Raw genomic sequence first — 114,061 nt, 5'->3', positions numbered from 1 at the left:
ACGCCGGTGCTCGACACCCGGCCGCCGGTGGTGCCGAGGCCGTGCGGCTGGCAGGCGCGATCGAAGTCCGACCACGTGGCGCCGCCCTCGACGACGGCGGTGCGCGCGTTCGGGTCGATGGTGACCGAGCGCATGCCGCGCAGGTCGATGACCAGTCCGCCTTCGGTGAGGCTCGCGCCTGCGACGCTGTGGCCGCCGCCGCGCACGGCCACCTCCAGACCCGTGCGGTCGGCGAAGGCCAGCGCGGCGCGGACGTCCTCGGTGCCGGTGCACTGCGCGATCATCGCGGGCCTGCGGTCGACCATCGCGTTGAAGATCGTCCGCGCCGCGTCGTAACCGGGATCGTCGGGTGTCAGCACCGAACCAGCGAACTGGTGCCGCAGGTCCGCAGCGGCTGCGTAAGGAGAGTGCGTGGTCATATCGCCTCCGTGTCACCGGCGTGGGCATCGTGTCGGCAAACTTCGGTCGGGTCAGTCACGCTACGCGCGCGGATGCGGGGGTTGGCGTGGTTGTCGAGAGCGATGCCGAGATGCAATCCGGCCGCGACGGGGCCTTTCGGGGCGGCGGGCGCCTCGGTGCGGAGGGGTGTCGTGGGGGATCGGGCCGGTGGCAGTGCAGGCTGATGCGCGCGGTAAATGGCTGGCTACCAATGGGTTCGGTGTACCGCGCGGCGCGGCTCGCTCGTCCGGTCGGTCCCGGCGGCCGTCGGCGGCGGGCGTGGCGATGCCGAGACCGGACCCGGTCGTCCCGTTGCGGCGCGGACACGGTTCGGTCTCGGGACGGTCGCGAAGGTCGGGTCAGCCCGCGCCGCGCGCGTTGTACACCGTGAGCCCGCGCTCGACCGTCATCCGGCGGTACTCGCCGAACACCTCGACCGCCCGCTCGCGCAGCACGCCGGAGGTCACCGCGATGCCGCGGAGTTCCAGTTGCTCGGACCAGTCCGCGCGCATCGGGCCTTCGTCGAACCCGGTGAGCTGTTCCAGCTCCGGGCCTTCGCCCGCGATGACGAGCCGTCGCACACCCGACCAGAGCACCGCGCCGTAGCACTGCGCGCACGGACGCCAGTTCACCACGAGTTCCCGCCGGGGCGATCCGGCCGCGCCAAGGTCCCAGCCGCCGACCCTGGTCTGCGCGAGCGACAGGGCGACGATCTCGGCGTGCGCTGCGGAAATGCGACTGTCGAGCACCAGATTGACCCCGGCCGCGAGCAACTCTCCCGAATCGGTGTCGACGACGAGGGCCGCGAACGGCCCGCCGGAGCCTTCCACGGGATTGCGGGCGGCGAGGCGGTGCGCGAGCGCCATGCGATCGGCATCGGTGGGCAGTGTCGCGGGCGCGGCGGCCAGTTCCTCGATCACCCATTCCGGTAACCGCGCCCCATACGAGCAGGGCATCCGCGAGACGTCCACGGCGCTCCCCTTTCCTCGGCGGTGCTGCTCACGACCAGGCTAGAGACGATCGATTGCGGGGCCATTGCCGGTTCGAGTCCTCCGGATGACGGGCTCCACCTTGGGTTTCCCGTCGCGGAGGGTCAGGGCTTGATGACGAGGCACGCCAGGTCGGTGCCGCCATGGGGGCTTGCGCCTAGCCGTATAGCAGCGATAGTCCCATCATTCCGACAGTCGCCGCGGAGACGAACGCCCCGCCGCCGATGAGAATGGCCTTCGGAACCGGGTTGCTCGCGGCCCTGGCGCAGATTGCCGCCACCAGCCCGACGATGACGGCGATCAGCACCACCACGACCAAGCCGACGATCACCGGGCCCCTGGAATTGCTCTCCATTGTGGAATTCCTCGGTTTGTGAAACACCTTGACGTATCACGTAATTGGGCTCGATCGGGAGGTCAGGCGGGCGCATCGCCCCGATCATCGGAGAGCCTAGGTCGACCAGGAGCGAGATGCAAGAACAGCTGTAAGCACATCTGCAAGTACAGAATCTGTTCGAATGGTTTTCGAACATTTCGTGGTGGCGCGCACGGAATCTCCACAATTGCCGACACTGCTCTCCACAGCGGGTGGTTAGGGTTCCGAGCATGGAGCTTCGGAATGTCGAGCGCGGCGTCGCGGCCAACGGGCACGCGGCGCGGCGGATTCTGGTGGTGGACGACGAGGTGACCATCGCCGAATCCGTCGCCGCGCGGCTGCGGGCGGAGGGGTACACCGTCGAACTGGCGCACGACGGCCCAGGCGCGGTGGCCGCGGTCGAGGCGAGCGAGCCCGACCTGGTGGTGCTGGACGTGATGCTGCCCGGCTTCGACGGACTCGAGGTGTGCAGGCGCATCCAAGCCGGGCGCGGAGTGCCGGTGCTCATGCTGACCGCCCGGACCGACGAGACCGACCAGCTGGTCGGTCTCGGCGTCGGCGCGGACGACTACCTCACGAAACCGTTCTCGCTGCGCGTTCTCGCGGCGCGGGTCCACGCTCTGCTGCGCCGCGTCGAGCGCGCCGCCGACCGGGAGAACGCCGCGATCGTCGTCGGTGATCTGCGCATCGATCTGGAGCAGCATCGCGTCTGGCGCGGCGAGGCCGAAGCCAAACTGACCCCGCTCGAATTCGAGCTGCTCGTCCGGCTGGCGCGGCGGCCGCGCGCGGTGCTGGCTCGGGAACGTCTGCTCGAGGAGGTGTGGGACTGGGCCGATGCCGCGGGCACCCGCGCGGTCGACAGCCACGTGAAGGCGTTGCGGCGCAAGCTCGGCGCGGACCTGATTCGCACGGTGCACGGCGTCGGGTACGCCCTGGAGGCGCGATGAATTCCGACGCTTCGCGGTCCGAACTTCTCGCTCGCCGCTGCCGCGAGTTCGCTGACGTGGTGGCGGAAGTGTTGCCGCGGCCGCTGGATCCGATCCGGTCGATCAAGCTGAAGCTGGCAATCCTGATGGTGGTGTCGGGCGGTGTCGCGTTCGCGTTCTTCCGCTTCCAGATCGGCTGGCTGCCGCCGCGCACGACCCTGACCGCGGTTCTGATCGCCCTGGCAACCTCGCAGGTTCTGGCGCACGGTATCACACGGCCGCTGCGTGAGATGACCGCGGCCGCCCAGCGCATGGCCCAGGGCGATTACACCCGCCGGGTACGAGCGAGTTCCCGTGACGAGGTGGGTCAGCTGGCCGAGGCGTTCAATCGGATGGCCGCCGACCTCGCGGCCGTGGACCAGCAGCGCCGCGACCTCATCGCCAACGTCTCGCACGAGTTGCGCACACCGATCACCGCCTTGCGCGCGGTGCTGGAGAACCTGGTCGACGGTGTCTCCGAACCCGATCCCGGCACCCTGCGCACCGCGCTCGCGCAGACCGAACGGCTCGGGCTGCTGGTCTCCGAACTGCTCGACCTGTCCAGCATCGAGGCGGGCGCACGGTCGCTGGACCGCGAGGACCTGCCGGTCGCGCCGCTACTCGCCGAGGTGGTCGCCGAGGCCGAGGTGATGGCGGCGGCGCTCGGCCGCGGCGTGCGATTCAGCGCCGACGTCCAGCCCGGCAGCGCGCGCGTCGACGCGGACCGCGCACGTCTGCATCAAGTGCTGATCAACCTGCTCGACAACGCCGCGCGGCACGGCCCGGCGGGCGGTGAAGTGCGGATCACCGCCCGCGCGCAGCATGGCGAACTCCTCATCGACGTCGAGGACGAGGGGCCGGGCATCCCGCTCGCGGAACGGGCCGCCGTCTTCGATCGCTTCACCCGCGGCGGGCGAAGCAACGGCGGCGGCACCGGACTCGGTCTCGCCATCTCCCGCTGGCTGGTCGACCTGCACGGCGGCACCATCGCCGTGGCCGACCCAGGCTCCCGCATCCGCGTGGTCCTGCCCGCCCCCTGACGGGCCGGACCCGACCGGCAATCCATCCACCGCAACCTGGACCGCCACGAGGTCCCGGGGCGATCACGCACACCCGAAAGACGGAGGGGAACATGACCAAAGAACAGACCGAACGGAACGATTCGTCTGATTCGTCATCGAAAGAAGGTGTTCCGACGTCTTCGGCCGCACCCGGTGCCGCCGAATCCATCGGCGCGCAAACCGGCGTGCCGAAATCTCGGACCACGGTGACCGAAAGCGAGGCGGCGGCCTCGGCAGAGGCCGTGGCACCGAAGAGCGGGACATCCGCCAGCATTTCCGCCGACGCCGAGACCGTCGCTCCTCGAGGCACGCAGGCCGAGGGGAAGGTCGCGTCGATCGCCGACACCCACACCGAGACATCCGAGACGGTCGACAATCCCGAGAAACCCGCGGACCCCGTCTCGAAAGATCCTGCCACCTCGTCGAATTCGCACGACGGCATGCCCCGGCCGATGACGCCGGTCACCGTGCGCTTCGGCCCACCGCCGATACCCCGATGGCGCAAGGTCAACTATCCGCGCGCGGTGCTCCCCGCCGCGGCCGTCGCAGGCGTCGCCGCGGCGGTGACGATTCCGTGGGATCGTCCCGGCATCGGGTGGGTTCTCGCGGGTGTGATCGCCGCGGGCGCTGTGTTCGAGGTCGATCGCCGTGCGCGCCAGGGTGCCGAACAGAAAGCCGCCGACCGTTCGATACTCGCTCTGCTGCGCCGCAATCCGGCGCGGCTGTGGTGGACCGCGCTCGCCTTGACACTGCTGGCGGTGGGAGTGGTGCGGGCGGCGGGATGGTTGTTCGCGCTGTGCGTGCTTGCCGCCGTGATCGCAGGTTCGCTGGCGGTGGTGCCGCGCCGGTCGGTGCACGGCCTCGGGTACGACGCGATAGCGGTGCCGCTGGAGACGGTGTCTGCGGCGCTGTGGGTGTACGACGGCGCGCGTCGCCTGCCCGATGTGCGGACGGCGCGCACGTGGCGGGCCGGGCTGTCGGTGGGCGCGACCATCGCGCTGCTCGCGGTGTTCGCGCCGCTGCTCGGCAGCGCCGATGCGACGTTCGGCTCGATGCTCGACCGGTTGGTACCCACGGTGGAAGCGGAGCCGCTCGTGCGGTGGACGCTGGTCTCCGGGGCGGTGGCACTCGGCTGCGTCGCCGCGATGTTCCTGCTGGCCGGGCCGCCGATGTCGGCGGATTCGGCGGCGCGCGAAGCGGTTTCGGGTCGCACGCTGAGCCGGTGGGAGTGGGCACTGCCGGTGGGCGCGCTGACGGCGTTGTTCGCGGCGTTCGTCGCCGCGCAGTTCGCGGCGCTGTTCGGCGGCGACGACTACGTGCAGGAGACCGCGGGCCTCACCTACGCGGAGTACGCGCGCAGCGGATTCTGGCAGCTGTCCATCGTCACCATGCTGGCGCTGGCGGTGATCCTCGCGGTGCTGCGGTGGGCGGCCCAGGATTCGGCGCGCGACCGGACGTGGTTGCGCGCGCTGCTCGGCGCGGTGAGCACGCTGTCGCTGGTGCTGGTCGCGTCCGCGCTGGGCCGCATGTGGATCTATCAGCAGGCCTACGGGTTCACGGTGCTTCGCCTGCTGGTGGAGGTCAGCGAGTTGTGGCTCGGGCTGATCTACGTGCTCGTGCTCGCCGCAGTGGTCCGGTTGCGCCGCGCGTGGCTGCCGCGCGCCGCGGTCGGCACGGCCCTCGCGACACTGCTGGCGCTGGCGATCCTGAATCCGGAACGCTTGGTCGCCGAGCGCAACATCGACCGCTGGGTGGACGGAAAGCGGCTCGACACGGAGTATCTGAGCACACTCTCGCCCGATGTCCTGCCCGCGCTCGACCGGCTTCCCGAGCCGATGCGGGCTGAGGTGTTCGCACCGATCCGGGAGGACCTGCCCGCGGACACCTGGCAGAGCTGGAATCTGTCCCGCGCCGCCGCGCGCTGAACTCAGCGCCTGTGCGTGCCGATCGCGAGCCGCACCGCGTCGGTGGGGTCGGTGGCGGTGAGCGTGGCCCGCAGGGGTTCGCCGGCGGCGTCCAGGATCTGCCAGCCGCCGAGCGAGACGACCGGGATGTCGCCGCGGTGGCGGGCCAGCGCCAGTTCGGACAGGGTGCCCCAGGAGCCGCCGATGACGATCACCGCGTCGGCCGAGCGCACCAGGATCGCGTTGCGCGCCTCGCCCATGTTCGTGAACAGCACGGCGGACAGACCGGGGCAGGCCGCGTCGCGGTCGAGATCGGGGCGCACTCCAATCACCAGCCCGCCCGCCCGCGACGCGCCGTCGGCGACGGCGGCCATCACCCCTTCGCCACCGCCGCACAGCACGGTCGCGCCCGCGGCGGCGAGCAATCTGCCGACCTCGGTGGCGTTCGCGGCGTCGGCGCGGGTGCACGCGGTGGGCCCGCACACGGCGACCTGCTTGGCGTGGGTGCGGCGGATCGTCAGCGCTGCCATACCGACAGTCTGCCGGGTGCGGTGGTCAGCCGCGGGTTCCTCCGGCGAGTCGCGCGGCGGCGTCGTCCGGGAAACCGAATGTCATCTCGGTTTCGGCGCGCAACGCGGCGGCCCGGTCCATCGACCGGGTGTTGGCGTAGAGCGCCTTGTAGATGCGGTTCGAGCCGGGCGAGTTCGCGGCGATGCGGGCGGCGAGATCGGCGACGTGCCGGTCGAGCTCGGCGTCGGGCACGCAGTGGTCGACCAGCCCGATGTCGGCCGCCTCGGCAGCCGAAAGCCTGCGGGCGGTGAAGCTGAGTTCCTTGGCCCTGGACATGCCGACTCGTTCGGGCAGCCGCACCGACATGCCCCACAGCGGAACGAGCCCCCACTGGCTGTGCGTGTCACCGAGCTGCGCGGATTCGGCCGCCACCAGCAGGTCGCAGCCGAGGGCCAGTTCCAGGCCGCCGGTGAAGCAGTGCCCGTGGATCTTGGCGATGGTGGGTTTCGGCAGGGCCTCGAGCAGTCCGATGGTCTCCGCCTCGCGGAACCGGTGCGCGAGCGCGTCGCCCTCGGCGAGCGCGGCCAGATCGTGTCCCGCGCAGAAGGATCGGCCCGCGCCGGTGAGCACGACGACGTGCACGGTGTCGTCGGCGGCGAGCGTTTCCAGGTGGGTGCGCAGTCGGTCGAAGGAGTCGGCGGTGAGCGCGTTGAGCTTGTCGGGCCGGTTCAGCGTCACCGTGGCGATCGCGCCGTCGATCGAACAGAGAACCAGGTCGTCGCTCATGCCTTCGCCTCGCTCGCTCATGGGTCACCTCCGTGTTCACACCGCCGTGCACGCCACGCCGGCGTCTGTCGCACCCTAGTCGGCGTGTTCGTGTGCGGAAGGCCGCGGGCGGGACCGCGCGGGAGGGGATTTCACGAACTTCAGGCCGACGACGCAGGCGATGATGCCCGCGAGGAAGCCGATCTTGCCCGCCGAGACGGTCTCGGCGCCGGTGGCCATGGCATAGCCGACGGTGAGTGCCGCGCCGACGCCGATCCAGACCGCGTAGGCCACGCCGATCGGGATCCGCCAAGTGGCCAGCGCCAGCCCGATCATGCTGGCGGCCAAGGCGATTCCGAACCCCGCGGTGGGCGCCGGTCGCGAGAACCCGGCCGACATGCCGAGCGCGGTCGCCCACACGGCCTCGAACACCGCGCTCACGGCATCTCAGCTCACCGCCTTCTGGCCCGCGACGCAGCCCACCAGCCCGCACAGCAGCAGCGTGCGCCCCAGACTCGCCCGCTCCTTGCCGGTGACCACGGCCCACACGACCGTGAGCACCGCGCCGACGCCGACCCACACCGCGTAGGCGGTGCCGGTGGGCAGGCTGCCCATGGCGAACGCGAGGCCGAGCATGCTGGCGGCGAGCGCCGCCGCGAAAACGAGGGTGGGAACGAGACGCCGGAAACCGCGGGACTCGGCGAGCGATGCACCGCGACGTTGCCTTCGATGCCGGCGTGGCGTCTATCGAGACTCGGTCGCGTCGGCGAGCCGGGCGCGCAGGGCGAGCGCGTCGCGCGGCGCCATCACTTTCGCGTCGTTGTCGAAATAGGCGTACACGTCCCCGGCGCACGCCCACGCACGGATCTTCTCGGCCCACATGTCCAGTCCGGCATTGGTGTATCCGCTGACGTAGAGCTCGTCGTGCCCGTGCAGCCGGACGTACACGAAGTCCGCGGTGACGTCCTCCAGGAGTGGATACTTGCCCGCCGCGTCCGCGACGACGAGTGCGATTCCGTGTGCGCGCAGCAATTCTGGGAACTCCGGCGTGACGAAGGTGGGGTGCCGGATCTCGAGCGCGTGGCGCAGCGGGCGGTCCGCGTCGATGGCGGTGTGGGCCGGGCCGACGCGGTGATCGTGACGGCGCGCGATGTCGGCGGCCCGCGCGGTGCTGTGTGGCAGGTGTGCGAAGAACTCGGCGAGCAGTTCCGGGTCGAACGGCATGGTCGGCGGCAGTTGCCAGAGGATCGGGCCGAGCTTGGGGCCGAGCGCGAGCACGCCGGAGGCGAGGAAGTTCGCCAGCAGCGTGTCGCCGTCGCGCAGCCGCTTCATGTGGGTGATGAAGCGGCTGCCCTTCACGGCGAACACGAAGTCGTCGGGTGTCTGCGCGGCCCAGCGCAGGTAGCTCGACGGTCGCTGTAGCGAGTAGAACGATCCGTTGATCTCGACGCTGTTCAGTCGCTCGGCGAGGTAGGCGAGTTCGAGCCGCTGGGTCAGCCCTTGCGGATAGAACACGCCGCGCCACGGTCGATACACCCATCCAGAGGTGCCGATCCGGATGTCGCCCATGGCATCCATGGTGGCATCCGTTGCGCAGGAGCGTGCCGGACAAGCGCGATCCGAACGCGGAGGGCGGACGTGCCGGGGGCGGTTGTGAGCCGGAAATCCGTACGCGGCAATATCTCCGAGGGTTCGGCGGCCCGTGGTTCGGGTACGTCATGGTCGGATCATTCGCTTTTCAACAGAGTTCAATCGGAGGAATCACATGTCGAAGGTCGATGCCGTGCGGCTGTCGAGCGTACTGGGCATCGATGTGGCGCAGGCGATGCTGCGGCTGCGCAACGAACGCTATCCCGCGGAGACCGAGCACGACACCTGCCTGCGCCTCATCGCCGAGGACGCACAGCGCAGGCGTTACGGCGCCTGAAGCGCGCTCGTCGTGGCCGATGGCAGGGTCGGCTCGGACAGTTCCGCCGGCCGGATTTCGGATCGACGCACGATTCACTCGCACTCCGGCCCGCACTTGCCGCTGACACTCGGGTGGCCGTGCACACACGGCCGCACCGAGAACCTGATCAGCGCCTCGCTCAACGCGCCGACATCGCCGAGGGTGCCGTCGTCGATACCGCGGGCGATCTCGGCTTCCAGTTCGATCACGCGCACCAGCACGGTCAGCAGCGCGGCGTGGCCCGGTATCCGCCGTTCGGCGTCGCCTGCGAGTTCTTCGGCGATGGTCTGGGCACGGCGCAGATCGCGCACCGCGCCCAATGGGTCGCGGCGGCGGACCGACAGCCGGGCCTGATTGCGCAGCTGGTCGATGTCGTCGAGGCGAGGTCCGAGGTGCGGGAATTCGGGTGACATCACGGTGTCCTCACTAACTGCGTCGATGCAACGGGGGCTCCGGTCGGTGAAGGATGATCTGGTTCGGCGGCGTGCAGTGCATATCGCCTCCCGGTCCGCCGCTGTGACATCGCGGCGTGGCGCGCGCGGCAGTGGGTAGTTCCGAACACGGAGCACATCGACGACCCAGGAAGGCGGTGGCGATGACCAGCGCACAGCTGCTCACCGACGGATACGAGCGGGTCAAGGAGGTGGTGCACGAGGCCGTCGACGGGCTCGGCGAGGACGCGCTGACCTTCCGGATCGATCCGGGCGCCAACACGATCGCCTGGTTGATCTGGCATCTGACCCGCGTCCAGGACGACCACCTCGCCGACGTGGCGGGCACCGAGCAGGCGTGGACCGCGCAGGACTGGCACGGCCGTTTCGGCCTGCCGCTCGACGAACGGGCGACCGGCTACGGCGACGGCCCCGACGACGTCGCCGTCATCCGCGCCCCCGCCGAACTGCTGAGCGGCTACTACGACGCCGTCCACGAGCGAACCCTCGCGTTCGTGCGCGACCTGTCCGACGAGGACCTGTCGAAGGTGGTCGACGTCCGCTGGGACCCGCCGGTCACCCTCGGTGTGCGTCTGGTCAGCGTGATCTCCGACGACCTCCAGCACGCCGGTCAGGCGGCGTTCCTGCGCGGAGTGTTCGACCGGACGAGGTGAAACCCCGTCAGGGCCGCGTGAATCTGCCGAGACCATCGGCGTCGAAGTACTCGAGGGTCAGGGTGTTTCCGGCGAACGTGGCGCGCGAGACCGAGCCGGTGGTGGCGTTCTCGCCGCTCGGGGTGAACACGAAGGTGTCGCCGTCCCAGTGGCGCAGCGGGAAACGCATGTCCTTCGGCCCGAGGGTGAGGATGAGCGAATCGCCTTCGGTGGTGACCGTGGCAGGCCCGTAGTACGGGTTGTCGTAGCGACCCGCGTAGGACGGCAACGGCTGGGCGGGTACGGGCTGAGCAGGTGGCGTCGCGCCCGCCAGACCGCCGCTCGGCTTGCTGAACGGGGCGAACGCCTCGCGGTAGAGCGCGCGCCAGTCCTCGCGGACGGTGCCGAACTGGACGAGGTCGGCGAATTCCGCGTTGAGCGTTTCCGGCACCCCGATCGGCGCGGCGTTGGTGAGCGTCACGATGCCCACGTTCGCGGAGGGGATCAGGGTGAACGCGGTCGCGGCGCCGAGATCGAAAGCGCCCGAATGCCCGAGCACCACCCGTCCCGCCGGGGAGACCCCGACGTTGAAGCCGTAACCGTAGAACCCGGCGCGCGAGTCGAAGGTCTTCGGCGGCGCCGACACCGCTTGCGGCGACACGGCCGGTTGCAGCGCGTCGGGCGCGAGGAACGGCCGCCCGCCCGCTGCTCCGTCGGCGAGCACCATCGCCATCCATTCGGTGAGATCGTCCACCGACGAACTCACTCCGCCCGCGGGGGACTGGGCGTCGGGCTGACGGGGCGGGTCGGCGACCCGGTACGTGCCGTCGACGAGCACGTGGCCGTCGGCGCGATCGGCGCGGGCGCGGAAGTCGCTGTACCGCGAGCTGGTCGAGCCCATGCCGAGCGGCTGGTAGATCTCCTTGTCCGACAACGATTCCCAGTCGGTGCCCGCGGCCTCGGCGACCGCGACGGCGGCGGCGGTGAGTCCGAAATTGGTGTACGCGTAGGAGTCGCGGAACGGGTCGAGCGGCAGGAGCCGCAGGCGCTCGAGCACTTGATCCCGGTCGTAGCCGAGGTCCTCGAGCAGGTCACCGGCGTGATCGGGCAGACCGGACCGGTGCGCGAAAAGGTCTCCGACGGTCACCTTCTCGGTGACGTACGGATCGTTCAGCGCGAACGAGGGCATGAGCTCGCGCACCGGCGTATTCCATTGGACGGCGCCCGTGGCGACCTGTTTGGCGACGACGGTCGCGGCGAGCGACTTCGACACCGACGCCAGCTGGAACACCGTCTCCGGGCCGACCTTGGCGTCGGAGCCCACGGCGCGCACACCGAATCCCTTGCGGTACACCAGTTTTCCGTCGTGGACGACGGCGACGGCGAGTCCGGGAATGCGCGAGGACTGCAACAGGCTCTCGGCGAGCCCGTCCAGGCGCTGCACCGCCTGATCGATCTGTCCGTCGGGAATCGTCACCCCGGCGACCTGATTCGGCATCTCGGGCGAGGTGATAGCGGGGGACTCGGGTGCGGGGGCGTCGACGCAGCCGCCGACGAGCAGTCCCGCGGCCAGCAGCGCCGCGAGACCCGGAATTCTCCGCCGATCTCTCCGCACGGCCACTCCCGGGGGTCGTCTTCGACACAAACCCACCCTAGAGCGTAGATCAACCGATCTTGTGGTGGAAGCCCGCCGGATCCAGGGGTTGTTTGCCGCCGCGGGTTTGGCGGTAGTCCTCATCCGAACCAAGGACCGTCGGCGGGCACGTCCGGCTGCCGACCCGCGGAGAGGAGCTTCGATGAGCCGGCTACCGAAAGACCGCCGCGACACCAGGCGGCGCACCGCCGCGGTGCGCGGCGCATCCACCTTGATCGCGGCGGCGGTGTGTCTCGCGCCGGTCGCGGGCACGGCGACCGCGGCCGATCCGCCGGTACTCGGCGGCGGCTCTGGCATCGTCGTCGGCAATCAGGCCCAGTGCACGCTCACCGCGATCGGTCACGACCGCGCCGGACGGCTGGTGGGTCTCACCGCCGGGCACTGCGGTGCGCCGGGTGCGACGGTGCTGGCCGAATACGATCCCAATTACGGCGTGGTCGGCAGGTTCGCCCACTCCGATCCCGTCCTGGACTACGCGGTCATCGAATTCGACGCCGACCGCGTCACGCCGGTGCGGCAGCTGGGCGATATCGCGATCACCGGTATCGGCGCGCCCGCGCGGTTCCCGGCGGTCGTGTGCAAGAAGGGCCGCACCACGGGAACCACCTGCGGCGTCGCGTGGGGCGCCGTCGGCCCCGCGACCGAATCCTGGACGCAGCTGTGCGTGCTGGAAGGCGATTCCGGCGCGCCGGTGCTGATCGGCTCCACTCTCGTCGGCATGGTGAACGCCTACCTCGGGGTGGGTTGCTTCGGCCCGGAAGTGGGTACCGACATTCATGCGGTGGTGACCGACCTGAATGCGCGCGGAGAGGTCGGCGCGGGTTTCCAGCCGATCTGATCGGTTCGCGCGGCCCGGCTCTCGACGAGCCCGCCGGGTGTTCATCGTTGTCCGAGGACAGCGATGTGAGAGACGGTCTCTCGCCCGCCGCGGCAGCGTGCGCGAAGTGAATCACCGATCTGGATGAGTCGCTCCCCAATCGGTGCCGACTTGTACGAGACCACAACAGATTACGGATGAATCCCACTAGTCAAGTGACGCATGAATCGCAACTCGATCCGCTCCGGTTTGGGGTTGGTCACAATGACCGGACACTCAACCGGGGGTGTTTGCCGAATTCACGCCACCGAATCGCCTCGATGGTTGCCGGTCGATACCGTGGGGGCACATCTGGAGGAAGAGGAAGCAGAATCCACATGGGCTCCAACAACGCCGAGGACGACGGCAAACCGGCTCCGGTGCGTGACTTCGGCACGGCGATCCGCATGGGCCTGGATCTCGCCCTGGCGTTGGTGGAGGATGCCGACCCGTCGCTGGACGCCATGCTGCGCACCCTCGAGCGCAACGCCGCGCTGTGGGCGCTGGACGGCGTGCCGATCGACGAGATCCAGCACGCGGTCCACGAGGGCGTCAAATCGGGGCTCGCCCAGTTGCGCGACGACGCAGGCCCGGTGCTGGACTGTTTGCTCGTCGTCGATCTGCTCGACATCATGACCTCGACCGTGTCGCGGGCGTACCTGACGGCCGATCGCGCGACGCGCGGCACTGCACGCTAGGCGGGCGAGGCGCGGCCATTACCCGCCGGGTAATCGTGCGACGCCCGGACGGTTCGTAGGATCGACGGGGTGAGTACTCGGACGGCGGGCGATCTGCTGCGGCACTGGCGTCTCGAGCGTCGATTGAGTCAGCTCGAGCTGGCCGGTCGCGCCGAAACCTCCGCGCGCCACCTCAGTTTCATCGAGACCGGGCGCGCCACCCCCAGCCGCGCCATGCTCGCGCACCTGTGCGATCACCTCGACATTCCGCTGCGGGAACGCAACCGCCTGCTGCTGGCGGCCGGCTACGCCCCCGCTTACGCCGAACCGACCATGGACACCCCCGAGATGGACGCGGTGCGGCAGGCGATGCGACAGATCCTGGTCGGCCACGAGCCCTACCCGGCGCTGGCCATCGACCGGGACTGGAACATGGTCGATGCCAATGCCGGTGTGGCCGTGATGCTCACCGGCATCGACTCGCGGCTGCTGACCGCGCCGGTGAACGCGCTGCGGCTGAGCCTGCACCCCGGCGGCCTCGCGCCGCGGATCGTCAATCTCGCCGAATGGCGCGGGCACCTGTTCGCCCGGTTGTCCCGGCAGATCGAGGTCACCGGCGCGCCGGACCTGGTCGCGTTGCGCGAGGAACTGCGCGGCTACCCGGGCGGCGAGACCGAGGTCGCGCTCCCGGAACCGGATCAGGCCGCCGTTCCGCTGCGGCTGCGCCACGACGGCGCGGAACTGTCGTTCCTGTCGGTCACCAGCGTGTTCGGCACGCCGATGAACGTCACCGTCGCCGAACTCGCCATCGAATCGTTCTTCCCCGCCGACGCGGAAACACGGAAACGTCTGAGCGCGTTGGCTTCCTGAGGATTGCGCCGTCAGCCGGTCAGCGCGGCGCGTGCGGTGGCGAGGGTCTGCGCGCGGTAGCCCGCACCAAACAGCGCGACGTGCACCAGCAGCGGATGCAACTGGTGCAGCGGAACCCGCGACCGCCAGCCCGCCGCCAACGGACAAGCCCGCTCGTAGGCGGCCAGGATGCGGTCCAGATACGGTGCGCCGAAAAGCGCGAGCATGGCCAGATCGGTCTCCCGGTGCCCGCCGTGCGCCGACGGATCGATCAGCACCACGCCCGCCTCGGTCCAGCGCAGGTTGCCCGACCACAGATCGCCGTGAATGCGGGCGGGCGACTCCGGCGGCCCCGCCAGCTCCTCGACCGCGTCGATCACCCGCTCCAGCAGCCGCACCCCGTCCGCGCCGAGCACGTCTGCGGTGCGCGCCACGAACGGGCGCAGCCTGCGCTCGGCGTACCAGCGCGCCCACGGCCCCTCGCTCGGTGTGTTGTCCAGCGGCAGCTCGGCGATCCACCCGGGCCACGGCGCCCCGAAAGCGCCCGGCGAATCCGCGTGCAGCAGCGCGAGATCCCGGCCGAAACGGTCCGCCGCGGCGGGGGAGGGCGCGGCATCGGGCAACCACGGCAGCACCAGCATCCCGCCACCGGCGGCCAGCACCGTCGGCACCAGCGCGGGGTTTCCCGCGCCGAGCCAGCGCAGGCCCGCCGCCTCCGCCGCGAACACCCCGGCCCGGTCCGCGGCGGCCTTGACGAACACGATGCGACCGTCGTCCAGCTCGGCCCGGTGCAGCGTCCACCCGTGACCCGACCCGAGATCCGTCACCGCACGGACCCCGACACCCAGCGACTCACCCAGCCGCTCCGCGATGCTCACCGCACCACGGTATGCCCCTCAGGACGCGGTGCGCGCGATGACGTGTTCGGCGAACCGGGACAGGTTCGCGATCTTCGTGTCCAGGCTCTCGGTGTCCTGGTCGCGGGTGTACGGATTGCGGAAGCCCACGATGACATCGGTGACGCCCTTGTCCTCCAGACGCTTCACGCCGTCGACGGTGAAACCGTCCAGCGAGATGACGTGCACCTCGAAATCCTTGCGCGTCCCGTACTCGGCCCGCAGCGCGTCCAACTCGAGCAACAGCCGATCGAGTTCGGCGGGGTCGCCGCCCGCGTGCATCCAGCCGTCGCCGCGCTGGGCCGCCCGGCGCAGGGCCGGACCGCTGTGCCCGCCGATCAGGATCGGGATCGGCTCGGTGGGCACCGGATTGATCTTGATCGGCGGCAGGTCGTAGAACTCGCCGTGGTACTCGAAGTAGCCGCCCGCAGTGAGTCCGCGCACGATGTCGACGCACTCGTCCATGCGCGCGCCGCGCTTCTCGAACGGCACGTCCATGATCTCGAAGTCGTCCGGCCACGGGCTGATCCCGACACCGAGACCGAACCGGTTGCCACTCAGCGCCGCCACCGACGCCGCTTGCTTGGCCACCAGCACCGGCGGGCGGATGGGCAGCTTCAGCACGAACGGGGTGAACCGCAGCGTGGTCGTCGCGGCCGCCATCGCCGCCGACAGCACGAACGCCTCGATGAACGGCTTGTCCTCGAGGAACTCCCGGCTGCCATCGGGGGTGTAGGGATAGGTGGCGTCGGAATCGCGCGGATAGGCGACGCTGTCGGCCACCGCCATCGACGTGTACCCGGCCGCCTCGGCGGCTTGCGCCAAAGGCACGTAGTAGGACGGGTCGGTCATCGTCTCCGCGTACGTGAACCGCATGGGACCAGCCTTCCTGCTCGGTCGTCGCCGGGCAACGGGTCGTCGGTGAGCGCGGTACGCCCACGCGAACATCTCCCAGCCAATTAATCACTGGTGCTTAACAAGGTCAAGACTCGGGTTCAGTACAGTGGGTGTCCATGCAAGCCGAGGACTCGCGCGCCGCCCTCCTCGCCGCGGGGGAGCGGCTCATCGCCGAACGCGGCGTCGACGTCCCGCTGCGCGACATCGCCGCCGCCGCGGGCCAGCGCAACAACTCCGCCGTCCACTACTACTTCGACTCCCGCAACGGACTCATCGAAGCCATCGTCGAGCGCCGCATGAACCGGCTCGAACAACGCCGCATGAACATGCTCGCCGCCCACGAAGCCGACGGCACCGGCACCGACCCGCACGCCCTGGTCGGCATGCTGGTCGGCCCCATGCTCGAACTCGTCGGACAAGACCGCACCAGCCACTACGGGCGCTTCCTCGAAGTCGTCCGCACCCACCCCGTCATCGCCGACGCACGCCGCCTCGCAGGCGCCGACCGCGCCGCGGTCCGCATCATCGCCACCCGCCTCGACACCGCCCTCCCGCACCTCGAGCCCCGCCAACGCCGCCGGCGCATGGAAACCATGACCACCGTGCTGTTCGCACTCGTCGCCGACTACGAACGCGCACTCCAGGACGGCACCCGCACCCCACACCTCGACGACGACACCGCCGAGATCGCCGACATGCTCGTCGCGATGCTCACCGTGCCCCCGCGCTGAGATCCCGTGCTCGGGCGTCGCGCGCCCGGCTGGGGTCGGTGCCGGGACACACGTCTTCTCCTACGACCACGGCAAAGTGCGGCAAGAGTTCTCGATCTGCCTGCTCGGGCGACCGGTGAGCGGTGAGCTGACGGTCTCGGACGAGCCGCACGAGGTCGCCTGGGAAGCGAACCCTTTCAGCCGGACCCGCGCGCAGAGCACGACGTCGCTCGCGCGATCATCGAGCCACGCCGCCTCGGCCGCGGAACACCTTGCCGATCGACCGGCGCCTCCGGTGCCGCCATCGCGCAGTGATCTCGCCAGACCCGCCCCAGAATCCGCGGCCGCATCACACACCACCTCGCCGACCACCGGCGAACGAACACACGGCGGGCCGACCGACCGCCCACCACAACCCCCGATACCGCTCCATGACCGTCAGCATCACCGATGCCGCACGCCGCCGGAAGCGTAGGACTACTCAACCCTCCCGCGCACGCCGCGTCAATTCCACTGTCGCCGCCCGCAAGCCATCGATCCCATCGAGCCGCTCCGCATAACCCACCCGGGTCCGCGCCACCCCGCGCGGCGACTCGACCCGCAAATCCAGCCCGTACCGATCCGCCCGCTCACACCGCGCCGCCGTCGCATCCGGATAACCGCCGAGCGCCCGCGCCATCGACAGCAACGCATCCGCGTGATCGTCGTTCAGATGCGCGATCGCCCGCGCCGCCACCGGCGCCACCGGATCCGGCTCCGCCGCCAGATACTCCGCACCCGTCGCCGAATCCATCCGCCCGTACCCGCCGACCCATCGAACCCGCCGAACCCGCAACACCCACAGCGCGAAATCGCTGTAATCGACATACATCCGCGCTGCGGGCACCGCCACCACATGCGCCTCGCGCGCCGCCGCCAGCTCCGCGTCCACCGGCCGCTCCACCACGCCCGCCACCGTGATCCGCGAACCCGCCAACGGATCCGCGGGCAGCTCCGGCGCCACGATCGACAGACTGGCCCGCGGCTCGGCCGCCAGATTCCGCCCGTGCTCGGCCATCCGCGACACACACAGCACCGGCGCACCGTCCAACAGCCCGTACGTCACGAACGACGCCCACGGCGTCCCGTCCTCGCTCGAACTCGCCAACGTCGCGATATTCGTCGACGCCGCAACCGTTCTCGCCTCCTCCGCCGCCGACGGACGCACCGGATTCACCACCGGACCGAGCGGGCCGGGCATCGACGGCGTATCCCCGGGATCACCATGATCGAGAGTCATGGCCACCAGCGTGCCATGCCGAAACGCCGTCGACGGCACAACCAAAGCAACCCAACACCCACGCGCCGCCACCCGATGCGTGAGGATGGGCGTCGTGACCCGATACGCATTCGACGCCGACCGCAACGCACTCGTCGCCATCTGGGCGACCGGACGCGGCGACCAGGCCCAGACGGTAGCCATGCTGCCGCCGACAGCACCCGAGCTGGCAACGGATTTGGCGTCGAATCTGACCACGCTGTCGCGCTTCCACTGGCGCACCTACACCCACCCCGCTGCCGCCGCAGGCGACCCCGAGGTCCCCGACAGCGAAGCCTGGCGCCGCGCCGAAGAACGCCGAAACTTCACCGTGGTGGAGAGCGGGCTGCGCAACCCGAACCTGCCCACCGAGGCAGGTCTGCTCGTCTCCTACAGCGGCGTCGTCGAATCCGCCCACCGCGTCGGCCGCTGCCTGCACAGCATCGACACCGCCGAGCTCACCGAAACCATCGTCACCGAGATCCATCGCGAACAGGCCGCCATCGAAGCCGCCGAACTCGGCGACCTCTCCGGCCGCGCCCGCCAAGCCGTCGAACTCTCCCGCCCCGACGTCTCGCCCGCCCAGGTCCACGCCGCCGACGCACTGCTGCGCACCGACCCGCTCGGCGCACCCGAACTGTTCACCGAACTCGACCCCGCCTCGGCCTCCGTCGCCGCCGCCCACTGGCTGCACGCCGCCGCCGAGATCGCGGGCGAACTCGCCGACCTCCCCATCACCGACGTCATCGCCGAAGCCGACGAGATCGAAGCCATCCCCGTCGCGACCCCCACCCTCGTCCTGGAACGACTCGACAGCGGCGAAACGGCCACCGACATCGTCGTCGACCTCATCGCCGAAGCCGTCGCCGTCTCCGAAGGCCACCTGCCCGCCCCGTGGGCCGTCGTCGCCCGCGTCGCCGAACTCGAAGAGCACGCCCGCCGCTACGAGATCGACAACGCCACCCGCGCCGCCCTGCTCGCCGAATTCCGCGTCAGCAGGCTCGATCCCGCCCGCCCGGCACTCGACCTGCTAGAAGACCTGCTCGACGGCATTCGCGGCTGCCTGCTGCTCTACGCGGCCCACCACGACGACGACACCGACATCGAAGACCGCTTCGCCGCCGACGTTCGCCGCGCCGCCGACACCCACTCCGAACGGCTCTTCTGAACCGGTCTCACCCCGCCCGGCCCGGACCGAGGGCCGCGGCGGGCGCACCGCCGAGCCAACGACACAACGCGGCGTACACCGCGTCGTGATTCAACAGGGCGAAATGATGTGCGCCCGGCACGTGCAGACCGTTGTCCTCCGCGAAACCGAGCCGTCTGGCCCGGCTCCGGCCCGCGCCGCTCGGCGTCAGCACCAGCCCGTCACCGATGAACCGGCCGAGCGGATGACGCGGACTCCGCGTGAACGACGCGGTCACGAAGTAGTGGTCCGCACCCTTCAGCAGCGGAACCTCCCGCACCGCACGCCGTTTCAGCGCGTCCGCGTCCACACCGCGCCAATCCTCGTCCACCAGCGAGCCGTGCCGCAGATCCCGGATCCCCGCGCTGCGCCGCCGTAGCATCCGGCCCACCGGACGGGTCTCCGGCAACCACACCAGCGCCGCCGACAACCGATGCACCACCTGCTCCAGCGGTGCACCCAGATGTGGCGAACCAAGACACACGATCTGGCGCACCAGCCGCACCCATGCCCGATTCTGCTCCGCCGCATCGAAACACGCCGCTCGCGCGATCAACCCGCCCATCGAGTGCCCGACCAGCGAGATGCGCCGCACCGGCACCGGCCAGTGCTCGACGAGCCGCTGCATCAGATCGGCGAACTCCCGGGCGTTCTCGGAAATGTGCAGCCCGCTGTTGTAGCGCACCTGCACGCACGCGCACCCCAGGTCCGTTGCCAAGCGCTCGGCATAGGTCGCCCGCCCGCCCCACCGCCACGCGTGCTCCGTCTCGACCAAGCCGTGCAGGAACACCACCAGATGATCGCGCGGCGGCACATGCTTGGAGATCGACTCCGGCGCAACGGGATTGCCGTCCACCCGGAACGTCATCGGACCGGCGAGGATCGGCGTGCCTTCCTCGAGGCTGTCGCCGATCAGGCCCTGCAATGCCGCCAGGAATCCCGCACCCCATACGGTGCGGGACGGGGGAGCGCCCGGCAGGTCCGCCGCTCGTTCGCCCACCGCGCCCGCGGTCATCGCCGCACCGCCGACGATCCGGTACACGCCGTCGGTGATCGCGTCGTGCACCACCTTGACCGGCTCCGCGGCGGGTCCGACACCCAAGCGCACGGCCGCGAACACGCGATCCGACACCGCCCGATGGATCGTCGCGATGCCGTCCACCGCGCCACCCAGTTCGTCGCCCGCCAAACGGGCCAGGGCGCGAACCTCCGCCCGGCGCTGCGGGATTCTCTCCGACATGCATTCAGTGTACATATGTGCACTGAATTCTGTCGCGGGGAGTGTTCAGCTCGGCACGCGACTGACGGCGACGGCCGACTCCGTCAAACTGCCCAGATACAACGTGCCGTCGTGTTCCACCACCCCGGTGACCATCGAGAAATCCGCGCCCTCGCCCTGGAGATCGTGCACGACCGTCCCGTCGAAATCGACCGCTTGCACCCAGACCGTGCGCGGCGGTTTCGGGTGCGCCCATGCCGGCAGCGACCACACCACGCGGCGCAGCACGCCCGGCAGTGGAAGCAGGCGGTCCAGTAGGGGATCGCGCGGGGCGGGCAACGTGATCCAGACCAGACCATCGCTACCTAGCGCCATATTGTCCGGGAAACCCGGCAGGTTCTCGATGAGCCGATCGTGAGCGCCCGCCCGCGGCCCGGTGAGCCAATAGCGGGTCACACGATACGCGCCGGTCTCGGCCACCAACACGCAGGAGCGATCGGGGGCGAGCACCACGCCGTTGGCGAATTGCAGCCCGTCGAGGAGGGTTTCGACCTTGCCCGACGGGTCGAGCCGGAACAGGCGGCCGGTGCCGGAGTGCTCCAGCAGATCGCCCATCCACTGGTCGAGGGGATAGCGGCGCGAGGACGCGGAGAAATAGATGGTGCCGTCGACATCGCGAACCACATTGCTGGCGAACGCGAGTCGCTCGCCGTCGATCTCGTCGACGAGTACCTCGAGCGCGCCGTCGGGGTCCATGCGCAGAAGTCCGCGCGCGAAATCGCAGATCAACACGGAGCCGTCGGCATCGGCGTGCAGTCCGAGCGGGCGGCCGCCGGTGTTCGCCACTTCGCGCACCGACCCGCCGGCAGGGTCGATGCTCACGATCGCGCCGTTCTCGAGGCCGGCGATCACCCTTCCGTCCGGCGTGCGCACCACGTCTTCGGGTGCTGCGCCGGGGAGTTCGATCCTGGTGACCGGCGGCAGTGGGGGAGTGCTGCGTTTCTCGCGCGCCCTCTCGGGGGCGGACGGCGGAGTCCAGCGGTGCGGTTGCATGGTCGAGCCTGCGAACATGGCGGCCAGCGTATCCGCGGCGGAGCCGGAATAGCTGAAGAATCTAGTACGGAAAACTACATCTCGCTATGGAGATATGCGCATCTAACCATGGGACATCGATAGCCCTTCAGCGCCCGGCAAGCCGGGCGAAGCAAGGACAGGGAAGGGGGGTGCCATCCGGACGCGGGTGGATTCGACGCTGTGCCAAGCCGAATCCACCCGCGTCGAATGTCAAGCGTTGGCGGCGGCCATGTCTCGTGCGTCCTTCTCCGTCGCCACGGCCGGCGCGCGGCGTCCCGGGATGGCGAGGGCGGCGAGGGCCGCGACTCCGCACCAAGACGCGCCGGGCCAACCGGCCACCTCGATCGCAGCGCTTACATCGTGCTGTGCCGGTTGCAGGTGCAGGGTCCGATGTCGGTGGGGGAGTTGAGTGATGCCTTCGGGTTGGACACCTCGACACTGCACCGGCAGACGACCGCGATGATGAAAGCCGGTCTTATCGAACGCATTCCCGATCCGGAGGGCGGGATGGCCCGCAAGTTTCGCGTCGCAGCCGAAGGGGAGCGACGTCTCGAGGAGGAGCGCGCGTACAACGTCGCGGCGCTGGAGGCCGTCCTGAGGGAGTGGTCGGCGGCCGACGTGGCGGCTTTCGCCGGACGACGGCCTTGGCCTCGGCCGTGAAGGTCTGATAAAAGATACCGATATCTAGATATGCATATCGATCTATATTGCAACCCTGAAGACGGGCAACTTCTTTCGACCTCTTACGACTTGAAAGACGCATAGACGAGGGGAGTGGTGGGTCACCGTGGCGACCCACCCGTTCCGCTACGGACTCGTGGTGAACACGTGCCACAGCACGCCGAGCGTGGCTACCGCGAACAGCGGTGTGAGAATCCAGGTTTCGAGCTTGTTCCCGGTTCGTTCGATGATCGGCAGGCGAGTACGCAGCTTGAACGGCCAGAACAGCCGGCAGCCGCGGTCGGTGAGGCAGTCGCCGACGAGGTGGGCGAAGGCGCCGAGGCCGACGCAGAACGGCAACCAGGCGGGCCGGTCGCTGATCCAGTTGTCCATCGCGAAGGTGCCCGCGGTGGCGAGGACGACGACCGTGCCCCACGAGCGGATTCCGTCGCCCGGCGGGTACAGGTGCAGGGCCCGCACCGCCAAGGCGAGCAGGAAGAACACGAGTGCGAGGGTGAATCCTCGTCCGATCCAGTGCATTCCGGCCCAGGTGCCGTACGCGGCCACGATCACGAACGCAAAGGAATGGGTGGCCTGCCGGTGTCCGCCCGCGACGGTCGAGATGACTTTGCAGAGGAAATAGGAGAGTGGGCCGAGCACATGCGCGATCGTTCCTTTGGGATGGTCGGCATCGGGCAGCAGCGCCGCGCCCGCGGTCAGGAAGACGCCGAGGAGGATGTCGACCGGTCCCAGCCGAGCCTCGCTGGTCTGCAATACCGGATAGGTCAACGCCGCGAGAGGCAGCGTCGCCGCCGCCACCGACCAGGCGAGCGCGCCGCTGGTCGCATGTGAATGTCCAAGCACCGCTTGGAGGTTAGTTGAACGGGTGACCACACGGCGTAATCGGACTGTCCGCCAGCGGATTGGCATGCTCGGCCGGTGCGCGTTGTGCGGCGCGAGTGACGGGCGCGGTCGAGGGCCTCGGGTGGGTGTGCAATGTTCGTGGAGCGGCACGATGTACGGGTGCATCGAGCATGTCGTTGTCGGTTCGAGCACGAGGCCCGGGGTGTTGGGCGAGAGGGCGCAGTGGCGGTTTGGGGGTCACGCTTCACGGGTGTTACTTGACATAATGTCGATTATCGGCGCGAGAACGGCGTCGGGGGAAGGGGTTCGGTCGCCGTCGAATGTCGTTGATTTGCTTGCTGTTGCGTCTCGTGTCCGGCGCTCGTCGGCATCCGCCGTTTCTCGTAATTCCTGAGGTGTGACTCTGTGTCACGGAACGTCGCCGTTGTCCCCTCGGCGCATCTTTCTACGGCCGTAAATTTTCCGACGATCGTCGGAATCATTCTAATGTCTTGGAAATTGCCAAGATTTGGCTCGAAAGGCTACTTCCCCGCCCTGTGGCCAGCCGGTCTAATAACGTCACAGTGACAAAAAACGCGTTCGGCGTTGATGATTCGTCGGTTCGGATGGCGAAACCTGCGCCCTCGAATTCCGGCGAGGACCTGTTCGACGGTGTCGCTGGGCGCGGTGGGGACAGCACGGCAGGCGTGCGCGGCGGCTGCGGTCGCGTGACACCAATGCCGCTCTGATTTCCGTTGTCGCTACAGCGTGGTGCTCTCGGTGGTCTGCGAGGCGGGGGTCGGAAGATGCTGCGCGCACACCGCTTCGACGAACTCCCCTACCGTCTCATCGGGCATTCGTCGCGCCAGATCGGCTTCGGTGATGATGCCGACGAGGCGTCCGTGCTCGGTGACCGGTAGCCGCCTGATCTGGTGGCGCTCCATGACAGCGAGCACATTGCCGATGTCCTCGCCCGCCTCGACGGTGTGCAGTCCCTCGATGCCCTGAGCCAGCTCGCCCGCGGTCGTGGTGTGGGGCGAGTGGCCCATTGCGAGGCATTTGACGACGATGTCGCGGTCGGTGACTATGCCGACGGGGCGCCCCTCTCCGTCGCAGATCGGCATCGCACCCACATCCAGTTGGTGCATCCGCTCCGCCACGGTCTGCATGGTGTCGCGCACGCTGATACAGGCCGCGCCGGGATGCATGATCATCTGTGCCGTGGTCATCGATATCTCCTGTCGTTCGCGTCGAGGTTGTGTCGGCAGTCGCCCACCGGCGCGCCGCACGGAAACCGCCCTCACACATCCGGGGCGAGGCATCGGCTCGCAGTCGGTCGAATCGGGAAGCAACCTCGATTCGACCAAGCTTCTGCCGTGCGGCGCAAGGGCCCGCCGACCCGACTGCGAGGGCCGTTCGTCTCTGCTGCCGGGACCGGTCGACGTCATGGGTGCAGGCTGCGGGAGAACAGTCACTGTCATCAGCCGAGCGTGCAGCGGCTTGCACGACGGATCGACCGTGGCGCAGCGTGAGATGGACATCGTGGCCTGCTCGAACATGCGCTTGGGCGGCAGAACCGATGACCGCGGGGCGCATGCAGTAGTGACATCGCCCGGCCCGAGCCGGGAGGGGGCCAGCGATGCGGCTCGTTCGGCGACGAAGGTCCTCGCCGCGATGGCGGTTCGGCACTGTCGGCCGAAGGGATGCCCGCCGTAGCGTCGAGTCCTGCAGAGCCGCGAATCCGAGGCATGAAGGAGACTCCGATGAGGGTCCGTGTTGTCTATGAGTCGATGTTCGGCAATACCGCCACGATTGCCGAGGCGATCGCCAAGGGGGCGGGTGCGCACGCCGCCGTCGACCTGCTCGAGGTGACCACTGCGGCCCAGTCGCCCGCGCCCACGGTCGATCTTCTGGTGGTCGGCGGCCCGACCCACGTCTTCGGGCTCAGCCGGGCCCGTACACGTCGTGACGCCGCCACCCGCACCACCGCACCGGTCGCGGTAGAAACCGGTATCCGTGAGTGGCTCGGCAGCGCACTGCCGGTTCCCGAGGGCGCCCGCGCCGCGGCGTTCGGAACCAAGACCGCCCACCCGCGGTGGCTGACGGGCTCGGCAGCGCGCGGTATCGCACGACGGTTGCGCGGTCTGGGTTACCAGCTGGTCAGCGAGCCCGCCGATTTCCTGGTCGACGGGATGACCGGGCCGCTCAGTGCCGGCGAACTCGATCGTGCCCGCCGGTGGGGCGAAGAGCTCGCTCACGAACTCGAGCGCAGCGCTCACCGCAGCTGAGCGAAAGGCATCTCGGTCATGCCCTACCAGGTCGCGGTGGTCGAGTCGGTTCCGCACACGGTGCTCCAGCTGCACCGCACGATCCGCGCCGACCATGCCGGCGACGACATCGGCGCTGGCATGGACGCGCTCTATGCTCTCGCCGCTTCCGCCGGTCTGACGGCCTCGGGGCCGCCGTCGACCACCTACCATGGCGACTTTCGCCCCGGAACCATCGTCGAGGTCGATTTCGCGCTTCCTGTCGGCACGGCCGATTCCCCTTCGGGGGTCGCCGACGAGCCGACGATGCGAGCCACTGAGTTCGGCTGGTATGCGCGCACCGTCCACCGCGGCGGCTACCAGACGATCACCCGCGCCTACCGCGCGCTCGAAACCTGGCTCGGCGCAGCGCCGTACCGGGCGGTCGGGCCGCCTACCGAGGTGTATCTGGTCGCGCCCGAGCAGGCGGTGAGCGCTCACGACCTGGTCACCGAGATCCGTATCCCGGTCGCACCCACGGATTTGAGCGCGACTGTCGCGGCGTCGGTCGCCGACACCGTGCTTCTCGTCCGCGAGGCACTCGTCGAACACGGCTTCAGCGTGCTCAGCGAACTCGACGTGCGTGCCACCGTGGCCGCCCGCACCGGTCGGCACATCGCCGACTACGTGATTCTCGGCGCGTGCAATCCGGAACTGGCCGCCCGAGCACTGGACATCGACCGACGTCTCGGACTGATGATGGGCTGCACCCTCGTCGTGCGCGCGGAGGGCCGCTATAGCGTCATCGAGGCAGCCGACCCGCTCACCATGGTCGAGCAGACCCACACGCACGCATGGAACCCCATCGCGCGACAGGTCCGCCACAGTCTGGTCGCTGCGCTGGCGCGGGTGCGCGCCTCCTCGGCCGAGCCGACCGCGGAAATCCCCGGCGACGGCCACTGATCCGCAATCCTGGCGACGAGCCGATCCCCACACCGGTGGCCCGATGAGATCGAACTGGCCGAGTCCCGGCCGTGTCGGGCGGAAGTCCGCTCATCAGGGGTCATCGTGCCCTGCCGCAGGGCGCTGCGGCAGGGGGATCGTGGAGGAAAGCGATTCGACCCGCGAAGGGCTACGACACCCATGGACGACCGCGGACTACCGGAGGAAGACACCGTCGCCACCGCCTTGGCGCTGGCCTTGCGCGCGCCGTCGAGAGGCAACATGCAGCCGTGGCGCTGGCGGATCGCTCCGGGCAGTGTGCATCTGTATCTGGATCGGACACGATCGCTGTCCGTGGGCGACCGGCGTGATGTGCTACTCGGCTGCGGGGCGGCACTGCATCATCTGTCGGTGGCCTTCGCCGCGCTGGGTTGGGCGACGATCGTGCATCGGATGCCGAGTCCGGACAACCCGGACCATCTGGCCACCGTGGCAGCCGTGGCGCGGCGGCCCACCGGCCAGGACATCGCCATGAGCGCCGCGATCACCCGTCGGCGCAGCGACCGCAGGCGCTACAGCGACTGGGCCGTCCCACCGGGATACCTTGGGCTGTTGGCCGAACGTGCCGCGGCTCTGGGCGCACTGATTCGACCGCTTCACGACCGTATCGCCGAGCGCTCGACTGTCGGGACGCGATCAGCGACGCGAGGCTGGGCAGACGACTCCCCCGCATCCGGCAGCCGAGGACCTTACGACCTCGACGACGCGACGGCATACCGCACCCAGGAGACCTGGGCCGACTTTGCCTCTGAACGCGCGCTGACCACCGCTGACTGGGCCGATGCGACCGAAGGGCCTGATCACGCCGACCTGCTTCTGCTGGCCACCTCCGACGACGACCCACTCGCGCAACTGCGTGCTGGCGAGGCGATGAGCGCGGTACTGCTGACCGCGACCAACATCGGGCTGGCCACCTGCCCGCTCTCGGCCCCTCTCGACAGCGCCGACCGACGCCTTCAGCTGCGACGCGACATCCTCGACAACTCCGCACACCCCCAAGTCATCCTGCGTGTGGGCCAGGCTCCCGACACCACTGAGCCGCCGCCGATCACCCCACGCCGATCGCTCGCGGAGGTACTGCTCTCTCCCGTCCACGCCTGACACCGTCGCCAGCGGGCCGACGCATCCCAGCGGCCGGTTGTGCGACGCCAGCGCTGCAAAACAGGCTTGCCTCGAGGCGTTTTCCTGCGGTGCGGGAGGGTAAGTCACCAGGCTGTGTCGACCTTGGTCCGGCCGCACAAGGACCAACGACTCTGCGCTCGGGTTCGCCTCGGCGGGCATGGTGATGACGGGCCGCGGCACCTCCCAGCGGCGGCTTGCTCGAACCGACACCAGAGGAATCACCGTGAGCGACACGACATCCGGCCAGCAGTACCACGCCAAGCCGGGAGAAAGCCTCGCCGACATCTACAACATGCCCGGCATCGTGCTGTTCATCGCGGGTGTGGTGAGCCTGGCATCCACGCTCACCGCAGCGGGAGACGGATTCACCCGATGGGTCGCGGTCGGCGCCACCGTTACCGCGCTGTGCTTCATCTCCAGCGTCGCGGTGTTCTGGCTCGAGCACGAGCGGCTGCGCCGTCTCGCCCAACGCCGGGGTCCGGTCCGGACCGAGCAGCAGCCTCGCGATTGACGAGCACGATTACGTCTACCGCCGAGGTTGTCCGGAAGGTGCCCGAAGTCGCTGACATTCTCGGTGACGAATCGCGGTTCGACAGGAACGATCGGCCCTGTCGAACCGCGATCGGGCCCGCTGAGTTGAACGGAGGAACAGACAGATGACAGGAGGCACGATTGACATCCACCCGGCCGCTACGGAATACGAACCCCGGATAGACGCGCTCGTGCACCGCCGCGAATGTCAGTTCCGGTTGTCGGAGGCATTCAGTTTGGAAGCGAGCACCGCGGCCTGGGTGCGTCGTTCGACACCCAGTTTCGTCAGCAGCCGGGACACGTAGTTCTTCACCGTCTTCTCCGCCAAGAACATTCGCTGGGCGATTTGCCTGTTCGTCAACCCCTCACCGAGCAGACCCAGCAGAACACGCTCCTGATCGGTGAGCGCGGCCAGCGGTCCCGTCTTGGCCTCGGCCTCTTCGCGCAACTTCGCCATCAACGCGGCCGCGGCTCGGTTGTCCAGGAGTGATTTGCCCGATCCGACATCGCGGATAGCGTCGACGAGGTCGGTCGTTCCGATGTCCTTGACCACATAGCCGCTGGCCCCGGCCAGGATCGCGTCCAGCATGGCTTGCTCGTCGGTGAACGAGGTGAGGATCAGGCAGCGCAGCTCCGGCTGCTGGTTCAGCAGTTCGCGGCACAGCTCGATGCCGTTGCCGTCGGGCAACCGCACGTCCAGCACCGCGACATCGGGTCTCAGCGCGGGGATTCGCGCCAGCGCCTGCGACATGCTGCCCGCTTCGCCGACGACGTCCATGTCGGACTCGGTATCGATGAGGTCGGCCACCCCGCGCCGCACGATGTGGTGATCATCGACCAGGAACACCTTGATCATGTCCATGCACCTCCGTCAGCCATGCTTTCAGCGTACGAAGGTATTCGCCGGATCGTGCCGGAGTTCGCCCTCGGAGTGGTGACCGAAGCCCCTTGACCGCTCGCCGTCTCACTCCCGGCGTGCCGCCGCCACGACATCAGCGCGCAACAGGCCGGTGCCGATGGACGCCGCTTCCGGCCAATTCGCCGCCGTCCCCGCCATGGTGGCGATCTGCGGGAGTCGCCTCGAGGCCGGTGCTCCATGCGGCGATCGGCAATCGACGGCGGGCAGTGACACGGCAGCTGGACGAGCCTGATCGACCCATGCTCTGACGATAGGCAAACTTGATCCGAATTGAACAGTAGTGTTCAATATTGCTCGTGGGTGATCCCAACCACGGTACCGAAGGGGCGTGACCATGAGTTCGAATGCCGATGCGACGGAAGCGGAGGACGAGCAGGTTCCGGTCCTTGTCGTCGGTGGCGGTCCGGTCGGTCTGATCTTGGCGTTGACATTGGCGCACCACGGTGTGGCCGCGATGTTGGTGGAACGAAACCCGTCCACGACCACGCACCCGAAGATGGACATCACCAATGGCCGCAGCATGGAACTGTTCCGCAAGCTGCGTGTGGCCGAGGACGTGCGGAAAGTCGCGGTGCCGGAGGATCATCCGTTCGACGTGTCGTGGGTGACCAAGCTCAGCGGGTGGGAACTGGCGCGCTTCCGCTACCCGACCGTCGCCGAAGGTCGTGCGCTCATTCGCGAGCGCAACGACGGCACGACCACGCTGGAACCCCCGATGCGGGTGTCACAGGCGCTGCTCGAGCCCGCGCTGAAAGAGATTCTCGAGACCCGGGCGGGAGGCATCGACGTCCGCTACGGCTGGGGGCTCGAGTCGTTTCGTCAGGACGACGCGGGGGTCGACGCGGTGATCCGCTGCTCGGCGACCGGGCGGACCCGCACGGTGCGCGCGCAGTTCCTCGCCGGATGCGACGGTGCGGGGAGCATCGTGCGCAAAGGGTTGGGCATCGACCTGGACGACATCGATCTGCGCCGCCTCGCCGCGCGCGAACTGGGCTTGGGACGTGTAGTGGCGGCGGCAGTCCGCGCCTATCGCGAAGAGCGCGAGAGGCCGATGGACGGCAGGGTCTACCTGATCCACTTCACCTCGCCCGACCGCAGGCTGCTCGAACGGTTCGGCACGGCCTGGCACACCCAGTCACCCGAGGGATGGACGCTGATCTCGCAGAACGATCGCGACACCTGGACACTGCACATGCCCATCGGTCAGGGCGTCGATGCCGAGGCGATCGATCCGAAGCGGTTTCTGTTCGCGCGCTTGGGAATCGAGTTCGACTGCGACATCGTCGTTGCCAACGCCTGGCGTCCGCGGCTGTCGCTGGCCGACAGCTACGGCAGCGGGCGGGTCTGGCTGGCAGGCGACTCCGCACATCAGGTCGTCCCCGCAGGCGGATACGGCATGAACACCGGAGTGGGTGACGCGGTGGGCCTGGGCTGGATGCTGGCCGCCGTCGTGCAGGGATGGGCGGATCCTCGCCTGCTGCACGCGTATGAAGCCGAGCGCCGTCCGGTCGCGGTGCGCAACCGGACGGCCTCCGCGCGGCACACGCTGGTGCGCCTGGCGATCAAGACCGGCTACCGCAAGCGAATTCACGACGAGGGTTGGTCGGGAGATCGCGACCGTCGTCGTGCCGGCCGGGAGATCCTGGATCTGGGCAACCTGGAAAACGAAGCCGACGGAATCGAATACGGGTACCGCTACGACAACTCACCCGTCATCTGTCACGAACGACACCCCGCGCCGACCGACAGCATGCACACCTACCTCCCCGGCACACTTCCCGGGGCCCGGCCACCGAGTCTGTTCCTCGCCGATGGCCAAGCCGTCTTCGATCTGTTCGGCCGCGGTTTCACCCTGTTGCGCTTCGACGACAGCGACGTCACCGCCTTCGTGACGGCCGCGGCCGAACGCGATCTGCCGTTGGATGTCGTGGACATCCGCGACGAGCACGCGCGCATCCAGTACGAGCGGAACCTCGTGCTCGTCCGCCCCGACCAGCACGTCGCCTGGCGCGGTGACACCGTTCCCGATCGGCCCGCCGACGTCTTGGACCGCGTTCGCGGGGCCGCGCCCGGGGCGACCCTCCCGAACGGTCGCGCGTGACGGGTGACGGCTCGATCGACGAGACTGTGGGCATGTCGTACCCGGAGTTGAACGCACGGCCTCGGTGGAGCAAGACCGGGAAAGCGCATTTCCCGGTCGCGGCCTGTGTGGACGGATCGTGGTGGGTGTTGCGGCTCAACTGCTTTCCCGATCACCCGCTCTGGACGCTCTTCGTCGACGGGCTGCGCCGTTTCGACATCGATGACACGCCATCGACGTGGGGCAAGCCGTTCGACCCTTCCGCTCCGGCGCTGGAGCCAGGGACGGTCGAGGAGATCCTGGAGCCCATCGGAGACTTCGTCGCCTACGCCAGTGAAATCGGCGATCCATGCGACAACCCCTTCTGCTGTGGTTGACGCACACTCGCACGGCACGAACGACGCCTGATCAGCGACCGACGCCGTGGTCGGTCCAGGCGACCGCGCGCACCGGGAACGTGCCCATCCCGTGTATCGGCGCGGGCAGCGCGACCAGCCGGGCGCCGGTGTTCGGGACCGCGTCGAGGTTCGTCATGTGCTCGATGATCGGGATGCCCGCGCCGAGCAGTGTGTGGTGGCACGGTCGCGTCGGCAGGGACGTGTCGTCGATATCGAGCGAATCGATGCCGACCAGCGCCACGTTCGCGGCCACCAGCGCCTCCGCGACCTCGCCCACCAGGAACGGATGCCCCGGCCCGAGGTAGGCGGGCGAGCCCCACCGGGCCGACCATCCGGTGTGCACGAGCACCGCCCTGCCCCACAGTCGTGCCGGGTCGCCGAGCGCATCCGGTCCCACCGCGCGGACCCCCTCCGCACGGATCATGACGATTCGCACGTTGAGCAGCCGCTCCAGCGGCAGCTCGGCGATATCGACGCCGCGGGCATGGAAATGGAACGGTGCATCGATATGGGTCCCGGTGTTGCCGACCATGTTCACGCGTGCGATGTCGTACATCATGTCGACCAGCGGCGACCGCTCCCGCGAAACCTCCGTGGTGACTCGCGGCCCAGGCAGACCGGGGTAGGTGAGCATGCCGTCGGAGATCGGGTGGGACAGCTCCACGATCGCCTTGCTCATATGTGCGACCGTACCGGGCGAACAGGTCCGTGGCGGTCACTCGAAGCGCGTTGATGACGCCCGGCGTGGACGTGTGCGCCGATCTGCTCAGCGTGCTGATGGCGGCCGCCGTCCGCGACGAGTGGCCTTTCCTCGCCCGGCCGCTCGCGGGATGGCCGGTTGGCGAACATGATTCGTCGCGAGTGCCTCACAGCCGGCGATATCGACGAGGTCGCCCGGATCGTCGAGGCGAGTGGCGCCCTCGATGTGACCCGTGTGCTGCCCCGCGACCTCGCCGCCCTCGCGGCGGACGCGCTGGCAACGCTGCCGTAATTCCTTCGCGCACATCACTTTTCGCGTTGACCGACGCTACGGTCATCCGGCACGTCCCGGCACGGCTGGATCTGGCTTCTTCGTTCGAGTGACTCCCCAGATTCTGGGACCGATTGGATTCGCACCTTGCAGTAACCATGTTACTGTACACCGCATCGCGGCTGTGACGGGTGTCATCCCGCAGACGCGATGCGATACAGGGCACTCCGGCGACGGCGCCGGGGGCGGAGTTCACGGAGAGTTATCGATGCTTCGACAGCACGAAGGACGTTCGCGGTCCGGGTCGCTACCGCGGGCCGGTCGAATGGCGGCGGCGGTGGCCTTGGCCTGTGCCACCGCCGTAGCCGGGGTCGGGATGGACATCAAGGAAGCGGCGGCCGACGAGGTCAGCGCCTTCTACACTCCGCCCGCCCAGATCCCGTCCGGCCCAGGCGCGATCATCAAGACCCAGCCGATGCCGCTGTTCGCGACCGCCCCCACGGTCGCGGGATGGCCGGGGCAAGCGCAGCACGTCATGTACACGACGCGGCTCCAGGACGGGTCGCCGGTCGCGGTGACAGGAACGTTCATCGACGCCACCGGTCCCTGGCAGGGCGAGGGTCCGCGCCCGACCGTTGTCATCGGCCCCGGCACCTCGGGTCAGGCCGATCGGTGCGCGATGTCGGTGGCGTTCTCGACCGGAATGGCGTTGTTCACCGACCCGTCGCCCGGGCTGTCGGCGAATCAAGAACTCCCGTCGTCCGCGGTGTGGAGCGCGCTCGGCGCCAGAGTTCTGGTGACCGACTACATCGGCCTGGGCACCCCGGGCATCCACACCTTCGCCAATCGCATCGAGGGCGCACACGCCATGCTCGACGGCGCACGCGCGGCCAACAACCTGGCGGGCGTCGGACCGGAAACCCCCCTGGTGTTCTGGGGCTACTCGCAAGGCGGCGGCGCGGCCGCCGCGGCGGCGGAGATGCAGCCGAGCTACGCGCCGGAGCTGAATCTGAAGGGCACCTGGGCAGGCGGGCCAGTCGCGGATCTGGCGAAGATCCTCGAGCGCATCGACGGCGCGCTGATCGGCGGCGCCATCGGATTCGCCATCAACGGCATGCTCGCGCGCTACCCCGAGCTGCACACGGCAGTCGACCGGGTGACCAGTCCCGCCGGACGCGCCATGCTGGACACGCTCAGCACCTCGTGTATCGGCGACGTCATCACCCACCACCCCTTCCTGCAGACCAGCTCGCTGACGATCGACGGCCGATCTCTCACCGAACATCTGCACGCGATTCCCGAGGCGGCGCGCGCGCTGAGCGAACTCCGCGTCGGCACCCTGACGCCCACCACACCGGTACTGATCACCAGCGGCCTCAACGACGACACCGTCCCCTACAACCAGGCCCGCCGCCTCGCCGAAGACTGGTGCGCCAACGGGGCCACCGTCACCTTCCGCACCAACGATCTGCCGCCGATCTTCTCCGGCGCCACGATCCCCAACCACTTCGGACCGGAACTGATCGACGGCTTCGGCCCCGACAACGCGATCACCTACCTCCTCGATCGCCTCGCGGGCAAACCGGTCGTCGGCTGCACCCTCGACTGAATCCCCGTGCGCCGCAACGACGCGGCGCACGCCAACGGGCCGCCGCCGAACCGCGCGGTGGCCGACGATCACCCCGAAGGTCCTGTCATGAAAGCAATCTCGCGCCGGTCGATGTTGACCGGCGCCGCCGCAGCGGGCGCCGTACTGTTCGGCGCTCGTTCGATCGGGGTGCCCGCTCCGGTCGCCGCGCGGGTCAACAGCGTTCCGCTGACCTATGAAGAGCACCGCGTCGTCGTGGTCGGTTCCGGGTTCGGCGGCGGAGTCAGCGCACTGCGCCTGGCGCAAGCAGGCGTGCCGGTGACGGTGCTCGAGCGCGGCCTGCGCTGGCCCACCGGGCCGAACGCGGAGACCTTTCCCCGCGCCTCCGCGCCGGACAAACGGTTGCTGTGGTGCAGGTCGAGCCCGAACCTGTTCGGCAAGCCTCTCGCGTTCGAGCCCTACACCGGTCTGGTGGAGGCGGTGCCCGGCGTGAACATGACGGCGCTGTGCGCCGCGGGAGTCGGTGGCGGGTCGCTGGTCTACCAGGGCATGTCGCTGCAACCCGCCGAGCACGTGTTCGACGCGCATTTTCCGCAAGAGCTGGACTGGGCCACCATGAACCAGGTGCACTACCCGAGGGTGGCACGGATGCTCGGTTTGGCCGAAGCGCCGGACGAATTGATCGCGACCGAGAATTACCGGGCAGCAAGGATTTTCGCCGACCGGGTGCGTGCGGCCGGGATGCCGCTGTCGAAGATCCCGATGCCGATCGACTGGGATTTCGCGCTGGCCGAACTGCGCGGGGAGATGAAGGCGTCCTACACCAACGGCGATGGAGCGATGGGCGTCAACAACGGCGGCAAGCATTCCGTCGACGTCACCTACATCGCCGCCGCCGAAGCCACCGGGCTGGTGCGGGTCGAGACACTGCACGAGGTGACCGACGTCGAACGCGGACCCGACGGTCGCTGGATCGTGCACGTGCAACACCTGGACACCACCGGCGCCGTGGTCGAGCACAAGGTCCTCACCACCGGTGCGTTGATCATGGCCGCCGGAAGCCTGAACACCACCCGATTGCTGGTGCGCGCAGGCGCCAAGGGCCTGATCCCCGACCTGCCCGACGGCCTCGGCCAAGGCTGGGGCACCAACGCCGACCGCATCTACGTGTGGGCCGATCCCGCCTCGGGATTCGGTGCGCCGCAAGGCGGCCCGGTGATCTACGGCAGCAAGAACTGGGCCGATCCACGGGCCGCCTACACCGTGATCCAGGCGTCCATCCCGCCGCTGTCGCTCGACGTCGCCAGCACCATGATGGTCGGCTACGGCGTCAGCGACGGGCGCGGCGCGTTCGGCTACGACGCGGCGCGCGACGACGCGATACTGCACTGGCCGGAGGACGGTGACCGCGGCATCCAGGACAACCACATCGGTCCGGCCGTCCACGAGATCGCCGGACCCGGCGGCGTCCTGCTGGACACCAACGCCCTGTTCCCCTCGACCTGGCATCCGCTGGGCGGGGCGAGCATGGGCGCGGTGTGCGACCTGGACGGCCGGGTCCACGACCAACCGGGGCTCTACGTGCTCGACGGTGCGCTGATGCCCGGCAGCACCGCCGCCTGCAATCCCTCGATGACCATCGCGGCGGTCGCCGAACGGGCCTTGGACAACCTCGTCGCCCGCGACGTGGGTACACGTATCTGACGCGATGCGCCGATGCCGCCGCACTGTGGAGGGGGGCGGCGGCCTCGGCGCACTCGCGAGATGCCGGGACGCACCGGCGCCCTGGATTACCGTAGCGAGGTGGCCAGGACAGGCGAGAGCGATCCAGCAACGAAGATCATCGACACCGTGTTGTCGCTGCTCGATTCCGACGGCTACGACGCGGTCCAGTTGCGCGCTGTCGCGAAACAGGCGCACGTCTCGCTGGCCACGGTCTACAAGCTGTATCCGACCCGGGACGAGCTGATCCTGGCCGCGGTCGAACAGTGGATGGCCGCCAACATCTACACCGAGATGGCGCCGCCGCGTGAGAACGAGTCGCTGGCCGACGGTCTGGTGCGGATGGTCCGGTACGTGTTCGAGCCGTGGGAGGACAATCCCCGGATGCTGGTGGCCTACTACCGCGCGCGCTCCGGACCCGGCGGCCAGCGACTCGACACCCAGGGCTTCGACGCCGTCCTGCCCGCCGCGAGCACCCTGTTCGCGGGCATCGACGCCGACTACATCGCCGACGTCGGGCTCGTGCTGAGCAATATGGTCTACGCCCTGGTCGGCCGTTTCGCGCACGACGATCTCGAGATCACCGAGATCCTCCCGGCGCTCGAACGCACGATCACCCGGATGACGGGGAACAACGAGCCTTTCGCGGCGGCCGCCGGACGCCCGCTCACCGCCGACACAGCACCTTTCACCTGGAGTCCCGCGATCGTCTCGCCCTACTCCCCCGGCCCCGACACCGGCGAGCAGGCACCGCACGACCCGGTCGCCACGGACCAGCCGTAGCGCGTCACGGCTCGATGAGGCCCGCGCGGATGGTTTAGCGGGTGGGGCGAGGTGACGCTCGCGTGGCTCCGTGTGGTCCGGTATTTCCGACGAACGGCAGCGCGCGGACCGGTCCAGGAGATAGGAACGTGTTCTAGGGTGGGGCGAGGCCCCGCCGTCGCACCTTCGGAGGCACCCATGCTGTCGTTGCAGGAGATTTCGGATCGGCTCGAGATCGAGGATCTGATGGTCCGGTATTCGCACGCGGTCGACACTCGGCAGTGGGATCTGCTCGACGAGATCTTCACCGCCGACGCGCACATCGACTACACCGCGATGGGCGGACCGGCGGGCGATCTGGCCTCGACCAAGAAATTCCTGGCCGACGTCCTCCCGAATTTCCCCGCTTTCCAGCACATGGTCGGCAATTCCTCCATCACGGTGGACGGCGACACCGCGACCGCGCGCACCATGTGCCACAACCCGATGCTCGTCGCGGGCGAGAACGGCGCGCAGAGCCTGATGCTGTGCGGGCTGTGGTACCTCGACACCTTCGCCCGCGTCGAGGGGCGGTGGCGCATTCGGCGGCGCGTCGAGGAGAAGAGCTACATGTTCCTCGCGGGCCAGGAGAAGGGTCTCTGACCTCAGCGCGGTGACCCGGTCGCGGCGCGAACGCGGGCGACCAGGTCGTCGAGCCGCCGCTGATGCGAGCCCGCCCAGTAGACGCGGCCGCACTGCGCGCATCGCCGGAAGTCGTCGTAGTAGCGGCGGGTCAGCGGCGGGATCCGATCGATGACGTCGTCCTTGGCCACATCGGTGACGACGCCGCCGCAGCGCACACAGCGACTGAACGGCGCGAGCCGACCGGTCAGGTCGAGACGGCGGATCACCTCGACGACCTGCTCGAACGGACGGTCCGCGTGCACGAACACACCGTGGGTGACATTGCGGCGTTCGAGCAGTCCGCGGTCGCGAGTCAGCAGGATCCGGTGCTCGGCGGCCGCGATCTCGGCCAGCACGGCGTCCTCGGCGTCCCATTCGCAGCGGACGTCCATTCCCAGCAGCCGCAGCAGCCGCGCGAGCCCGCCCAGATTGACGTCGACGACGAAGCGCGGATCGCGCAGCGGGCGGGCGCGCACCCGAGTCAGTGGCCCGACGTCCAGCGTTTCGAACATCGGGTACGCGGCGAGCCGATCGCCGGGGCACGGGTGGTGGCCGAAGCCGACCGACGCGCCGTTCACCAGCAACAGATCGACCTCGGTGTGCGGGATGCCCGCGGCCTCCACGATGTCTTTCACGGTCTGATGCGGACGCATCGGCCGCCGCTGCGCCGTGAACCGGACGTCCGGGGGCAGGAAATCGTTCAGCTCGGCGTACACGCGCAGTTCGACACCGGCGGTCATAGGACCATTGTCGTCCCGGTCGAGGCGCGCGACCGATCGGTGATCGACAATGGTGGTATGCCGACGGTGCTACTCGGCGGCGACGTCATGCTGGGCCGCGGGATGGATCAGGTCCTGCCGCATCCCGGCGACCCGGCGCTGCGCGAACGATTCGTCGAGGACGCGCGAACGTATGTGCAGCTGGCCGAGAATGCCAACGGCCCGCTCACCCGTCCCGTGGACTTCCGCGCGCCGTGGGGTGACGCCCTGCCGTTTCTCGCGCTGGCCGACGTGCGATTGATCAATCTGGAAACCGCGATCACCGCGGGCGGGACGTTCGCTCCCGCCAAAGGCATCCACTATCGGATGAACCCGCGCAACGTGCCGGTGCTGACCGTCATCGCGCCGGTCGTCTGCGCGCTGGCCAACAACCACGTGCTGGATTTCGGCGTGCGCGGACTCACCGACACCCTCCGCACGCTCGATGCCGCTCGCGTCGACCACGCCGGAGCCGGCGAGGATCTCGACGGCGCCCGTGCCCCCGCGACAGCCGAACTCGACGACAGGCGACGGGCGGTGATCGTGTCGGTCGCCGCGGGATCGAGCGGGGTTCCGGAATATTGGGCGGCGCAGCACGACCGGCCGGGACTGTGGCGGGTCGGCGACGCCCCGAGCCTCGCCGCGACCGACGAGATCGCGGAGACGGTGACGGCGTACACCCGCCCACAGGACGTCGCGATCGTCTCCATCCACTGGGGACCCAATTGGGGCTACCGGGTGACACCGAGCGAACGACGCTTCGCGCATCGGTTGATCGATGCGGGAGTCGATGTGGTGCACGGGCATTCGGCACACCATCCGCGGCCGATCGAGTTCTACCGCGGCAAACCGATTCTGTACGGGTGCGGCGACGTCGTCGACGACTACGAAGGCATCGGGGGCCATGCGCGATACCGCACCGATCTTCGGCTGTTGTTCCTCGTCACGGTGGATTCCGAGATCGAGGTGCGCCTGATTCCGCTGCGGATGCGGAACATGCGCCTCCAATCGGCCGGATACGACGAATCCCGTTGGCTGTGCGACACGATGGCGGACATCAGCCGCGGATTCGACACCCGCGTCGCCGCGCGGCCCGACGACCTTCCGGTGGTGTATCCGGCGGCGTATCACTGAGGATCGACGCGGTGAACGCCTTCGGGGACAACGACTATCGACCGGGAATACCGAGCTCGTTGAGCTGCTGCTGAAGACGATTCAGCGCCTCGCGCATGGCGTCGATCTGCGCGTTGAGTTCGGCGATCTTCGCCTGATCCACCGGCGGCGGGGCCTGCGGAGGTGGCGGCGACGGCGCCGGTGACGGATGCTGGCCAGGCGGCGGCGGCGCCCCCGGCCCGCCGCCGGGCGCAGTGGCCAGCCTGCCGGTCGCGGGGCCGAACACCTGGTCGAGCGCCTCGGCGATGGTCGGCGCGTAGCCGACGAGCACGCCGCCGGTGCCGGGCTCGCGGTAGCTGACCAGCACCCGCGCCAGCTGCGGGAACGTCGATCCGTCCGGCGTCGTCGAGATCCGTTCGGTGAACAGCGGTTCGACGTAGAGCACACCGCCGTCGGCGATCGGCAGCGTCAGCAGGTTGCCGTACTGGATCCGGTTCGATCGCTCCAGCAACGTCCGCTCGGACGCCACCCTGGTGTCGGAGATCATCGAGTTCTGGATCTGCTGCGGGCCCTGGGTGATGCTGTCGGTGGGCAGCTGCAAAACGGTGATCTTGCCATAGTTCTGCGGATCGGAATCGGCGGAGACGTAGGCGGACAGGAACTCCCTGTTGAACCCGACCATCGCGGTGGCGAGCCGGAACGTCGGCCTGGCGGTGTCGGCATCACCGGCGAGGACGTAGAACGGGGGCTGGTGCGGATTGGCCTCGACGGTCGGATCGCTGGGCACCGACCAGAAAGCGTTGGTGGTGAAGAACTCTCGCGGTTCGTCCACGTGGTACTTGGCCAGCATCTCGCGCTGCACCTCGAATTGGTCCTCCGGATAACGGAAGTGGGCCCGCAGTTCCGGGCTGATCGACGACTCGGGTTCGACCGTACCGGGGAACACCTTCATCCACGCGGCGAGGACCGGGTCGTGCTGATCGACCTGGTAGAGGGTGACCGTGCCGTCGTAGGCGTCGACGGTGGCCTTGATCGAGTTCCGCAGATAGGAGATATCCCGATGCGATCCCGTGCCGGGCTGCTCGCCCGGCTCGAGGGCCTCGAGGGAGGTGTGCTTGGCGTAGGGGTAGCCGTCGATCGTGGTGTACGCGTCCACGATCCAGACGATCCGGCCGTTCACGACGGCGGGATAGGGGTTGTGGTCGGTGGTCAGCCACGGCGCGACCAGTTCGACGCGATGGCGCGGATCCCGATTGAAGATGATCTTCGATCCGGAACCGATCGCCTTGGAGAAGACGATGTTTCGCTCGCTGTAGGTGAGTGCGAATGCCAAGCGGTTGAACCAGTTCCCGATCGGCACCCCGCCCGCGCCGGTGTAGGTGTACTTGGTCGTATCGGTGTCGTACTCGCGGGATTCGGTGCCGCCGCCGACGATGGCGTAGTCGGGATCGTCCTGGGCGATCACTTCACCGAAATAGATGCGCGGCTGATCCACCGGAATCACCTGGTGCCCGGAGGATTGCGAGGCGATGTCGCTCACGGTGTAGATCGGGTACCCGCTGTTGCTGCTCGCGGCGTCGCCCGCCGCCTCGCGGACCGCGGCGTTGACGCGATTGGCCGGCGCCGCGACGAACCCGTTGCCGTGGGTGTAGACGGTGTGCCGATTGACCCAGTGCCGCTGGTTGCCGCTCAGCGCGGTCGGTGTGAGCTCGCGGGCGGCCACCACGTAGTCGCGCAACTGTCCCTCGATGGGATACCGATCCAGGTCCAGATGCGCGGGGAAGCTGTAGAAGTTCTTCAGCTGTTGTTGCTGGGTGAAAGTGCGCGAGAGCACGTTCGGGTCGAGCAGGCGGGCGTTGGCGATCGTCGTCACATCCGCGGGCACCTCCGGCGGCGGTTTGGTGCCGATCCCGGGATAGTCCTTGTATTCGACATGGTCGCTGCCGATTCCGTACGCCTGCCTGGTGGCCGTGATGTTGCGTTCGATGTAGACGCGCTCCATATCGGCGGCATTCGGGCGCACCGAGAGTTGCTCGACGGCCAGCGGCCAGACCGCGCCCACCAGGATCGAGGACAACAGCAGCAGCGCCGCGGCCATCGCCGGGATGCGCAGGTCGCGGACCACCACGGCGGCGAAGACCGCCGCGGCGCAGATGACGGCGATCGCGAAGAGAATGAGCCGGGCGGGGAGCACCGCGTTGATATCGGTGTAGCCGGGGCCGGCGAAGGTGGGTTCCTTGCTGCGGGTCGAGAGCAGCGAGTAGCGGTCGAGCCAGTAGGCGGCCGCTTTCAACGTGACGAATGTGCCTGCGAGCACCGCGAGTTGGACGCGGGCCGGGTGGGTCAGCCCTGGAGAGCTTCCCGACAACCGCAGTCCCCCGAACAGGTAGTGCGCCGCGAGGCAAGCCAGGAACGCGAGGACGGTGGCGACGAACAACCAGTTCAGCAGCAACCGGTAGAAGGGCAGGTCGAAGACGTAAAAGCCGATGTCGTGGCCGAATTGGGGATCCGTGATGCCGAAGGATCCGCCGTGCAGGAACAGTTGAACCGTCACCCAGCCGGATTGTCCGATGAGACCGCACAGAATCCCCAGCGCGGCGGCGATCCCGACGCCGAACAGCCGTGGCCGCCGGAGCACCATGTCGCGGTACGGACGGAGAACGTCTTCCTCCTCGGAGGCCGGTACGACGAGCGGCCGGGAGCGGAACGCGAGCCACATGGCCCCGAAGAGGGCGCCGCCGATGAGCAGCCCGACGATGACGAACAGCGACAGCCGGGTGAGCAACACGGTGAGCCAGACGCCGCGGAATCCGACTTCGCCGAACCACAGCCAGTTGACGTAGACCCCGACCAATCGCGGGAGGATCAGCAACGTCGCGACGAACAGCGCGGCGGTGATCACCAGTACCCGAATGCCGCGCGGCAACCGCCGCAGACCGAGGCCGTCGCGTGCGCTCATATCCCACTCTCCCGTGGCTGCGCAGGCCGAAGGGGTGCACGGCCGACGCGTGACCGACTGGTCCGATTCTACCGGGGCCGACGTGCGAAATAGCAGGAGCTCGATACGTAAGCTCAGGTCAGCGCGGTAACCTACCCACATGGACGTGGACTCGTCTACGGTCGGAGTCGAGGAGGAATTCCTCCTCGCTGATCCACGCACAGGGGCGCCCACCGCCAAGAACGACGCGGTCGCTCGGACCGCCGGGGACCTCGGGCTCGACCTACAGCTGGAGCTGACGCGCTGTCAGATCGAGACGAACACCGGCGTGCACACCCGCACCGGCGATCTCGCACAGCAACTGCGCGATCTGCGCCGCGGCGTCGCCTCCTGCGCCGAGATGAACGACGCCCGCCTGCTCGCCGTGGCGATCCCGCCGACGATTCCGCTGCACTACCCCGTCACCGACACCCCGCGCTACCGCCGCATCGCCGACGGCTTCGGGATGCTCGCCCAAGAGCAGGGACTGTGCGGCTGCCACGTGCACGTGGCCGTGCCCGATCGTGAGACCGCCGTGCAGGTGAGCAACTACCTGCGGCCGTGGCTGCCGCTGTTTCTCGCGCTCACCGCCAATTCGGCGATCTATCGCGGCGCGGAGACCGGGTACAAGAGCTGGCGCAACATTCTGTGGCGACGCTGGCCGAGTGCGGGACCGCCGCCGTACTTCCGTTGCGCGGACGACTACGACGACCTGGTCGCGATGATGCTGTCCAGCGGCATCATGCTCGACGAGCGGATGGTCTATTGGGACGTGCGCCGGTCGATCACCTATCCGACCGTGGAGATCCGGGTCAGCGATGTGCCCGCGACGGTGGCCGAGACGACGCTGCTCGCCACCCTGGTGCGCGCGACGGTGATGATGGCGCGCCAGTCGCTGGACGAGGGCAGGACGGCACCGGCCGTCGCGGCGGAGATGCTGCGCGCGGCCTATTGGAAGGCGGCGAGAAGCGGCATCGACGGCGACGCGGTCGCGCCGATGGACGGGCGCGTGCTGCCGGCCCGCGACCTGCTGGCGGAACTGGTGGAACACGTCGAACCCGCCCTGAAGGAACTCGGCGATCGCGAGTTCGTCGCCGACACCATCGCCGCGGTGCTCGAGCGCGGCAACGGCGCGATGCGTCAGCTGCGCGCCTTCCGTGCCGGTGGTGACGACGTCGCCGCGGTGATCGCCGAACTGTCCGAGGCCACCCTGGAGGGCTGTGCGCTGCCCGAGGAGCCGCCGCTCGGTTTCGGCGAGGCAGGCGCGGGTAGCCCGCTCAGGTAATTGCCGATCGTCGGCGGAGGGAGCCGTTGATGGCTACCCGAAAAGTGCCGGGCGCCGAGGAATTCGTCCCCGAAGGCGCGGACTTGGACACGCTGCGCGCGGCCTCGTGCGGCTGCCACGGTTGCCTGCTGTATCGCGACGCGACCCAGACCGTTTTCGGCGAAGGTCCCGCGACCGCGTCCGTCGTCGTGGTGGGTGAACAACCAGGCGACCGGGAGGACATCGAAGGACACCCCTTCGTCGGCCCCGCCGGGCGTCTGCTGGACAAGGCGCTGGACGAGGTCGGCATCGCTCGCGACACCGTCTATGTGACCAACGCGGTCAAGCACTTCAAGTTCGAGGAGCGCGGCAAGCGGCGCATCCACAAGACGCCCGGGCGCACCGAGGTGGTCGCGTGCACGCCGTGGCTCACCGCCGAGCTGGACGCGGTGCGGCCGGAGCTCGTGGTCTGCCTGGGCGCGGTCGCGGCCAAAGCGGTGCTGGGTTCCTCGTTCAAGGTGAGCGAGGAACGCGGCCAAGTGGTGTTCGCCGACGACTATCGAGTCGTCGCCACGGTGCATCCTTCGGCGGTGCTGCGCGCACCCGACCGCGCGAAGGCCTACGAAGGCTTCGTCGCGGATCTGCGGGCGGTGCGCGCCGCGATCGGCGCGGGCTGAGCGCGGATCGTCCACGCTCGGCCCGACGCTCGACCCGCTTCAGGAAACGCGCTCGCCTCAGGCGTGATCGACGAGTTCCTTGATACCCGCCACCCGCGCGCAGTGCGCACAGCAGAAGATCCGCTCGCCGGCCTGCACGCCGTGACCGAGAATCCGGCACGAGCAGTGCTCGCAGGTCGGCGCCAGCGCGGTGACCGCGCATTCGAAGCTGTCGAACGTCGCCGACGAGCCGTTCCTGGTGACCGTGAACGTCTTGTCGTAATCGTTGCCGCAGGTGTCGCATACCGGCATCGAGCTCACCTCCTGGTTGTCGTGGTACGGCGTGATCTGCTGGCGCGGTACCCGACGTCGGCCCGGCGAAACCGGGAACCTGGTAGGAAGGGCTGGTGAGCCACGATTCCGATGCGGACAAAGTGATCGAATCGGCGAGCAAGGTCTTCGACCTGGCGCGTCACGGCGACGCCGACGCGCTGGCCGCTCACGTCGACGCCGGAGTACCCGCGGACCTCACCAACGACCACGGCGACAGCCTGGTCATGCTCGCCAGCTACCACGGTCACCGCGACGCGGTCGCGGTACTGCTGGTACGCGGCGCCGACCCCAACCGCGCCAACGACAAGGGCCAGACACCGCTGGCGGGCGCCGTGTTCAAAGGCGAGGACGAGATCGTCCGCCTGCTCGTCGCCGCGGGAGCCGATCCGGACGCGGGCACACCGTCGGCGAGGGACGCGGCGACCATGTTCGGCAAGACTGAGCTACTCGACGCGCTCGACTGAGCCGGGCGGAATTTCCACGGCCGGCCCGAGGTTGGCCGTGGAGCAACCGCGACCGGACAGGAACGAGATGAGCGACTTCAACGCACAGGTGATCGAGGAATTCCGCGCCAACGGCGGGCGCGTCGGCGGCATGTTCGAGGGCAGGACCAACATGGTGCTGATCACCACCACCGGCGCCAAGTCCGGACGGCAGATCACCAATCCCCTGGTCTATCTGCCCGACGGCGACCGGATGGTGCTCGTCGCGTCCAACGGCGGCGCCGATCGCCATCCCGCCTGGTATCACAACCTGCGGGCGACGCCGGAGCTCACCATCGAGGTCGGCACCGAAAAGTTCCGCGCCGCCGCCGAGTTCGTCACCGGACCCGAACGCGACGAACTCTACGACCGGATGGTGGAGCTCATGCCCGCCTTCGGCGAGTACCGCCGCAAGACCACCCGCGTTATCCCGATAGTCGGCGTCCGGCGCAGCGCGGCCTGACCCGGCTCAGCCGCGCCGCCGCACCTCCGACACGGCCTTGCGCGCCGCCACCAGCACCGGATCCCACACCGGCGAGTAGGGCGGCGCGTAGCCGAGATCGAGGGCGGTCATCTCTTCGACGGTCATCCGGGCGGTGAGCGCGACCGCGGCGATGTCGACCCGCTTGCCCGCACCCTCGCGGCCGACGATCTGCACGCCGAGCAATCGCCCGGTGCGGCGTTCGGCCAGCATCTTCACGGTCATCGGCGCGGCGTCGGGGTAGTAGCCCGCGCGGCTGGTCGACTCGACGGTGACGGTCACGTACTGCAATCCCGCCGCCCGCGCGTCCTTTTCGCGCAGCCCGGTCCTGGCCACCTCGAGATCGCAGACCTTGCTGACAGCGGTGCCGACCACGCCGGGGAAGGTCGCGTATCCCCCGCCGATGCTCGCGCCGATGATCTGGCCGTGCTTGTTCGCGTGGGTGCCGAGCGGGATGTGGCGGCTGCGGCCGGAGATCAGGTCGAGCACCTCCACGCAGTCGCCGCCCGCCCAGATGTTCTCGTGGCCGCGCACCCGCATCGACAGATCGGTGAGCAGCCCGCCGTGCTCGCCGAGCGGCAGACCCGCCACGCGAGCCAGCGTGGTCTCGGGCCGCACGCCGATGCCGAGCACCACCACGTCGGCGGGATAGTCGCCCTCGGCGGTGGCGACGGCGCGGACGCGGCCCGCCTCGTCGGTCCGGATCGCGGTGACCTCCGCTTCGCCGACGATCTCGATGCCCAACCCGCACATGGCCGTTCGGACCAGCGCGCCCATGTCCGGATCCAGCGTCGACATCGGTTCGGCGCCGCGATCGAGCACCGTCACCTCGTACCCGCGATGGATCAGCGCCTCCGCCATCTCCACGCCGATGTAGCCCGCCCCGACCACGACGGCCCGCTTGCCCTCGATGGAGGTGAGCGTGTCGATCAGCGCCTGCCCGTCGTCGAGGGTCTGCACACCGTGCACACCGGCGGCGTCGATGCCGGGCAGCGCGGGACGGATCGGGCGTGCGCCGGTGGCGATCACGAGTTTGTCGTAGCCGGTCCACGATTCGTCGCCGGACCCGAGGTCACGGACGCGAACCCGTCGCTCGGCCACATCGATCTCGAGCACCTCGGTGTGCAGGCGCAGATCGATATCGCGGGCGCGATGTTCGGCGGCGGTGCGCGCGATGAGGGCGTCGCGTTCGGCGACCAGACCGCCCACCCAGTACGGGATCCCGCACGCGGAATAGGAGGTGAAGCCGCCGCGCTCGAACACGACGATCTCCAGCTCGCGCGGACCGGCCATGCGGCGGGCCTGGGAGGCCGCCGACATACCTGTCGCGTCCGCGCCGATGACGACCAGACGTTCGCTCATGCCTGCGCCTCGCTGACGCTCGGCTCGGGCATGCGCGAAGCGCGCTGGCACATGGTTCGCTCACTCCGTTCGCTCACTACGGTCACGCTACGTGGCGGGCCGCCGCGGCTTGCGGGCCGGATACGGGTGCGATAGGTTGCCCGTCGCTGGGGGCGGGGTCGTCCGCGGGACGGCCGCCGCCGGGGGTCGCCGCGGGTCGTCCGGATTCGCCCGGACGAAACAGGGGTGAAGGTCGATGGACGGCGCACGGGTACTGCTCGCGGGCGTGGGAATCCCGCTGCTGGTGTTCGCCGCGGTCGCTTTCGTTTTGGCCGCGAGCTGGCGGCTGGCGAATCCGCTTGCCGCGCACACCGATCCGGCTGCGCGCTGGGACCGCAGACTCGTCGATCTCGGTCTGGTGCTTGCGGCGGTGGGCATCGTCGCCTCCGTCGCGGGATTGGTTCCGGTGCGTTCTCCCGGCGGCGGCGAGCCGGACGGTCCGTGCCCGGTCCCGGCGGCGAAGCTCGGCTGGGAACACCGGACCACCGATGAGTGCGCGCGTGCGGGTGGCGATCCGGCCCGCTGAGCCGAATGCCGGTTTACGCCGCGGTCATCCGTTTGCACTGTGAACGACCCGGGTTTACTTCACACTGAGCTTCTGGCAAACGCTGTATGAGGGCAGCGTTTTCACTTCGGGAGCGATCATGACCGAAACCCCGTCTGACGACGAACGCAGGCTCGCCGAACTCGGTTACAAACAGGATCTCGCGCGATCCTGGTCCGGATTCTCCAACTTCGCCATCAGTTTCACCATCGTGTCCATTCTGACCGGCGGATTGGCCAGTTACGGTATCGGATTGGCGAACGGCGGCCCGATCACCATGGCCTGGGGATGGCCGCTGGTGTCGATCATGGTGCTGTTCGTCGGTCTGGCCATGGCCGAACTGGCCTCGGCCTACCCCACCTCCGGCGGCCTGTACTGGTGGGCCGCGGAATTGGGTGGCCCGGTGTGGGGGTGGTTCACCGGCTGGTTCAATCTGATCGGCCAGATCGCGGTGACCGCCGCCATCGATTACGGCGCCGCGATCTTCACCACCGTCGTGTTGAACGTGATCGGCATCGATATCGGCACCGACCGTACGGCGATCTTCCTGGTCTTCGCGGTGATCCTGGTGCTGCACGCGGTGCTGAACGCGGTCGGCCCGCACCTGTCGGCGGTGATCAACAATATCTCGGCGTGGTGGCACGTCGGCGGCGTCGCGATCTTCGTACTGGTGCTCGGTTTCGGCGCGAAGAACCATCAGAGCGCCGGTTTCGTGTTCACCGAGACCGTGGACAACAGCGCCGTCGGCTTCGGCGGCGTCGCGTTCAGTTTCCTGCTCGGCCTGCTGCACGCGCAGTACACGTTCACCGGCTACGACGCCTCCGCGCACATGTCCGAGGAAACCCACGACGCGGCGCGCGCGGCGGCGAAGGGCATCATCAACACCATTCTGGTCTCCGCGGTCGCGGGCTATCTGCTCATCATGGCCGTCACCTTCGCCATTCCGAATCTGAACGACGCGCTGGATCCGGCGCAGAACAGCGGCTATCCGGTGATCTACATTCTGGAGAATTCGCTCGACTCGTTCTGGTCGGGTCTGCTGCTGATCATCGCGGCCGTCGCGCAACTGTTCTGCGGATACGCCTCGGTGACTTCCGCCTCGCGGATGCTGTTCGCGTTCTCCCGCGACGGCGCGGTGCCGGGTTCGGCCTACTGGTCGACGCTCTCGGCGAAGAAGGTGCCGGTGCACGCGGTGCTGTTCATCTCGTTCTTCGCGTTCGTCTTGCTGATTCCCTCGATGCTGGTGCCCGCGGCGAACGCGCCGACGGCCTACGCCGCGGCGACCTCGGTGGCCACCATCGGCCTCTACATCGCCTACGGGATTCCGATTCTGCTGCGACAGCGGCACGGTGCGCGATTCCAGACCGGCCCGTGGCAGCTCGGGACGTGGTATCGGCCCGTCGGGATCGTCGCGTTGCTCTGGATCGCGGCGATCAGTGTGCTGTTCATCCTGCCCACCGACGACCGAGGTTATCCGTGGAACAGCGAATTCACGTGGACCACGGTGAATTACGCGCCACTGACCTTGGTCGGCGTGGTCGGCGCGATCGCCATCTGGTGGTTCGCCTCGGCCCGCCGCTGGTTCACCGGGCCCAAGCGCACGGTCGGTGAACCCACCGATCCGACCGGCGACGCGGCACCCGTCGTCGCCTGACGCGCGGCGGCGCGGGTCGCACCCGCGCCGCCGTCGCCGATCGTCGGCCACACTGGATGAGACACAATCTTGACGTCGATTCTGTTTACTTAGAACCGACTTGTCGGTATTTTCGCAGCTGTGCCGCGTGCGGGATGGGTGCAGCTGGCGACCGATCAGCGGTTGTCCGATCACCTCGCGTTGGGCGTGTTGACCAGGGTTTTCACCCCCGAGGTGGTCGACGAGGTGCTGATCGAGCGCGGACGGGTCGAGCGCCGGAACCGATTGCTGCCCGCTCGGGTGGTGGTCTACTACGTGCTCGCGCTGGCGCTGTTCCCGTCCTGCTCATACGAGGACGTGATGCGCAAGCTCGTGTCCGGGCTCGAGTGGGCGTCCATATGGCCCCACCAGTCGACGATCCCGACGAAGGCTGCCCTGTTCCAGGCCCGTAAGCGCCTCGGCTCGGAACCGCTGCGCGCGGTGTACGAGAAGGTGGCGGTGCCGCTGTCCGAGGCGCGGGTTCCGGGAAGTTCCTACCGGTCCTGGCGGCTGATGAGCATCCACGAATCAACCATGGACGCGCCCGCCAGTAACGCGAATATCGAGCACTTCGGACGGCCGCCGTCTTTTCGGGATGGCCGGGGCGGGACGTTCCCTCGGGTGCGGGTCCTCGGGCTGGTCGAGTGCGGTTCGCACGCGATCGTCGATGTCGCGCTGGGAACCTGCGAGCATCGCGTGCAGGCCCTGGCCGAATCGGTGGTGCGATCGCTGCGCCCGGGAATGCTGCTGCTGGCCGACCGCGCCTTCTTCGGTGACCGCCTGTGGGACCTGTGCTGGTCCTCCGGCGCGGACCTGCTGTGGCGAATGCCGTCCGATTCTGTACTTCCTGTCGAAAAACGTTATCCAGATGGATCTTTCGCTTCCCATGTGTATCCCGGAACGAGGACGCGCCACGACGACATCGACGGGATCGCCGTGCGCGTCATCAAGGTCGCGGGCACCACGGCCGACGCCGACGAGGAGCGAATTCACCGACTGCTGACCACCATCACCGATCCCGAGACGGCACCCGCGAACGAGCTGGCCCGGTTGTATGCGCAGCGACAGGAGATCGAGACCGCGTTCGACAGGCTCGAGACCGACCAGCACGGCCGCGGTGGGGTGTTGCGGTCGAAGACGCCCGACGGCGTGATCCAGGAGGTCTACGGCCACCTGTGCGTCCACTACGCGATCTGCAGCCTGATGCGTTCGGCGGCAACCGATTCCGGTGACGACCCAGCCGGGCTGTCATTCGGTAGCCCCCTTCCGGGAAGCTCGCCGCACCGCAGCGCCGATTAAGTAAACAGACCTCTCGTGATGCCAGTTGCACATGCTGTGTGCGCCGTGTCACAGTTCCTCCGCCAAATCGTTACCGATCGGTAACCGAGAGTGTCTGATGCAGGAGTTTTACATGGTCAAGGACGTTCGCACGCGGATCGCTGCTGCGTTCGCTACGGCAATCACCGCGGGTCTCGCCCTCGCTGCGGCCGCCCCGGCCCAGGCCGCTCCGAGCCTGAGCCCCTACGTCGCCATGGGCGACAGCTACAGCGCGGGATCGGGGATCCTTCCGACCGATCCCACCGTCACCCCGGTGTGCGCGCGGACCACCCGCAATTACCCGAACCTCATCGCCGATGCCCTCGGCATCGAGGCGTTCACCGACGTCACTTGCGCCAACGCCAAGACCCAGGACTTCTACGGGAAGCAATATCCCAGCTTGATCCCGCAGCTCGATGCCGTCACCAAGGACACCAAGCTCGTCACCCTGACCATCGGCGGAAACAACAACGACACCCTGATCAAGGTGATCTCCTCCTGCATCACCGCAGGGACCGGGACCGCCGGCTTCGGCAACCCCTGCGAGACCCTTTACGGCGACAAGTTCACCAACGACATCCTGAACAAGACCTACCCCGACGTGAAGAAGGCGCTCGTGGACATCCACGCCAAGGCGCCGTCCGCGAAGGTCGTCATTCTGGCGTACCCCCAGGTCATGCCCGCGGACAACAGCAACTGCTTCCTGACGATGCCGATCGCCAAGGGCGACGTCCCCTACATCAACAACATCGAGGACACCCTCAACGGTGTCGTCAAGCGCGCCGCCGACGAGACGGGCACCACCTTCGTCAGCATGCAGAATTCCGTCGGCCACGACGCCTGCAAGCCCATCGGCACCCGCTGGGTCGAACCCGCCGTGTGGGGTACGAACTTCGTGCCGATCCACCCGAACGCGCTCGGCATGCAGAAGATGGCCGAACAGGCATTGGCCGCGATCGGCGGCTGACAAGACCGCGCCGCCGTTGCCAATTGTTAGCGATTCGACGAGCGAACTTTCCGCAGCGCTAAGGATCGCGTAAAAGTTTGTGGCTCCGTGTATTTCACATATTCGCCAGGGTGCATCGGCGGCGCGGCGCGGCTAGTTTGGTTGGGTGAGTTACGAGTACGTCGTCGTACCCGCGGGGGTCGTCGCATCGGCGGTCGAAGTGCCGTCCTATTTCCGGTCACAACAGGGGCGGCCCGTCGACGACGATCTACGGATCGTCGTGCTCGCCGGGTTGGTGGCGTGGAATGCGGCGATCCCGGCCGCGCGGCGGCACGCCGCCATACGGATCGAGGCGGCGGGCGCCGCGGTCCGTGTCACCGCCGCCGACGATCTGGATCGTCGGCGGAGCAGGGGGTCGGCGGTGGACTACGCGGCAGGTCCGGTCCGGCAGCTGCTCGAGGATCTGATCACGGGTTTCGACTACGAGCTGTACGACGGGCTCCAGCGCACCCTCACTCCGGCGCCGGAATTCCGCGTCGTCGATGTCGATATCGGCGGCGAACGCAACTATCGCTCGATGACGAAAAGCCAAGTGTTCTCGTGGATTCCGAAGCTCGCCGAACTCGCTTCGACGCCGTTTCTGATCGCCAGCCGCACCGCCGACCGGGAGACTTTCATCCAGACCTACCGTGACGCGCCGACCAGTTACACCCTGGAAATCCACGACAGCGCCCACACCGACCATTTCTTCGCCGCGGTGTTCTCCGATCCACGCCTTGTCGCGCAGCTGATCTGGGAATGGGCCAACGACGATTGGTCGACGCTGGACCGCGTGGAGTGGATTCGGGAAGGGAAATAGACCGGAATCAGGAGTGGCCGGGCAGCACGCAGGCGGTGTCCAGGCCGAGTACGTGATTCAGCCGCCCGAACGCGAGCCAGGAACCGATGCTCATGCTGAGCTCCACGATTTCGGTCTGGCTGTAGTGAGCCTTCATCCGCACCCAGAATTCCTCGTCCAGATTGTGGTGGTCGGTAGCGTAGCGTTCGGCGTACTCGGCGGCCAGGCGGGTGCGGTCGTCGAAAGCGTCGGTGGTGCGCCAGTCGGTCACCGCGTCGGCGAATTCCTCCTCGACCTTGACGCCGTCGCGCTCGGTGCGCCAGTCCAGACAGAAGATGCACCCGTTGATCTGGGCGATGCGCAGCCGGGCCGCCTCGAACTCGCGCAGGCCCAGCGTGCTGTGCTCGTATACCGCGAGCGAGAAGCCGGACGCGGCGATGCCGATGCCGGGGACCATCTCGCCCCACACGTAGCCGATGGGATCCTTGCCCTCGGGGATGTCGACGATCATGGGTGTTTCCTTCCGAGTTTGCCGACCGCTGGGCGCAGCGGGACGTCGAGTGCGTCGTAGAGTCCTGGTTCCGCGGCGACGAGCCAGTCGATCGCGCCGACCAGCCTGCCCACCGCGGTGGCGTTGCCTCCTGCGGAGCGATTGCCGCCCTCGTCGGCGGCCTCGACCGTCACCTCGATGCGCGGGCGGCCCTCGATGATCACCCGGTGGGCGCCGTCGCCGTCGGGCGGCGCGGGCCAGTCGGGTGCGCAGGAGGCGTGGATGCGGGTCACGTGCTCGATGACGATGCGCGGTTCGCCGCCGACGATGCCCTGCACTTCGAAACGCACCGCGCCCTGGGTGCCCTCCGCGAACTCGCCCATCTTCGCCGTCTGCACGGTGGTCTCCAGCGCGCGCCGGTCCAGGGTCTCGCGGATCTCGTCGAGTTCCACTCCGAGAGCGCGGGCCATCAGCCGAATCTGCCCGCCCCACACCATGGTCGGCACCGTCGGGGCGAGCATCGGCGGCTGGTAGTCCATCGGCTGGCCCATGCCGACGAGGTAGCGGACCGAGTCGGGCTGGTCGTAGGTGGTGTAGTCGAAGATCTCCTGGCAGCGCACCACGTCCACCGTGCTCGCGAGTCCGCTGACCAGCAGAGGCAGCACGTCGTTGCCCCAGCCGGGGTCGACGCCCGAGACGAACAGCGACCCGCCGCCCTCGGTGATGGCGGCCAGCACCGGATCGCGCAATTCCGTTGGCGCGCTGCGCGGGTCGTAGAGGGCGTAGAGCGCCGGGGTGACGACGACAGCGCCCGCGCGGATGGCACGCACGATGTCGGCGAGGGCGTCGCCGGGCCGAACGTCGCCCGAGGCGGCGTAGACGACTGCGCGGGGGCGGCCGGCGAGCACCGCATCGATGTCGTCGGTGGCGGTGACGGCCAGTTCGCGGTCGAGATCGGCGAGCGCGCCCGCGTCGCGCCCGACCTTGGCGGGATCGTGGACGAGCACGCCGGACAGTTCCAGCGCCGGGTGGGCGTCGACGGCACGAATGGCGGCGCGGCCGACATTGCCGGTGCCCCAGACGATCGTGGGGATCATCGCGCGAGCGTAGCAAGCGCTTGGTTCGGTGTCCGCCGGTTCGCGAGATCGAGCTCACTTTCGGTGGGCGGGATCGGTGTGCTTGGGGTACCGTGAGGACCATCAAGCGCCCGATGATGGCGCGTCAGCCGCTCGGCATCTTCGAAATCGGAAGAACATTATCTGCAACCCGAGGTTACATGTAACCTGAAGTTACACGCACTTCTCTCGTATCGCGCCCGGTTTCGGGAAGGATCCGGCGCCGCGTGCCACGCCGCGAAATCGCCTCCGGAGCGGGCAAAGAACTCATCTTCGTAACAGTCCTGCGCGCGAGGGCCGATCGGCGCCGGATTGGGCCGCCGACGGTGGTCTCGGCTAGTACGGTATAGCCCGCCGTGAGGCGCAGATGAGGACGAGCATCCGGCGGAAAGGCGGGACGCCAGCACATGAACGAGCCGTATTCGCAGTGGCATGCCCAGAATTCGGCCACCGACCCACCTCTCGCCGCGCGCTATCGGAGCGCCGATCCGATTCGCTGGAACGGCAGCATGGTCTACCCGATGTACACCGAGCGGTTCGGGCACGCCACCACCCTGCTCAGCATGACGCTGCTGTCCGCGGCGCCGCCCGCCGGACTGCGCGGCCACGGCATGGGCCTTTCCGTGATCGACGGGTACATCGACCTCGAAGGGCGCAAGCTCGAAGGCATCGACCTGTGGAGCGACGCGCTTGCCCGCGGCACCACCGTGACGCTCGTGCCGACCGGACCCGACGCGCTGTTCACGCTCACGCCGGTCTGGGTGGACCGCTCCGGCGTGCAGCGCTCGTGGATGGGCAACTACGGCATCCTCGTCGAAGACACCCCGGACGGCCGGATCGCGCTGTGGTGCAGCGTCGGCGAGGGGCCGCCCAACTTCGCCAATTTGGTCGTCGGTCTGGGTACCACGGCCGCCCCCGTTGTCGAAACACCGAAAGAACCTGTGGCAGAAACAATTACGAACACCGAAATGCCGGCCGCCGTGACTCCGAGCTCCGTGCCGTATCCCAACGGCACGCCGGCCGGATACGCCGCGACGTCGTCCTCCGCGACCACCACGCCGAGGAGAACCATCGCCGCACCAGCGCACGTCGAGGACATGGAAAACACTGCGACAAACCGGCATTCGCCGACGGCCGTACCGGAAACACCCGGGTCCACCGTGGCCACGGCCGATCCGCTCGGCGACTCCGACGAGCGCCGACTGCCCACCGAACGCGGAGCCGAGACCGGATATCGCGGCGCGCTCTACGATCTCGGGGTCGCCATGTTCGGCCGCGGCGAGGAAGACCAGGCGTGCGGACTCTGGGCGCAGGCGGCCCAGGCCGGGCATCCCGGCGCGGGCTACGATCTCGGCGTCGTGCTGTTCCGGCGCGGTGATCTCGTCGCGGCCGAAGGCTGGTGGCGCACATCCGCCGAACTGCGGGACCTGCGCGCGATGGCCGGGCTCGCCGAACTGCTCGACCGGCGAGGGGATCATGCGGAAGCCCGAATGTGGCGCGCCCGCGCGGCCGAAGAGCGAGCCGCCGAAGCCGGTCAGGCCGTCGGCCCCTACTGAACCGCGCTCGGCTCGTCCCTTTCCCGCAACTCCTCTCGCACCCGCATCAGCGCGAAACCGAGCAGGTTGGCTCCACGCCAGCGCGTCGGCTCCGCGAAATCGGGGTGATCGGCGGCCAACCCGATTCCCCAGATCCGGTCCACCGGGCTGGCCTCGACGAGCACGCGGTCGCGGGTGCCGAGCAGGAATCGGCGCAGATCGTCGTTGCTGCCGAACTTCGCCAGATTTCCGGCGACGACGATCTCGAAACGCTCGGCTTCCCAGCGCTTCTCGTCGAAGCCGTGCACCAGGCGGCCCAGGTCCTTCGCCTGCTTGGGGTGCTCGACGGTGAGCACTCTCGCCGCGGTCTCGGCGTCGCCGAACAGCAGCGCCTTGCGCCACATCATGTAGTGCTCGGCCGTCGGGAACAATGCGCCGTGCGCCTCGAACGGCGCGGGCCACCACTGACTGAAGCAGCCCTTGCCGACACTGCCGTCGGCCTGCGGACGATGGCCCCAGAACGGCAGATACTTCACGGCGCCACCCGCCGCTTTGAAACGGATCAGATCCTCGACCGAACGCATGGCCGCGAGTCTGCCCGACCGGCACGGCCAACGCCTCCGATTAATCGAGACCCGGGGCGCCGGAAAAAGAAGTGGCATCGGGTCCGGGCGGCTCGGTAGGTTGGCGGCCATGGGAGGTCCAGGCATCAACGGAGCGTGCGCGGTCGGCGCGTACTTCATCCGGCTGCGCGCGGAGGCCTGGGCCTTGCCAGCGGACCGCACCGCTCCGGTATCACTCTGATCCGGCTCTCTCGGCGCTGATCGCGCCGCCCGACGACCGCACTCGGCGGTCTGTCGCATGTGCCCTGGCATGGGTCCGGGCGAATCACCTTTTCCTGATTCGGCCACTCCGTTCGGAGGACACCCATGTCCCGCAATCGTTCCCTGCCGCGCGCCCGCGACGCGCGCGACCACCCCGGCATCGGCCCGCGCAAGCGGCTGAGCCAGAACTTCCTCGCCGACGCGGGCACCGCGCGCCTGCTGGTGCGCGCGTCGGGTATCGGCGCCGAAGACCTCGTGCTCGAGATCGGCCCCGGCTCGGGCATGTTGACCCGTCAGCTGGCCGACGCGGCCGGTCGCGTGCTGGCCTACGAGATCGACCCGCACTATGCGGCGCTGCTGCGCAAGCGTTACACGGGCGACGCCAGGGTCCGCTGTTTCCAGGCGGATTTCCGGGCGGTGACCGCGCCGCGTGAGCCGTTCGCGGTCGTCGCCAACATCCCGTTCGCCAGCACAACCGACATCGTTCGCTGGTGTCTGGCCGCGCGACACCTGACCTCGGCCACCCTGCTGACCCAGCGGGAATTCGCGCGCAAGCACTCCGGCGGCTACGGACGCTGGAGCAAGCTGACGATCACGCACTGGCCGATCACCGAGTTCGCGCTCGGCCCGCGCGTGGACCGCACGTGCTTCCGGCCGGTGCCGCGGGTGGACTCGGCGGTGCTGCATCTGCGCAACCGGCCGCGACCGCTGCTCGGGCCTGGCGCGCTGCGGGAGTATCGGCGGCTGGTCGAGCTGGGCTTCTCCGGCGTCGGCGGCTCGCTGGCCGCGTCCCTGGCGACCGAGTTCCCGTCCCGGCGGGTGCGTGCGGCGTGCCGGACCGCGGGCGTGCCGGTCGACGAACCGGTGGGAACCGTCGATCCGGCGCGGTGGATCGACCTCCATCGGGCGCTGTTGTGACGCACGTGCGGTGGTCGGTCGCCATCCGTTGCCGCGAACCGGCTGTTCGCCAGTCGCCCGGCCGCGCGACGTTGCCGGATCGGCGTCCTGCACACGGCAGGTTTTCCGGAGGACCGGCCCTCGGTTCACCGATCTCGTTCCAGAATGCGCGGGTCGCCGCCCCGGCGCGGCGATAGTATGCGGAGATGGCGCACCCCGCTACACCCGTACCGGGGGCGGCGGTCGCGGGGGGCTCGTCGCCCGCCGTGGCGGGGCGCGGCACCGGTGTCGCCGAGGTGGTGGCCCGGTTCGCGGAGGCGTGGCGGGACGGGCCGACGCCGCCGGACCTGCCCGCCTTCCTGCCCGACTCTCCCGCCATCCGCCGGGTGTCGCTGATCGAGCTGATCAAGGTCGATCTGGTGAACCGGTGGTCGCGCAACACCGAACCCAAGCGCCTCGCGGAGTACGTCGCGGAACTGCCCGAGCTGAGCACCTGGCCGTTGCCGCCCGACCTCATCTACGAGGAGTTCCACGTGCGCAGGAACGCGGGCAGCTCGGTGCAGGTCGGTGAGTACACCTCGGCGTATCCGGCTCAGGCCCAGGAGCTTTCGGAGATGCTGGCGACCGACGACTATCACAGCACGATGATGACGGCCGCCACCGAACCGGTGGGCCTCGACGACATCGACGTCGGCCAGCGCATCGACGACTTCGACCTGATGACCAGCCTCGGCCGCGGCGCCTTCGCCAAGGTGTTCCTGGCCAGGCAACGGTCCATGCAGCGGTTGGTCGCGTTGAAGATCTCGCAGAACAAGGGCACGGAGCCGCAGACCTTGGCCCAGCTCGACCACGAGTACATCGTGCGGGTCTTCGATCAACGGGTGCTGCCTTCCCGCCGGTTGCGCCTGCTCTACATGCAGTACGTGCCGGGCGGCACACTGTATTCGGTGCTGGAGCGGGTGCGCGTGACGCCGCCCGCCGAACGCAGCGGCGCGATGATGCTGGAGGTCATCGACGCGGTGCTGGCGGCGAAGGGCGAGATCACTCCGGTCGAGTCGTCGGTGCGCGCCGAACTGGCCACGTTGTCGTGGCCGGAGACCATCGCCTGGCTCGGCCGCAGGCTGGCCGAGGCGCTCGACTACGCGGGCCGGAGCGGAGTACTGCACCGCGACATCAAACCCGCCAACGTCCTGCTGACCGCGGAGGGGATTCCGAAGCTCGCCGATTTCAACATCAGCTTCAGCGGCAACGTCTCCGGCGCCAGCCCGGTGGCCTATTTCGGCGGATCGCTGGCGTACATGTCGCCGGAGCAGCTGGCGGCGGTGCATCCCGACATGTCCACCACGGCGGCCGATCTCGATACCCGCAGCGATCTGTACTCGCTCGCCGTGGTGTTGTGGGAGCTGTTGACCGGAAGCAAGCCCTTCCACGACGAGTCGGTGACCGGAGGCGACCGCACCACCCTGGACGGCATGCTGGGCCGCCGCGCCGCGGGCCCGGACGCGCTGCCCTACGAGGATCTGCCGCCGGATTGCCCGGCCGCGCTGCGCCGCGCACTGGTGCGGGCGCTCGAACCCGATCCCGACCGCCGCTGGGCGACCGGCGCGGACATGGCCCAGCAGTTCGACGTCTGCCTGGACGCCCGCGCCCGCGACCTGGTCGATCCGCCGCCCGGCAGCTGGCGACTGCGGGCCCGGCTGTGGATCGTTCCGGTCATGGCCGTCGCCATCGGTATCCCGAACTCGTTCGCCATCTTCTACAGCTACCAGCACAACCGGACGCTGATCATCGACAAGATGGACGAACAAGCCCAGCGGCAATTCGGCGAGATCGCGCCGAACGTCTACGGCCTGTGCTTCCTGATCGGCTTCATCGTCACCAATGTGCTGATCGCCGGGCCCATGTTCATCGCCTTCGGGCTGCACCGCGGGCGCGAGTACGACGCGGCCCGGCTCGCCAAGGCGCGCTCGGACACCTTGCGACTCGCGCAGCGCAACGTGCTGACCTGCTTCGGGCTGTGGGCGTTGTCCGGCATCGTCGTGCCGGTGACGGTGCAGGCTTCGGGCAGTCGACTCACCACAGACGCCTACCTGCACTTCTTCGTCACCCAGATCGTGTGCGGCGCGATCGCGATGGCCTACCCGTACTTCCTGGTCAGCTTCTACGCGGTGCGCAGCCTGTATCCGATGTTCCTGCCGCACGGCGGTCTCGGCCGCGCGGACGCCGACCAGCTCGAGACGCTGGACCGGCGCAGCAACTACTTCCTCGCCCTCGCCGCCGCGGTGCCGCTGCTCGGTGTCGCGGGCGCGACCTTCATTCCCGCCGAGGACATTCCGTCGGTCATCGTGGCGCTGCGGGTGCTGTGCGTCGGCAGCGCCGCGGCCTTCGTCGGCGTGTACTGGTTGTTCCGGATGCTGGAGAAGGATCTGGTGGCGTTGCAGCGCATCGTCCCGCGGTGATCAGCCGGGCTGCACCAGGGCGCGCTTGAGGATCTTGCCGGTGGCGTTGCGCGGCAGGGCGTCGAGGAAGGTCACGTCGCGCGGCACGGAGAACCGGCTGAGCCGATGCCGGATGTAGTCGCGCACCATGTCGCGGTCGAGCCGGGAACCCTCGCGGGTCACCACGAACGCGGCGAGGCGCTGGCCGAACTCCCGGTCGGGCACGCCGACCACGGCCACCTCGCTGACCTGTGGGAGGCGCAGCAGCGCCTCCTCCACCGGGCGCGGGAAGACGTTCTCGCCGCCGGAGATGATCATCTCGTCGTCGCGGCCCGCGACGTACACCAGACCGTCCGCGTCGACGTACCCGAGATCGCCGGTGTCGAGCATGCCGCCGGATTCGGTGGGCGGCGCGGCATCGGTGTAGCCGTCGAAGAGCATGTGGTTGTTGACGAAGATGCGTCCGGTCACCCCGCGCGGCACCGGGCGCAGATCCGGGTCCAGCACCGCGACTTTCGTGCCGAGCGGCGGGCGGCCCGCGGTGGTCGGCGCGGCGCGCAGATCGGCGGGGTCGGCGATGGTCGCCCAGGACACTTCGGTGGAGCCGTAGATGTTGTAGAGGACGTCGCCGAAGGTGTCCATGAACCGCAGCACGGCCGAACCCGCGAGCGGCGCACCGCAACTGGCCACGATCCGCAGGCTCGAGGTGTCGTAGCGGGCCTTGACGTGTGCGGGCAGGTCCAGGATGCGGTTCACCATCACCGGCACCACGACCATCGCGCTGACGCGGTATTCGTCGATCAGGCGCAGGCATTCCTCGGCGTCGAAGCGTTCGGTGAGCAGCACGCTCGCCCGGATCGGCGTGCTGATCTGCAGCGCGGCCAGACCCCAGGTGTGAAACAGCGGCGCCGGGATGAGCATCGTCTCGTCCATCCGGAACGGGATGCGCGAGAGCAGGGCGGCGACGGTGCCGAAACCCTTGGGCTGCGGGCGGCGTGCGCTCTTCGGCGCGCCACTGGTGCCCGAGGTGAGCACGATCAGTCGTCCCGGCTGCGCGGGTCTGGTGAACGGCGGGGTGTCCCACGCGACCAGGTCGTCGACCGTCGCCGGGCCGCCCTGATACGGGTCCGAGGTCGAGTAGCGTGGCAGCTCCGGTGCCACCGACCGCAGCAGCGGATCGAACTCGTCGTCGCGGAATATCGCGGCGAGTTCGTGCTTTTCGACCAGGTCGCGGATCTGGCGCGCCGAGAGTCCGGTGTTGATCAGCAGGGCGTCGATGCCGACCTTGCCCGCGGCGACCATGCACTCGACCATCGCGGCGCTGTTGCGGCAGAGCACGCCGATCGCGCTGCCCTCCCCCATCCCCAGCGCCACCAGCGCACCGGCGAGCCGATGGGTGCGGCTGTGCACCTCGGTGAAGCTGTAGGTGGTGTGCGCGTCGACGAGAGCGGGTCGATTGGGGGTGTAGGCCGCGGCGGCCGCGTAGCCGCCCGCGAGCGTGAAGCCCCACTTGGCCAGTCCGCCCAGCTGTTTCAGACCGCGGTCGGGCCGGTAACTGCGCACGACGCCGGTGCTGAGCAGCTGTCTGGCGATGCCGACCTGCAAGCGCGCCACGGAGTCCTCGCCGTTGACCAGCACTGAGGTCGGCGCAGCGCGCACCACGTCGGCGATCCGGTCCATGCCCGCCTTGGTCCAGGCGATCACCTGCGACTTGTCGAACGCGGCGATGCTCGGATGTACCCGTCCCACACCGACATAGGTCACCGTGACCCGGGTGTGCCGCGTGTCGCCGCGCAGCCGCACCGAGGCGAATCCGCCCGCGCCGGGACACTGCAATTCGAGAACTTCGCGCTTCCGCGCGACAACGAGATGAATGGGCGGTACGGTGATGTCGATGTCGGGTCCACCGGCGCGGATTATCAGAACCGTTTGCGTTTCTGATGTTTCGGCGCGCTCACACGATCCGACCCCCTGAAACATTCGCGAGTAGGTCTGCGTCTCGGTGAGCAGATCCCACATCGCCGTGCGGTCGACCGCGTACTCGGCATCAACGGTGATGACATCGGTAACCAACTGTGTGCATTTCTCTCCGGCCCATCCGCGTGCGCGGATCGGCGTGGTCACGTATTTGTACCGACAGGTAACAGTTAGGTCAAGGCCCGGTGTTGCGCCAGGGACGTGCCGGTGACTTTTCGGTCAAATGTCCAAATTTGGGAATCCGTCCCGTATTTCGTGCGGACCTGCACAATGTGATCGAGAAAAGCTTCGCGGCCGCGCCAGGTCGACGGGGCCGCACGACGGGAGAACGATGACCGCCAGAGCCGACCTGGAGCGCGAATTGGGCGGACCGCTAGCGGCCCTCGATCTGCTGACCGATCAGGAGATCGGAGACTTGGCCGCAGCGGTCGACGCCGCGCTGCGCACCGAGACCGCCACTCTCGCCGACTCCGTCGACGCGATCGTGGGCGCCTTGCCGTGGCCGCTGCGCACGGCGGCGAAGAAGATCATGTTCGGAAACCGGCTCGGCTGATGAGCGACCTGGTCATCAGGGCCCAGATCGTCCTGCTCGCCCGCACCCTGCACGTCCCCGCCGAGCGCCTCGCACACCTCGAGAAACTCGGCGCCGCACGGCTACACGAACTGCAACAGCGCGTCGCGAGCCGGATCTTCGACGAACACGCGGCCACCTTCCGGCGCCTCGCCATGCTGGTTCCGGTGATTCCGCTGAGCATCTCGCTGCCGTTGGTCCGGCGCGTGGTGCCGCCGACGATGGCGGGGCGCGCCGCGGGCGCGGTCGGCGTCCAGCATCCGAAGAAAGCCGCCGAGGCACTCGCCATGCTCGACGTCTCCTACGCCGCGGACTGCGTGCCGTACGTGGATCCGCGCACGGTCGGCGCGCTGGCCGACGTCGCGCCGCCAGGGCCGGTCGTCGCCATCACCAACGAGCTGCTGCGCCGCGGCGACTACGTCACCGCCGGTCCGTTCCTCGCCTATGCCACACCGACTCTCATCCGCGCCGTGGAAGCCGGGGTGACCGACGACGAGGGCATGATCCGGTCGGCCGCCTACGCCTATTCGGGCGCGAACATCAGCGCCATCATCCGGCACATGTTGCACGGTCCCACCCAACGAATCCCGCGCCTGACCGCCACCGTCTTGTCCGGCTCCGCGGAGCTGCGGTTGATCGCGCTGTCGGTGTTCGCGCGCTGCGACGAGGATGTGATCGCCGCGCTCGGCGACATCCTCTTCGACGTCGGCTCGGCCGAGCAGAACGCCGACATCGTCCGGGTCGCCGTCGAGGCGGGCGCGATCCGCGAATTGCTCACGTTCATCGGGCATCTCGGCCCCTCGGCGCTGGACACACTGGCCGCCAATCCGGTCACCGGCGACCACGCCGTCATATCGGCGCTGGTGGCCGAGGTCGCCGAGCGGCCCGAAACCTCGACACTGCGCGGGCTGGTGAACCTCTTGGAGCGCACCGACGCCGAGGCGACGCGGCGCTGGGGCAGGCGGCTTTTCGAATCGGACGACTCGCTGCTCGTCGAGCTGCCCGCGATCGTCACCGAGGCCAGGCTCTGGCCCGCGCTGCTGCGCATCCTCGCCGAGATCGACGCCGAAACGCAGACCCGACTCGGCGAGGCGTGGGCGAAGCTGCCTGCCGCGGACCGTGAGACGCTCGAACGACGGGTTCACCAGCTCCGGCTGGACACCCGCCTCGCCACCCTCACGGTCACGATGAACATCTACGGCTGAGGCTCGTCTCGGTGCCGCGCCGCGCACTGCGTGGTGCCGGATCACGCAGTGCGCGGCGACAGGTCCGCCTACACCGGCGTGAAATCCCGGCTGCCGATGTAGGTGGGTCGCCGCGCCGGTGCGGCGAACGGCTCCTCCAAGACGTTCTCCACGCTGTTGAACACCAGGAAGATGTTCGAGCGAGGAAAGGGGGTGATGTTGTTGGACGAGCCGTGCATGATGTTCGAGTCGAACAGCAGCGCCGACCCCGCCCGACCGGTGAACTGCATGATGCCGTACTTGCTCGCCAGCGTCGCGATGTCGTCGGTGCTCGGCACCCCGATCTCCTGCTCCTGCAACGACTCCCGATAGTGCTCGGCGGGCGTGCTGCCGTGGCACGGCACGAAGGTGCGGTGCGAGCCCGGCATCACCATCAGGCTCCCGTTGACCGGGTGGTTGTCGGTCAACGCGATGGACAGGCTCACCGCGCGCGGGCTCGGCATCCCGTCCTCGGCGTGCCAGGTCTCGAAATCCGAGTGCCAGTAGAAGCCCGTGCCGCGAAAGCCCGGCATGTAGTTGATCCGGGTTTGGTGCAGGTAGACCTCCGAACCCAGCACCTGCCTGGCCAATCCGGCCACCCGCGATTCGCGCACCAGATCGGCGACCGCGCCGCTGAGCTTGTGCACCTCGAAGATGGACCTGACCCGCCGGGAGGCCTTCTCGACGATGAGCCGGTCGTCCTCGGCCAGCGCAGGATCAGCGGCGAGCCTGCTGATCTCGGCGCCGAACAACGCCACCTCGTCGGGGCCGAGCAGATCCTCGACGACCGCGAAGCCGTCGCGGTCGAAGGTGGTCAGCTCCTCGGACTCGATCCTGCCCCACACCGTCGGATCGGGTCGTTCGATGTGCGCGGTGCGCGCCCCGGTGCGGGTGGGATACCGATCGATGCGCTCGACCTCGTCGCGCTCGATGGTCTGTGGTAACACTTCTCGCCGCTCCTCTCAGCCGACCGGCGCCGCGACAAGCGGGTAGACGCCGTTGCTGTCGTGAACCTCCTGCCCGGTGACCGGCGGGTTGAACACGCACATCATCCGCATGGCGCTGCGCACCTCGAGACGATGGCGTTCGTGCCCGTCGAGCAGGTACATGGAGCCGGGGGCGAGCTCGTAGGTGACGTCGTTGTCCAAGTCCGTGAGTGTGCCCTCGCCCTCGATCAACCACACCGCTTCCACGTGGTGGCGGTAGTGGAACTCGTGCACGGTCCCTTCCTCGATGGTGGTCTCGTGGAAGGAGAAGCCGACACCGTCGCCGCCGAGCACGATCCGCTTGCTGCGCCAGCCGGTGCCCGCGACGTCGCGGTCGGTGCCGGTGATCCCCGCGGTGCTGCGCACGATCACCGCAGCTCACCTCCCTCGGCCGGGCCGCGGTGGTGCAGACGGCCCCAGCCGGTGCACACCGTGTCGATGGCGCCGGTGAGCAGCTGCAGACCGTAGTCGAGTTCCTCGTCGGTGATCGTCAACGGCGGCAACAGCTTCACCACCTCGTCGGTCGAACCGGAGGTCTCCACCAGCAGGCCGCGTTCGAAGGCCACCTGGCAGACCTTGCCCGCCTGCGACGGGTCGTCGAAGGCGATGCCGTGCACCAGGCCGCGGCCGCGGGTCGACAGGCCGGGGAAGTGATCGGCGACCTCGCCGAGCGCGTGCGCGATGCGGGTGCCCTTGGCCTGTGTCGCGTTCTCCAGCGTGTCGTCGGACCAGTAGTGCTGCAGCGCGGTCTGCGCGGTGACGAAGGCGGGGTTGTTGCCGCGGAAGGTGCCGTTGTGCTCGCCGGGCGCCCACTGGTCCAGCTCGGACTTGAAAAGCACCAGCGCCATGGGCAATCCGTAGCCGCCGATCGACTTGGACAGCGTCACGATGTCGGGGGTGATCCCGGCGACCTCGAAGGAGAAGAACGGACCGGTCCGGCCGCAGCCCATTTGCACGTCGTCGACGATCAGCAGGATCTCGCGCTCCTCGCACAGCTTGGCGAGGTGCCGAAGCCATTCCGCGCGAGCGACATTCACGCCGCCCTCGCCCTGCACCGTCTCCACGATGACCGCGGCGGGACGGTCGAAGCCCGAGGACGAGTCGTCGAGTACCCTCTCCATCCACTGGAAGTCGGCGGTGGTGTTGTCGAAGTAGCCGTCGTAGGGCATGTGCGCCGCGTGCACCAGCGGCACGCCCGCGCCCGCGCGCTTGGCGGCGTTGCCGGTCACCGACAGCGCGCCGAGGGTCATGCCGTGGAAGGCGTTGGTGAAGCTGAGGATGGTCTCCCTGCCGGTCACCTTGCGGGCCAGCTTGAGCGCGGCCTCGACGGCATTGGCGCCGGTCGGCCCGGGGAACTGCACCTTGTAGTCCAGGTCGCGGGGAGCGAAGACGGTGTCGCGGAGGGTCTCCAGCAGTTTGCGCTTGGCCGCGGTGGACATGTCCAGGCCGTGGGTGATGCCGTCACCGGCGATGTAGTCCAGCAGCGGCTGCTTGAGGATCGGGTTGTTGTGGCCGTAGTTCAACGCGCCTGCGCCTGCGAAGAAGTCGAGGTAGTCCTTGCCGTCCTCGTCGCGCAGCCAGGCGCCCTTCGCGGTGGTGAACACGGTGGGCCAGGCGCGGCAGTAGCCGCGCACATTCGACTCCAGGGACTCGAAGACGGTGGTTTCGGCGGTGATCATCGAAGCTCCTTCTCGGGCTTTCGCTGTGCGGTCGGCACGATGCGATAGAGGTCTTCCGCGGCGTGGTTGTCGGGGAAGACATCAGGATCGAACAAGGGGCGCTTGGTCATTCGCGCGCCACGGCGACGGGCCACTGCCGCGAACATCGCGACCGAGGCCGGATTGTCCGGCGAGATGGTGGTTTCCAGCGCGGTGACCCCGTGCGGGGCGACGGTGTCGAGCAGTCGCTCGATCAGCGCGCTACCGGTGCCCCGGCCGCGCTCGCTGTGCGAAACCGCCACCTGCCAGACGAATACGGTGTCCGGCGCCTGCGGGCGCAGGTAGCCGATGACGAAGCCGACGACTCTGCCGTCCACCTCGGCGACCAGGGTGGTTCCGGGGAAGTCCCGACACCACAGCAGGTACGCGTAGCTCGAGTTGGTGTCGAGCACGTGCGAATCCTTTGCGATTCGCCAGATCTGGGCGGCGTCACCCAGCTGTGGCGCGCGCAGGAGCGGAGCACCGATTCGGTCGGATCTGCGCCATGCCGGCGCGAGGCCGGCGCGATCGATCGTTTCCGTGGACAAGGTTGGCAGTGACATACAACTCCCAGGTCGGGTCTGCAGTACTCATCCAGGCTTACGAACCAACTTTGAGCTGAAGTGGTCGATCTCTTTGCGGTTGTATTACGAACAGATCACGAGGCCAAACAAAATGTGATCAGCGTTGCACGTCGAGGCGATATCCGAGACCGCGCACAGTCACCACGACGCAGGGATCGGAAGGATCGCGTTCGATCTTGGTGCGCAGCCGGCGCATATGGACGTCTACAATGCGTTCGTCGCCGAAAAATCCGTCGTCCCAAACACGTTCGAGTAGCAGTGTGCGGCTGAGCACACGCCCCGGCGATTCCGCGAGTTCGCAGAGGAGCCGAAACTCGGTGATGGTCAAGCGAATTTCCTCGTCGCCGCGGCGCACCGCCCCGCCGTCGCGGTCGAGCACCAGAGGCGCGGCCGGATATGCGTCGAGCACCGTTTCGCGCGGCGCGTCGCGTTCGGCGGCCAGCCGCGCCCTGCGGCGCAATGCGCGCATGCGGGCGGAGATTTCCTTGATTTCGAAAGGTTTGGTGACGAAGTCGTCGGCGCCCGCTTCGAGCGCGGCGACCACGTCGTGGGTGTCGTCGCGCGAGCTGATCACGATGATCGGCACGTCGTGGTCGCGGCGGATCTCCCGGATGCAATCGAATCCGTCCATGTCCCCGAGCATCAGCTCGACGATCATCACGTCGGGGGCGCCGTTGCTGCGCAGGTGGGTCAGCGCGTCCTCGGCTTCGTGCGCCTCGGCGACGTCGTACCCCTCGTCCTCCATGGCTATCCGCAGTGCCCCGCGGATCTGGTCGTCGTCGTCCACGATCATCAGGTTCGCGCTCAAGACCTCATCCCTTGCAGACAGGCGGAAGCGCGGCGTGATGCGGAAATCGCATGCCCAACGACGCGACAGTCCGCTTCGAGCAGCTTGCCGACCACCCAAATACCCGTAGCGACCGCTCGGTAAACATCGGGTAGCCGGCGGGGGCCGCTCCTGACGGTCGCGAAGACCGCCGTGAGCTGGTCTTACCTGACCATTACGCGCATCCAGGTCGGCGAGGTGAGCTCGCCAACACCGACGATGTCGCCCGGGGTCCGTGCGGCGGCCACAGTCAGTGTCGACAGCGTCGTCACCGTTCCACGCATCTGCGGCTCCCTTTCCGTGTCCGGATTGCCGGGCTTCTGGTGTGCGTCCGGTTTTCCACCCTTGCCGGTGGGCGCGGCGATCGCAAGTCGGCGGTGATCTACGACACAGTCGGCCGCCCGGGTGGTGGCCGCCGAATGCGCGCGGCAAAACCGCCCGGAGCAGCGCCGGAAGGGCCTTCGGTAGCTGTTTGCCGGGTGCCCTGCCGGGTAGCTGACCGATATGGGCTTATCGGTGCGAGGAGTCGTCTTCAACCCGCTGGTCTCCGCCGTCGCGGGCACAGCGGTCGATGTCGCGCGGTCCGGAGCCGGGTTGGCGTTCGACACCGGGATGAAGGTCGCCGCCGTGCCGGTCCACGTCGCCGAGACGGGCGTGCGTGCCGCCGTCGCGGGCGCCGAACTGGTGCTCCCCGACGCGGCGGGCCACCTGCGCGACGATCTGGCCGACCTCGTCGATCCGCACGCCGGACGGACCCAGCGGCGGATCGCGGTGAGCGAGGACCGCGCGACCGTCGAGGTGCGCGGGCTCACCGACGAAGACAACCCGGCCATCACGCGGGCGCTCGGCAAGCGACTCGATCGCCTGCGCGCGGTGCGCTGGTGGGAGGTCAACGCGGTCACCGGACGGGTCGTCGCGGCGCTCGCGCACGGCGCGGCGGACCTACCCGCGCTGCTCGCCGAGGTCGAGCGAACCGAGCGTGACGCCGAGGTCGCCGACCGCGAGTGGAGCCGCCGCGAGGAGTTTCCCGCGGATCGAGAACCATTGCTGGTCGCCGGAATTCAGGTCGCCGGAGATCTGTGCGCGATGGCCGTCGCGAGCGCCGCGTGGCTGCTGCCGATCCGGCCGCCGGTGCGGGCGCTGCGTTCGATCGCCGCGTTCACCGACTCCCAGCCGCGATTGCGGCGCATGCTGGAGGATCGATTGGGCCGTCCCAGAACGGATCTGGTGCTGAGCACCGCGACGGCGTTCGGCAACGCACTCGGCAACGCGCCGGCCGAAGGCATGGCGAACCTGTTCGCCGACACCGTGCAGCGCACGATGGTGCTCACCGAAGTCGTCGCGCGGCGCGCCCAGTGGCACAGCTGGGAGTGCGAGCTCACCACGCACGCGGCGCTCTCCGTCGACGAGCCGCTGCCCCCGCACACCAGGCCCGCCGATCTGCCGCACGGACCCGTGGAGCGGGTCGGCGACGAGACCTCGGCCGCCGCGTTGCTGAGCGCCGCGGCGTTCGGCGCGTCACGGAGCGGAAGCGCCGCGGCGGAGGCGCTCGAACTAGGCGCGCCCAAAGCCGCCCGCGCGACCAGGGAGGCCTACGCCGCCGCCGTCTCGACGACCCTGTCGCGCGCGGGCGTACTCACCCTGGAACCGGTCGTCTGGCGACGGCTGGACCGCCTCAGCGCGCTCATAGTCGACGGCGAATCCTTGCTGACCCCAGGCCGTCTGGTGCTGGCCGCCGAGGCCATCGATCCGCGGTGGCGAGACCCGCACCGGCGACACCGGCCGGACCGGGCGTCGGCCGGCACGGACGGCGCCGACGGGGCCGACGGGGCCACCCGCGACGGCGCCGAGCCGCCTGCCACGTCGGAGGACGCGGCGCGTCGAGTGTCGGGCAACGGGTCCGGCCCCGCGAAGGACGACCTGGGCGAGCGGGTGAAAGCAAACGAACAGCGGGCTGCGGCCCACGTGTGGAGTGCGGCCCAGCGTCTGCTCCGCCCCGGCACGGACGAGGGAGCCCCTGGCGCGAAAGACCAAGCACAGCAGCAAGATACGCACGGCTTGCGCTTGGTGCACCCCACGAGCGGGCTGCCGGACCGCGGCGCCACCCTACGCCCGGTCTGGCGCGAATTGCGCGACGGCGACCGGCCGGTCGGCCGGGTCCTGATCGGTCGCGAGCTGGACCGCCGCGCCCACGCCGTGCTCGGCGCGGCACGGAGCGCGGGTCTGCGGGTGACCCTGGTCGGCGGCGAGGACGTCGCCGAGTTGCGTTCCCTCGCCGACGAATTCGCCTCGGCCGGGGTGTCGATGAGCAAGCTGGTACACGGCGCGCAGCAGGACGGTCACGTCGTCGCGGTGCTGAGCCCCCGCGCGCACAAGGCGCTGGCCTGGGCCGACGTCGCGATCGGCCTGTGCGGCGGGGACTGGGGGTCGATGCGTCCACCGTGGAGCGCGGACCTGCTCTGCCGCGATCTGACCCAGGCCCAACGGGTGCTCGCCGCCGTCGCCCCGGCCAGGCAGGCCAGCGAACGCGGCCGGGCGTTGGCCCTCTCGGCCTGCGCACTCGGTGGACTGCTGCTGGCGACCGGACCCGCCCGGCGCGGCCGCTACTCGCCGATGGTCACCGCGCACTGCGTCGGCCTGCTCAACGGCGCTGTCGCGGGCTGGCGGGCCGTGCGCGCCGAACCGCCTGGCACCTTGGCTCCGCTGCTGCCCTGGCACGCGCTGGAATCCGATGAGGTCCTCTCCCGGCTGCCGCGACCACCGGCCCTGGCCGAGCGAGCTGCCGAAGCCTCTCGCGCCCCGGCGATCCTGGCGCCGTTGGCAGGGCTGGTCTCGTTCGCCGGGCAGCTTCGCCGCGAGCTGGCCGACCCGCTCACCCCGATCCTCGGTGTCGGCGCGGTCGCCACCGCCATCCTCGGCTCGCCGTCCGACGCCGTCCTGCTCTCCTCGGTGCTGACCGTCAACGCGCTCGTCTCCGCGCGGCAGCGCCAGAAGGCCGAGAACGCCCTGCACCGGCTGATGGCCGACGAACAGGTGACCGCCCGGCTGCTGGACCGCGCCGTGATCGACGACGGCGGCGCCGAACCGGATACGGACCGCGCCGACGAAAGTGTTGTCCCCGCGTACCGCCTCGCGCTCGGTGATGTCGTCGCGCTGCGGGCGGGCGATATCGTGCCCGCCGACGCGCGGCTGCTGTGGCTCGACGATCTCGAGATGGACGAATCGGGATTGACCGGCGAATCGGTGACCGTGGAGAAGCAGCTGGCCGCGACGCCGGGCGCCGAGCTCGGCGACCGGGCGTGCATGGTCTTCGAGGGCAGCACCGTGGTGAGCGGCGCGGCCTGCGCCGTCGTGGTCGCCGTCGGGGCCGACACCCAGGCGGGCCGCGCGACCGCGGGCGCGGTGCCGCCCGAAAAGGGCGGCGTCCAAGCGCAATTGCGGCGGTTGACCGATCGTGTGCTGCCCCTCACCTTGACCGGCGGCGGCGCGGTGACGGCGCTGGGCGGCTTGCGTGGACAACCGCTGCGCACCGCGATCGCCGACGGCGTCGGTGTGGCCGTCGCGGCGGTGCCGGAAGGCCTGCCGCTGGTCGCCACCGTCGCACAGCTGGCGGCCGCGCGCAGGCTCTCCAAGCACGGCGTCCTGGTGCGGGCCAGTCGTACCGTCGAGGCGCTCGGCCGGGTCGACACCCTGTGCTTCGACAAGACCGGGACACTCACCGAAGGCCGGTTGCGGCTGACCACTCTCGCCGACCTGCACGACCAGTGGCAGCCCGACGCTGATTCCGACGCCGCGCGCCGTCTGCTGCGTGCCGCCGCGCGCGCCTGCCCCGACCAGGACGAGGGTCCGGTGCTGCACGCCACGGACCGCGCGGTCGTCGATGCCGCCGACGTGCTCGGCGACGACGCGCACGAATGGGATCCGATCGAGGAAATTCCGTTCGAGTCCAACCGCGGCTACGCCGCCGCGCTCGGCCACACCACCCGCAGGCTGCGCCTGGTGGTCAAGGGCGCCCCCGAGGTGGTGCTCCCGCGCTGCGCCAAGGTGCGCACGGGCGAACAGGACAAGCAGCCGCTCACCGACGAACAGCGCGAACACGCGCAGGCAGTCGTGCGGGATCTGGCCGAACAGGGTCTGCGGGTGCTGGTGGTGGCCCGCCGGGATTTGGACGAGGAGCCGGAGGATGTCGAGGAGGCGGTCGACGAACTCACCCTGCTCGGCTTCCTCGGATTGGCCGATACACCGCGTCCGCAGACGCTGCCGCTGGTGAATGCCTTGCGCGAGAACGGGATCGGCATCCGCATGATCACCGGCGATCACCCGGTGACCGCCGCGGCCGTCGCGCGGCAGCTGGGCATCGACGCGGAGTCGGTGGCCACCGGCGCGGATCTGGACCGGCTCGACGACAGCGCGCAGACCAAGCTGATCGAGAAGACCTCGGTGTTCGCCAGGGTCGCTCCGGAACAGAAGGTGCGCATCGTCGCCGCGCTGCGCCGCGGCGGGCACGTCGTCGGCATGACCGGCGACGGCAGCAACGACGCGGCCGCGATCCGCAGCGCGGACGTCGGAATCGGTGTGGCCGCACACGGTTCCGCGGCCGCCCGCAACGCCGCCGATCTGGTTCTCACCGACCCCGACCCGACCGCGCTGCTGCACGCCCTGGTGGAGGGGCGCGGCATGTGGCAGCGGATCAACGACGCCGTCGGCGTGCTGGTCGGCGGGAACGCGGGCGAGGTCGCCTTCACGCTGTACGGCACGGCCGTGAGCGGTCACGCCCCGCTCGGCACCCGCCAGTTCCTCTTGGTGAACATGCTCACCGACATGTTCCCCGCGCTGGCGCTCGCCCTGTCCCGCGACCGCGAGGAGCAGAACGCCGCCGATCCCGAGCAGCGGGCGCGTCAGCTCTCCGACATCCCGCCCGCGCGACTCGGGTCGGAACTCACGCACACCATCGCGGTGCGCGGCATCGCCACCGCCGCAGGCGCGGCGGCCGCGTGGACGATCGGCCGCTACACCGGCTCGCACCGGCGCGCCGCCACCATCGGCTTGGTCGCGCTGATCGGCACCCAGCTCGGACAGACCCTGCTCTCCGGCCACGACAGCCCGCTGGTCTGGGTCACCACCGCGGCCAGCGGCGCGGTGCTCGCCGCGGTGGTCATGACGCCGGGGGTGTGCAACTACTTCGGCTGCACCCCGCTGGGCCCGGTCGGCTGGACCATCGCCGCGACGACCGCTGCCGCGGCGACCGCGGGTTCGGTGGTGCTCCCCCGCTACCTGCCCGCGCCCGCCGCCGACGATTGACCCGCGCGTTTCGACCAACTGGAATTCGTTCGGGGACAGGCACTCTCGATCGGAAACCGGCAGTCCGATGATCGGCGCGGCACTGTGGCCCGCGCCGATTCCTCGGCTCGCTCCGGTCAGGACTCGTCCGGACCCGTGGTGAGCGGAGGCTCGTCCGGGACGACGTCCGGTTCCTCGGCGTCGAGACGCCGGCCGATCGACTCGCCCGCGCGCAGCACGGCGGGCGGTTCGGCGTAGCGTTCGGCGGCCGACCACGCGTCGGGCGGGTCCATCGCCGCCTCGAGCGGATCGGCGTCGAGTTCGTCCTCGTCGAGCTGTTCGGTCGTGGACGGGATCTCGTCGGTCCACGACGTGTCGTCGAGCGGCTCTCCGCCGGAAAGTTCGGTCATGCTCGAGGGGTTTCCGCTGGCGAGCCGCCGAAACGGGTCAACCGTCCTCGTGGCGCGAACGCTCCAGCCGGTTGAAATTGCTCGGTGAGCCGTCGGCCCGCTGCTCCTGGTACAGGAAGCGCAGCCGCCGGTCGTCGAAGGTCGCGAACCATTCGTCCCAGCCGACGGGGCGCAGCACCGCGCCGCCGTAGCCGGGAAAGTCGAAGCGCAGCACGCCGAGACGGCCGTTGTACTCGCTGCCCGGCATGGTGGCGGGGCGAGCGCCGCGCTGCTCGGCCCACCGCCTGATCACCTCGTGGTTGCGCGTGACCAGGGTGCGGCCCGCTCGGTCCGGGCGCTGGGTCGGCGACGTGATCTCCTGTGCCTGCTGCAGCGACCTCGAATGCCCCGGTCCGGCGTGCGGAGCCCGGATGGCGGGTCGTCGCTGATAGTCCATGACGACTCCCTCTGCGCCCTCGTATCTCGTTGTCCGGTTGTCTCACCACGTACCCGAACCGGAACGTCGGCAAACGGGAGTGAGGCATATGCCGCAACCGATTCGTCCGGTGTGCGGTGGGTATCCGCTGGATGATCGGCCTTCGCCGCCGAGGTTCGCGACGGTGCGGGTCAGGGCGCCACCCAGGAGATGCCGCATGGACGACCACACGCCACAGCCGATACCCGATCCCATACCCCCGAATCCGCAGCCCGACCCGGTGCCGACGCCGCCCGAGCCGGAGCCGATTCCGAACCCAGATCCGGCTCCGCACCCGTTTCCGCCGCCGTTCCCGCCCGAGCCAGGACCTTCCCCGCTGCCGTCCGAACCGGAGCCGGGACACCCGTTTCCGCCGGAACCCGACCGGCCGACGCCGCCGCCCGGCCCGGACCCGCGCGAACCCGCTCCCCCGCCCGAGCCGGGGCCGGGGCGCCCCATACCGGGGCCCGATCCAGCGCCCGCACCGCCGAATCCGCAGTGAGGACGCGCGTCAGTCGCGCAGCGCCTCCTCGCGCAGCCAGCGCAGGGTCTTGGCGAGAATCCGGGAAACGTGCATCTGCGAGACGCCGAGCACGTCGGCGATCTGCGTCTGGGTCTTGCCCTCGAAGAACCGCATGATCAGCACCTGCCGCTCACGATCGGGCAGCTCGGAGATGAGCGGCTTGACCGCCATGAAGTCCTCCACCAGGTGGTAGGAGGGCTCCTCGGCGCCGAGACTTTCCAACAGCGGCAGCGGCGCGCTGTCGATGTCGTCGCCCGCGACGGCGTCGATGGACGACGATTGGTACGCGTTGCCAGCGATCAGCGCCTGGGTGACCTCCACGAGGTCGACGCCGAGCTCGTCGGCGATCTCGCGGGCGCGCGGCATCCGGCCGAGCCGCTGCGACAGCGCTTCCACCGTCGCGCCGATGCTGAGCTGGATCTCCTTGGTTCGCCGCGGCACCCGAACGGCCCACGTGTTGTCGCGGAAATGCCTGCGGACCTCGCCCATGATGGTCGGCACCGCGAAGGCGAGGAAGGACGAGCCGCGGCTGACGTCGAACCTGTCGGCGGCCTGCACCAGCCCGAGCCGCGCGACTTGGAGCAGATCGTCGAAGACCTCGCCGCGCCCGGAGAACTTGCGCGCGATGTGCTCGGCCAGCGGCAGGCAGCGTCCGATCAGCTCTTCCCGGAGGGCGACGCGGCGGGGGTCGCCCGGGGCGAGTGCATCGATCTTCTCGAAGAGCGGCTCGATATTGTCGTAGCTGTCGCCCGCCGACCTCGATTCACCCGCCATCGGCGCCCCCTCGCACCCAGGCGAAGTCGACGACCGTCCGATAACCCGACAGCTCCCCGTCGTAGGGCTCCTGCTGCGCGGCGATGGATTCGGTGAGGGTCCGTACGATGTGCCATCCGAAACCGGCCTGCTCCACTATCGAGTCGGTCGTCACGATCGATGACACGTGCACGAACATGCGAGTCTCGTCGTAAGTGAACGCGCAGTCGATGTCCGAGCCCGGCACCGCGTCCAAGATCAGCACGGTGGCGACCTCGTCGAGCGCGAGGCGGATGTCGGTGACCTCGTCGATGGCGAAATCCGCGATGAGAGCCACGGTTTCGGCGAGGGCGCGCAGCATCGTCAGCTGCTCGAGCCGCGCGGGCACGCGAACACCTATGGTCGTCGTTTCCGTCGAGGACTGCGAGGTCCACTCCCCCATCACCCATCACCACCTTGTTTCGCGCGGCCGATCCGTCAGGCTACCGCGCAACAATCGCCAGCCCTGGTGATCGGGCGACCGCGGCGTCCCTCATCGTTGCACTTACCCGTCGGACACGAACTGAAACGCCGGTCATCGCCGACGTGGGTTCCAACCCTACCGCCGCACCCGCTCGTGCGCGGTGAGCAACAGGTGATCGAATTCCGTGCGAACGCCCACGGCGGCCTGCGTCACGGTGCTCATCTCGGCGATCAATTGGGCGGCCAGCGCACGCAGCTTCACGTTGGTTTCCTGGGAACGCCAGCTCAGCACGCGAAACGCCTGTTCCGCGCTGACGCCGTAAACCAGCATCAACGCGCCCTTGGCCTGTTCGATGACCGCGCGCGCCTCGTACAGCTCCGGCAGCGTGTCGTCCAGCGTCTCCTGTCGATGCTCCTCGAGTGTTTCGGTGACATCGACGTAGTAGCCCGCGGTGCCGACCACCTCGCCGGATTCGTCGGCCATCCGGTCGGCCACCACGATGATGTGGTGCACGACCCCCTTCGTGTCGATGATCCGGTGCCTGCTGGAGAACGGTTCGGCGGTCTCGATGGACTTCGCGAGCCGCGTGGCGACTTGATCGCGATCGTCGGGGTGCTTGTGGGAGAGCAACAATTCCGTCGTCGGGCGCACCGTTCCCGGCGAGTACCCGTGCATCACGGCAACCTCGTCCGACCACTCCCACCGCTCGTCCGCGAACCAGAACCGGAAACTGCCGACATTCTGCGGCGTTCCCATACCGATCACCCGGTTCAGCACGAACGCGTCGCCGGGCGGCATCGACCCACTCTCCGTCACAGGAAAAGTATCCGTCTTCGCCGGGCACGCGGCGAGCAGATCGGCCTCGCCGAGGACTATCGGCCCCTCTTCTCAGGCCGGTACGGCGGTGGTCGCGCGACGCCAGCTGCGATGCCTGGCCAGCACGTCGGCGAACGTGTCGACGAAGTCGCCCGGCAGCGCGCCGCCGCTCGACTCGGTGGTGATCACCCCGTGTTCGATGCCGAGATCGCGATCTGTCGGCGCGTCGGGGACGATCCCGGAGATGCGCAGGACCGAGACGCCCGCGCCGAAGGCCGCGACGGCCTTCGCGTGCTTGAACGCCTCCAGCACGAAATGCACCGCGGAACCGTTGCGCGCCAACGTCTCCGCCGCCGCGGAGCCACCCGCGACGACGACGCCGTCGTAGAGCACGGAGGCGGCGGTGACCAGCGCCCGATCGACGGCGAGCTGATCGCCGTCGGATCCGTCACCCCTGATCGCGCCACCGTGCAGGCCGAGCACCTCGACGATCGCGCCGCGTTCGGTCAGCGCCGTGCGCAGCGCCCGAACCCCGGCCGCGTCGACGCCGTCGGCGGCGAGTACCGCGATCTTGCGGGTCTGGATCGTGTCCATCGCGGTGTTGGCCTGGGACAGCGCCGGTGAGACGAATGCGTCGGTGGTGTCGACGTCGAGCGCGGGGGCGGAGACGCCCAGCTTGCCCGCCACCCGCACCGCCAGCGCGGAGTCGATGCGGACCAGATGCTCCATGACCCGTTCGCGGATCTCCGGTCGCCCGACTTTGCCCAGTTCGAAGGCGAACGCGTCGATGATGTGTTCGGCCTCGGGCGGTGACATGCTCCGCCAGAACATCCTCGGCTGCCGGTAGTGCTCCTTGAAGCTCTCCGCGCGTTTGCGCAGCGCCTGACCGTCGATCTGTTGCGGGTAATGCTGGAACGCACCGGAATCGGCCAGGAACGGGCAGCCGCCGCCGATGCTGTTCTTGGTGTAGGCCGCCTGGCCCCCTGGGATCGCGTGCTGGCCGTAGCCGTCCTGCTGGTGATTGCGGACCTCGGCCACCGGCCGGTTGATCGGCAGCTGGGCGAAATTGGGGCCGCCGAGCCGGATCAGCTGGGTGTCCAAGTAGGAGAAATTGCGCAGCTGGAGCAGGGGGTCGTTGGTGAAGTCGATGCCGGGCACCAGGTTCGCGGTGTGGAAGGCGACCTGCTCGGTCTCGGCGAAGAAGTTGTCCGGATTACGGTCGAGCACCATCCGCCCGACCGGCCGGACCGGGACCTGCTCCTCGGGAATGAGTTTGGTCGCGTCGAGCAGGTCGAAATCGAAGTCGAATTCGCGCTCCTCGGGCACCAGCTGGACGCCGAGCTCCCATTCGGGATACTGGCCTGCCTCGATGCAATCCCAGAGATCGCGGCGGTTGAAATCGGGGTCGCGTCCGGCGATCTGCTGACATTCGTCCCACACCAGGGAGTGCACGCCGAGCAGCGGCTTCCAGTGGAACTTGACGAAGGTGCCCTTGCCGCGCGCGTCGACCAAGCGGAAGGTGTGCACACCGAAGCCCTGCATCATCCGGTAGCTGCGCGGCAACGCCCGGTCCGACATCAGCCACATGATGGCGTGCAGCGTCTCGGGTTGCAGCGAGACGAAGTCCCACAGGGTGTCGTGCGCCGAGGCGGCCTGCGGAATCTCGTTGTGCGGTTCGGGTTTCACCGCGTGCACGAAATCGGGGAACTTGATGCCGTCCTGGATGAAGAACACCGGGAAGTTGTTCCCGACCAGATCGTAATTGCCCTGCGCGGTATAGAATTTCGTGGCGAAACCGCGCACGTCGCGCACCGTGTCGGCGGAGCCGCGGGATCCGGCGACGGTGGAGAACCGAACGAAGACAGGGGTGCGCACGCGGGGGTCGGTGAGGAACGTGGCCGTCGTGACGTCGGACAGCGCGTTGTCGTAGGGCTGGAAGTGTCCGTAGGCGCCCGCGCCACGGGCGTGCACCACGCGCTCGGGGATGCGCTCGTGATCGAAGTGGGTGATCTTCTCCCGCGCGTGGAAATCGTCCATCAGGGTGGGGCCGCGGTCCCCGGCGGCCAGCGCGTCGTCGGTGCTCTCGACGCGCACGCCCTGCTGGGTCGTCAGATAACCGCGCTCCCGGTCGACCCGGTGTGCGTCGAGCTGTCGCTGCTTGGGATCGGCGCCGGATCTGCCCGCGCCGTTGCCCGATCGCTCGTCCACTGGTCTCCTCCTGCCCTGCTGTCGATCCCTCTCGTCCCGCCGACTGCCCGCATTCGATGCGGGTAAACCGAGCTCATCGAGCCTTTCGCGGCCGCCGCCCTGCACCGAAAGCGCGCGACGCTCCGTTTGCGGGCCGCTCGGGCGGGCATATCTCGCACATATCGCCGACGGCACGCCCGGTCCGTGGTCGCGCCGGGTGACGTCGTGCGCCCGTCCTCGCACCGAACGGAGCAGCCGTGAAGATCGCCCTGGTTTCCGAACACGTCAGTCCGCTCGCGGATCCCGGCGGCGGCGCGGGCGGTCAACAAGTGCACGTCGCGGCACTCTCGGCGGCACTGACCCGCGCCGGGCACCGGGTCACGGTGTACACCCGGCGCGACGACCCGCACATCAGGACCGAGGTGACGACCAGGGACGGATACCGCGTCGTGCACGTCCCCGCCGGACCGCCGCGGCCGCTCAGCGGCGACCGGACGCTGCCCCACCTCGGCGAATTCGGCACCTTCCTGCGCAAGCACTGGGCGCGCGACACCCCCGATCTGGTGCACGCGCACTTCTGGATCTCCGCGCTCGCCGCCGAACTGGCGGCCAGGGCGCACGACATCCCGGTGGTGGTGACCTTCCACGCGCTCGGCACCGTCGAGCGCCGCCACCACGGGCTGGCCGACACCAGCCCGCGCTCGCGGATCCGATTCGAGCGGCTCATCGCCACCAGGGCCGCGCACGTGCTGGCGACCAGCGCCGACGAGGCCATCGAACTGGTCAGGATGGGCGTGCCGCGCTTCCGTATCTCGGTGGCGCCGTGCGGCGTCGACCTCGCGGCATTCCGTCCCGAGGGAGCCGCCGCCGCCCGCAAGGCGCGTCACCGGCTCTTCGCGGCCGGACGACTGGTGCGCAGGAAGGGTTTCGACCTCGCGGTGCGCGCGTTGCCCGGCCTGCCCGAGACCGAACTGGTGATCGCGGGCGGTGCGGTGGGTGATGACGTGGACGACGACGCCGAGTTCAAGCGGCTGCGCCGGATCGCCACGGAATGTGGTGTGCACGAACGGGTTCGGCTGCTCGGCCAGGTGTCGCACAGCGCCATGCCCCGGCTCTACCGCTCGGCCGACGTGGTGCTGTGCACGCCGTGGTACGAGCCGTTCGCCCTGGTGCCCCTGGAGGCGATGGCCTGCCGCAAGCCGGTGGTGACGACCGCGGTCGGCGGGATGCTCGACACGGTGGTCGACGGCGTCACCGGCAGGTTCGTCGCCCCGGCCGAACCCGAGGCCGTTGCCCGCGCGGTGCGCCCGCTGCTCGAGGACGAGACGCTGCGCGAAACCTGGGGTGCGGCGGGCTGGCAACGGGCGCGCAGCCGCTACTCCTGGGATCGCGTGGCCGCAGCCACGATGGCGGCCTACCGCCGCGCCGCGCCCGCGCGTGCCGCGGTCGTCACGGGTGCGGCCGGCTCCGGGCGCGCCACCGCCACGGCGCGATGAACCACGTAAGGACGAACAGCGCCGCGGTGACGACGCCCGCGACCACCGCCGCGGTGGTGCCCGCAACGACGTCGACCACGAGGATCAACGCTCCTATCAGTGCGACGCCGAGCAGCGCAACCCCCGCCATGGCGCACTGGTGCGCGGCCGCGACGACATTGCCGAGCCGATGCCTGCGGAACAGAATGCGATGCCAGGAAACCGGTGCCACGAGGAACACCGTCGCGCCGAACGCCGCGCAGACGGTCACCAGATAGAGCACCCGCATCTGGTGCGACAACGCCGCGAACCCGGCTTGGAACGGCAGCAGCAGCAACGCGCCGATGAGGAACTGCACACCGGTCTGCACGACGCGCAACTCCTGGATCAGGCTGGCCCAGTTGCGGTCCAGTCGTTCGAGCTCGGTTTCGTCCCTGCCCTCGTCGTGGTGTCGACCCGCACGATCCGAGGTGTCGTCATCGTCGGGCACGGGCGGTCTTCCGGCGATGCCCCCTCGGCAGCCCGGACTTCTTCGTGTCGCCGCGCCGGGTGGTCTTCGGCATCTCACCACCCCTTCCGCATCGGTACCCTCACGGTCGTCTCCCGACCCGCTGCACGCCATCGCATACCCGCTCAGCCCCTGATTAACCGGGTATCGGCCGGGTACCACCGCAACATGGTCGCCACCATGGACGAACTGCTGCACGCGCTGACCCGCGCCGCGAACACCCTGCACGAGGCGGAGATCAGGTTCGCGGTGGCCGGCGGCTGCGCGGTGTACGCCCGCGGCGGTCCCACCTCGGATCACGACGTGGATCTGTTCGTGAAACCGGCCGATATCTCGCAGGCCATCCAAGCGCTCGCCAAGGCGGGGCTGCGGGTGTGCGAGCCGCCCGAGGATTGGCTGTCCAAGGTCTATGACGGCGACACCCTCGTCGATGTCATCTACCGGCCCAACTGCCGGGACGTCACCGACGAGTTGCTCGACCGGGCGACGGTCATGCGGGTCGGCCCCACGGTGGCGCCGGTGATCAGCGCGACCGATCTGATGATCGACAAATTGCTCGTCTTCGACGCGCACCGCTTGGATCTGAGCCCGCTGCTGCACATCGCGCGGGATCTGCGCGAGCAGGTCGATTGGGCCGTGGTGCGCAGTCAGACGAAGGAATCGCCATATGCCCGAGCCTTTCTCGGCCTGGTCGACGACCTCGGCATCACCGATGCGGGCTGGACCGGCGCAGGGCATCGGGCTCGAGAAGAAAGCTGAGCCGATGGAGAAACCCCAGTATCTCGTCGCCCGTCTGCGCCGCGCACTCGCCGAGGACCCGCGCACCGCCGAACTCGGTGTACAGGTCACCATCCGCGGCGAGGTGGTGGTGCTCGACGGCGAAGTGACGAGCGCCCATTGCAAACAGCAGATGGAGAAGGTGGTGCGCGAGCAACTGCCCGGCGTGGTCATCCACAACGACGTGCACGTCACGGTGCCCACCGCGCCGACCGGAACCGAACACCTGTCGTCGCAGGAAGGGAGCTGACGCCATGCGGATCGCCGCGGTAGGCGACGTACATCTGGGAGCCGAATCCTCCGGCCAGCTGCGACCCGTGCTCCGCGAACTCCCCCTGCGCGCCGACGTGCTCCTGCTCGCCGGAGACCTCACCAGGCACGGCACGCTGGACGAGGCGCGCGTGGTGGCGACGGAGTTCACCGACCTCGGCGTGCCCGTGATCGCCGTGCTCGGCAACCACGACCACCACAGCGACGCCCAGGACGACATCACCGCCTTGCTCACCGACTACGGCATCACCGTGCTCGAGGGCAGTTCGACCACCGTGTCGATCGACGGGCAGACCCTCGGGGTGGCGGGCACGAAGGGCTTCGGCGGTGGGTTCGCGGGCAAGTGCGCCAGCGTCTTCGGCGAGCGGGTGATGCGCGAATTCGCCTGCCACACGGTGGCACTCGCCGATTCGCTGCGCGGCGCACTGGCCGAGCTGGACACCGACGTCACCATCGTGCTGACGCACTACTCTCCGGTCAGCGACACCCTGCACGGCGAGCCGAGAGAGATCTACCCGTTCCTCGGTTCCTATCTGCTCGGCGAGCCGATCGACGAGTTCGGCGCGGATCTGGCGCTGCACGGGCACGCGCACGCGGGCACCGAGCGCGGAACGACACCGGGCGGCATCAGGGTGCGCAATGTCGCCGAGCCGGTGATCCGGGCGGCCTACGCCATCTACGAGCTGGAACCGGCCAGGCAGCGGGCCGTCACCACCTGATACGCCCGGCGCGGCGAGGCGGCCAGGTTTCGGGCGGGGCTGCTGGGGCACACGGGCCGTATGGAAGCTCCGACGATCACTTCGAACGGGGCGACCGGACCGCTGAACGTCCTGGTGTGGCACGCGCACAGCCCTTGGATGACAGCATTCGTCCAGGGCGGGCATCGCTATCTGGTGCCCTATGACGCACGCCGCGGTGAATGGGCGCGTGGCCGGTGCGGTCGTCCCTGGCCCGCGAACGCGGTCGACATCGCACCCGCCGACCTGGTCGACACCGACATCGATCTCGTTGTTCTGCAACGCCCGAGGGAAATCGATCTCGCGCACGAATGGCTCGGCCGCGCGCCGGGCATAGACGTGCCCGCGGTGTACGTCGAACACAACACTCCGCACCAGCACGCGGCGCTGACCAGGCATCCGCTCGCGGGCCGCTCCGACATCCCGCTGGTGCACGTCACCCAGTTCAACCGGCTGATGTGGGACAACGGCCGGTGCCCGAGCATGGTGATCCCCTACGGGATTCCCGATCCCGGCCACCTGTACACCGGCGAACTGCCACGGGCGGCCACGATCATCCACGATCCCGTCCGCCGCTGCCGGATCACCGGCACCGATCTGCTCGCGCCGCTCTCCGACGCCGCGCCGATCGATGTCTACGGTTCCGGCACCGAACGGCTGGCCGACGCGCTGCACTGTCCAGCCGATCGAATCGCAGGCGCGGGCGATCTCGCCCAGGACCGGCTGCACGAGGAGCTGGCCCGACGCCGCGTTTTCCTGCACGTGCCGCGCTGGATGTCGCTGGGCATGTCGGTGCTGGAGGCGATGTATCTCGGCATGCCGATCGTGGCGCTCGGCACCACCGAGGTCTCCGCCTCGATTCCGCCCGAGGCCGGGGTGGTCTCGACCGAGCCCGCGATACTCGCCGAGGCGGTCCGCCAGTTCGTGCACGAGCCGATGTTCGCCGAATTGGCGGGCAAGGCGGCACGGCAGTGGGCCCAAGCCAATTTCGGTCTCGCCGAGTTCTTGCACACCTGGGATCGGCTGTTCGGCACTCTCGTCGGCGATCGCCACAGCACGTCCATCGGCTGACGCCGCTCGGCCGGACTGATTGCCTTGTGATTTCCGGGGTATCCGTCGAACGGCGCCCGTCCGAGGGTTGGACCGGAAGGAGACCGCTATGCGTGCCGAGAACCACGACAAATCGCCCAAAGGTGAGTTCCCAGACCACCATCGGACCACGCGTACCCACGCGGGCGAGGCGATCGAGGACACCAAGAATTGGCCGGGAATCGTCCTGGTCGGCCTCGGCATCGTCCTCGTCGCGCTGACGCTCACCGCCGCGGGCTATGGCTACGAGGGCTGGGCGGTGGTCGCGGGCATCGCCGCGGTGCTGAGCATCGTCGTCGGCGCGGCCATGGTCTTCGCCGAGCACAAGCGCGTCCAGAAGAAGCAGAGCGGCGCGCTCTACGACGACCGCGGGCATTGATCGCACCACCTCACCGACGGGGTGCGCGGAAGGAAACACGATGACATTCAACGGAACTCGACTGCTCGGCCGGAGCTCGATCGCGGTGGCGGGACTGGTGATCGCCGGTTCGCTCGTCGCGGGATGCGGCGGCGACGGCGACACCCCTCTGGTGCCTGCCACCCCCACCGAGGGCAGCGTCTCGCTGACCATCCCGTCACCGACCAGCGCCGAGGTGCCGAATCCCGACGAGGTGACACCGGCCGCGGCCGCGCAGCTGTGCGACATGATGCGCGCGGAGGTCGGCAACTGGAAAGAGCAGGGTGCGGTCGTCGGCCGGGTCAGCTTCAACGCCACCGTGCACAACTGGGCGATACGCAACGGAGGGCTCAACGACGCGGTGATCGCCGATCAGACCATCATCGACACCGCGACCATCCAGCAGTGCCCCGACGTGCGTCAGCAGGTGATGGAGGCGCTGGACATCGATGATCTCGCCTCCGGCCTCGCCGGTTTCTGAACCGCCCCGAAACAGGAGTTCCGATGAGAATGCGTAGTTTAGCCGTCGCGGCGCTGGCATCGACCGCGGTGTTCGCGGTGGGCTGTGCGGAAGCCGAGAAAGCCGTGAACAAGGGCGGCGACACGCCGTGCAACGAGTTCGTCGAGCAGGACGCGGACAAGCAGCGAACCACCGTCACGAAGTTCCTGGAACAGGAGCGCAGCGGTCAGGAGGCGCCGGACGACCAGATGGTCGACGCCGCCATCGCCTCGATCGAATTGATGTGCACCGCGCAGGCCAATCCGGACACGCCCATCCGGAAAGCAGATCTGACCGGCATTTTCGTTCCGAAGTGAGCCGGGACATGACGGGATCACGCACCGCCGCTCACGAGAAGCTCGCCCGGTCAGCGCCGGGTTTCGGGCCGAGTCGATGGGCTATCTCCCGACTATGACCTCCCTGTGGTTGAACGACGCCCAAGTACCGGCGCGGCTGCGGCTCACGCCCGGATCGCGCTACGACACCGTCGTGATCGGCGCGGGGATCACCGGTCTCGTGACGGCGCTACTGTTGGCCCAGAACGGCATTCAGGTCGCGGTGGTCGAGGGCAGGCGCGTCGGGGTCGGGACGACCGGGGGCACGACCGGAAAGATCAGTCTGCTCCAGGGAACTCGCGCGCAGCACATCGCCGGACGCCACGGCATCGGCGTCTTGGCGGAGTACCTCGCCGCGAATCGCGACGGGCAGGACTGGCTGTTGCGGTTCTGCGAAGAGCACGGGATCGCGTATCAGCACAGCGCGGCGGTCACCTACGCCCAGTCCGAAAGCGAAAGGCAGGCTGTACGAGCCGAATTCGATGCGACGAGGGCAGCGGGACTGCCGACCGAGCTGGTCGACGAGCTCGACACGCCGTTCCCGGCCTACGGCGGGGTTCGGCTCGTCGAGCAGGCACAGATCGATCCGATGACCGTGCTGGCCGCGCTCGCCGCCGAGGTCGAGGCGCACACCGCCCCGATCTACGAATCGACTCGCGCGCAAGGGGTGCGCGGCGAGGACGGCAGGCTGGTCGTCCAGACCGAACACGGCGACCTGACCGCGGACAAGGTCGTGCTGGCCACCGGGACCCCGATTCTGGACCGCGGCGGGTTCTTCGCGCGACTCACGGCCGAGCGTTCGTATCTCGCGGCGTTCCGTACGCCGGAGCCGGTCCCGCACGATATGTACATCAGCGCGGGACAGCCCATCCGCTCGGTGCGCTACCACCCGACACCCGAGGGCGATCTGCTGCTGGTGGGCGGCAGCGGGCACGCGGTCGGGCGGACCGACGCCGCGGCCGCGCACGCCGACGAACTGCTGGACTGGACCGCCACGTGGTTCCCCGGTGCGGAAGTGCTGCACCGCTGGTCCGCCCAGGACTATCACCCGGTGGGCGAATTGCCCTACGTCGGTCCGTTGCTGCCGGGCCGGGACGACATCCTGGTCGCCACCGGTTACGCCAAATGGGGCCTGACCAACGGCGTGGCCGCCGCGCTCGCGCTGGAGGGCAGGCTCAACGGCAAGCCGCCGCCTTGGTCCACCACGTTCGCCACCTGGCAGCCCGCCGAACTGCGTTCGCTGCTCTCCGGCGCACGAGCGAACACCGCCGTTGTCCAACAGCTCTCGACGGGATGGCTGCACATGATCGGCGGCGGCAAGGCCGCCGTACCCGAGGAGGGCTGCGGCCGCGTCGAGCGCCGCGGGCTGGTTCCTTCGGGGATCTGCACCGTCGACGGTGTCACCACCGAGGTCTCGGCCATCTGCCCGCACCTGTACGGCATCCTGCGGTGGAACGACGCGGAACGGTCCTGGGACTGCCCGCTGCACGGCTCGCGTTTCGCGCCGGACGGCACGGTGCTGGAGGGGCCCGCCACCAAGCCGCTCGCGCGCCGCGCGGTGCTGCGCGAGGACATGTAGCGCCACCCGCGGGGTCACGAAGTAAGCGTCGGCGGGTCGATCGAGCAGTTGCGCGAGAGTCCGTTCGAAGATTCCGTGCCGGGCCTCACCAGGGTGCGAGCACCACGACGTAAGCGGCGGACTCTCCGCACCCCCGGACCCGCCCCAGGCATCGTGAGATGCTGCTGACATGGTGTTCGACGAGCAACAACGAGCGCGCATTCGGGAAGCCCTGATCGCCGCTGCGGAAACCGACGTGCGCATCACCGCGGCCGCAGTCACCGGATCGGTGGCCCTCGGCCGCGAAGACCGCTGGTCCGATATCGATCTTGCGTTCCGGCTGTCCGCCGACGCCGACGAAACCGACGTTGTCGCCGACTGGACTCGGCGCATGTACGACGACTTCGATGTCGTCGACCATCTCGACGTTTTTCGAGGCAGGACCCGCTTCCGGGTGTTCCTGCGCGCCGACAGCCTGCAGATAGATCTCGCTTTCTGGGCCACCGAACTCGAATTCGGCACGCTGCCGGCATTTCACCTCGTCTATGGTGACGGCGGTCCTCATCCGGCCCGCCCGAATCCCGACGCCGCGCAGGTCATCGGCACCGGCTGGTTGTATGCCCTGCACGCTCGATCGTCCCTGGCGCGCGGTCGAATCTGGCAGGCCCAGCACATGCTCGACGGGCTACGCGAGCAGGTGCTCGTTCTCGCGTGCCTGCGGAACCACACCAACCCGGTGCAAGCCCGCGGTCACGACGATCTGCCCGCCGAACTGCTCACCGACCTGCAGACCACCCTTGTCACCGGCCTCGACCCGGCACGGCTGCACGCCGCCTTCGACGCATTGGTCCGCGCCTTGCTCACAGAGACCGCCCACGTCGATCCAGAACGTGCGCAACGCATTACGCCGAGCCTCGATCTCATGCGCAGGTAAGGAATGGGGTAGGCTCAGCCGAAAATCGGCTTGTAGCTCGCCGGGTGGGTGTGACCGTGAACCTCCTGGTAGGTCGCGACCGCGTGTGCGCATCCCTCCCGCCAGAGGTGTACCAGTGACTGCACTGTCTGTTCAGGCAGACCCAGCGACGGAAGCCGACGTGCCAGAGTGCTTTCCGCGAACTGCCAACGCTCGCGCAGCTCTTCGGCGCGCCTGGCGGCCAGCAGCGGCAGGCGCGGGGTGCGGTCCTCGGTGTAGGGGTCGACCATGGTCTCGGCCGCGACGGGAAGGTGGCGTGTCAAAGCATCGACGATATCGTTCGCGAAACCGGTGCGCACGCCACTGCGCAGCGCCAGCATGCCGAAATTGACATGGCGAGACTCGTCGCGCGCCACACCCATCAGACCTGTGTGCAGGGCTGCGAGGGCCGGGAACTCGCGAGTCATGCGCAGGAGAGCATGCAGTCCGGTCATGGCGACCGTGCCCTCGACCAGCAGGTGGTACACGACGACCGCTTCATACCAGCTGGGTATGTCGCCTGGATGCGACCGGACACGGTCGGTGACGCGAGCGAGAGCCTCATCGAACAATGTGCCCGCCCGATACGCGGAAATATCGGAATCGGTGGTCAGGTCGTTGTCACACAGTGCGGCGAGGTATTTGCGGAAGAACAACGCGTGCCGGGCTTCGTCGGCGATCTGCGTCGACAGATACAAGCGGTACTCGGCGACCGGGGCCGCGTACGCGATCGGGGCCAGGGTTTCGGTGACCGCCATTTCCCCCTCGGAGAACCGGGCCATCGCCGCGATCGCGGCCACCCGGAAATATCGGTTCATCGAACGCCACGCGCTGATGTCGCCAGCGATGTCGAGGTGCTGGATCTGCCAATGCTGGGCCTCCCAGCGGTCGTAGAGGTCGAGCACCGACACCCGGTCGGCACCACCGTGTTCGAGATCGGCCATAACCGCCGCGTCGTTCATCAGATGCTCTCCCACGACGAGCTCACACGCAGTCTTCGACTCGATCACCACAACCTCCAGTCAGCTAGCTGTGCACCTGGTTGCGCAGACGGTCGTCGATGAGCATCTGTAACGCTCGCTGGTCCAGCTTTCCGCTCGGCAACTGCGGCAAGCGTTCGGCGAACACGATCCTGCCGGGCCGCATGTAATCCGGTAGCAGCTGCGCGATGTGGCGACGCAGCTGAAGATCCGTCACCGAGCAGCCGGTACGGAGCACCACCGTGCAGACGATCGTGTCGCCGAACCCGAGCACGTCGCTGACCGCGACCGCGGCCTGCGACACCGCAGGATGCGCACAGACGGCGTGCACGATCTCACCCGGCTCCACCCGATAGCCGCGCACCTTGAGGAAACCGCCACGGCGCGCGACGAACTCGTAGGCTCCACCGCCGATGTCGCGCACCAGATCACCGGTGCGGTAGCTGCGCTCGGCGGTGTCCGCGCCGACGAACCGGTCCTGGGTCAGCGCCGGATCCCCGCAGTAACCGGCGGCCAGTCCGGCACCGCTGATCCATAGTTCACCGATTCCGTCGTCGGCACGTTCGGGTACCCGCAGACGGACGTGCGGCAGCGCACGACCGATCACAGAGCGGCGCTCGTGGTCGAGGTCGTGCGCGGTGACCCGATGACCGGCCGAATACACCGTCGCCTCGGTGGGGCCGTAGAGGTTCCAGATCTCGAGCCCGCCGGTGGCCACGGCTGCCGCGAACGGACGCAGTGACCCGAAATCGAGTCTTTCTCCAGCGATCAGCATCCGTCGCAGCCGCGGCGGTATCCCGCGGGCTTCCACCTGGTTGCCCAGCATCCGCACGGCGGTCGGGGTCTGGCACAGCACACTGATCTCGTACCGGTCGAGCAGTGACCAGGCGTGGCCAGCGTCGACCTGCGCACGCCGTGGCAAGACCACCAGTTCCGCCCCGACAGTCAGCGACCGCCACATCTCCCACATCGAGACGTCGAAGCTGAAGGAGTGAAACCCGGCCCAGACGTCGGCCGGCCCAGACGAGTCCCACTGCGCCGCACCCGAAAGCAGCGCCAGCAGGCCGCGCTGGGTCACCTCCACCCCCTTGGGCACCCCGGTCGAGCCCGAAGTGAACAGCACATACGCAAGCCGTGACGGCGCTGTGGACTCCTCGCGGCTCGGATCGGGTGCTCGCTCGCCCACGTGGGTAAGCGCGACATCTCCGGTAGACATCGCGGCGGCACCGGCGTCGTCGACCACCGCATGTCTCGCACCGCAGGTGCGGGCGATGATGGCCAATCTGGTTGCTGGACTGCCGGGTTCGACAGGCGTCGGCGTGGCTCCCGCGGCGACGATCGCCAGAGTCGCCACCACCGCGTCGGCGCCGCGGTCAGCGCAGACCAGCACCGGCTCTGAATTACCGATACCGCGTGCCCGCAGCACCGCGGCCAGTCGCCCGCAGGCGTCGGCCAGCTCGGCGTAGGTGTAGCCGCGGTCGCTGTCCCGTAATGCGGTGCGGCGGTGGAACTGTCGCGCTGTCGCGGTGAACAGCCGCCACAGCGAGGTCACGGCACGACCCTGAGCGCGAGTTCCTCGACCGTCGGCGCTTCGAACACATCGGCCAAACCGATCTCTACACCGAACGTGTCGTAGATCCGCGAGATCAAACGGATCGCCATCAGCGAGTGCCCGCCCGAGGCGAAGAAGTTGTCCTGCACGCCCACCTCGTCGAGCCCGAGCACCTCGGCGAACAGCAGCCGCACTCGCTCGATGGTCGCGCTGTCGGCAGGCGTACCAGCCGGGGCGGTGACCGTTGCGGTGACACCACCGCTGGCCGTGTTCGCGTCGGGGAGCGGTGCCGAGACGGTGCTCTCGCGCAGGGCGAGCGCGCCGAGGACCGTGCGCTCGTCGGCGACGAAATCACCGAGCATGGTAGCGAAATCGACCGCCATCTGTGTGATGCGCGGCCGATCGAACAAACCTGCGTCGTAGACCCAGTACAGCACCAGGTCGTCGTGGCCTTCCCGGGCATGCAGTTCCAGGTCGAACCGCGCGCGGTTGTCGAGTCCTTCGACCGCCACGGCGTCGAGCCCGGTCGGCATCGGTGGCGGCGACACCCCCTGATGAGCGAACAGCACCTGAAACAGCGGGTTGCGATCCAAGCGCCTGCTCGGCGCGACAGCCTCGACCACCCGGTCGAAGGGGACATCCTGATGCCGGTACGCCTCGAGCGTGGTGTCTCGAACCTGGCCCAGATACTCTCCGCACGTCGCCGCCGGATCTACCGTCAGCCGCAGCGCCAGCGTGTTCACGAAGAACCCGACGACCGGCTCCCACTCGGCGCGCGTACGCCCCGCGACGGGAGAACCGACGACGATGTCGTGTTCGGAACTGTAGCGCGACAACAGAATCCCGAACACACCCAGCAGACTCATATACAGCGTCGCCCCGTGTGCCCCGCCCACGCGCCGCAACCCGGCAAGTGTCGCCGCGTCCACCACGGTGCGGAGCACACCGGCCGTGGGGGCTTGGCCGTTGTGCCGGGGCCGATCCAGCGGAAGGGCGATCCCGTCGGGGACACCCTGCAACCGCTGGGTCCAATAGGCGAGTCCCGCTGTGGGCACACTGTGATGCTGGGTGCGCGCGAAGTCGCTGTAGCGCACGGGAATCGGCGGCAGATCGGCGGCGATCGCGACGCGTGCCGCACTGTAGAACGCCGCGAGTTCACGCCACAGGATCGCCTGCGACCAGCCGTCGGAGGCGATGTGGTGGACGGTGAGGAGCGCAACGTGGTCGCGCTCGCCCAGCCGCAGCAACCGCGCGCGCAGCAGCAACCCACCGGTGAGATCGAACGGCTGCTCCCATTCGTCGCGTAACGCGGCCTGGAGCCGCTTGTCGACATCCGCGGCGGACAGCGCACTGAGATCATCGACCGGCAACTCGACCTCTTGCACCGCTACGACCTGCTGCATCGGGACGCCGTCCACGAGCTCGAAACGGGTCCGCAGACTCGGATGCCGCTCGACCAGCGCCTGCAACGCGACACGCAGTGCGGCAACGTCGAGTTCGCCCCGTAGGCGATACGCCTCCGGAATGTGGTATTCACAGCTGTCACCGTGCAGCTGGTGCAGAATCCACAGTCGTTGCTGGCCAAAGGACACTGGCTCGAACACGCGTCGACCCCCGGTCGTCGGTCGAGGGACTTCACCCCCGGCACCGTCTTCTCCGCCACTATAGGCGAATGCGAACTGAAATGTCTTGTGCCTCATCACGATTTGCCGAGGCCGTCGTCATCGGACACGGGCTCGCCGGAGCCGTTGCCGCCAGGACTTTGCACGATGTCGGCCTCGATGTCCTGGTCGTCGACGCCGGAACCCCGATCTCGGCTACACCCGCCACGCATGTGCGCAACCTGGACATGTGCCGCACCGACACCGCGCTGCGCGCAGACCTGGTGCGCACGCTGTTGCGGCCGGTTTCCTTCCCGCCCGCACGATCGGTCGAGGCCGCGTCGCCACCGGTCATGCCCGACGGCAACGGCATCAACACGGTCCAACGCCGCGACCGCAACATGACTGCCGCTCGCACCACGAGCGCCTTCGGCGGCATGGGGATCCTGTGGAACTGCTTCGCCCCCCGGCCCGACCCGTGCCTGGAACAATGGCACGGCATCGACATGCGCGAATGGGAACTCCTCTACACCTGCGCAGAAGAACTCCTCGCCGTCGGCGCCGATCTCGCCACCGGTTCACGCCGGCACGAATTCGTCCTGAACACCCTGCGCGACAACAGATTTCCCGCCGCTCGCCACGCCCCGATCGCCGCCAGCGCCGTCGACGGCCGAATCCACTGGACCGGCCCCGCCGACATCATCGACCACGCACCGATCACCGTGCGGCATGCCACCGTACGCCGCCTGGACCTGCGCGGCGGCCGCGTGCGCGGGGCACAGCTTCTCGATTCGCGCACCGGGGTGGTCTCCACCCTGGAAGCTGACATCTTCGTCGTCGCGGCCGGCGCGATCCGCACCCCCGCCCTGCTGTGGGCCTCGGGCATGCGCGACCCGGATTCGGCCCTCGGACGCTATCTCACGGACCACCCCCTCGCCTTCGCGCAGGTCGTCCTCGACCCGGACATGCGCGAAGACGGGTTCGGCGCGTGCGTGGAAGTGCCCGTCGACCACGACCATCCCTTCCACCGCCTCGTCGTCTCCGACGGCCACGACTCGCCGATGCTGGAGGGCCGCATCGACGATCGCCTCATCCTGTCCCTGTACTGGTACACCAGCAGCGAGCCGCGATTTGACAACCGAATCGTCTTCGACAGCGCCGCAACCGATTCCACCGGCCTGCCCCAACCGACCTTCGACTACACCCTCACCCACGACGACCGCGCTCGTCACCGCGCCGCTCTCGACGACCTGCGCGCCACCGCGGCACTTCTCGGCACGACCGTGCCCACCAGTCCCCCACAACTGACCAGCCCCGGCGCCTCCATGCACCTCATGGGCACCACCCGCATGTCCATCACCGAAACCGACGGCGTCACAGATTCTTTCGGGCGGGTCTGGGGCGCCGACAACCTCTACGTGGCCGGGACCGGACTGATTCCCGTCGCCACCGCCGCCAACCCGACTCTCACCGCGTGCGCTCTCGCCGTACGCACCGCACAGGCCATTGCGCACGGCACACACGCCCAGTAACGTCGCAACCATGGGGGCCACATCCAGCGCCAACGAACTCACCGAGCAGACCGACCCACTCTGCATCGCCGACGAAACCGCCGCCGACCTGCTGCGCGACGCGCCCTGGCGGCGAGTCGCGATCGTCGGTGACAGCACCGCCGAAGGGGTCGGCGAACCCTATCCCGGCTACCGCACCATCGCCTGGCCCGACCGGCTGATGGCCGCCCTGCACACCGCAGTCGGCGAGGTCGCCTACCTCAACACCGGCAAAATGGGCGCCACCAGCCGCCAGGTGCTCGACCACCAACTCGAACCTGTCCTCACATTCGAGCCCGACCTGGCCCTGATCGGCTGCGGCGGCAACGACCTATGGGTCGCCCGCCCCGACTACGCCGCCACCGAGGACAACCTCGACCGCCTCTTCTCCGCCATCACCGGCACCGGCGCCCGCACCCTCACCTCCACCCTCGATGACGACATCAAAGACCCTCAGCTGCAACCCTTCCGTGTGCGCCTGCAAACCTTCAACGACATCATCCGCCGCATCGCCGACCGCTACGACGCCATCCTGCTCGACCTCGACGGCCACCCCATCCGCCAGCGCACCAACCTCGTCAGCAGCGACAACATCCACTACACCATGGCCGGCCATGCCGTCGTCGCGACCGAGATCATCAAGACTCTCGCTACCGCCATCCCCCGATCCCAGGGATAACCCGGCCTACGAAGAAGGCTCTCACCGTCGCACCATGGTGGCGGATCCGCGGAAAATGCGAAACCCGGGACACCGCTACAGCTCGCGGCCGCGTTCGACCGCGCAGAACTCGACCAGCTCATCGAAGGAGCTGGCGAAGACCACCTCCATCGATGGGCGGAAACCCCACGTGAGTTCGATGCGGTTGGCCAGCATGGTGGCCTTCAGCGAGTTGCCGCCCAGTTCGAGGAAGCGGTCCGTGTCGGCGATCTCGGCGAGTTCGAGCAGTTCCAGCCAGAATTCGGCCAGCACGGTTCTGATGTCGTCGTCGAGGGTTGTCTCACTCATGGGGCTCCTCCCACAGCACGGGACACACATCGGGATCCGTGTAGTCAGGGTTGCCGGATTCGTCTGTCCGGCACAGGAAGTCGTTCAGGTGTGACTGTCGGTTGCCGTGGTCGTCGACGGTCGGCACGTACCGGTTGGTGGCGTCCTGCATGTGCAGGGCCAATGCCGCGCGCGGCCGGTCGGAGGAGTTGGGCAGGCTGCCATGGATGGTGCGGCAATGATGGAAGCTGACCTGGCCGAGTTCCATGAGCAGGCGGACAGGCACCAATTCCGCACCGTCACTGGCGATTCGCGCGGTAATGGCGTCGAGGTCCCACTCGTGGAAGAACTCCAGACGATCGTTTCGGTGCCAGCGGTGGCTGCGGTCGATCACTGTCATCGGGCCCATATCGGCGGTGACCGTCTGGAACGGGATCCATGCCGAGATCATCTCGCGCGACGAGCAGGTCTTCCAATAGGCGATGTCGGTGTGCCAGCCGACAGTGGAGACTTCGTGGCTCACCTGCGGAGGTTTGTTGATGAGCTGGTCGTGGAACAAGCGCACCGAGGGGGTGCGAGCCAAGCGGGCCGCAGTGGCCGCGATCATCGGGTGATGCACCAGGGTCCATAGCTGTTCGATCTGCAGCGAGACGTAGTCGTTCTGCCGCAATATGTTTCCGCGCTGTTCGGTCCAGTCGGTGCCGGCTTCGAACGGCAGGACCGCGTCGCGTTCGCCGCTGTAGTAGCGTTCGGCGCCGAACCAGGCCTCATCGATCTCCTCGGCCGACAGCAGCTTCGGTGAGATCCACCAACCGTGTTCCTCGTAGTGGGCGATGTCGGCCTCGGATGGAAGCAGCGCCAGGCGGTCGTCTGCTGGCATCGTCATGTCATCACTCCTGAGGGATGCCCCATGGGACTCAAGGCGTCGGCGGGGCTGATATCGATGATCGTGTGCAGTGCCGGTGGGCGCGGCGGTGCATGGTCGCCGGGCGGATCTGCCTCCTCGATCCATGACTCCAGCTCCGCGATCGGCGTCTCCGCGGACTCACACAGCGCCGTCAGCGTCCCCAGATAGGCGCTGGTGAATTCCGCCAACTCAGCGGCGCCGAGCAGGTCCGGGACACCGAAACCGGTCACCGTCAGGTGATCTCGCGTCTCTCGCACGAAGAAGGTCAGATCCGACGCGGTCGCTGCCGGGATACGGCGGTCGTGCTCGAGGTACATTCCGGTCACCGTGCATCCGGCCAGGGCCAGCGACTCCATGGGGTAGCGGTCCATCAGGAACGTCGCATGCGGGATACCGGTCTTCCACCCCAGCTCGTGGCGCAGCCCGGCCAGCACGCGCGCGAACGGCAACCGCTGATGGTCGAGCGCGCTCACCGTCCTGCTCGCGGTGCGGAACAGGCACTCGGCCAGCGACGGGTCACCGGTCAGGTCGACGTCGAGCAGCAGCCCGTTGTAATGCGCGCCCAGCGCCTGCGACGCGGCCAGCGATGGGCGATTGGCCGCCAACGTGCCGATCACCGGCCGCAGCTGCCCGGGGGAGCGCTGCCCCAGCACCACCCCGAATGCTGTCAGCAACAGCGCATACATCGACACATTGCCGCTGCGTGCCAGGCTGCGCAGCTCGGCGACCACCGGCTTCGGAATCGTGCGCACGCACCGCACCAGGTTCATGGCCGGGCGGTGATCCACCGGGGTGCTCGCCCAGCGGGGTGTCGTGTCCGCGAGATGCTCTATCCACCAGTCGCGTTCGGCGGTCGCGGCGTCACTGTGCAGCCAGTCCTGCTGGGCCGCAGCCACTGCCAGGCAATCGGCGACATCGCGCCCGAGGTCAGATGCCGTACCCGACAGTCGGCACCGATACGCCTTCGACAGCGCGACGCTGAGCAGCTGCATCGACCAGCCGTCCGCGGCGATGTGATGCAGCGTCACCAGCAGCACATGCGTGTACGTGTCGAGTGCGAGCAGCATCACCCGTATCGGGATCGCGCGCGCGAGATCGAAGCTCGACTCGCGTTCGCGCCACATCAGATCCGCGGCCTCGGCCAAATCCGCCACCGGCACGACCGTCAGCTCGAATGGTGCCGCATCGCACACGACCACGACCGGAACGCCGCCTCGTTCGGGATACATGGTGCGCAGACTCGACTGTGCGGCAATCACATCGGTTAACGCGTCTCGCAGCGCCACCGCGTTCAGTGGTCCTTCGATCAGCAGCGCGTAGCTCAGGTTGAGTGCGGCGGCGTCGACCCGCGCATCCAGGTGCCACAGCTGCTCCTGGATGACCGTCAACGCCGCATCCTGCGGTTGCGCTGTCATGACCGCACGGCGTAGAGGAAGTGCACCGGTGTCCCGGCGTGCAGCGCATCCTGTTGCACGCTCACCTGGAAACCGTTGCCGGACAACAGATCACGTGCCCGATCTACCTGTCCGTCGAGGTCGTGGATTTCGACGACGACCTGCTCGATCTTGGGCCAGTGCTCGGGCCCCAGCCCGTGCAGCACATCCAGTTCGGCCTTCTGCACGTCGATCTTCAGCAGAGCGATGTGCTCGGTGCCCGTGTCGGCGATCACCTGCCCCAGCGTGCGCAGCTCGCAGGGGTAGGTGGTGGCACGGACGCGTTCGTCGAGGTATTCGGCCGATTCGGCAAGCAGTGCGTTGCCCGGATCGTTCTCCAGCTCACCGAGATTGCGGAGGATGCCCGACAGCAGCGCCCGCTCCTGACCCGGATCCGGATGCAACGACGACATGCCTGTGAGGTTCGGGTAGAAGGTCAGTTCACCCGTGCCCGCCCGGCTCGCGAGCCCGAACGGGAACAACCGCACACCCGCAAGCCCTTTCGTGTTCGCGCGCAACACATCGAACAGCGGCGGACACGGCTCGAACGCGAACACCTCGAGCCCCGGCGACTGCTCCAGCGCATGCAGGGTGAACAGGCCGATGTGCGCACCGACGTCGAACACGCGCCCCGAGTCGGGATAGCGGATCCCGCCGCGGTCGTAGGTGCGCCGCTGCGACACATCCAGATACAGGTACAGGGTTTCGGCCGGTTGCAGCGCCATCACCGTGCGACCGTTCGGCAACTCGATCGGTGTCGCCGAATGGTCCTGCTCCGCGGCGGCCTCGCTGGTCACCACACTGGCCGCCGGGGTGATACCACGCAGCGCGTCGATATCGGCGGCGAGCGCGGCGACGGTGGTGCCGCGCAGCAGCGTCCGCAACGGCAGCGCGACCGAATAGAGCTCGTTGAGCTGGGCCACCACCTGGATCCCGACTCGGGAGTGTCCACCCAGTTCGATGAAGTTGTCGTCCGGGCCGACCGATTCCATGCCCAGCGCCGCCGCCCACACCTTGGCGACGTTCTCCTGCGTATCACCTTGCAGCAGACCACCTCTGGTCGATTCGCGCGGCGGCGCGGCCAGCGCACGCCGATCGACCTTGCCGGTCGCGGTGGTGGGTAGTCCGGTGGTGAACACGATTCCCGAGGTCGCCGGAACCATATGCCCGGGAAGCTCTTCCAGCAGCAACTCCCGCACCCGCGCCGGATCCGGATGGTCTTCCTCACCGATCAGATACGCCGACAACTGCCTGCCCAGGCCCTCGTACTCGTGTACCGTCACTGCCGCGCGCCGGATGCCGGGGATGCGCAGCAGGTAGGTCTCGATATCGGCCAGCTCGATTCGATACCCGCGGATCTTCACCTGATCGTCACGGCGGCCCAGGAACTCGATCGTGCCGTCGGGCAGAAACCGTGCCATGTCACCGGACTTGTACATGACAGTGCCGTCCCCGAGAAACGGGTCGGGCAGGAAACTGCGCGCGCTCTGGTCTTCGTCGAGGTAGCCCTGCGCGGGAGCGAGACCACCGATATGGATCTCCCCCGGCGCCCCCGCCGCGACCGGATGCGCGTGCGCGTCCAGGATGTAGATGCGGGCGTTGGCGATCGGTGTGCCGATCGGCGGCAACTCCGGCCACCGCGTGCTGGGTCCCTCGAGCAGATGGCCTGTGGCGACATGGGTTTCGGTGGGCCCGTACTGATTGTCGAGGCGGCAGTCGAGCCGGTGGAACAACCGGCGGATCGGCATGGAGATCTGCAACTGCTCCCCCGCCACGATCACCTCGTCCAGGCAGGCCAATGACCGCTGGGTCAGGTTCGCTGCCACCGCCATCTGATCGAGCGCGACCGCCGGCAGGAACACCCGCGTCACCGCGTAATGTTCGATCACCTCCGGTAGCACGGACACGTCGTCGCGCATCTCGTCGGACGCCACCAGCAGACAGCCACCGAATGCCCAGGTCGCGAAGATCTCCTGGAACGACACGTCGAACCCGATCGAGGTGCGCTGCAATGTCACCCGCCCCGCCGGATCGATCCCCCGCGCGCGCTGCCACAACACCAGGTTCACCAGCGTCCGATGCCGCAGCGCCACCCCCTTGGGGCGGCCGGTCGAGCCGGAAGTGAAGTTCAGATAGATCACGTCCGAGGGCCGCACCTCCACGGCAGGGGTGGTGGCGGGTGCGCGGTCGATGACCTCGGTGTCGGTGTCCAAGCACACCAGCGCGATCGCGTCCCCGTCGAACAGGCCGGTCAGTGTGGATTCGGTGACCGCGACCGTCATCGCGGAATCCTCGACGACCACCCGGTTACGTGCTTCGGGGAAGGTCGGCACGATCGGCACCACTGCGGCACCGGCCTTGAGGATTCCCAGTGTCGCGATGAGCATGTCGTGCGTGGCCGGCACACACAACCCCACCCTCGTGCCGACCTCGACACCGAGTCCGCGCAGATGATGCGCGAGACGGTTCGCCCGCTCGTTCACCTGCCGATATGTCAATGTCAACGCACCGAAGATCAGTGCGGGTGCGTCCGCGAACTTCTCGACGGCCTCCTCCACCAGGTGATGCGCGCACCGCGGGTCGGCTTGCCCGACAGGTCCCCCCGACCACTGCTCGACGATCACGGCACGTTCGTCCGCGGTCAGGTAGTCGAGGGTGTCGATGCACCAGTCGGAATGGCTGAGTCCGTCGGCCGTGAACACAGCCAGATGGCGGCCGAAACGTTCGACGGTGGCACTGTCCACGACATTGGCGTTGTACTCCAACTCGACCGGCAACCCGGTCCCGGCGTGGACGGTGACGTCGTTGCGTTCGTCATCGCCCGCATCGGGCCCGGTGCAAATCAGCACGGGGTACAAGGGATTTCGGTTGGTGACCTCGCTCATGCCGAGCGCTTCCAACAGCGCGCTCGCCGACCAGTCCGGTCGCGCGGCGCTCTGCTCGACCGAGTCGCGCAACGCCGCGCGCAGCTCGGCGAAGGACATGCGCGGATGCACCTGCACCAGGACCGGAATCACGGCATCGCGTGCGCCGGTGTGGACGCCGACGACGATGGGCCGGGGTTCGTCGGTGCCGTGGTAGCGGTAGAGCACCCCGGCGACGGCGGTCAGCAGCAGCTCCAGCCGGGTCGCCGGATCATCGAACAGTCCCGCGAGCGGCTCCGGCACCGCCGCTTGGATGCGTTGACTCTTGCGCCGGTACACCCCGGAGCGGCGCTTGAACAACGGCAGACCCGACTCCGGGTAGCGGATGGCGAAACGATTCGTCCACCAGGGCAGGTCGTTGTGGAAGGTATCCGAGATCGTTTTCGTCACGGGCGCTGTGCCTTTCCATCGGGCCACAGGATCGGGCAGACATCGGGGTCGGCGTAATCGGGATCACCGGTCGCGTCCTTGCGGCAGAGCAGGTCGTTGACATGGACGGTCCTTCTCCCCGACGAATCTACGTGCGGCACAAACTGATTCGTCGCATCCTGGAAGTGCACCGCCAGTGCGAGCCGGTCTCGGTCGCTGCGGTTGGGTTCGGAGCCGTGGATGGTGCGGCAGTGATGGAAGCTGACCTGACCGCGTCTGAGCTGCAGCCGGATTCGCTCGAGCGACACCCCCACCTCGCTGAGCGAATCCTCCAGCTTGTCGCGGTCCTGTTCACCGAACGTGCGCATCCACTCGGTATCCAGACGGCGGTGACTGCGGTCGAGGAACGACAACGCGCCGATCTCGGCGTCGCAGTCCTGGAACGGAATCCACGCGGTGAGCATGTCTCGCGATGAACAGGTCTGCCAGTAGGCGATATCGGTGTGCCAGCCGACCGCCGACTCGGCCGGGTCCAAGCCCGCCGGTTTGCAGATCAGCTGATCGTGGAACAGCCGCACACTCGGCGTGCGCGCCAGTTGCGCCGCGATCGCCGCGATCGGCGTGAACTCCACCAGCGCCCGGATGTCGTCGTTCTGCAACGACACATAATCGTTGAGCCGCAGCACATTTCCCTGCTCCGGTCGCCAGTCCAGGTACCCGCCGGTGATCAGCAGCGGATGATCACGTTCCCCGACGTAATGGCGTTCGGCGCCCATCACCGCGGTATCGAGCACCTCCTCGGGGATGATCACCGGCGAGACCCACCAGCCGTGCTCGGCGTAGAACGCGATATCGGACGCGGCCGGCAGGTCCTGGGTGGTGTCGTCCACCGCGCCGGTGACCTTCGAGGTCATCTGTCCTCCTGTGGCCGGGATTCCATGACGGTGATCGGCGCGCCGAAGGGCACGTTCGGATACACGTTGAGCTCTTGGGCGATGCGCACATGCAGCAGTCGCGGTCCGTCCTCGCCCCACAGCCACGCCAGCGCGGACTCCACCTCACCCGGCTCGCCGATCGTGCGCGCCGCCATCCCGTAGGCGGCGGCGACGCGCGCGAAATCCGGTGCGTCGTACCCCTCGACGGTGGACGGGTAGCGGCCCGCGAAGGCCTGCTCCTGCAGTTGACGCACCGATCCGTGACAGCCGTTGTCGACCACCACGATCTTGACCGGCAGCCGGTACCGCACCACGGTCTGCAGTTCCTGAATGTTGAACTGGAACGCGCCGTCACCGGCGATCAGCACCACCGGGCGACCCGTGGTGCAGGCCACGCCGATCGCGGCGGGGAACGCCCACCCGCACGGTCCCAACCCCAGCGCCGGCAAGAACCGTTGACCGGCGCGGGGCTGGATCGACTGACACGTCCACCACAGGTGCTGGCCCTCGTCGACCACGAACGCCCCGGCCTCCGCCGACACCGACGATAGCTGCCGCACGAGAACATTCGGATTGATCCCCGCGCAGCCAGCCAATTCCTCGGTGTCGGGGTACCTGCGGCGGAGGGCGTCGATGCGGCCGATCCACTCCGCGCGGCCCGGGAAGGCGCGCTGACGGGCGAGGAACACCGCCACGTCCAGGAATTCACCCAGATCCGCCACGATAGTGCGCGCTGTGCGCACCCGCTGCATCTCCCCGGCATCACGGTCGACCTGGAACACCGTCTGGGCCCTGGTGATCGCACCGACATCGGCGCCGAGGGTGCCGAAATCGAGTTTGCTGCCCAGTACCAGCAGGAAATCGGCGTCACCGACCGCGGTATTGACCCACCGATTGCCGTACATGCCGATCATGCCCAGCCGTAGCGGGTCACCGGCAGGCAGCACGTCGAGCGCGGTGATCGATGCCGCCACCGGAGCGCCCAGCACGCGCAGCAACTCCCGGCACGCCCGCACCGCTCGGGCGGCGTGAATACCGCCGCCCAGCAACACGAGTGGACGCTCGGCGGCGGTGAACGCATCCAGCAGGCCAGCGACCGCGTCCGCGTCGGCGAACGGCTCACCCGCCGCCTCGGCGATACGGTCGAACCGCGCCTGCCGAGACACCGGCTGGGTCTGCAGATCCGCGGGCAACTCGATCAACACCGGCCCGGGCCTGCCCTCGACGGCCAGCGCGTGGGCCCCGTCCAGCAGCGCCGGGATCTCCTCGGCGGTCTTGGCCCGCCACGATGCCTTGGTGACCGGTTCGGCCATGGCGACGATGTCACATTCCTGAAACCCATACTGCCGCACCGGCCGAGCGCCCTTGAGCAGATAACTCTGCACCTGCCCCACCAGGAAGAGCACGGGCACCGAATCGAGGTAGGCCGATGCCACCGCGGTGAGCATATTGGTGGCGCCCGGCCCCGCGGTCGCCAACGCGACCGCGGGGGTGCCGTTGTAGCGGGCCTCACCATCGGCGGCGAAGGCCACCGCCTGTTCGTGGTGCAGGGTGACGATGCGGGTGCGGCCGCTGCGATGCACCGCATCCAGCAGCGCCGCGATCATGCCGCCCGGCAGCGTGTACAGGTGGTCGATGTCGTGATCGCACAGCCACTGTGCGACGTGATCGCTGACGGTCTGTTCCCCGGTCAGCGCAGAGGTACTGATCATGGGTGGTGGTCCCCGCCTTCGGATCTCAGAACGACGATCGCGCTGGCCACGATTGCAGTTCGGGCAGGCAGTGGCGCACGAAGCAGTCCAGGCTCCGCGCGCCCTCCTCCTCCGGGATGCCGTGGAAGATCGCAAGCACCCCTTGCAGATCAAGGCGCTTCTTGTAATCGGCCAGCTTCTCCAACACCTGGTCGGGGGTGCCGTAGACGACGGTCGCGGGTGTACTGCCCGCAGCGGGTCCGGCGGTGCTGGCGCGCATGACCCGGTAGTACTCGTACCCCTTGACTGTCCCGAATTCCGGCTTCGCCATGCCGTAGTGGTCGACGGCCACCGCATGCGCGGCGCGATCGTATTTCGCGGCCAGCTCGAGAGCGCGATCCTCGTCCTCGTCGACGACGACGGTCGCCGACAACAGCGGCTGCGGCGGCTCGCTGCCCTGCCCGTGCGCCTCCTGCCAAGCATCGCAGTAGCGTTCGTGATCGAGCTGAATCAGCTCGAGTGGCTTGACGATTATGTACATCGCACCGAGCCCGAGCCGCGCCATCAGCGGACCCGACTGCGGGGACACCGTAGCCGAGAACACCCGGCCACCGAACGAGCCGCGCGGACGCGGCCGCAACTCCCGGCGCGGCTGACGCACCGTCGGTCCGCCCTCCACGATCCCGGTCTCGAGGCCGTGCAGCAGAATCTGCGCGTACTCGTTGAACCGGGCGCGCGATTGCTCCATTGGCACCCGCAGGCCCTCGTACTCGTCCTGCCCGAGACCTCGCCCCAGGCCCAGGACCAGCCGTCCGCCGCTGAGATGATCGGCCAGGATCACCTGCTCGGTGAGCCGCACCGGGTCGTGCCACGGCAGCACCAGCACAGCGGTGCCCAATTGAATTGTGCGAGTGCGACTTCCAATGTAGGTCAACATCTGCAACGGGTCCGGGACCAGCCCGTAGTTACTGAAGTGGTGCTCGGTCAGCCACACCGAGTCGAATCCCGAATCCTCCGCTCGCACGCAGAATTCGAGCTCACGTTCGATGAATTCGCCGTCCGGAAGGTCGGAGCGGTGTTGGAAAGCAGCCTCGTAGCCGACATGCACGACTTGTCCCCCGTCGTATCGACGTGGCGCGCCGTCCGGGCGTCACCGCAGGCCACGCTACCACACACACCACCGGCGATGAACCGCTGAGTTGACCAATCACCTTCTGGCACAATGCAATTACGTAGAACAGTATCCAGATAGCAATCCGCGCAACAGGATACGGAAACTCATGTTCTCGCAGTACGGATCAGATCCGCGGCGCGTTCGGCGATCATGATCACTGGTGCGCTCGTGTTGCCGCGCACGATCGAGGGCATGACCGACGCATCGACGACCCGTAGCGCTCGAACCCCATACACCCGCAGGCTCGCATCGACCACCGCATCGGGCCCGCGACCCATCGCGCATGTGCCGACGGGATGGTAGAGAGTCTGCGTCCAGGCCCGCACATGCGCGGCCAGCCCCGCCTCCTCCCCCGGCGCGTCGGTTCCGGGCAGGTAAGGGCTGTGCAGATAACGTGCGAAGCTCGGATGCCCGGCGATGTCGAGGGCCCGGCGGCATCCAGCGAGCATCGCCGACAGGTCTCGCGGATCGGCGAAATAGTCCGGTTGCAGCGTCGGATGCGCGCGCGGATCGGCGCTGCGCAACGACAACCGCCCCCGGCTATGTACCTCCACCAGCGTAACCCCGGCGGTCACCATCGGCGCCTCATGTGGACGTAACCCGTTGTCGAAGAATGCCGTTGGCGTCACATGGACCTGAATATCGGGCGGTCCGGCGGAATTCGCCGTGTTCAGGAAGGCGCCGGCTTCAGCGATGTTGGAAGCCAGCGGCCCGGTGCCGCCGGCATGCCAGCGCAGCACATTGCGCGGCGTGGCCAGATCCAGCCGAAGATCGGTGGTCCCGGTGGACCGCCACACCAGCGGCGTGATCGGATGATCGTGCAGATTGGCGCCCACACCCGGCAACGCCACCGCGACCTCGATCCCGGCCGCGCGCAGCTGCTCAGGCGCGCCGATCCCCGACAGCATCAACAGCTGCGGCGACCCGATCGCCCCACACGCCACGATCACCTCCGAGTCTGCCCGCACCATGTGCTCCCTCCCCTCACACAGGTAGCGCACACCGACCGCTCGTGACCGCAGCAGGACAACGGAACTGGCGAGCACACCGGTGCGGATCCGCAGATTCGGCCGATCGGCGGCCGCGGCGAGGTAGCCGTCGGCGACCGACCAGCGCCGCCCCTCCCGGCACGTCACTTGATACAACCCCGCCCCGAGCTGGTCGGTGCCGTTGAAGTCGTCGTTGCGAACCAGCCCGGCCTCGACCGCCGCCTCCACCCACGCCAGGCTCAGGTCGTGGGTGTAGCGGCGATCCTCGACGTACTGCGGGCCGTCGGTCCCGTGGAACCGGTCACGGCGCGACAGATTGGTTTCCGCGCGAAGGAAATACGGCAGCACCGAGGCGTAGTCCCAGCCCTCGGCGCCGAACTCGGCATACCAGCGGTCGTAGTCGGCGCGGTTGCCGCGAATGTAGATCATCGCATTCATCGCCGAACAGCCACCAAGACCCCGCATCCGCGGCCAGAACAACCGCCGCCGGTCCAGGTGGCGTTGGGCGCTGGTGTGGTACTGCCAGTCCAACGGCGTGTTGAACAACGACGTGAACGCCGCGGGCATCCGCGATTCGGGCGCGATCACCGCATCGCCCGCCTCGAGCAGCAGCACCGACACCGATGCGTCCGCGCTCAGCCGGTGTGCCAGCACGCATCCCGCGGTGCCGCCACCAACGATCACATAGTCGAACGAATCACGTTGGTGCATAACCTGTTCCATCCATGCGGTGCTGCCGGTCCATGGACCGGCCGCGTCGTCGTCCCGTATCGTCGGGTGGCATGACCGAACCCACGAAGGATCCGATCCACGACACCGTCCATCGGATCATCCGCAGACTCGCCCCCGGGCAGATCGACGGTCCGATCGGGCAGGCGGATCTGGTCGACGAGCTCGGCTTCCACTCCCTGGCCCTGCTCGAGCTCGCTGTCGCCATCGAAGACGAGCTCGGCCTGCCACCGATGAACGAAGCTGACGCACAGGACATCCGTACGGTCGACGACGTCGAAGCCTATGTCCGTGCCGCAGTGGAGAACTCGGCCGCCTGATCCGCGGCGCATGCTCACCCGCGCAGCTCACTCGCGGCTGCCCGCACCGCGGTGAGCAGCCACTCGATATCGGATTCGGCCAGTATCGCCGGCGGCGTCAATCGCACCACCTCGCTCGCGTTGAGCGTGTGCGACACCACCACTCGATGCCGAAGCAGCGCCCGGGTCATCGCCATCGCCGCCCGTTGCCCGCTGAACTCGATCCCGATCAGTAAACCCACGCCACGCACCTCCCGCACCAGATCCGGGCACCCCGCCCGCATCGCCGCATCGATCTCGGGCAGCAAGCGAGCACCCACCACCCGGCTGCGCGCGACGAGATCCTCGTCCTCGAGCACCGACAGCGCACTCATCACCGCCACGGCCGCCACGGGATTCCCGCCGAAGGTCGAGGTGTGCAGGAACGGATCTCGATCCAGCGGCGCGTGCACCTGAGCGGTGGCCGCGACCGCGCCGACCGGCACCACACCGCCGCCGAGGATCTTGCCGCACAACAGGACGTCGGGCGTGACACCTGTGGCCGCACACCCCCACAGACTGCCCACCCGGCCCAGCCCGGTCTGAATCTCGTCCACGATCAACAAACCCTCGTGCCGATCGCACGCCGCGCGCACCGCCGCCAGATACCCGTCCGGCGGAATCCGCACGCCCCCTTCGGCTTGCACCGGTTCGACGATCACCGCCGCCGGTTCCCCCTGTGCCAGCGCCGCCGTGACCGCAGCGATGTCACCGAACGGCACATGCACGACGCCCGGCAGCAGCGCACCCACCGCGTCGCGGTACCGATCACGTCCGGTGACCGACAGCGCCCCCAACGTCTTGCCGTGAAAACCGTTGTCCATGGCGATAATCCGATGCCGACCCGACACCTTGGCCAGCTTGAGCGCCATCTCCACCGCTTCGGCCCCGGAATTGGTGAAGGTGAGGTGGTCGAGCCCGCCCGGGGTGACCGCGGCCAGCGCGCTCGCGGCGGCCACCATCGTGGGATCGGCCAGCAGATGCGACGCCAGCGGCCGCGTCCGCAGCTGCTCGGTCACCGCGTGCACGACCCGTGGATGACAATGCCCCAACAGAAACACCCCGTTACCGCCACACGACAGATACCGCACACCCTGGGCATCGGTGATATGACAGCCGGCACTGGAAATCTCGACGGGCGCCTTGATCATCCGCAGCAGCCGGCCCATACCGTCGCTGACATGACGGCGATGCCCGTCGAACACCGCCTCCGCCGCCACGTCTGCCTTCTCGGCCGCACCGCCGGTCGTCACGACGCCACCGTGTAGTCGGATGCCGCTGCGCCCACATAGGCGACGAACCCGTCCAGGAACCGTGTCAGCGCCGCTGCGCTCGTGCGCTCGATCCGGTACAGGCATTTGACGTGCAACCCGTCGGCCACGTCACCGAAATGGAATTCCACCGCGAACGGTGTCGCCGTGAACGCGACCTCCTCGTACGGCTCGACCTCGACACCGCTCAACTGCACGGTACGCCCGGGCACGTTCATGTACTCGACATCGATGGAACCGTACTCGAACAACACCTCCGGCTGCTGGCGACCCCCGCGCACACCGGGCGGCATCGGTACGGTGTGATACGGCACCTCCTGATTGGCGATCGCGTCGAACACCACCGTGCGCGCATGCCGCACCAGCTCACCGAAATCCCTGTCGGCCACCTCGATCGGCACGAGCAACAGATTGATCAGGAACCCCACGGTGCGGCGTACCCTCCGGTTGGACCGGTCGGCGAACACCGCTGGCAACAGCACCCGATCCTCCCCCGCGCAGCGCCCCAGATATCCGGCGAACGCCCCCAGCAGCACGGCGAAGAACGTCGAACGCTCCTGACGCGCGATCTCGCGCAGCACCCCGGCGAACGAGGCAGGCATCTCATAGCGCAACACTCCACGCTCCCCGCTACCCGCCGGCGCGGGATCCTCCAGCACCGCAGGCACACTCACCGGCTGCCCGACACCGAGCACTTCACGCCAGCGTGCCGTCTTCACCGCGAGCGCGCCGTCCTCGATACGCCGGCGCTGCCACTCGGCGACATCGATCGGATGCCACACCGGCGCCTCCGCCACCTCCTCGCTGCGACCGGTCCGCAAGTCGTAGAACGACTTCAGATCATCGGCGATCACCGCCATCGACCAGCCGTCGGTGACGATGTGATGCACATAGAGCACCAGCACCGACTCGGCCTCCGACAGCCGAAACAACCGAAAACGCACCGGCCACTGAGCGGCCAGGTCGAACCGCCGCCTGTACTCTTCCTCGACCGCACCCGCGAGATCCCCGGCCGCGACATCGACCACCCGCACAACATCGTCGGGTCGATCCGCGGCCGCGTGCACGAACTGGGTCAACTCATGACCCGATCGCGCGAACGTGCTGCGCAGCCCCTCGTGACGATCCACCACCGCCCCCGCCGCGGCGACCAGCGCGCCCACCTCGACGACCCCACGCAACCGGTACGCGCCACACACGTGTAGCGCTCCCCCGTCGCCACCGTATCGCTCGAGCAACCAGATCAACCGTTGCCCAGCCGACGCGACGCCCGACCGTTCGACAGCCATCAGGGCCTCCTCCCCGCCGTCCCACTGCCGGAGGACGACGCTCGCGGAACGGCACCGAGTCTACCCAAGAGTCTACGAGTTGCTCTGGAGCGCAGTTCATTTCGCGCACAACCAGCATGGCCGCAGACGACATCGGCCGATACAATCGGGCACGCCGAGAACCGACGACAAACCCGACATCGACATCGGCGCGTGCACACGGCGCCACACCAAGGGGGCGGCCGCTATGAGACGAATCCTGACCTGGCTCGACGAGCCCAACACCGCCACCGGAATACACGTCGCCCGACGCGACGACTGGGACGAGCGGCCCTACAGTACGCTCCGCGAACACGTCCACGCCGCAGCCCACCGCTACCTCGCCGCCGGGATCCGCCCCGGCGACGTGGTGTCGATCGTGCAACCGGCCGCCGACGCCTTCCTCATCGACTTCTTCGGCACGCTCCTGGCGGGCGCCACACCCAACCCGCTACCCCCGCTGCTGCCCATGCAGAGCGACACCACCTACCGCACCAAGATCACGCCACTGCTACAGGCCGCCCGGCCCGTACTCGTCTCCACCACACCACAACTGGCACCCCTGCTGGACCCCGCGGTCGCCACCATCGAAGGCGCGGCGATCATCGACCCGACCGCGACCGCCGCACCACACCGATCACTCCCCGGCTGCCAACCCGACGGTATCGGGTTGCTGCAATTCACCTCCGGCAGCAGCGGCACGCCCAAAGGCGTCCGGGTCACCGTCGCCAACCTCGAAGCCAACATCCACGCCATCGCCACCTGGCTCGGCGCCACCGACAACGACCGCGTCGCTACCTGGCTCCCGCCCTACCACGACATGGGCCTCATCGGCTGCCTCCTCGCACCCGTCACCCACGGCCTCACCATTCAGGCCATGACCCCGCTCCAGTTCATCCAGCATCCCCTGCGCTGGCTCGCCCGCTTCGGCCGTGACCACGCCACCATCACCGCAGCCCCGAACTTCGCACTGTCCCACCTGCTGTCGAAGGTTCACCCCCACGATCTCACCGGCCTGGACTTCCGCGGCTGGCGCAGCCTCATCATCGGCGCCGAACGAATCGACGCGACCGTCCTGCGCGCCCTGGTCGAGCTCCTCGGCCCGCACGGATTCGATGACACCACCCTGTGCCCCGCGTACGGGCTCGCCGAAGCCACCCTTGCCGTCACCGGCGTCCGACCCGGCGAGCCCGTGCAGCTGATCGAAACCCCGTACGGCACAAACGAACTCACCACGCCCGTGAACCTCATGTCCGCCCACCTCGATGACACCAGTCGCTGGCTCGTCGGCTGCGGGCACCCCCTCACCGAGGTAACCGTCGACATCGACACCCCTGCCCGGCGCACCCGCACCGGGGAAGTGAACGTCGGCGGGCCCGGCGTCGCCACCGGATACCAAACCGCGGCCGGACGAATTCCCCTGCGACACTCTACATCCGGTGCCCTCGCAACCGGCGACGTCGCCGCACTCGTGCACGGCCAGCTCTACCCCATCGGCCGCGTCGGAGACTCGGTCAAAGTCCGCGCCGTCACCGTCTTCGCCGAAGACATCGAAACCGCCGTCGCCGCCGGGTGCGCCCTCGACGGCAACCGCGTCGTCGCACTCACCGGACACGGCCAGCACGGGGTCGAGATCGGCGTCGTCATCGAAGACCGCCACATCGACCCCCGCCAAGTCCGCCACATCGTGCGCCGCAGCGTCGGCACGGACGCCCTCGTCCGCGTCTTCCGCGCCAAACGCGGCACCATCGAACGCACCACCAGCGGCAAACCCCGCCGGCGCATCATGTGGACTCGGCTACATCAAGGCGACTACGACACCTACGAACTGGCCGACGACGCCGTGCACTGACTCAACGCACCGACTCCGACGCCTCGACCGTCGGCACACGACCCGGCGTCAGAAACCCGGCCACCAGGACCGACACCACACACATGCCCACACACAGCCACAGCATCAACGCCATACCCGACACGAACGAGGACTGCACCCGCTCCACCAGATCCGGATTCCCGGCACCGAGCGCGACCCCTGCCGTCACATTGTCCCGAATCGGAGCAACATCGAATTCCCCCAATCCGCTGGTATACCCCGCCGCTACCACCGATGGCAGCACCGCAGCACCTATCGTGCCGCCCACTTGACGGAACACCTGAATCAACGCCGAGCCCGCACCGGCCTTGTCCACCGACACCGAACCGACAGCCATACTCAACGCAGTCGGCATGACGAAGCCCATCGCCGCACCCACCAGCGCAGTCCAGATCGCGGTGACCCAGTAGGCGGTGTCCACCGACGTCGTCGCACCGAGACCACAGGCGACACCCAGCAGCACGAACCCCACGATCAGCACCACCCGCGCCCCGTGCGCCTCTCGCAGCGAATCCGCCACCTTCGTCCCGACGATCAATCCGGCCATCATCGGCACCAGGCGCAACCCACTACCGAGGGCGTCGGCACCCAGCACAGCCTGAAAATACTGCGGCAGCACAAACAACAACCCGTACAAGGTGAACATCCCCACCGCCACGAACATCGAACCCGTGACGAACCCCCGACTGCGGAACAGGCCCAGATCGATCAACGGGTTCGCCGCCCGCGACTGCCACACCACAAAGACCGCCAGCACCAACAACCCCACCACCAGCGCTCCGGTCGACACCCGCTCGCCCCACCCTTGCTGACCGGCCCGAATGAACCCGTATGTCAGACACAGCAATCCTGCCGACGACAACACCACCCCGAGCACATCGATCGGCGCGCGGGTATCGCTACGAGACTCCGGAACGAACGCGATCACCGCGGCGGCACCGATCACCACCAGCGGGATGTTGATCAGGAACACCGACCCCCACCAGAAATGATTCAACAGCCAGCCGCCCAGAATCGGCCCCAACGGCAACCCCAACGCCGCCGCGGCCACCCAGATCGCGATCGCCCGTTCCCGCTGCGCCGCCTCGCTGAACAACACCGGCACCACCGCGATCGACAGCGGAATCATCACCGCCGCACCCAGACCCAGAAATCCACGCGCCGCGATCAACTGCCCCGGACTGTCGGCGAAACTACAGGCCACCGACGCGACCCCGAACACGACCAAGGCCCCCACTAGCAACCGCTTGCGCCCGAACCGATCCCCCAGTGACCCCGCGGGCAGCATCGCCCCCGCCAGCACCAACGTATAAGCGGTACTGAACCACTGCAACGCTGACGTCCCCGCGTCTAGATCCACCGCCAACGTCGGCAACGCGACCGTCAGAACCGTGACATCCAACCCGATAGTCAACGTCGCCAACGCCAGCGCCGCCAGCGCAATCCACCCGCGAACTACCTTCTGCGCCATGGCATCTCCTAGTCGGCCTAGGTAAACCCGTTGTTGCGCAACTATAGTCAGCGATTCACTCCAGTGGTAAGGCATTGGTGAACCGTCGACGGGGTCACCACGGAGGTCTCGCACCTGTACGGGATCCTGCGGTGGAACGACGCGGAACGGTCCTGGGACTGCCCGCCGCACGGCTCGCGCTTCGCGCCGGACGGCACGGTGCTGGAGGGACCCGCCACCAAGCCGCTCGCGCGCCGCGCTGTGTGCGCGAGGACATGTAGCGCCGCGGACGCTCAGAATTCGGCCGGTTTTCGCTCGATCGGGCGGGCGGTGTCGAGGATGGTGTCGACGGTCTCCGCGACGGTGAGCTCCGATGTGTCGAGCCACAGCCCGAGCCGGGGTGTGGTGTCCCGCAGTGCGGCGTCGAGTGCCGCGACCGTGAACGTGTCGTAGGCGTCCTTGCCGCGCGCCGCCTCGCGGGCGGCGATCGCCTCGCGGCTCGGTGCGAGCACCACCACGTACAACGGATCGGTGCGGATCCGGTCGACGGTGTACGGCAGGAACTCGCCGAGCACCACGTCCTGCAGGACCGCGGTGAAGCCCGCGGCGGCGTACTCGTCGGCGACCGACGCGGCGAGCCGGTGGCGCAGCCGAAGCTGATCGAGCGCGGCCGCCGACGGCTCCTGGCTCATCTCCGCACGGCCGCTCACCACGAATCTGCGGAAGGTGTCCCCGCGCACGTGCGCCGAACGGGGCAGGCGCTCGGCGAGCGCTTGCGCCACCGTGGATTTGCCCGCGGCTTGAATACCGGTGATCAGATAGACGGCGGAGGCCATCCGGCCATGATCGCAGACCTCAGGCCGGCTCGGCGGTAAGGGTGATGGTGGTCCAGGCGCCGACGTGGACGCGGTCGCCGCTGCGCAGCGCGACCGGCTGCTCCGCGGGGATGAGATCATCGCTGTCGTTGAGGCTGGTGCCGTTGGTGGAGCCCAGATCGGTGACGGTGAGACCGGTCGGGGTCAGATGCAGCAGCGCGTGGGCGCGGGAGACGCCCGCGTCGGCGGGAGCGATGCCGAGATCGATATCGGGGTGCAGACCCTGTGAGACGCTGCGCTTGCCGATCAGGATCTCGCTGCCCTGCAAGGTGATTCGGCGCGGCGGATAGTAGGCGGGAAACTCGACGCGGTCCGCGTCGGGCCCCTCGCGCGCCAGCACGCGGTTGTAGAAGGCGCGATCGGCGGTGACCGTGGCGATCCACGTCACCGGCGATACCCGCACCGTCGCGGGCTCGGCGGCCACCGGTCTCGAGGACGGGTCGGGTGCGGGCGGATCGGGCAACGGCGACAGGGCCGAATCGTGACCGCAGGCCTCGCAGAAGCGTCCGCCGCTCGGCGCACCGCAGGCCGGGCAGCGCGGCGCGGCCACCGTCGTCGGCGGCTCCCCGACCGGCGCTCCGCACACATCGCAGTAGTCGAGCGCCGTCGAACGGTGTCCTTCGGGGCAGGTCACCATCAGGACTCCTTGCGGACCCGCGCGGTCTTGGTCGAGCGAGCGTCCAACGCCATCTCGTCGGCGGCCGCGACGCGGGACCGCAGCCGGACGGTGCCGTTGCGCTCGTCCACCTCGACCACCCCGCGCAACAGCTTCGCGGTGCTCTCGTTGCCCGATTCCGCGGCCAGCTGCACCGCGCGCCGCAATTTGGCCGTCGCCGTCTCCACATCGCCGTTCTTACGGGCTGTCAGACCCTCCTGCACCGCGTCGGCCAACTCGGCCTGGCCGGTGTAATGCGCGACGCGCCTGCTGATCCGGGCCGACAGCTCGGTCTCGGTGGTCCACACCGCCCGCACGAGCCCCTGCCCGACCACCTCGTCGCCGGCGAGCACGCTGACCCGCGCCGCGAGCTTCTCCCGGCCCGGCGCGGCGGGCTCCACCCGTACCTGCACGTGATAATCCCGTTCCTCGGCGCCCCAGGCCCCGAGCGGATACTCGCCCACCTGCGCGCCCGCCTCGACGCGGCGGGCCGTGAGATCCTCGATGGCGGGCGCGACCTGCTTGACGAAACGCACCGTCGCCCCGGCCGGAGTCCACACACGCAGCGTCAGTTCGGGAATCGCCTTCGCCATGGCGTTGTGGGTCATCGCCGCGAAATCGGCGGCCAGGTGCGCGGGATCGGCGACGATGTCGACGGTGCCGTGCAACGCCGAGGCGATGGCGCGCAATTCGTCCACCCGCCAATCGGTTCCGACGCCACGGCAGTCACAGGTGAACACGCCCTCGGACTGGGCGATCTCGGCGGCCAGGGATTCCGGGGACTCGTGCTCGTTCTTGCCGTCGGTGAGCAAGATGGCGTGCACCATGGCGCCTTCGTGCTTCTTGGCCAGCTGCCGGGCCAAGCCGAGCCAGGTGCCCATGGCGGTGCCACCGTCGGCGCGCAGCTTGTCGAGCTTTCGGCGCGCCGCCGCGCGTGTGTTCGCGTCCGCGGGCAGCGAGGGCACGTCGGTGGGAAAGACCAGGCGGGCCATGGACGTGCCCTGCACGATCGCGAAGCGGGTGCCGTCGGGCAGCGCGTCCAGCGCCGCCATGGCGGCGCCGCGGGCGCCTTCGAGCTTCTTGGCGTTGCCCATCGATCCCGAACAGTCGATGATCAGGATCTCCACCCGCTCCGGCGGCGGCCCGGCGGCGACGAAATCGGCGCCGGTCTCCACGGTGACCACCGCGTCGACCGTGCTCACGCCTTCCGCGAGGTACTCGTTCTGGTCGACGATCACCGAGATGCCGTTGTCGGCAACAGAATTCACAGTACTTCTCCTGGCTGGTCGATCAGGGCACCCGCGCGAGCGCGACGGTGATGTTGTCGCTGCCCCCGCTGCGCAGGGCGAATTCGACGAGGTCGCGGGCCGCCCGCATCGGCTCGGCCGCTGTCGCCAGCGCGGCGAGCCCGTGCGCGTCGGGCTGGTAGTTCCACAGTCCGTCGCTGCACAGGAGGAGCAGGCCGGGACCTCGGGTGCGGAAGGCGCGCACGCAGGTGTCCGACCACGGACGTTCGCCGGAGTCCGCGCCGAGCCAGCGCAACAGCGTGTGCGCCCTGGGGTCCTTCATGGCGGTCTGCTCGTCCATCGCGCCCGCGTCGACCAGGGCCTGAGCCCACGAGTCGTCGACGGTGAGCCGTTGCGAGGGCGGGATGTCGGGCGCGCCGGGTGCGGGCACGAGCCAATACGCGCGGCTGTCACCGACATTCGCGACCGTGATCTCGACCGTGTCGGCGTCGTAGCCGCGCACGATCGCCGAGACGTACGTGCAGGAGGGAGCGTGGGTCTCGTCCTCCGCGATATCGCGGACCGCTTGTGCCGCGGCGGCCAGTCCGGCCAGCGCGGCATCGGGCGCGTCGCGGCCTTCGGCGAGCGCGGTGAGCGCCGCGTCCACACCCGAGCGGGACGCCGTGCCGGAGGCGGCCTGCGGATCCTCGGAGGTGGAGACGCCGTCGCACACCACGATGACGACGGTTTGCGGCCCGGCGGCGCCGTCCACCACGGCGGCGGCGACCGAGTCCTCGTTGCGCGCGTGCGCGATGCCGCGGTCGGTGGCCACGCACACCGCGCCCAAATCGGCCTCGAAACGGTCACGCGGGGCCAGCAATTGGCCGCAGCCGCGACAGTAGCCGTCGGCGTCGTACTGCTGCGCGCCGCACGCGTCGCACGGGCGCGGCGGCGCGGA

At 68.6% G+C, this 114,061-nt stretch carries 108 protein-coding genes and 2 pseudogenes (2 of these 110 cut by a window edge); 53 read left to right on the top strand and 57 right to left on the bottom strand.

The annotated features are described in order from the left end of the window. From ACRWNM_RS09715 to ACRWNM_RS09705, 3 genes are all read right to left on the bottom strand, one after another. A protein-coding gene (locus ACRWNM_RS09715) for an FAD-binding oxidoreductase (RefSeq protein WP_431965727.1) crosses the window boundary here: on the bottom strand, positions 1-419 show its 5' portion. Its footprint begins 982 nt before the window's first position; 419 of the gene's 1,401 nt are visible here — the first part of the coding sequence; the start codon lies at positions 417-419; the stop codon falls past the left edge of the window. Between the two features lie 378 nt (positions 420-797). Then, a complete protein-coding gene (locus tag ACRWNM_RS09710) occupies positions 798-1,409 on the bottom strand; it encodes a nucleoside deaminase (protein ID WP_431965725.1) in 612 nt (203 codons plus the stop codon). Between the two features lie 175 nt (positions 1,410-1,584). After that, positions 1,585-1,782, bottom strand: a complete 198-nt coding sequence (locus ACRWNM_RS09705; protein WP_431965723.1) for a hypothetical protein — start codon at positions 1,780-1,782, stop codon at positions 1,585-1,587. Between the two features lie 251 nt (positions 1,783-2,033). Here ACRWNM_RS09705 and ACRWNM_RS09700 point away from each other — a divergent pair, with 251 nt between their 5' ends. The 3 genes from ACRWNM_RS09700 (at position 2,034) to ACRWNM_RS09690 (ending at position 5,754) form a co-directional block, all read left to right on the top strand. Beyond that, a complete protein-coding gene (locus ACRWNM_RS09700; protein ID WP_431965721.1) occupies positions 2,034-2,750 on the top strand; it encodes a response regulator in 717 nt (238 codons plus the stop codon). 125 nt (positions 2,751-2,875) lie between these two features. Then, positions 2,876-3,808: a HAMP domain-containing sensor histidine kinase gene (locus ACRWNM_RS09695; protein WP_431966163.1), complete on the top strand. Its 933-nt coding sequence runs from the start codon at positions 2,876-2,878 to the stop codon at positions 3,806-3,808. 92 nt (positions 3,809-3,900) lie between these two features. Then, positions 3,901-5,754, top strand: coding sequence for a DUF4153 domain-containing protein (locus tag ACRWNM_RS09690; RefSeq protein ID WP_431965719.1), 1,854 nt, complete (start codon positions 3,901-3,903; stop codon positions 5,752-5,754). Positions 5,755-5,756: 2 nt separating this feature from the next. Here the strand turns inward: ACRWNM_RS09690 and ACRWNM_RS09685 are convergent, their stop codons facing one another. The 5 genes and pseudogenes from ACRWNM_RS09685 to ACRWNM_RS09665 form a co-directional block, all read right to left on the bottom strand. Further along, positions 5,757-6,263: an LOG family protein gene (locus ACRWNM_RS09685; RefSeq protein WP_431965717.1), complete on the bottom strand. Its 507-nt coding sequence runs from the start codon at positions 6,261-6,263 to the stop codon at positions 5,757-5,759. A 25-nt stretch (positions 6,264-6,288) separates the two neighbouring features. Then, the gene (locus ACRWNM_RS09680) at positions 6,289-7,050 is read right to left on the bottom strand and encodes an enoyl-CoA hydratase/isomerase family protein (RefSeq protein ID WP_431965715.1); all 762 of its coding nucleotides are present in this window, start codon (positions 7,048-7,050) and stop codon (positions 6,289-6,291) included. A 54-nt stretch (positions 7,051-7,104) separates the two neighbouring features. Next, positions 7,105-7,449 (bottom strand): DMT family transporter, encoded by a 345-nt coding sequence (locus tag ACRWNM_RS09675; RefSeq protein ID WP_431965713.1) that lies wholly within the window; start codon positions 7,447-7,449, stop codon positions 7,105-7,107. A gap of 6 nt (positions 7,450-7,455) precedes the next feature. Continuing rightward, a pseudogene (locus ACRWNM_RS09670) lies at positions 7,456-7,704 on the bottom strand (DMT family transporter); the annotation flags it as partial. Between the two features lie 48 nt (positions 7,705-7,752). Then, complete coding sequence (locus tag ACRWNM_RS09665; protein ID WP_431965711.1) at positions 7,753-8,577, bottom strand: DUF72 domain-containing protein; 825 nt, start codon at positions 8,575-8,577, stop codon at positions 7,753-7,755. A gap of 196 nt (positions 8,578-8,773) precedes the next feature. Here ACRWNM_RS09665 and ACRWNM_RS09660 point away from each other — a divergent pair, with 196 nt between their 5' ends. Further along, positions 8,774-8,935, top strand: a complete 162-nt coding sequence (locus tag ACRWNM_RS09660) for a hypothetical protein (RefSeq protein ID WP_157119503.1) — start codon at positions 8,774-8,776, stop codon at positions 8,933-8,935. A gap of 74 nt (positions 8,936-9,009) precedes the next feature. On the opposite strand, the gene ACRWNM_RS09655 is transcribed toward ACRWNM_RS09660, so the two are convergent. Further along, entirely contained in the window at positions 9,010-9,369 is a 360-nt protein-coding gene (locus ACRWNM_RS09655) for a hypothetical protein (RefSeq protein ID WP_431965709.1), read from the bottom strand. A gap of 182 nt (positions 9,370-9,551) precedes the next feature. On the opposite strand from ACRWNM_RS09655, the gene ACRWNM_RS09650 reads away from it, so the two are divergent. Next, positions 9,552-10,061 carry a mycothiol transferase gene (locus ACRWNM_RS09650; RefSeq protein WP_431965707.1) on the top strand — a complete coding sequence of 170 codons (510 nt, stop codon included), beginning with the start codon at positions 9,552-9,554 and terminating at the stop codon, positions 10,059-10,061. A 7-nt stretch (positions 10,062-10,068) separates the two neighbouring features. Here the strand turns inward: ACRWNM_RS09650 and ACRWNM_RS09645 are convergent, their stop codons facing one another. Then, a complete protein-coding gene (locus tag ACRWNM_RS09645; RefSeq protein WP_431965705.1) occupies positions 10,069-11,655 on the bottom strand; it encodes a serine hydrolase in 1,587 nt (528 codons plus the stop codon). Between the two features lie 181 nt (positions 11,656-11,836). On the opposite strand from ACRWNM_RS09645, the gene ACRWNM_RS09640 reads away from it, so the two are divergent. The 3 genes from ACRWNM_RS09640 (at position 11,837) to ACRWNM_RS09630 (ending at position 14,097) form a co-directional block, all read left to right on the top strand. Next, the gene (locus ACRWNM_RS09640) at positions 11,837-12,532 is read left to right on the top strand and encodes a S1 family peptidase (RefSeq protein WP_431965703.1); all 696 of its coding nucleotides are present in this window, start codon (positions 11,837-11,839) and stop codon (positions 12,530-12,532) included. Between the two features lie 356 nt (positions 12,533-12,888). Beyond that, on the top strand, positions 12,889-13,248 hold the full coding sequence (locus tag ACRWNM_RS09635) for a hypothetical protein (protein WP_431965701.1): 360 nt from the start codon (positions 12,889-12,891) through the stop codon (positions 13,246-13,248). A gap of 69 nt (positions 13,249-13,317) precedes the next feature. Further along, positions 13,318-14,097 carry a helix-turn-helix domain-containing protein gene (locus ACRWNM_RS09630; protein ID WP_431965699.1) on the top strand — a complete coding sequence of 260 codons (780 nt, stop codon included), beginning with the start codon at positions 13,318-13,320 and terminating at the stop codon, positions 14,095-14,097. Between the two features lie 11 nt (positions 14,098-14,108). On the opposite strand, the gene ACRWNM_RS09625 is transcribed toward ACRWNM_RS09630, so the two are convergent. Continuing rightward, entirely contained in the window at positions 14,109-14,954 is an 846-nt protein-coding gene (locus ACRWNM_RS09625; protein ID WP_431965697.1) for a fructosamine kinase family protein, read from the bottom strand. An 18-nt stretch (positions 14,955-14,972) separates the two neighbouring features. Beyond that, positions 14,973-15,848, bottom strand: coding sequence for a TIGR03619 family F420-dependent LLM class oxidoreductase (locus ACRWNM_RS09620; protein WP_431965695.1), 876 nt, complete (start codon positions 15,846-15,848; stop codon positions 14,973-14,975). 137 nt (positions 15,849-15,985) lie between these two features. On the opposite strand from ACRWNM_RS09620, the gene ACRWNM_RS09615 reads away from it, so the two are divergent. Next, the gene (locus ACRWNM_RS09615; protein ID WP_431965693.1) at positions 15,986-16,600 is read left to right on the top strand and encodes a TetR family transcriptional regulator; all 615 of its coding nucleotides are present in this window, start codon (positions 15,986-15,988) and stop codon (positions 16,598-16,600) included. A gap of 460 nt (positions 16,601-17,060) precedes the next feature. Here ACRWNM_RS09615 and ACRWNM_RS09610 read toward each other — a convergent pair whose 3' ends face one another. Continuing rightward, positions 17,061-17,858, bottom strand: coding sequence for a HugZ family protein (locus ACRWNM_RS09610; RefSeq protein ID WP_431965690.1), 798 nt, complete (start codon positions 17,856-17,858; stop codon positions 17,061-17,063). A gap of 94 nt (positions 17,859-17,952) precedes the next feature. Between ACRWNM_RS09610 and ACRWNM_RS09605 the strand changes: the two genes are divergently transcribed. Next, positions 17,953-19,044 (top strand): hypothetical protein, encoded by a 1,092-nt coding sequence (locus ACRWNM_RS09605; protein ID WP_431965688.1) that lies wholly within the window; start codon positions 17,953-17,955, stop codon positions 19,042-19,044. 7 nt (positions 19,045-19,051) lie between these two features. On the opposite strand, the gene ACRWNM_RS09600 is transcribed toward ACRWNM_RS09605, so the two are convergent. Together ACRWNM_RS09600 and ACRWNM_RS09595 are read right to left on the bottom strand one after the other, a co-directional pair. Then, positions 19,052-20,302, bottom strand: a complete 1,251-nt coding sequence (locus tag ACRWNM_RS09600; protein WP_431965686.1) for a lipase family alpha/beta hydrolase — start codon at positions 20,300-20,302, stop codon at positions 19,052-19,054. 45 nt (positions 20,303-20,347) lie between these two features. Then, on the bottom strand, positions 20,348-21,352 hold the full coding sequence (locus ACRWNM_RS09595) for an SMP-30/gluconolactonase/LRE family protein (RefSeq protein ID WP_431965684.1): 1,005 nt from the start codon (positions 21,350-21,352) through the stop codon (positions 20,348-20,350). 210 nt (positions 21,353-21,562) lie between these two features. On the opposite strand from ACRWNM_RS09595, the gene ACRWNM_RS09590 reads away from it, so the two are divergent. Then, positions 21,563-22,015 carry a MarR family winged helix-turn-helix transcriptional regulator gene (locus ACRWNM_RS09590; RefSeq protein ID WP_431966161.1) on the top strand — a complete coding sequence of 151 codons (453 nt, stop codon included), beginning with the start codon at positions 21,563-21,565 and terminating at the stop codon, positions 22,013-22,015. Positions 22,016-22,162: 147 nt separating this feature from the next. On the opposite strand, the gene ACRWNM_RS09585 is transcribed toward ACRWNM_RS09590, so the two are convergent. Together ACRWNM_RS09585 and ACRWNM_RS09580 are read right to left on the bottom strand one after the other, a co-directional pair. Beyond that, positions 22,163-22,879, bottom strand: a complete 717-nt coding sequence (locus ACRWNM_RS09585; protein ID WP_431965682.1) for a metal-dependent hydrolase — start codon at positions 22,877-22,879, stop codon at positions 22,163-22,165. A 740-nt stretch (positions 22,880-23,619) separates the two neighbouring features. After that, positions 23,620-24,087, bottom strand: a complete 468-nt coding sequence (locus ACRWNM_RS09580; RefSeq protein WP_431965680.1) for a CBS domain-containing protein — start codon at positions 24,085-24,087, stop codon at positions 23,620-23,622. A 534-nt stretch (positions 24,088-24,621) separates the two neighbouring features. On the opposite strand from ACRWNM_RS09580, the gene ACRWNM_RS09575 reads away from it, so the two are divergent. From ACRWNM_RS09575 to ACRWNM_RS09560, 4 genes are all read left to right on the top strand, one after another. Further along, on the top strand, positions 24,622-25,146 hold the full coding sequence (locus ACRWNM_RS09575; RefSeq protein ID WP_431965678.1) for a flavodoxin family protein: 525 nt from the start codon (positions 24,622-24,624) through the stop codon (positions 25,144-25,146). 18 nt (positions 25,147-25,164) lie between these two features. Then, positions 25,165-26,067: a DUF302 domain-containing protein gene (locus ACRWNM_RS09570; RefSeq protein ID WP_431965676.1), complete on the top strand. Its 903-nt coding sequence runs from the start codon at positions 25,165-25,167 to the stop codon at positions 26,065-26,067. A 180-nt stretch (positions 26,068-26,247) separates the two neighbouring features. After that, positions 26,248-27,207, top strand: a complete 960-nt coding sequence (locus ACRWNM_RS09565) for an Acg family FMN-binding oxidoreductase (protein ID WP_431965674.1) — start codon at positions 26,248-26,250, stop codon at positions 27,205-27,207. A gap of 244 nt (positions 27,208-27,451) precedes the next feature. Beyond that, the gene (locus tag ACRWNM_RS09560; protein ID WP_431965672.1) at positions 27,452-27,739 is read left to right on the top strand and encodes a hypothetical protein; all 288 of its coding nucleotides are present in this window, start codon (positions 27,452-27,454) and stop codon (positions 27,737-27,739) included. A gap of 228 nt (positions 27,740-27,967) precedes the next feature. Here ACRWNM_RS09560 and ACRWNM_RS09555 read toward each other — a convergent pair whose 3' ends face one another. Then, positions 27,968-28,615, bottom strand: a complete 648-nt coding sequence (locus ACRWNM_RS09555; RefSeq protein WP_431965670.1) for a response regulator transcription factor — start codon at positions 28,613-28,615, stop codon at positions 27,968-27,970. A 397-nt stretch (positions 28,616-29,012) separates the two neighbouring features. Between ACRWNM_RS09555 and ACRWNM_RS09550 the strand changes: the two genes are divergently transcribed. Further along, positions 29,013-30,779: an FAD-dependent monooxygenase gene (locus ACRWNM_RS09550; RefSeq protein ID WP_431965668.1), complete on the top strand. Its 1,767-nt coding sequence runs from the start codon at positions 29,013-29,015 to the stop codon at positions 30,777-30,779. Between the two features lie 32 nt (positions 30,780-30,811). Beyond that, on the top strand, positions 30,812-31,135 hold the full coding sequence (locus tag ACRWNM_RS09545) for a hypothetical protein (RefSeq protein ID WP_431965666.1): 324 nt from the start codon (positions 30,812-30,814) through the stop codon (positions 31,133-31,135). Positions 31,136-31,166: 31 nt separating this feature from the next. Here the strand turns inward: ACRWNM_RS09545 and ACRWNM_RS09540 are convergent, their stop codons facing one another. Next, a complete protein-coding gene (locus ACRWNM_RS09540) occupies positions 31,167-31,835 on the bottom strand; it encodes a cyclase family protein (protein WP_431965664.1) in 669 nt (222 codons plus the stop codon). Between the two features lie 168 nt (positions 31,836-32,003). Between ACRWNM_RS09540 and ACRWNM_RS09535 the strand changes: the two genes are divergently transcribed. The 5 genes from ACRWNM_RS09535 to ACRWNM_RS09515 all read left to right on the top strand — a co-directional run bounded on the left by ACRWNM_RS09535 (position 32,004) and on the right by ACRWNM_RS09515 (position 36,840). Next, positions 32,004-32,147 (top strand): hypothetical protein, encoded by a 144-nt coding sequence (locus ACRWNM_RS09535; RefSeq protein WP_431965662.1) that lies wholly within the window; start codon positions 32,004-32,006, stop codon positions 32,145-32,147. Positions 32,148-32,451: 304 nt separating this feature from the next. Further along, the gene (locus ACRWNM_RS09530) at positions 32,452-33,735 is read left to right on the top strand and encodes a lipase family protein (RefSeq protein ID WP_431966159.1); all 1,284 of its coding nucleotides are present in this window, start codon (positions 32,452-32,454) and stop codon (positions 33,733-33,735) included. Positions 33,736-33,822: 87 nt separating this feature from the next. After that, entirely contained in the window at positions 33,823-35,418 is a 1,596-nt protein-coding gene (locus ACRWNM_RS09525) for a GMC oxidoreductase (protein ID WP_431965660.1), read from the top strand. 99 nt (positions 35,419-35,517) lie between these two features. Next, positions 35,518-36,219 (top strand): TetR family transcriptional regulator, encoded by a 702-nt coding sequence (locus ACRWNM_RS09520; protein ID WP_431965658.1) that lies wholly within the window; start codon positions 35,518-35,520, stop codon positions 36,217-36,219. Between the two features lie 177 nt (positions 36,220-36,396). Further along, positions 36,397-36,840, top strand: coding sequence for a nuclear transport factor 2 family protein (locus ACRWNM_RS09515; RefSeq protein ID WP_431965656.1), 444 nt, complete (start codon positions 36,397-36,399; stop codon positions 36,838-36,840). A gap of 2 nt (positions 36,841-36,842) precedes the next feature. Here the strand turns inward: ACRWNM_RS09515 and ACRWNM_RS09510 are convergent, their stop codons facing one another. Next, positions 36,843-37,601, bottom strand: a complete 759-nt coding sequence (locus ACRWNM_RS09510; protein ID WP_431965654.1) for a Mut7-C RNAse domain-containing protein — start codon at positions 37,599-37,601, stop codon at positions 36,843-36,845. A gap of 39 nt (positions 37,602-37,640) precedes the next feature. Between ACRWNM_RS09510 and ACRWNM_RS09505 the strand changes: the two genes are divergently transcribed. Then, entirely contained in the window at positions 37,641-38,753 is a 1,113-nt protein-coding gene (locus ACRWNM_RS09505; RefSeq protein WP_431965652.1) for a CapA family protein, read from the top strand. Positions 38,754-38,787: 34 nt separating this feature from the next. On the opposite strand, the gene ACRWNM_RS09500 is transcribed toward ACRWNM_RS09505, so the two are convergent. Next, positions 38,788-41,691, bottom strand: coding sequence for a UPF0182 family protein (locus ACRWNM_RS09500; protein ID WP_431965650.1), 2,904 nt, complete (start codon positions 41,689-41,691; stop codon positions 38,788-38,790). Positions 41,692-41,830: 139 nt separating this feature from the next. Here ACRWNM_RS09500 and ACRWNM_RS09495 point away from each other — a divergent pair, with 139 nt between their 5' ends. Together ACRWNM_RS09495 and ACRWNM_RS09490 are read left to right on the top strand one after the other, a co-directional pair. Further along, positions 41,831-42,994: a glutamate--cysteine ligase 2 gene (locus ACRWNM_RS09495; protein ID WP_431965648.1), complete on the top strand. Its 1,164-nt coding sequence runs from the start codon at positions 41,831-41,833 to the stop codon at positions 42,992-42,994. 29 nt (positions 42,995-43,023) lie between these two features. Next, positions 43,024-43,650 (top strand): UdgX family uracil-DNA binding protein, encoded by a 627-nt coding sequence (locus ACRWNM_RS09490; protein ID WP_431965646.1) that lies wholly within the window; start codon positions 43,024-43,026, stop codon positions 43,648-43,650. A 57-nt stretch (positions 43,651-43,707) separates the two neighbouring features. Here ACRWNM_RS09490 and ACRWNM_RS09485 read toward each other — a convergent pair whose 3' ends face one another. Further along, the gene (locus ACRWNM_RS09485) at positions 43,708-43,941 is read right to left on the bottom strand and encodes a hypothetical protein (RefSeq protein ID WP_431965644.1); all 234 of its coding nucleotides are present in this window, start codon (positions 43,939-43,941) and stop codon (positions 43,708-43,710) included. 95 nt (positions 43,942-44,036) lie between these two features. Between ACRWNM_RS09485 and ACRWNM_RS09480 the strand changes: the two genes are divergently transcribed. Further along, a complete protein-coding gene (locus ACRWNM_RS09480; protein ID WP_431965642.1) occupies positions 44,037-44,426 on the top strand; it encodes an ankyrin repeat domain-containing protein in 390 nt (129 codons plus the stop codon). Positions 44,427-44,493: 67 nt separating this feature from the next. Next, positions 44,494-44,907, top strand: coding sequence for a nitroreductase/quinone reductase family protein (locus ACRWNM_RS09475; RefSeq protein WP_431965640.1), 414 nt, complete (start codon positions 44,494-44,496; stop codon positions 44,905-44,907). A 6-nt stretch (positions 44,908-44,913) separates the two neighbouring features. On the opposite strand, the gene ACRWNM_RS09470 is transcribed toward ACRWNM_RS09475, so the two are convergent. Then, entirely contained in the window at positions 44,914-46,287 is a 1,374-nt protein-coding gene (locus tag ACRWNM_RS09470) for an FAD-dependent oxidoreductase (RefSeq protein WP_431965638.1), read from the bottom strand. Between the two features lie 235 nt (positions 46,288-46,522). Between ACRWNM_RS09470 and ACRWNM_RS09465 the strand changes: the two genes are divergently transcribed. From ACRWNM_RS09465 to ACRWNM_RS09445, 5 genes are all read left to right on the top strand, one after another. Beyond that, a complete protein-coding gene (locus ACRWNM_RS09465; protein ID WP_431965636.1) occupies positions 46,523-46,852 on the top strand; it encodes a hypothetical protein in 330 nt (109 codons plus the stop codon). A 118-nt stretch (positions 46,853-46,970) separates the two neighbouring features. Then, the gene (locus ACRWNM_RS09460; RefSeq protein ID WP_431965634.1) at positions 46,971-48,524 is read left to right on the top strand and encodes an amino acid permease; all 1,554 of its coding nucleotides are present in this window, start codon (positions 46,971-46,973) and stop codon (positions 48,522-48,524) included. Positions 48,525-48,644: 120 nt separating this feature from the next. Next, positions 48,645-49,841 carry an IS4 family transposase gene (locus ACRWNM_RS09455; RefSeq protein WP_431965632.1) on the top strand — a complete coding sequence of 399 codons (1,197 nt, stop codon included), beginning with the start codon at positions 48,645-48,647 and terminating at the stop codon, positions 49,839-49,841. Between the two features lie 112 nt (positions 49,842-49,953). Then, the gene (locus ACRWNM_RS09450) at positions 49,954-50,826 is read left to right on the top strand and encodes an SGNH/GDSL hydrolase family protein (protein WP_431965630.1); all 873 of its coding nucleotides are present in this window, start codon (positions 49,954-49,956) and stop codon (positions 50,824-50,826) included. A 145-nt stretch (positions 50,827-50,971) separates the two neighbouring features. Beyond that, positions 50,972-51,664 carry a hypothetical protein gene (locus ACRWNM_RS09445; protein ID WP_431965628.1) on the top strand — a complete coding sequence of 231 codons (693 nt, stop codon included), beginning with the start codon at positions 50,972-50,974 and terminating at the stop codon, positions 51,662-51,664. Between the two features lie 7 nt (positions 51,665-51,671). On the opposite strand, the gene ACRWNM_RS09440 is transcribed toward ACRWNM_RS09445, so the two are convergent. Both ACRWNM_RS09440 and ACRWNM_RS09435 read right to left on the bottom strand, forming a co-directional pair. Continuing rightward, positions 51,672-52,154 (bottom strand): carboxymuconolactone decarboxylase family protein, encoded by a 483-nt coding sequence (locus ACRWNM_RS09440; protein WP_431965626.1) that lies wholly within the window; start codon positions 52,152-52,154, stop codon positions 51,672-51,674. Beyond that, complete coding sequence (locus ACRWNM_RS09435; protein ID WP_431965624.1) at positions 52,151-53,230, bottom strand: NAD(P)H-dependent amine dehydrogenase family protein; 1,080 nt, start codon at positions 53,228-53,230, stop codon at positions 52,151-52,153. Before ACRWNM_RS09435 ends, ACRWNM_RS09440 begins: the two co-directional genes overlap by 4 nt. 425 nt (positions 53,231-53,655) lie before the next feature. Between ACRWNM_RS09435 and ACRWNM_RS09430 the strand changes: the two genes are divergently transcribed. Continuing rightward, the gene (locus tag ACRWNM_RS09430) at positions 53,656-54,804 is read left to right on the top strand and encodes a hypothetical protein (RefSeq protein WP_431965622.1); all 1,149 of its coding nucleotides are present in this window, start codon (positions 53,656-53,658) and stop codon (positions 54,802-54,804) included. On the opposite strand, the gene ACRWNM_RS09425 is transcribed toward ACRWNM_RS09430, so the two are convergent. Next, positions 54,798-55,367: an NADAR family protein gene (locus ACRWNM_RS09425; protein WP_431965620.1), complete on the bottom strand. Its 570-nt coding sequence runs from the start codon at positions 55,365-55,367 to the stop codon at positions 54,798-54,800. The genes ACRWNM_RS09430 and ACRWNM_RS09425 overlap by 7 nt on opposite strands. Positions 55,368-55,712: 345 nt before the next feature. On the opposite strand from ACRWNM_RS09425, the gene erm reads away from it, so the two are divergent. Continuing rightward, positions 55,713-56,525 (top strand): 23S ribosomal RNA methyltransferase Erm, encoded by an 813-nt coding sequence (erm, locus tag ACRWNM_RS09420; protein WP_431965618.1) that lies wholly within the window; start codon positions 55,713-55,715, stop codon positions 56,523-56,525. A gap of 185 nt (positions 56,526-56,710) precedes the next feature. Further along, the gene (locus tag ACRWNM_RS09415) at positions 56,711-58,963 is read left to right on the top strand and encodes a serine/threonine-protein kinase (RefSeq protein WP_431965616.1); all 2,253 of its coding nucleotides are present in this window, start codon (positions 56,711-56,713) and stop codon (positions 58,961-58,963) included. Here ACRWNM_RS09415 and ACRWNM_RS09410 read toward each other — a convergent pair whose 3' ends face one another. Beyond that, positions 58,964-61,015, bottom strand: a complete 2,052-nt coding sequence (locus ACRWNM_RS09410) for an AMP-binding protein (RefSeq protein ID WP_431965614.1) — start codon at positions 61,013-61,015, stop codon at positions 58,964-58,966. It abuts the gene before it with no gap. 235 nt (positions 61,016-61,250) lie between these two features. Here ACRWNM_RS09410 and ACRWNM_RS09405 point away from each other — a divergent pair, with 235 nt between their 5' ends. Together ACRWNM_RS09405 and ACRWNM_RS09400 are read left to right on the top strand one after the other, a co-directional pair. Further along, positions 61,251-61,472: a hypothetical protein gene (locus tag ACRWNM_RS09405; RefSeq protein WP_431965612.1), complete on the top strand. Its 222-nt coding sequence runs from the start codon at positions 61,251-61,253 to the stop codon at positions 61,470-61,472. Then, positions 61,472-62,695, top strand: coding sequence for a hypothetical protein (locus ACRWNM_RS09400; RefSeq protein ID WP_431965610.1), 1,224 nt, complete (start codon positions 61,472-61,474; stop codon positions 62,693-62,695). Before ACRWNM_RS09405 ends, ACRWNM_RS09400 begins: the two co-directional genes overlap by 1 nt. A gap of 68 nt (positions 62,696-62,763) precedes the next feature. On the opposite strand, the gene thpD is transcribed toward ACRWNM_RS09400, so the two are convergent. The 5 genes from thpD to ACRWNM_RS09375 form a co-directional block, all read right to left on the bottom strand. After that, positions 62,764-63,660, bottom strand: a complete 897-nt coding sequence (gene thpD / locus ACRWNM_RS09395) for an ectoine hydroxylase (RefSeq protein WP_431965608.1) — start codon at positions 63,658-63,660, stop codon at positions 62,764-62,766. Positions 63,661-63,675: 15 nt separating this feature from the next. Next, on the bottom strand, positions 63,676-64,071 hold the full coding sequence (locus ACRWNM_RS09390) for an ectoine synthase (protein WP_431965606.1): 396 nt from the start codon (positions 64,069-64,071) through the stop codon (positions 63,676-63,678). Next, the gene (ectB, locus tag ACRWNM_RS09385; RefSeq protein ID WP_431965604.1) at positions 64,068-65,378 is read right to left on the bottom strand and encodes a diaminobutyrate--2-oxoglutarate transaminase; all 1,311 of its coding nucleotides are present in this window, start codon (positions 65,376-65,378) and stop codon (positions 64,068-64,070) included. The genes ACRWNM_RS09390 and ectB overlap by 4 nt, the downstream gene beginning before the upstream one ends. Beyond that, complete coding sequence (gene ectA, locus ACRWNM_RS09380) at positions 65,375-65,959, bottom strand: diaminobutyrate acetyltransferase (RefSeq protein WP_431965602.1); 585 nt, start codon at positions 65,957-65,959, stop codon at positions 65,375-65,377. The genes ectB and ectA overlap by 4 nt, the downstream gene beginning before the upstream one ends. A 118-nt stretch (positions 65,960-66,077) precedes the next feature. After that, positions 66,078-66,788, bottom strand: a complete 711-nt coding sequence (locus ACRWNM_RS09375) for a response regulator transcription factor (protein WP_431965600.1) — start codon at positions 66,786-66,788, stop codon at positions 66,078-66,080. Positions 66,789-67,322: 534 nt separating this feature from the next. Here ACRWNM_RS09375 and ACRWNM_RS09370 point away from each other — a divergent pair. Further along, on the top strand, positions 67,323-72,107 hold the full coding sequence (locus ACRWNM_RS09370) for an HAD-IC family P-type ATPase (protein ID WP_431965598.1): 4,785 nt from the start codon (positions 67,323-67,325) through the stop codon (positions 72,105-72,107). Between the two features lie 116 nt (positions 72,108-72,223). Here ACRWNM_RS09370 and ACRWNM_RS09365 read toward each other — a convergent pair whose 3' ends face one another. From ACRWNM_RS09365 to ACRWNM_RS09340, 6 genes are all read right to left on the bottom strand, one after another. Further along, positions 72,224-72,496 carry a hypothetical protein gene (locus ACRWNM_RS09365; RefSeq protein ID WP_431965596.1) on the bottom strand — a complete coding sequence of 91 codons (273 nt, stop codon included), beginning with the start codon at positions 72,494-72,496 and terminating at the stop codon, positions 72,224-72,226. A gap of 37 nt (positions 72,497-72,533) precedes the next feature. Then, complete coding sequence (locus ACRWNM_RS09360) at positions 72,534-72,932, bottom strand: hypothetical protein (RefSeq protein WP_431965594.1); 399 nt, start codon at positions 72,930-72,932, stop codon at positions 72,534-72,536. Positions 72,933-73,461: 529 nt separating this feature from the next. After that, the gene (locus ACRWNM_RS09355) at positions 73,462-74,247 is read right to left on the bottom strand and encodes an RNA polymerase sigma factor SigF (protein ID WP_431965592.1); all 786 of its coding nucleotides are present in this window, start codon (positions 74,245-74,247) and stop codon (positions 73,462-73,464) included. Beyond that, positions 74,237-74,614: an anti-sigma factor gene (locus ACRWNM_RS09350; RefSeq protein ID WP_431965590.1), complete on the bottom strand. Its 378-nt coding sequence runs from the start codon at positions 74,612-74,614 to the stop codon at positions 74,237-74,239. Before ACRWNM_RS09350 ends, ACRWNM_RS09355 begins: the two co-directional genes overlap by 11 nt. A gap of 210 nt (positions 74,615-74,824) precedes the next feature. Beyond that, positions 74,825-75,505, bottom strand: a complete 681-nt coding sequence (locus ACRWNM_RS09345; protein ID WP_431965588.1) for a PAS and ANTAR domain-containing protein — start codon at positions 75,503-75,505, stop codon at positions 74,825-74,827. Between the two features lie 72 nt (positions 75,506-75,577). Then, positions 75,578-77,713, bottom strand: a complete 2,136-nt coding sequence (locus tag ACRWNM_RS09340; RefSeq protein WP_431965586.1) for a catalase — start codon at positions 77,711-77,713, stop codon at positions 75,578-75,580. Between the two features lie 236 nt (positions 77,714-77,949). Between ACRWNM_RS09340 and ACRWNM_RS09335 the strand changes: the two genes are divergently transcribed. Beyond that, positions 77,950-79,188 (top strand): glycosyltransferase, encoded by a 1,239-nt coding sequence (locus ACRWNM_RS09335; protein ID WP_431965584.1) that lies wholly within the window; start codon positions 77,950-77,952, stop codon positions 79,186-79,188. Here the strand turns inward: ACRWNM_RS09335 and ACRWNM_RS09330 are convergent. Then, positions 79,142-79,657, bottom strand: a complete 516-nt coding sequence (locus tag ACRWNM_RS09330) for a DUF6328 family protein (protein WP_431965582.1) — start codon at positions 79,655-79,657, stop codon at positions 79,142-79,144. The two genes, ACRWNM_RS09335 and ACRWNM_RS09330, sit on opposite strands and share 47 nt — an antisense overlap. A gap of 186 nt (positions 79,658-79,843) precedes the next feature. Here ACRWNM_RS09330 and ACRWNM_RS09325 point away from each other — a divergent pair, with 186 nt between their 5' ends. From ACRWNM_RS09325 to ACRWNM_RS09285, 9 genes are all read left to right on the top strand, one after another. After that, on the top strand, positions 79,844-80,434 hold the full coding sequence (locus tag ACRWNM_RS09325; protein WP_431965580.1) for a nucleotidyltransferase family protein: 591 nt from the start codon (positions 79,844-79,846) through the stop codon (positions 80,432-80,434). Positions 80,435-80,438: 4 nt separating this feature from the next. Continuing rightward, on the top strand, positions 80,439-80,702 hold the full coding sequence (locus ACRWNM_RS09320) for a BON domain-containing protein (protein WP_431965579.1): 264 nt from the start codon (positions 80,439-80,441) through the stop codon (positions 80,700-80,702). Between the two features lie 4 nt (positions 80,703-80,706). Beyond that, on the top strand, positions 80,707-81,441 hold the full coding sequence (locus tag ACRWNM_RS09315) for a metallophosphoesterase family protein (protein ID WP_431965577.1): 735 nt from the start codon (positions 80,707-80,709) through the stop codon (positions 81,439-81,441). Between the two features lie 138 nt (positions 81,442-81,579). Further along, on the top strand, positions 81,580-82,530 hold the full coding sequence (locus ACRWNM_RS09310; protein WP_431965575.1) for a glycosyltransferase: 951 nt from the start codon (positions 81,580-81,582) through the stop codon (positions 82,528-82,530). A gap of 88 nt (positions 82,531-82,618) precedes the next feature. Then, positions 82,619-82,927: a hypothetical protein gene (locus ACRWNM_RS09305; RefSeq protein WP_431965573.1), complete on the top strand. Its 309-nt coding sequence runs from the start codon at positions 82,619-82,621 to the stop codon at positions 82,925-82,927. A 40-nt stretch (positions 82,928-82,967) separates the two neighbouring features. Next, complete coding sequence (locus ACRWNM_RS09300; RefSeq protein ID WP_431965571.1) at positions 82,968-83,426, top strand: hypothetical protein; 459 nt, start codon at positions 82,968-82,970, stop codon at positions 83,424-83,426. 23 nt (positions 83,427-83,449) lie between these two features. Then, positions 83,450-83,761 carry a hypothetical protein gene (locus ACRWNM_RS09295; RefSeq protein WP_431965569.1) on the top strand — a complete coding sequence of 104 codons (312 nt, stop codon included), beginning with the start codon at positions 83,450-83,452 and terminating at the stop codon, positions 83,759-83,761. A 94-nt stretch (positions 83,762-83,855) separates the two neighbouring features. Beyond that, positions 83,856-85,358: an FAD-dependent oxidoreductase gene (locus tag ACRWNM_RS09290; protein ID WP_431965567.1), complete on the top strand. Its 1,503-nt coding sequence runs from the start codon at positions 83,856-83,858 to the stop codon at positions 85,356-85,358. 169 nt (positions 85,359-85,527) lie between these two features. Next, positions 85,528-86,271: a hypothetical protein gene (locus tag ACRWNM_RS09285; RefSeq protein ID WP_431965565.1), complete on the top strand. Its 744-nt coding sequence runs from the start codon at positions 85,528-85,530 to the stop codon at positions 86,269-86,271. A gap of 14 nt (positions 86,272-86,285) precedes the next feature. On the opposite strand, the gene ACRWNM_RS09280 is transcribed toward ACRWNM_RS09285, so the two are convergent. Genes ACRWNM_RS09280 through ACRWNM_RS09270 form a run of 3 tightly spaced genes read right to left on the bottom strand, consistent with a single transcriptional unit; the run spans position 86,286 to position 90,425 of the window. Next, positions 86,286-87,266, bottom strand: coding sequence for a ribonucleotide-diphosphate reductase subunit beta (locus tag ACRWNM_RS09280; RefSeq protein ID WP_431965563.1), 981 nt, complete (start codon positions 87,264-87,266; stop codon positions 86,286-86,288). Positions 87,267-87,315: 49 nt separating this feature from the next. Next, positions 87,316-88,821 (bottom strand): amino acid adenylation domain-containing protein, encoded by a 1,506-nt coding sequence (locus ACRWNM_RS09275; RefSeq protein WP_431965561.1) that lies wholly within the window; start codon positions 88,819-88,821, stop codon positions 87,316-87,318. Beyond that, entirely contained in the window at positions 88,818-90,425 is a 1,608-nt protein-coding gene (locus ACRWNM_RS09270) for a condensation domain-containing protein (protein WP_431965559.1), read from the bottom strand. Before ACRWNM_RS09270 ends, ACRWNM_RS09275 begins: the two co-directional genes overlap by 4 nt. A 68-nt stretch (positions 90,426-90,493) precedes the next feature. On the opposite strand from ACRWNM_RS09270, the gene ACRWNM_RS09265 reads away from it, so the two are divergent. Both ACRWNM_RS09265 and ACRWNM_RS09260 read left to right on the top strand, forming a co-directional pair. Continuing rightward, positions 90,494-91,954, top strand: coding sequence for a GMC oxidoreductase (locus ACRWNM_RS09265; RefSeq protein WP_431965557.1), 1,461 nt, complete (start codon positions 90,494-90,496; stop codon positions 91,952-91,954). A 10-nt stretch (positions 91,955-91,964) separates the two neighbouring features. Next, positions 91,965-92,651 carry an SGNH/GDSL hydrolase family protein gene (locus ACRWNM_RS09260; protein WP_431965555.1) on the top strand — a complete coding sequence of 229 codons (687 nt, stop codon included), beginning with the start codon at positions 91,965-91,967 and terminating at the stop codon, positions 92,649-92,651. A 75-nt stretch (positions 92,652-92,726) separates the two neighbouring features. Here ACRWNM_RS09260 and ACRWNM_RS09255 read toward each other — a convergent pair whose 3' ends face one another. The 8 genes from ACRWNM_RS09255 to ACRWNM_RS09220 form a co-directional block, all read right to left on the bottom strand. Next, positions 92,727-92,978 (bottom strand): phosphopantetheine-binding protein, encoded by a 252-nt coding sequence (locus ACRWNM_RS09255; protein WP_431965553.1) that lies wholly within the window; start codon positions 92,976-92,978, stop codon positions 92,727-92,729. Continuing rightward, entirely contained in the window at positions 92,971-93,843 is an 873-nt protein-coding gene (locus ACRWNM_RS09250) for a phytanoyl-CoA dioxygenase family protein (RefSeq protein WP_431965551.1), read from the bottom strand. Before ACRWNM_RS09250 ends, ACRWNM_RS09255 begins: the two co-directional genes overlap by 8 nt. Next, positions 93,840-95,279, bottom strand: a complete 1,440-nt coding sequence (locus tag ACRWNM_RS09245) for a condensation domain-containing protein (RefSeq protein WP_431965548.1) — start codon at positions 95,277-95,279, stop codon at positions 93,840-93,842. The genes ACRWNM_RS09250 and ACRWNM_RS09245 overlap by 4 nt, the downstream gene beginning before the upstream one ends. Continuing rightward, entirely contained in the window at positions 95,276-98,611 is a 3,336-nt protein-coding gene (locus ACRWNM_RS09240; RefSeq protein WP_431965546.1) for a non-ribosomal peptide synthetase, read from the bottom strand. The genes ACRWNM_RS09245 and ACRWNM_RS09240 overlap by 4 nt, the downstream gene beginning before the upstream one ends. Continuing rightward, positions 98,608-99,504, bottom strand: a complete 897-nt coding sequence (locus ACRWNM_RS09235; protein ID WP_431965544.1) for a phytanoyl-CoA dioxygenase family protein — start codon at positions 99,502-99,504, stop codon at positions 98,608-98,610. Before ACRWNM_RS09235 ends, ACRWNM_RS09240 begins: the two co-directional genes overlap by 4 nt. Beyond that, positions 99,501-101,237, bottom strand: coding sequence for a thiamine pyrophosphate-binding protein (locus tag ACRWNM_RS09230; protein ID WP_431965542.1), 1,737 nt, complete (start codon positions 101,235-101,237; stop codon positions 99,501-99,503). Before ACRWNM_RS09230 ends, ACRWNM_RS09235 begins: the two co-directional genes overlap by 4 nt. A 25-nt stretch (positions 101,238-101,262) precedes the next feature. Continuing rightward, a complete protein-coding gene (locus ACRWNM_RS09225; RefSeq protein WP_431965540.1) occupies positions 101,263-102,324 on the bottom strand; it encodes an LLM class flavin-dependent oxidoreductase in 1,062 nt (353 codons plus the stop codon). A 170-nt stretch (positions 102,325-102,494) separates the two neighbouring features. After that, positions 102,495-104,090: a GMC family oxidoreductase gene (locus tag ACRWNM_RS09220; RefSeq protein WP_431965538.1), complete on the bottom strand. Its 1,596-nt coding sequence runs from the start codon at positions 104,088-104,090 to the stop codon at positions 102,495-102,497. Positions 104,091-104,161: 71 nt separating this feature from the next. Between ACRWNM_RS09220 and ACRWNM_RS09215 the strand changes: the two genes are divergently transcribed. Further along, a complete protein-coding gene (locus tag ACRWNM_RS09215; RefSeq protein WP_431965536.1) occupies positions 104,162-104,428 on the top strand; it encodes an acyl carrier protein in 267 nt (88 codons plus the stop codon). 14 nt (positions 104,429-104,442) lie between these two features. Here ACRWNM_RS09215 and ACRWNM_RS09210 read toward each other — a convergent pair whose 3' ends face one another. Together ACRWNM_RS09210 and ACRWNM_RS09205 are read right to left on the bottom strand one after the other, a co-directional pair. Beyond that, the gene (locus ACRWNM_RS09210; protein WP_431965534.1) at positions 104,443-105,699 is read right to left on the bottom strand and encodes an aspartate aminotransferase family protein; all 1,257 of its coding nucleotides are present in this window, start codon (positions 105,697-105,699) and stop codon (positions 104,443-104,445) included. Beyond that, positions 105,696-107,006 carry a condensation domain-containing protein gene (locus ACRWNM_RS09205; RefSeq protein WP_431965532.1) on the bottom strand — a complete coding sequence of 437 codons (1,311 nt, stop codon included), beginning with the start codon at positions 107,004-107,006 and terminating at the stop codon, positions 105,696-105,698. Before ACRWNM_RS09205 ends, ACRWNM_RS09210 begins: the two co-directional genes overlap by 4 nt. Before the next feature lie 226 nt (positions 107,007-107,232). Between ACRWNM_RS09205 and ACRWNM_RS09200 the strand changes: the two genes are divergently transcribed. Beyond that, positions 107,233-108,876 carry an AMP-binding protein gene (locus ACRWNM_RS09200; protein WP_431965530.1) on the top strand — a complete coding sequence of 548 codons (1,644 nt, stop codon included), beginning with the start codon at positions 107,233-107,235 and terminating at the stop codon, positions 108,874-108,876. Position 108,877: 1 nt separating this feature from the next. On the opposite strand, the gene ACRWNM_RS09195 is transcribed toward ACRWNM_RS09200, so the two are convergent. Next, entirely contained in the window at positions 108,878-110,368 is a 1,491-nt protein-coding gene (locus ACRWNM_RS09195) for an MFS transporter (protein ID WP_431965528.1), read from the bottom strand. Positions 110,369-110,449: 81 nt separating this feature from the next. Here ACRWNM_RS09195 and ACRWNM_RS09190 point away from each other — a divergent pair. Further along, positions 110,450-110,599, top strand: a pseudogene (locus ACRWNM_RS09190) (FAD-dependent oxidoreductase); the annotation flags it as partial. A 41-nt stretch (positions 110,600-110,640) separates the two neighbouring features. On the opposite strand, the gene ACRWNM_RS09185 reads toward ACRWNM_RS09190, so the two are convergent. The 4 genes in view from ACRWNM_RS09185 to ACRWNM_RS09170 are tightly spaced (at most 22 nt apart) and all read right to left on the bottom strand, a layout consistent with a single transcriptional unit that may run on beyond the window. After that, positions 110,641-111,183: an AAA family ATPase gene (locus ACRWNM_RS09185; protein ID WP_431965526.1), complete on the bottom strand. Its 543-nt coding sequence runs from the start codon at positions 111,181-111,183 to the stop codon at positions 110,641-110,643. Between the two features lie 19 nt (positions 111,184-111,202). Next, the gene (locus ACRWNM_RS09180) at positions 111,203-111,859 is read right to left on the bottom strand and encodes an FHA domain-containing protein (RefSeq protein WP_431965524.1); all 657 of its coding nucleotides are present in this window, start codon (positions 111,857-111,859) and stop codon (positions 111,203-111,205) included. Further along, positions 111,859-113,145, bottom strand: a complete 1,287-nt coding sequence (locus tag ACRWNM_RS09175) for a vWA domain-containing protein (RefSeq protein WP_431965522.1) — start codon at positions 113,143-113,145, stop codon at positions 111,859-111,861. Before ACRWNM_RS09175 ends, ACRWNM_RS09180 begins: the two co-directional genes overlap by 1 nt. A gap of 22 nt (positions 113,146-113,167) precedes the next feature. Continuing rightward, positions 113,168-114,061: the 3' portion of a double zinc ribbon domain-containing protein gene (locus tag ACRWNM_RS09170; protein ID WP_431965520.1), read on the bottom strand. Its footprint extends 150 nt past the window's final position; 894 of the gene's 1,044 nt are visible here — the last part of the coding sequence; its start codon lies beyond the right edge, outside the window; the stop codon is at positions 113,168-113,170.

The sequence above is a fragment of the Nocardia sp. bgisy134 genome, assembly GCF_965341865.1.
Classification (GTDB): Bacteria; Actinomycetota; Actinomycetes; order Mycobacteriales; family Mycobacteriaceae; genus Nocardia.
Note: the sequence above shows the minus strand (reverse complement) of the source record. Positions and strands in the feature narration are given on the sequence as shown.

Excerpts from the sequence above, each read along its gene's own strand:
- ACRWNM_RS09705 (WP_431965723.1), bottom strand. The coding sequence starts at position 1,782 with ATGGAGAGCAATTCCAGGGGCCCGGTGATCGTCGGCTTGGTCGTGGTG.
- ACRWNM_RS09700 (WP_431965721.1), top strand. The coding sequence starts at position 2,034 with ATGGAGCTTCGGAATGTCGAGCGCGGCGTCGCGGCCAACGGGCACGCG.
- ACRWNM_RS09695 (WP_431966163.1), top strand. The coding sequence starts at position 2,876 with ATGGTGGTGTCGGGCGGTGTCGCGTTCGCGTTCTTCCGCTTCCAGATC.
- ACRWNM_RS09690 (WP_431965719.1), top strand. The coding sequence starts at position 3,901 with ATGACCAAAGAACAGACCGAACGGAACGATTCGTCTGATTCGTCATCG.
- ACRWNM_RS09685 (WP_431965717.1), bottom strand. The coding sequence starts at position 6,263 with ATGGCAGCGCTGACGATCCGCCGCACCCACGCCAAGCAGGTCGCCGTG.
- ACRWNM_RS09680 (WP_431965715.1), bottom strand. The coding sequence starts at position 7,050 with ATGAGCGAGCGAGGCGAAGGCATGAGCGACGACCTGGTTCTCTGTTCG.
- ACRWNM_RS09665 (WP_431965711.1), bottom strand. The coding sequence starts at position 8,577 with ATGGGCGACATCCGGATCGGCACCTCTGGATGGGTGTATCGACCGTGG.
- ACRWNM_RS09660 (WP_157119503.1), top strand. The coding sequence starts at position 8,774 with ATGTCGAAGGTCGATGCCGTGCGGCTGTCGAGCGTACTGGGCATCGAT.
- ACRWNM_RS09655 (WP_431965709.1), bottom strand. The coding sequence starts at position 9,369 with ATGTCACCCGAATTCCCGCACCTCGGACCTCGCCTCGACGACATCGAC.
- ACRWNM_RS09650 (WP_431965707.1), top strand. The coding sequence starts at position 9,552 with ATGACCAGCGCACAGCTGCTCACCGACGGATACGAGCGGGTCAAGGAG.
- ACRWNM_RS09640 (WP_431965703.1), top strand. The coding sequence starts at position 11,837 with ATGAGCCGGCTACCGAAAGACCGCCGCGACACCAGGCGGCGCACCGCC.
- ACRWNM_RS09635 (WP_431965701.1), top strand. The coding sequence starts at position 12,889 with ATGGGCTCCAACAACGCCGAGGACGACGGCAAACCGGCTCCGGTGCGT.
- ACRWNM_RS09620 (WP_431965695.1), bottom strand. The coding sequence starts at position 15,848 with ATGCGGTTCACGTACGCGGAGACGATGACCGACCCGTCCTACTACGTG.
- ACRWNM_RS09615 (WP_431965693.1), top strand. The coding sequence starts at position 15,986 with ATGCAAGCCGAGGACTCGCGCGCCGCCCTCCTCGCCGCGGGGGAGCGG.
- ACRWNM_RS09610 (WP_431965690.1), bottom strand. The coding sequence starts at position 17,858 with ATGACTCTCGATCATGGTGATCCCGGGGATACGCCGTCGATGCCCGGC.
- ACRWNM_RS09600 (WP_431965686.1), bottom strand. The coding sequence starts at position 20,302 with ATGTCGGAGAGAATCCCGCAGCGCCGGGCGGAGGTTCGCGCCCTGGCC.
- ACRWNM_RS09595 (WP_431965684.1), bottom strand. The coding sequence starts at position 21,352 with ATGTTCGCAGGCTCGACCATGCAACCGCACCGCTGGACTCCGCCGTCC.
- ACRWNM_RS09590 (WP_431966161.1), top strand. The coding sequence starts at position 21,563 with ATGTCAAGCGTTGGCGGCGGCCATGTCTCGTGCGTCCTTCTCCGTCGC.
- ACRWNM_RS09580 (WP_431965680.1), bottom strand. The coding sequence starts at position 24,087 with ATGACCACGGCACAGATGATCATGCATCCCGGCGCGGCCTGTATCAGC.
- ACRWNM_RS09575 (WP_431965678.1), top strand. The coding sequence starts at position 24,622 with ATGAGGGTCCGTGTTGTCTATGAGTCGATGTTCGGCAATACCGCCACG.
- ACRWNM_RS09570 (WP_431965676.1), top strand. The coding sequence starts at position 25,165 with ATGCCCTACCAGGTCGCGGTGGTCGAGTCGGTTCCGCACACGGTGCTC.
- ACRWNM_RS09565 (WP_431965674.1), top strand. The coding sequence starts at position 26,248 with ATGGACGACCGCGGACTACCGGAGGAAGACACCGTCGCCACCGCCTTG.
- ACRWNM_RS09555 (WP_431965670.1), bottom strand. The coding sequence starts at position 28,615 with ATGATCAAGGTGTTCCTGGTCGATGATCACCACATCGTGCGGCGCGGG.
- ACRWNM_RS09550 (WP_431965668.1), top strand. The coding sequence starts at position 29,013 with ATGAGTTCGAATGCCGATGCGACGGAAGCGGAGGACGAGCAGGTTCCG.
- ACRWNM_RS09545 (WP_431965666.1), top strand. The coding sequence starts at position 30,812 with ATGTCGTACCCGGAGTTGAACGCACGGCCTCGGTGGAGCAAGACCGGG.
- ACRWNM_RS09540 (WP_431965664.1), bottom strand. The coding sequence starts at position 31,835 with ATGAGCAAGGCGATCGTGGAGCTGTCCCACCCGATCTCCGACGGCATG.
- ACRWNM_RS09535 (WP_431965662.1), top strand. The coding sequence starts at position 32,004 with ATGATTCGTCGCGAGTGCCTCACAGCCGGCGATATCGACGAGGTCGCC.
- ACRWNM_RS09530 (WP_431966159.1), top strand. The coding sequence starts at position 32,452 with ATGGCGGCGGCGGTGGCCTTGGCCTGTGCCACCGCCGTAGCCGGGGTC.
- ACRWNM_RS09525 (WP_431965660.1), top strand. The coding sequence starts at position 33,823 with ATGAAAGCAATCTCGCGCCGGTCGATGTTGACCGGCGCCGCCGCAGCG.
- ACRWNM_RS09515 (WP_431965656.1), top strand. The coding sequence starts at position 36,397 with ATGCTGTCGTTGCAGGAGATTTCGGATCGGCTCGAGATCGAGGATCTG.
- ACRWNM_RS09510 (WP_431965654.1), bottom strand. The coding sequence starts at position 37,601 with ATGACCGCCGGTGTCGAACTGCGCGTGTACGCCGAGCTGAACGATTTC.
- ACRWNM_RS09500 (WP_431965650.1), bottom strand. The coding sequence starts at position 41,691 with ATGAGCGCACGCGACGGCCTCGGTCTGCGGCGGTTGCCGCGCGGCATT.
- ACRWNM_RS09495 (WP_431965648.1), top strand. The coding sequence starts at position 41,831 with ATGGACGTGGACTCGTCTACGGTCGGAGTCGAGGAGGAATTCCTCCTC.
- ACRWNM_RS09490 (WP_431965646.1), top strand. The coding sequence starts at position 43,024 with ATGGCTACCCGAAAAGTGCCGGGCGCCGAGGAATTCGTCCCCGAAGGC.
- ACRWNM_RS09485 (WP_431965644.1), bottom strand. The coding sequence starts at position 43,941 with ATGCCGGTATGCGACACCTGCGGCAACGATTACGACAAGACGTTCACG.
- ACRWNM_RS09475 (WP_431965640.1), top strand. The coding sequence starts at position 44,494 with ATGAGCGACTTCAACGCACAGGTGATCGAGGAATTCCGCGCCAACGGC.
- ACRWNM_RS09470 (WP_431965638.1), bottom strand. The coding sequence starts at position 46,287 with ATGAGCGAACGTCTGGTCGTCATCGGCGCGGACGCGACAGGTATGTCG.
- ACRWNM_RS09465 (WP_431965636.1), top strand. The coding sequence starts at position 46,523 with ATGGACGGCGCACGGGTACTGCTCGCGGGCGTGGGAATCCCGCTGCTG.
- ACRWNM_RS09460 (WP_431965634.1), top strand. The coding sequence starts at position 46,971 with ATGACCGAAACCCCGTCTGACGACGAACGCAGGCTCGCCGAACTCGGT.
- ACRWNM_RS09450 (WP_431965630.1), top strand. The coding sequence starts at position 49,954 with ATGGTCAAGGACGTTCGCACGCGGATCGCTGCTGCGTTCGCTACGGCA.
- ACRWNM_RS09440 (WP_431965626.1), bottom strand. The coding sequence starts at position 52,154 with ATGATCGTCGACATCCCCGAGGGCAAGGATCCCATCGGCTACGTGTGG.
- ACRWNM_RS09435 (WP_431965624.1), bottom strand. The coding sequence starts at position 53,230 with ATGATCCCCACGATCGTCTGGGGCACCGGCAATGTCGGCCGCGCCGCC.
- ACRWNM_RS09430 (WP_431965622.1), top strand. The coding sequence starts at position 53,656 with ATGAACGAGCCGTATTCGCAGTGGCATGCCCAGAATTCGGCCACCGAC.
- ACRWNM_RS09425 (WP_431965620.1), bottom strand. The coding sequence starts at position 55,367 with ATGCGTTCGGTCGAGGATCTGATCCGTTTCAAAGCGGCGGGTGGCGCC.
- erm (WP_431965618.1), top strand. The coding sequence starts at position 55,713 with ATGTCCCGCAATCGTTCCCTGCCGCGCGCCCGCGACGCGCGCGACCAC.
- ACRWNM_RS09415 (WP_431965616.1), top strand. The coding sequence starts at position 56,711 with ATGGCGCACCCCGCTACACCCGTACCGGGGGCGGCGGTCGCGGGGGGC.
- ACRWNM_RS09405 (WP_431965612.1), top strand. The coding sequence starts at position 61,251 with ATGACCGCCAGAGCCGACCTGGAGCGCGAATTGGGCGGACCGCTAGCG.
- ACRWNM_RS09400 (WP_431965610.1), top strand. The coding sequence starts at position 61,472 with ATGAGCGACCTGGTCATCAGGGCCCAGATCGTCCTGCTCGCCCGCACC.
- ectB (WP_431965604.1), bottom strand. The coding sequence starts at position 65,378 with ATGATCACCGCCGAAACCACCGTCTTCGAGTCCCTGGAGTCGAATGTG.
- ectA (WP_431965602.1), bottom strand. The coding sequence starts at position 65,959 with ATGTCACTGCCAACCTTGTCCACGGAAACGATCGATCGCGCCGGCCTC.
- ACRWNM_RS09365 (WP_431965596.1), bottom strand. The coding sequence starts at position 72,496 with ATGACCGAACTTTCCGGCGGAGAGCCGCTCGACGACACGTCGTGGACC.
- ACRWNM_RS09360 (WP_431965594.1), bottom strand. The coding sequence starts at position 72,932 with ATGGACTATCAGCGACGACCCGCCATCCGGGCTCCGCACGCCGGACCG.
- ACRWNM_RS09355 (WP_431965592.1), bottom strand. The coding sequence starts at position 74,247 with ATGGCGGGTGAATCGAGGTCGGCGGGCGACAGCTACGACAATATCGAG.
- ACRWNM_RS09325 (WP_431965580.1), top strand. The coding sequence starts at position 79,844 with ATGGTCGCCACCATGGACGAACTGCTGCACGCGCTGACCCGCGCCGCG.
- ACRWNM_RS09320 (WP_431965579.1), top strand. The coding sequence starts at position 80,439 with ATGGAGAAACCCCAGTATCTCGTCGCCCGTCTGCGCCGCGCACTCGCC.
- ACRWNM_RS09315 (WP_431965577.1), top strand. The coding sequence starts at position 80,707 with ATGCGGATCGCCGCGGTAGGCGACGTACATCTGGGAGCCGAATCCTCC.
- ACRWNM_RS09310 (WP_431965575.1), top strand. The coding sequence starts at position 81,580 with ATGACAGCATTCGTCCAGGGCGGGCATCGCTATCTGGTGCCCTATGAC.
- ACRWNM_RS09305 (WP_431965573.1), top strand. The coding sequence starts at position 82,619 with ATGCGTGCCGAGAACCACGACAAATCGCCCAAAGGTGAGTTCCCAGAC.
- ACRWNM_RS09300 (WP_431965571.1), top strand. The coding sequence starts at position 82,968 with ATGACATTCAACGGAACTCGACTGCTCGGCCGGAGCTCGATCGCGGTG.
- ACRWNM_RS09295 (WP_431965569.1), top strand. The coding sequence starts at position 83,450 with ATGAGAATGCGTAGTTTAGCCGTCGCGGCGCTGGCATCGACCGCGGTG.
- ACRWNM_RS09290 (WP_431965567.1), top strand. The coding sequence starts at position 83,856 with ATGACCTCCCTGTGGTTGAACGACGCCCAAGTACCGGCGCGGCTGCGG.
- ACRWNM_RS09285 (WP_431965565.1), top strand. The coding sequence starts at position 85,528 with ATGGTGTTCGACGAGCAACAACGAGCGCGCATTCGGGAAGCCCTGATC.
- ACRWNM_RS09265 (WP_431965557.1), top strand. The coding sequence starts at position 90,494 with ATGCGAACTGAAATGTCTTGTGCCTCATCACGATTTGCCGAGGCCGTC.
- ACRWNM_RS09260 (WP_431965555.1), top strand. The coding sequence starts at position 91,965 with ATGGGGGCCACATCCAGCGCCAACGAACTCACCGAGCAGACCGACCCA.
- ACRWNM_RS09255 (WP_431965553.1), bottom strand. The coding sequence starts at position 92,978 with ATGAGTGAGACAACCCTCGACGACGACATCAGAACCGTGCTGGCCGAA.
- ACRWNM_RS09250 (WP_431965551.1), bottom strand. The coding sequence starts at position 93,843 with ATGACGATGCCAGCAGACGACCGCCTGGCGCTGCTTCCATCCGAGGCC.
- ACRWNM_RS09245 (WP_431965548.1), bottom strand. The coding sequence starts at position 95,279 with ATGACAGCGCAACCGCAGGATGCGGCGTTGACGGTCATCCAGGAGCAG.
- ACRWNM_RS09235 (WP_431965544.1), bottom strand. The coding sequence starts at position 99,504 with ATGACCTCGAAGGTCACCGGCGCGGTGGACGACACCACCCAGGACCTG.
- ACRWNM_RS09230 (WP_431965542.1), bottom strand. The coding sequence starts at position 101,237 with ATGATCAGTACCTCTGCGCTGACCGGGGAACAGACCGTCAGCGATCAC.
- ACRWNM_RS09220 (WP_431965538.1), bottom strand. The coding sequence starts at position 104,090 with ATGCACCAACGTGATTCGTTCGACTATGTGATCGTTGGTGGCGGCACC.
- ACRWNM_RS09215 (WP_431965536.1), top strand. The coding sequence starts at position 104,162 with ATGACCGAACCCACGAAGGATCCGATCCACGACACCGTCCATCGGATC.
- ACRWNM_RS09205 (WP_431965532.1), bottom strand. The coding sequence starts at position 107,006 with ATGGCTGTCGAACGGTCGGGCGTCGCGTCGGCTGGGCAACGGTTGATC.
- ACRWNM_RS09200 (WP_431965530.1), top strand. The coding sequence starts at position 107,233 with ATGAGACGAATCCTGACCTGGCTCGACGAGCCCAACACCGCCACCGGA.
- ACRWNM_RS09195 (WP_431965528.1), bottom strand. The coding sequence starts at position 110,368 with ATGGCGCAGAAGGTAGTTCGCGGGTGGATTGCGCTGGCGGCGCTGGCG.
- ACRWNM_RS09185 (WP_431965526.1), bottom strand. The coding sequence starts at position 111,183 with ATGGCCTCCGCCGTCTATCTGATCACCGGTATTCAAGCCGCGGGCAAA.
- ACRWNM_RS09180 (WP_431965524.1), bottom strand. The coding sequence starts at position 111,859 with ATGGTGACCTGCCCCGAAGGACACCGTTCGACGGCGCTCGACTACTGC.